This is a genomic window from Mucilaginibacter sp., assembly GCF_965225845.1.
Lineage (GTDB): Bacteria > Bacteroidota > Bacteroidia > Sphingobacteriales > Sphingobacteriaceae > Mucilaginibacter.
The window spans coordinates 460,248-575,590 of the sequence record NZ_CBDDBL010000001.1 but is presented as its reverse complement, the minus strand read 5'-3'; the positions used below and the strand labels follow the sequence as shown (position 1 = coordinate 575,590).

The window sequence follows — 115,343 nt, the reverse complement described above, 5'->3', positions numbered from 1 at the left end:
TTCTCCATTATGTTTTGAATCAGGATCTGGATCAAGATAATGCGGGTTAAGGTTAAACGGTACCAGCCCCATTGTAGTTAAACTTGGTGGCAGCACAATAGGCATATCATTTGTGGTATGCATGGTTAATCCGCCTATGTTGCTGCCTGCGCTTGTACCCAGATATGGCGCGCCTTGTTCAACAGCATCTTTCAGTACATTCATTAAATGCTGCTTATGTAAAGTTTTTACTAAAAGGAAGGTATTGCCACCACCGGTAAAAAACCCTTTTGCTTCTCTAATTGCGCTCGCGGGATCAGCGAAAGTATGTAGTCCGCTTACTCGAATGCCCAAAACAGAAAAAGTATCCACAACTTTTTTAGTGTAATCATGATGAGAGATGCCGTTCGGCCGTGCAAATGGGATAAAAATAATTTCATCAATATTACTAAACAGATCAGCAATAACAGGTTTTAAATAAGCCAGGTATTCTTCCCCAAACAAAGCAGATGTACTGGCAAGCACGATGTTTTTCATGTCCCGAATTTAACAACATTATATTTTTCCATCGTATATTACAGTGCTATATATTTGTTAGCTATAACAACAATTCATGAAAAATCAATTTAATATCGTATGGTATATGTTGCCGTTCCTTTCTATTGTTGCTAATACAACGGCCCAGTCACCAGATTATAAAGCACGCATACATTCATTAAACAATGCGATCAACACTCGCCTTACAGATCAATCAACCGGCTTATATTATGAGACTACGGATACTGCTAAAAATGATAACAAACACTCGTACCTGTGGCCTTTGTGCGCTTACATACAAGCCGCAAATGAAATGGAGGTGATCGATACTCCCCAAAATTATATGCAACCGGTGATCGCTGCTATTAATCGATATTATACTATCAGGCCGCCAATGTCGGGTTACCAGTCTTATGTAACCAGGGAAAAAAAAGCAGACCGGTATTATGATGATAATCAATGGATAGCGATAGCTTATTTGGATGCTTTTCAACGCAATCATAAAAAAGAGAACCTGCAAAGGTCAGAGGTAATATATCATTTTATGCTTGGCGGTTTGGATACCGTTGCCGGCGGCGGTTTTTATTGGAACGAAGGAAAAAAGACCAGTAAAAATACTTGTTCAAACGGTCCCGGCATCCTGGTGCTGCTTCAATTATATAATATAACGCATAAACCCAAATACTTCATCACTGCATTATCAGTATATAAATGGACCAATAAAACCCTGCAAGCGCCTGATGGCTTGTATTATGACAATATAAATTTAGCCGACAAAAAGATTGGCAAGGAAGAATACACCTACAATACAGGCACCATGCTGCAAGCTAATGTTTTACTTTTTGAGATAACTAAAGACAAAAAATATTTAACCGAAGCTAAACGTATAGCCAAAGCAGGCCGCAAACACTTTTTTAAAAACGGGCGTCTCCCAACAGGTTATTGGTTTAATGCTGTTATGCTTCGTGGCTACCAGGCACTGTATAATATAGATCACAACAACGCCTGGATAGACTTCTTTCAAAAAGATGCAGAAGCAATATGGAACACTGAACGCGATACAAATAATATGGTTGGCACTAAACCAGCCAAAAGCTTAATTGACCAGGCTGCCATGATAGAGATTTATTCGCGATTACAGGAGATAAAGATAAAACAAAGCTTGGCAAATTGAAATTTTGCAGACGATATACCAGGCCGCAGGATTATATAATCAAAAATATCTTTACATAGCGATTTTAACGATGCGTAAAACAAAGTCTATTCCTGTTATTTACATGGCGAATGAGTCCGGCGACGGAATCTCTATTGAAAGATTGGTTATTAAAGATATGTTTAGTACCGATAACCTGAATCCAAACGCTTTCGAAGAAGCCGACTCCGCGCACCGGCATGATAGCCACTCCTTTTTCCTGTTAGAGAGCGGAACTGTTTTTATTGAAATAGATTTTCAAAAACATACCATAATCGCGCCCGCTATAATTTACGTTCATCCCGACCAGGTACACAGTACCGTGCTATCTGAAAACTTTGTAGTGAGCAGCCTAGCCATTACCAATGAAAACCTGAATCCGGAATACCTGAAATTACTAGAAGGTATTACTCCCGCAAAGCCTTTAACATTGCCAACAGAAACGTTTTCCATTATGCTTGAAACGGTGTCTCTTTGTTTAAAGTTTTCGGAACGAAAAAGTGATAAATTATATCACTCCCTGCTAAAAGATAGCTGCAATGCGTTAGTCGCATTAGTAACTTCGCAATATTTAGCATTAGCCAAACCAACAGATAAGCTTTCACGATTTGAAGTTGTAACCAAATCATTCAGGGAAATGTTGGAGCGTAATTATAACAAACTTAAAGGCCCTGTGGAATACGCCCGGGCACTAAATATATCTACACCTTACCTTAACGAGTGCGTTAAAAACACAACCGGATATCCTGTCTCCTATCACATAAAGCAGCGTGTTATTTTAGAGGCAAAACGTTTGCTTTATTATTCTGATAAGTCTGTAAAAGAAATTGCCATGGTATTGGGCTATGACGATTATCCCTATTTTTCGCGCCTGTTTACCAAAGTTACAGGTATGAGCGCTTTGGCTTTTCGAAATAAAAACCTCGGTTAGTCCAATACTTACGGTGTATTGCCATTTTTTATCGCTGTTACACTGCGTTCCTTTGCATCGTAATTCAACTTTAATAAAAGATGGAACCATTTAAAAATAAAAAAATGCTCGTTTCCGGTGCCAGTATAGCCGGGCTTTCAACCGCTTATTGCATGAATAAATTAGGCTACCGGGTAACTATAGTTGAACTTGCAAACGAGCCACGGGTTTCCGGAGCAGCTATTGATCTGCGTGAAAGCGCGATAGGCTTTATCAAGAATATGGGGATTTATGAACAACTAAAATCGCACGGCTTACAGGTGGAACAGGTAGAATTTAAAAATGCCGATGACAGTACCGCAGGTTCAATAAAGATGGGGAGCGAAGAAGACGGCCATCCAAATAATGATATTGAAATCGAAAGGGATAAGTTCATCCGCATTTTATACGATGCCTTAAAAGATGATGTTGAATTTATTTTTAACGACAGCATTATTGCATTAAATGAGACAACAGACAATATAGAAGTTACTTTCAAAAACAGCCCTAAGCAGGCATTCGAGTTGGTATTTGGTTGCGATGGTTTGCATTCAGGTGTAAGAAAAATCTGGTTTGGTGAAGAGGCCGAATACGCACATTTTCTTGAAGCCTATTTTTCTATCACAATTGTAAACAAACTATTGGTGGCTCAAAAAACCATGCAAATGTATAATGAACCTGATAAGGCTGTAATGATAAATGCATACAACAATAAAACAGATATAATTTTTTGTTTCTTCTCAGAAAAAGAGTTCCCTTATAACTATAAAGACATTGACCACCAAAGAAAAATTATTACAGACCAATTTACCGGGCAAGGCTGGAGAACAGCCGAATTGCTTAAAGAAGCGGAACAAGCATCTAATTTTTACTTTGATAAATTTTGCCAGATAAAAATGCCATCGTGGACTAAAGGCCGGGTAGCATTGGTGGGCGATGCAGGATATTGCGCTTCTCCGGCGGCTGGCATGGGTGGGTCATTGTCTGTAATTGGCGCAGGAGCATTAGCTGAGCTTTTAGAAAAACACAATTGGGATTACACCCGTGCATTTCAGGATTATAACAAAAACCTGCGGCCATTTATTGATGAAGTTCAGGCCAAAGCTAAGTTAAATATCAAAGAGAATTTTATTCCCCGGACAGAAGAAGCTATTCGCCAAAGAAACGAACATGCAAATTCTTTTTAGTTTTATCTCCGCAGGGCACCAAAATGAAACCCTGCGGATCAATTATTTACACCAAAAACGGCCAGCATTTTCTCTAACGCGCCTTGTGAATGCATCCGTTCACCATTTTCAAGCGATTGTTTTGCAGCCGCTGCGCCTCTTTGACGCATATCTGCTTCATAAAAAGCAATAGTTTCATGAATGGTATTAAATTTATCAGATGTTAAATGTTTACTTAATTCCCGAGCATCAAGCATAGCCATATTAGCGCCTTCACCGGCAAAGGGCGGCATAACGTGGGCGGCATCACCAATCATGGTAACATTTGGTAATGATTTCCAGGTTTGATCTAAAGGCATGCAATAAATTGGCCTCGGAATTACAGGTATTGATGTATGCTCAAACAGTTCATACCAAACACTGCTCCATTCGCTATACTCTTTTTTAAACCATTCCAGCAGTTGTGCTTTATCAGAAAAATCGAGTCCGCTATTTGTTGCCCAGTTTTCATAGGGTTTAAAACTGGCATAAAAGCCAAGGTCTCCATTGCCTTTTTGCCCGCCCAGCAAGCATCTTCCGTTTCCGAATGCCATAACTTTGCCTCCATTCAATAGTTTATGAATACGAGGTGTTGCCTTTTTTGCGTCATAGATATTGATTTCAACCATGGTAATGCCCGAATAGAATGATTTTATATTAGTGATATATGGTCTGATCCTGGAATTGGCGCCATCAGCTGCAATTGCCAGGTCCGCATAAGCAGATGAACCGTTTTTAAAAAACAACAGCCATCCATCATTTTGCTTTTCCATAGAAACAAATTGGCTGTCCCATACAACAGTTTCCGTTTGCAAAGAGTCTAAAAATATTTTTCTTAAAGCGCCGCGGTCTATTTCCGGTCGGATACTTTCAAAACCTCCCGCCCGGGCTTTATGATCGCTGAAAAATATTTCGGCGCGCTCATTTACGATGATCTTCTTATCGGCACCCTTGCGAACATTCGCATAAAATTCGGTCAACAGGTTAGCTTCACGTACCGCTATAAATCCTGAACTCTCATGCATATCAAGCGGGGCCCCCTGCACGCGGGCATCTTTATTAAGATCCCGCTCATATACTTTTACATTCGCTCCTTTTAATTGTAAAAGCCTTGCAAGGGTTAACCCGCCGGGGCCGCCTCCAATAATGGCGATCTGTTTATTTTTTATCAGCATTTGTATTCCTTTATCGAAATACAAAATTGCGGAATGCTATTCCATCATTCTTGTACAAATGCGACAAAATCACTTCCAGCAGCCTGTTTGCCAATACTCGCTTTTCGCGCGAATGCCGCCGGGGTTGTTCCGCTATATCGTTTAAATTCCCTGCTTAAGTGAGATTGATCACTATAGCCGAGTTCATGAGCTAAACGGGTAATGTTGCATTTGGGATCAAGCCATATTTGGCTTCTTGCCTGCTCAAAACGAATCAGGCCGGATACGTCTTTCACGGTATGCCCGGATGACTGCTTAAAGTTCCGTTCCAAAGTACGGATTGTTGCATGGGCAGCCGCCGCTATATGGCTTACCGGCATATTGCCGTTGGTTTGTCGCATGGCGATACCTGCTTTGGAGACCATACTATCGGTAGCCATGCCGGACCGTGCTGCCAGAAAATATTGCTTTAATTCAGCTATCGCTTTATCAATGTTACCCGCCTCAATCAAATCATGCAGTATGGATTGCAGCTGCGCTATCGGATGTTCAAATGTGCGCACCCCGTCGTTCCCCGGCTGCAATCCCAGTAAATCGAATACCGTCCATGGGAAACACCTGATGCCAATAATCTGCAACCTGTTTTTTGTAAAAAAAACTGCCGGCTGGTTGAGCAAACCCATCATAAACGGAGATGATATGTGTTGCAAACTTCCATCAACCATGCGCCGAAGTGATCCAAAATAAAAAATAATTTCAGCGTAACAATCAGGCACAACCTCAAAACTTGATTCTTCTTCCCCTGTATCACTTGTGTTATACCAAAAACACTGTATTACATCACTCAGTGCTTCAGGAGGTGTAAATTCCTGGTGTTGCATTTCAATGACCACTACTACTTCTATACCTCATAGTTTACTTTTTCGCATCCGTCAGCACCTCAGTATTTAAGCGGATATATTCTGTGCTTTTTTCTGTTTGTGCGGCAGCTATACCTTCTTGCGCTGCCTTTATAGCGGCCGCTTTGTCGCCAACACGTAATTCGGTTCTTGCAAGCCATAATTTAACTACCATTGGTGGGAAACCCGGCGCTGTTTGCAATGCCTGTGCCCATGGTAAAGCTTTGGTCATGTCTTTATTATTGTTCCAGTAATAAATAATGGCATCATAATAAGGCTTTTTAGCGGTTTGCATGGCAGAGTCAATACGAGCCATTACTTTCGCGTCGATATCAATAGTCAGGTGCATCATAAGCGCGGTATGCTCCCACAAAAGGTTCAGGTCGGCGCTGGTCGGGAATACATTGGTAAACTGCATGGTAAAGGTTTCTACAGTTTCATCTATTTTGATGGGTTTTATCGTGAAACGCAGATAATCATCAGCCGCGTTATAACTGTAAGCGCCCCACTGCTTAGCATTTTTACTTAGGATAATGGTCCACTCACTTTCACCGGGGATGCTGAATAATCCATACGTACCGGCAACAACTTTATGCCCTTCCAGCATTACGTCATCAGTAAAAGTGATCGTAGTAGCGGCATTAGCGCCGGTGCGCCAAACCGTGTTATAAGGTTCGGTATAACCAAATATCTTCCGTCCTTTTACATTGGGGCGGGAGTAGGTTAGGGTAATTTTCCCCAGGCCAAAATCCTGTATAATAGTTTGGGTTGAGCTTGGCGCGGGTGTTATTTGGGCAAAGCTATTAAGGTTACAAAGCAGGCATGCTATGGTAAAAAGCAGCAGTAAGTTTTTTTTCATTGCGGAGGCTTTAATAATTAAATGGTTTACTAATTTAAGTATATCAACGCATATGACAAAGGCAAAATTATTACTAATAGGGGTTACCTTTTAAAACCCTGGGATCAACCCGTATCCCGACAGCTTAAATAAAGCTATTTCAACTTTTTTTAATTTTTCAGAGGTCAAAATCGTCCTATATAAATAAAACCCACTATCCGATTTTAATCCTTAGCTTCCCCGAAACTATTGGCGCTCAAAATTATAATAGATTACGCGGTGTTAAATTATTTATAAAATTAGAATAAAACACAAAAACGTATCTGATGAGTTATATAAATATACATCATATACAAAGCTCATTCTTCTACGCCCAATTGGCGCCAATTGAAAATCAAAAAATATTTTCCGATCAAAAAATTATGAAAGCCGATAATTTAACAGAACTGTTAATGATTGCTAATCGCGATAAAGTTAAACTCGCCGCAGAATTGGAGCAGGCCAATATTGAACTTGATCTGCAGAATAAGGAAAAAGGAAAAAGGGCAGCCGAACTGATCATTGCAAATATTGAACTGGAGTTTCAGCACGAAGAAAAACTGAAGCGGGCCATGGAGTTGGCAATTGCTAATAAAGAACTTGATCATCAGAATGAAGAAAAGGCAAAACGCGCTGCTGAACTCATCATTGCTAATAAAGAACTGCGCTTTCAAAATTCAGAAAAAGAAAAACGCGCTGCCGAACTGGTGATTGCTTATACACAGCTGGATGCACAAAACAGGGCGCGAGAGGATCGTGCTGCCGAGTTGATCTTAGCTAATAGCGAATTGATATTTCAAAACCGGGAAAAGGAAAACCGTGCCGCAGAACTGATCATAGCCAACAAAGAATTACTTTTTCAGAATGAAGAGAAGGAAAAACGTGCCGATGAGCTAATCATTGCCAATAAAGAGCTGCTTTTTCAAAACAAGGAAAAAGGCAAGCTTGCCGCCGAACTCATAATTGCCAACATTGAGTTAAATTTTCAGGATAGCGAAAAGGAAAAGCGTGCCGAAGAGTTGCTGTACGCCTTAAAGGAACTCGATTTTCAGGATGAAGAACGTGGAAAACGCGCAGCTGAGTTAATTATTGCTAATCGCGAGGTAGTAATACAAAAACAAGAAAAGGACAGACGCGCTGCCGCTGAAGCTAAAAAGGATGAATTTTTTAACGTGGTTAGCCATGAATTTAAAACTCCTTTAACCAACATAAAAGCGATCAATCAGTTGATGATCCAGAAAACTAGCAAGTCGGATAATATTTATCCTTTTATTGTTAACGCCGGCAATAGCATCAAACGGCTGGAAAAACTGATTGAAGACCTGCTGGACGTAACTAAGATCAATTCAGGGCAGATTGACCTGAACATTGCCGCATTTAATTTTTCGGATGCATTGACCAATAGCATTATTAGTGTTCAGCTAACTACACCCAAACATGAAATCGTACTCGAAAACGCTATCGACCTGTATTATACCGGCGACCAATTCAGGATTGAACAAGTATTGATCAACTTGCTTAATAACGCTATCAAATATTCGCCTGATGCAGATAAAGTGATCGTAAGAACCAGTCGTGAAGCCAATAATCTGGTGGTTGATGTGCAGGATTTTGGGATCGGAATAGCTAAGGGAGATATAGACCAATTATTTCAGCGGTTTTACCGGGTGAGTAAGGTAGCTATGAATTTTCAAGGCGTTGGCCTGGGTTTGTTCATCGCGTCCGAGATCATCAAAAAATCACCGGGGGGCATTCTCTATCACAAGCGAACCCGGACAAGGAAGCACGTTTTCCTTTAGCCTGCCGCTAAGCCACCAAAAATACGATTAATGCGTTTTTCTCATTTTGGCTAATTATTCCCTCAATTAGGCTACATTCTGCATGTGGTATCGCTTCATCTTTGTCTTGTTCATTAAAAACATTCAGATCATGACACAACAAAATTCACAAGAAAATAAAATTTGGTTCATTACCGGCGCTTCGCGTGGCTTTGGTCGTGTTTGGGCTGATGCTGCACTTAAATGTGGCGATAAAGTTGCCGCAACCGCGCGCAAGCTGGAAAGCATTGCCGACCTCAAAGAAAAGTACGGCGATAACGTGCTGACCTTAGCCCTAGATGTTACAAACCCTGAACAGGTAAAATCGGCTGTTGAGCAAGCGCACGCGCATTTTGGCAGGCTGAATATTGTGCTGAACAATGCGGGTTATTCGCTTGTCGGTACTATTGAGGAAGCTAATCCGGAGGAGATCCGCGCACTTTACGAAACAAATATTTTAGGCCCGGTTGCTGTTATACAGGCAGCGCTGCCATTGTTGCGTGCGCAAGGATATGGACATATTCTTGGCACATCCAGCGGGCTCGGCCACGTAACGTTGCCGGTTATCGGCTATTATTGCTCATCCAAATGGGCATTCGAAGCAATCCACGAAAGTTTGGCTACTGAAGTTAAAGACTTCGGCATTAAAGTAACCATCATTGAGCCGGGTGCTTATGCAACAGAATTCGGCAGCCAGGAATCATTGAAATTCGCGGCAGGACTTGATGTTTATGAAGATTTCAAGAACCAGTTTTTCGCTCGCTTAAGAGGATCGGAACGGGGTGACCCCAACGCTACCCCCGAAGCGTTGTTTAAAATGGTGGATTCTGACAACCCGCCGTTGCGTTTTAACCTGGGCAGCCATAATTTACCATGGGTGCGTACCGCCTATGCCGAGCGTTTGGCCACCTGGGAAGAATGGGAAGCTGTATCAAGCTCGGCGCAGGGAGAAGCAAAGTAATCTATTGGTAAAGAATTAATTATAACCGGTAATTGAAAATATTATCGGTTATAATTGCAGCAAATCATTTCGAAATGAAAAAGGAAGAAGCGGTCGACCATACGTTTGACTCCCTGTCGGAGATACACAAAGCTTTTGGCTTGCCTAAACCACAGCACCCCTTAATTACACTGGTAAACGGCGCCAATACCGGCATTGAGCTAAGGCGCCCGTCCGGTTCTCACGTGCTGCGGTTCTACAAAATATCCTACAAATTAAAACTGAGCGGCAGGCTAAAATACGGACAAGATTATTATGATTTTGATGAAGGCGGTTTGTTATTCGCTGCCCCAAACCAGGTTATCGGCGGTAATCCGGAAGAAACCCGCGACTGCTCGCAATATACCTTACTGATACACCCTGATTTTTTATTGAGTTATCCACTTGCAAAAAAGATCAAACAATATGGTTTCTTTTCTTACTCCGCCAATGAGGCATTACATCTATCGGACAAGGAAAAAGAAACCATTATTTCCATCTTCAAGATTATTGAGGATGAGCTTAACAGCCGCATTGATGATTTTAGCCAGGATGTGATCATCGCCCAAATTGAACTTTTACTGAATTACGCCAATCGTTTTTACAAGCGCCAGTTTATTACCCGCAAAGCGGTAAATAATGATCTGTTACAAAAGCTGGAAGACATATTAGATAACTATTTCAATAGCGAAAGATCATTAAGCCAGGGTATTCCCACAGTTCAATATCTTTCGGACCATTTAAATATCTCGCCGAGCTATTTAAGCGATATGCTGCGGTCACTAACCGGGCAAAGCGCGCAGCAACACATCCACGCCAAACTAATTGATAAAGCGAAGGTGAAACTATCTACCAGCAGCTTATCTGTTAGCGAAATTGCTTATGAGTTGGGCTTTGAGCATCCACAGTCATTCAATAAGCTATTCAAAACCAAGACTAATCTTTCGCCATTGGAGTTCAGGCGGACGTTTAATTAAAAAGGCGACTATCATTTTCACGACAGTCGCCTTTAAGTCTACAAATTAAATTCGATCTTTATTTAATTGCTGTATTAGCCGCGTCTTCAATAACTGCTAACACCTCTTTAGGGTGAGAGATCATCGCTACGTGGCTTGATGCTATCTCGGTTGTTTTGGCGTTAGCCCTTTTAGCCATAAAGCGTTCCAATACCGGGCTTATCGCGCCGTCATTTTTAGCTACGATATACCAGCTTGCTTTGGTTTTCCAGGCTGGCTCGCCGCTTTTATCGCCAAATACAGTTTGTGATGCCGGCGTTTGTGTAGCATAGATCTCATCCTGCTGCTTAGCGCTCAAATCCTGTGCAAATACAGTCCCCACGCCTGCTCTTGATAAAAATATGAAGCCATCCTGTAATTCAAAATAGTTTTGCAATGTACCGGCAGGGCCATTTGCCGATAATGTTGGTACGCTTTCGCCCAAATCAGGCGCGAATGCCGCTACATATACCAAGCCTACCACTTTAGGATCATTACCAGCCTGGGTGATCACGAAACCACCCCATGAGTGGCCCACCAGGATTACGTTACCCTTTGCCCTTGCAATTGCGCGTTTAGTTGCAGCAACATCATCAGCTAATGAGGTGATCGGGTTTTGAACTGATTCAACCGGGTAACCTTTAGCTTGTAATGCCTCTATCTGCGCAGCAAAAGAAGTACCATCGGCCCAGATACCGTGAACAAAAATAATGGTTGGTTTAGCGCTTTGGGCGCGTAAGTTTAAAGTGCCTGTTAGAATAACCAACAGTATTGCGAGCATTTTTAAAGTTTTCATTTTGTTGTGATATTTTATGTTTGTTGATGTTTTTAATTAATTTTTAGCTGCGAATTCTTCAGCGCTTAATACGGTTGTGGTAAGCGATACTTCAACATTACCCCTTGTAGCGTTAGAATACGGGCAAACCTGGTGAGCTTTCTCAACCAAAGCGTTTGCTGTTTCCTGGTCAACATCAGGCACGTTGGCCTCTAAGGTAACTACCAATGCAAAACCGCCGGCATTGTTTGAACCGATACCAACATGCACCCTTACAGCAGTAACGCCTGTTGTTGCCTTTTCGTTTTTAATAACGTGGTTAAGTGCGCTATCAAAACAAGCTGAGTAACCTGCAGCAAATAACTGCTCCGGGTTGGTATAGGCACCACCGGCACCACCTAATTCTTTTGGCATTCTTACTTCAAGGTCAAGCACTTTGTCTGATGTTGCTACGTGACCATTTCTGCCGCCTGTTGCGGTTGCTATTGCTGTGTAAATTGCTTTTACTGACATGATATTTGTTTTTTATTTTATTTATTAATTTGTTTAGTTCTTTCCAGTATGGTGGTTATGGTATTATGCAGCGATATCATTTCGTCCATTGATAAACCCAGGCTGCATTTAAATGATTCAGGAATTGATACCGCCTTCTCTTTTAAAGCTGCGCCATCTTTGGTAAGACTGATCATCAGTATGCGCTCATCTGCCATGCTTCTGGTGCGGTTGACGAGTTTCCTGGCTTCCAGCTTTTTCAAAAGCGGGGTTAAAGTGCCTGAATCAAGCAGCAGCTTCTCGCCTATCTCTTTTACCGATAGCTGTTGATGCTCCCACAACACCAGCATCACTAAATATTGGGGATAAGTTAAATCGATCTCCTCTAAAATGGGCTTGTAGTGAGCAGTTAACACTCTTGATAAGGCATATACCGGAAAACAGGCCTGATTTTCTAACTTTAAATAATCCATTTACTATTATTGATGCAACAAATATATATTGTATACAATTTAATTGTATACAATATATATTTAGTTGACAATTTCATTACAATTGAAAAACCCGGTGATAACGCCTTCGCACAGCAATGATGATGTTGCAAAGCTTTAGCATAAAAAAAGCCCCTTTAAAAGGGGCCTTTATTTAATAGTAACGATAGTATCTGTGGTGGTGCCAATAATAAGGCGACCTATGGTGCCAGTGGCGGTGATGCCAGTAATATGGGCCTCCGCCAATTCGTACTGATACTTGTGCCTGGGCACTTCCAAACGTGAAGATGGTTATTATAACCAATATCATCAATTTTAGATATTTCATTTTTTTAATGTTTTAATTGAACAATACGTCATGAAGCAATACTCATGACCAATTTTAATTTAGCCTTTCAAAATGGATGCCATAAATTACGCTGGCAATTAATTATAGTGGCCGGGTACCCAATGCCTGCCACCGTTAGGGCCTACATCATAGTGTCCCGGTACCCATCCTGGTCCGCGCCTAACTACACATGAACTGATGCTGAATGCGATTACCATAAGTAACAGCAAATGCTTGATTGTTTTCATTTTTAATAGATATTAGATTTATTTTATTTGGTTAATTCACTCTTAATTAATTACATACAACCGATTAACCCGCATTCTGTTTTTTAGCCTGCCTTCTTTCGCGCCTTTTCTCAACCCAATTAGTATAATCCTTTTTTTGTTCCGGATTGAGCACAGTATACATCCGCTCATCGGTTTGCGCTAAAATATTACGGTGTGCCAAACGGTTTGCCCTCCGTGTCGGTTGCCGGTTGTTCTTTAAACTATCAATCCTGATAGCCTGGCTAAGCATTATCCGCCTTACTTTGATAGCTTGGTTTGCCGAAAGATTTAACTTTTTCGCCAAGACCTCTGTCTTTTTAGCAGCTCGCTGCTCCGGTGTTTTGGGGATCTTTTGGTTTGCGCATGCTATATTTAAAATAGAAATAAGCGCACACATTAAAAACATTTGTTTCATCACTTTTCCTTTCTTTATTATATTTCTCATTAAATTATTTTCACTGCTGCGCTTATTTATTGATTATCTCCAGTGGCCGGGAATCCAGATAGAGCCCCTGCGTGTTTCCCTCCAATGTCCGCGAACATAGAATGCACCAGGGTGTGGTGGCACTGCCCAGTAACCGCCATGCCAGGCGTATGTTCCGTTTCTTGGCGCCCAATCTTCATCAACCCAAACAGCACCCGGGCCTGGCGCTACCGGGCGGGCAACAACAACTGCCGGCCTTGCCGGGTGTATCCTAACAATAATTTGAGCCTTTGCGGTTAATCCGGTTAAACCAATTACCGCTGTAGCTAACAGTACTTTTGCAAACTTTTTCATAGAATTAAATATTTCGTTTAAACTTTCAGGCACATATTATATCATATGTACATAACAAATTATTTAAATACATCTTATAACAATGTATTTAAATGTTAAACTATATTTTTTATAAATGGTTTAAAAAAATAATAAATACATCTTATTAAAAGGCATTTCAACATTTTGAATATATATTTGTTTAAAAAAACATGTATTCAAAAGAGCTGTTGAAGGGAACGATAGAGATAATCATTTTAAAACTGTTATCTGAAACCGAAAAGATGTATGGCTACGAGATCACACAAAAAGTTAAAGCTTTAACCGGCGATAAAATAATAATAAGCGAAGGCGCATTATATTCATCATTACATAAAATGGAGGCTACCGGTGTTTTAGCAACCGAAACCATAATGACGGGAAAAAGGCCAAGGATATATTATAAATTAACAAAAAGCGGCGCGGATGTAGCTGCCGCTAAAATTGCCGAGCTTACCTCATTCATAAAATCACTTAACGAAGTGATAGATTTTAGTTTACCCAATACATGAAAAGAGAAGTATACGATGATGAACATGAGCACATTCTGATTTATTTGCACGGCATTGGTGTAACTGATGGGCAAGTACAGGCGGAAATGGCCGATCATCTATGCATCGTTACAGAACTTTACTTAGACCAGGGCTACGATTTTGACGCGGCGTTTCACCTCGCTAAAGCCGATATAAAACCAAATGACCTTGTTAACATAAACAATAATGCAGGCAGTTTAAAAGGTTACCCCAAATTTTTAGGAAAGATCTTCCTATTGATTATCGGGCTAGTATTCTTCGCGATATTCCTTGCCGGAATCTACATGAAAATCCATCATATTCCCGGGTTCAGAATGGTGACCATCATTGGCAGAAGATTGATCGGCTTTGGCTTGTTACCTATGATCTTATTGTACAACCTGGTTGAGTATTCCAACAAAACCAAACAGGTTTTGGGCTTTATTTTTTTGTTTTCAGCATTCCAAACCGTATCCGAGCTCATCCTTCACCATAAACTTAACCTGATATTTTTGAGCACCAGTGCCATTATTGGCATAATTTGGCTGATCGTGTTTTGGATTAATCCGATCATTAAGTTAATGAGAGATCATTTTGAATCATAAAGCTATAGTATTTATATTTTTTTTATAAGTTTGATGTATTTAATATCAAACAGTTGTATTTTATTCACTAAATTATAAACACAGGGGTTGTCATCTAATGATGAAGAAATTTTTATTCGCTTAAAAATGATTATTTGCATATACTCGGAATGAAATTTGCTTTTAGTTTGCAAACAGAATGGGTATGGCCAAAAGAATACTTGTAATTGACGACGATGAAGATATTCTTGAAATACTAAATGTGGTGTTCCAGGAAGAAGGATATGAGGTTGTACTATCCAATACCGGCGACGCTGCTGAACATATTCATGTGATCCACCCCGATATGATCCTTCTTGACGTTCGCATTGCAGCCAGCGCCAAAAACGGCGCAGAGATCTGTGCAGAAATTAAATCACAATACAAAGAAAAAGCGCCTCCCGTCATCCTGGTTTCCGGCGAATCTGATCTGGCCATATTGGCTAATGAATGTGGTGCAGACACCTTTATACCAAAACCATTTGATATTATTGATATTGTAATGCAGGTTAAATCGCATCTCAAATAGTTTATTAAGGTTTATTTCTTTATTATCACTTCTTCAATTTATAATTGAAATTTAACCCGGGATTTCAGCCAAAGTGTTTACATTAGTACATTAAAATGTACCCATGAGCGACAAACCCAATGATTCCCGGCCGGGGCAAAAAATCAATTTAGGTTCAGAGAAGCTAAAAACATTTTTTGTGAGGCATTTGGATAAAATTTATGCGGCTAAAATGCACCTTGTTACACGCTTACCTTTAATAGCTAATGAAGCGCATTTTATTGATCTGCGCCATGCGATCGGGGAGACGGTTGAGGATGTTGAAAAACAAATGGCCAGGATGGAATTAATCTATGCCCTGTTGGATGCCGAAACTAACGAGGCTAATAGCAGCGGCCTTATTGGGTTGGTAGACGATGCCTTTGCAGATATTCAGCTACACCAATCAGAACCTGAAATGCGTGACCTTTCCATTGCGTTTTATATGCACAATATTGAAAGTATGGAGATGGCCTCATTCCAGATACTACAAATGGCTGCAGTTAAACTGAAAAACAAACAGGTGAGGCAATTGCTAAAAGAAAACTATGATGAAGCAAAAGCTGACCGTACCCTGGTATTGTTGATTGCATCAAAATATGTAACTTCAACTAAAGATTAACTTTATAAATCAATTGTAGCGCAAACTCCGGGCTATTCTTAATATCCTGCTTGAGTATACATTTAAACTTAGCTCTAATACACCAGTTAAGGTATATTAGAGCTAAGTTTAAATATATTTGATCAACCCCTGATAATTATGAATTTTGAAACTTACAAACAAAAGTTTCTTGAAATTTTGACCAGTCCGGCTCCCGAAAAGCCTTATGATGATGCCGATTATATAAATTATACCCGGTTAAACTGGTCGAGGCAGGAGCGTTGGTTTAAAACGGGGGTGCTGAATCCTGAATTAGTAGCTGCTATACAAAACATCAATAAAAAACAATCCTGGACAGTTATTACTGAACATTGGTGCGGAGATGCGGCCCATACGCTTCCGTTTATAAACATGCTTGTTAAATATAATCCATTAATAGCTATAGATTATCAATTAAGGGATGACGAGCCGTTTTTGATAGATCAATACCTGACGAGGGGAGGCAAAGCCATACCTAAGCTAATTATAGCACAAGAAGGAGATATTGTTGCAGTTTGGGGGCCGAGACCTATCGGTTGTCAACTGTTATATGACAAACTATCCGAAATGCATGTTGATTACGCGCAAAAGAAAATAGCCTTACAAAAATGGTATAACGAAGATAAAGGCGTAAGCTTTCAGGCTGAATTACTTGCTATAATTTTGAAAAGTGTTAATAAACCTTCAATTTAAAATATCAATGTTGTGAAAGTGCCGGGCAGAAATTAAAAAATGCGCTTTCTACACCCATTCCAGTTTTTCTATATCAAACCCGATAGCCCTGGCTCGCGCTAAAAACTCTCTTTTAATGTCATCCGGTATCGTAGTTTCCCTGGACAGTATCCACAGGTAATCCAAACCGCTGCCTGAAACCAGCGCATACTTGTAATGCGGATCAATATCCAGTACATTATAGGAAGCATAAAAAGGCCTGAAATAAGATACCTTCAGCATGCCTACACCTTTACGGTCGGCAAATTTAATGGTGCCTGATAATTCCTTCCACTCGCCCTTCTGGGTATTATATCCTTTGGTAATTACTTTAAAGCTGCCGTTATTATTTGATGAATATTCTTCGGTAAGGTGGTTAATATCTTTTTCGATACTATTTGGCAGGCGCGCTATTTCGTACCATTTTCCTAAATAACGGTTCATGTCGAACGGCTCAACAGCCACCGCGTTGTCTGGAATATTCTTCGATAATAATTTATAAACTACTGCTGCTATGCCTGCTCCGGCAGCCAGCGCAATTAACCACTTCTCCTTTTTCATACAAGAATAATATTCCTGAATGAATTTTTGTTTGAGTTAAAATTGTAAAATTATGTTAAACTTCGACGGTTTCTGTCCGCCTGCTCTTTACCAAACGTTCGCGGTGTTGTTCGCCCCAGGTTTTTAAGGCCTCAATTACAGGCTGCACGGTATCGCTGTAGTCCGTTAACTCATAAGTTATCGTTACCGGTACGGTATTAAAAACTTTACGTTCAATCATGTCATTCAACTCCAGTTCACGTAACTCTTTCGAAAGCATTTTAGGAGTAATATCCACTAATGATCGTTGTATATCCTTAAACCGCATTGGGCCTTCTGCCAAAGCAACCATCAAAAGCAATTTCCACTTGCCGCTTAATACATAAAGCGCGTCTTTAACGGAATTTATCGGTCCCCGGCAGGTGTCCGGGTTATGTCCTTCACCTTTTATCATTTTGTCTGTTATTTGTCACTATACAGATGCATAGCGGTATCCTTTGGGATAGTACTATATTTTGTATAGCAAAGATACATAGTTTTGCATGAGGATTTAAAAAACTAAAACAAATGAAAATATTACACATTATTTCGAGCGCTAAAGGCGATGCTTCTTTCAGCTTAAAGCTTGGCAATGCCGTTGTTGAAAAATTAGAGGCTAAATACCCGGGTAGCACCGTTACCACCCGTGATGTGGTTAAACATCCTTTCCCGCATTTGGAAGAGGTTCATTTAAGCTCGTTTTTCACTCCTGCTGAAAACCACTCACCAGAGCAGGCAGCAGCTATCAAACATTCAAACATTGCCATCGCTGAGCTTCAGGATGCAGATGCTATTGTTGTTGATGTTCCTTTCTACAATTTCAGCATCCCTTCTGCATTAAAAGCATGGATCGATCATATCTGCCGTGCAGGTGTAACATTCCATTACACTGCTAACGGACCAGAAGGCCTGGTTAAGGGCAAAAAAGTTTATTTTGCAATTGCCTCAGGCGGGGTTTACTCAGAAGGGCCATATGCCCCTTATGATTTTGCAACACCATACCTTAAAGGCGTATTCGGCTTTTTAGGCATGACAAATACTACAATTTTACGTGCTGAAGGCTTATCTGTCCCTGATAAACAAGAAGCTGCATTAGCAAAAGCTATTGAAAGCATCGAGGTTTAATATTCCTTCTTTAAAAACAAATAAAGCCGGTAAATACCAGCTTTATTTGTTTAATAATACTCCGGCTTTATTACGGAGGCCATCAAAAATTCCATATGTTTTAATAATATATTCTTCCACCAAAAGCGGTACTCGCGCGGGCCTGCAACCTGTTTTTCATGATCCTTCCGGCATAATCCTTCCATCGCCAGCAACTTGTACATCACTTTTCGCGAATGGTCTATCCCTGCATGCGAACGCTCCGAATAGCCCATCATCTGGTTAATCTCTTTATTTGATTTTCCGGCTAATATCAATTCAAATATTTCAATGTGATGTGTAGACATTCCTCTTGATTTTAAAAGAGGCCTGTTTAATGATATAACTTGTTCCATATCTTTAATTATTTTATTTGTGCAAATAATTCTCCTGCGTGTTTAATGACATAATTGGCGTTAACCTGCATCATAACCAGCACCACGCAAATAGATGCAAGGCTTATTACTACATTAAATATGGCCAGCAGAAGCCTGTCATTCATTTTTATATCTTTTTCGCGGGTTTTTAGCTTATAAAGCACGATCAACCCATGCAGGCCAGCGGTAAAAGCCACTAGCAGTATGATAAAAAAACAACTATTCGTGTTTTGCAGCGGCCAAATAGCCTGTGCTAAAGTTTTCATTATTATTCAACCTTTAATACTGTAAATTCTGTACGCCTGTTCAGTTGCCTGCCGTCCGGGTTATCCTTGCCGTTTGGCAAGGAGTTTGACGCAATTGGCCTTGATTTTCCGTAGCCTTTAGCGAATATCCTGGTTTCGGGAATACCTTTAGATATCATATAATCAACGCATGACTGCGCCCTATCCTGCGAAAGTTTCAGGTTATAAGCATCACTGCCTATTGAGTCGGTATGTGCACTTAGCTCTATCTTAATGGTTGGGTTATCCTGCAATATTTTAATAACCTGATCTAAAACTGTTTCTGATTCGGGCCTTAAGGTTGATTTCGCATAATCATACAACACATTTTTAATAACAATCGGCTTATTTACCACAAAGGCCTGTAAGCAAATATCAGGGTTAACCAGTGTATCTGACTTCATGCTACCTGATGCAGGAACAGGAAGTATTTTTGTGAAATACCCCTTCTTCTCCAATACCATGGAATATGGGCGCTTGTTGGTTACGCTGAATGTATACACGCCATTTGTACCAGACTCCTGCTGATTGATAGTTTCCTTAGTTAAAGAATCAACAAAACTTACTTTAACACCCGCTAAAGCTATATGCGTATCACAATCTGTTACTAAGCCCTTCAGCACATACTTATGGTCAACTACGGTAAACAGGTTAAGGCAACAGTCCGATTCCCTGTCCGAGCTTACATAGGCTATCCTGCGGTCATTATTATCGGGTAAATAATAAAGGTCATCTTTAGCTGAATTCATTGGGTAACCCATATTTTTAGGCGTGCTCCATTGGCCCATATTTTCATAGGTCACAAAAAAGTCAAAGCCGCCCAGTCCGGTAAATCCCTTTGAACTGTAGATCAGTTTTTTTTCAACCATATCATAATATGGCGCTTCTTCGTCTTGCGGGGTGTTAACCGTTGGGCCAAGGTTTCGCGAGTTTACCGGTAAGCCGTCAGCATCAAGGTCACTTACCCAAATGTCATCGCCGCCCACACCACCGGGCTTGGTCGATACAAAAAACAGTCGCTTGCCATCAGCAGTTATAAATGGCTGGATAGATTGAAAGCCCTCCACATTGATATTGGAACCTAATTTAACAGGTGCACCCCATCCGGTAGTTTCCGAAAGCCTGCTCAAATAAATGGCATGAATAGTTTTGCTTCCTGTTTTGTACCAGCGGGTCATATACATCCTTTTGCCTGTAGGGTCAATAGTTGGTGTACCGTATTCTACTTCTTTTTTGTCGTCGGTGTTGCTAAAAGTTACCATCTGCGGAACCGCATTTGCATCTGTTGGCAAAGTATAGATCCTGTTTAAATGGCGTTTATCATTTTTTATCATTCTTGACGACGTGAAATAACGCATGCCATTGGTCATTACCGGTGCATAATCTGATCCGTCAATGTTTATTTTCCCGTTCATCATATTAACATCCAATAAAGCCGGGTACAGGTATGCCTGCTTAGCAAACTGGCAGTTGCGCAGTTCCTCGTAGGCCATATCGGAGTATTTAGATTGAGCAGGGTTTTGCGCGATATAAAGCTGCAATTGTTTAATGGCTTCATCAAAATGCTGATTAGCGCGCAGGCATATGCCATACCAAAGCCTTGCGAGCGGATATTTGGTTAGGTTGCCGCCACTAACAACTTTATAATACCAGGGCTCCGCCTCCAGGTAATTTTCATACAACCGGTATGATTCGGCAAGCTGGTAACTGATGTAATCCGAAGTTTCGGGCTTTGTTTTCCTGGTTGTTTCATCGCCCCGGAATGGTATTAATGATTGGGGTAATAAATTAAGGCCTGTTGCTGTTTGCTTATAATAATAAGCGGCTTCGTAATAATCCTTATTAGCAAAAGCCTTATCAGCTAACAACCTGGTGTTAACCGGCGCCTGCCCAAATGCACTCAGGGTGGCGATGAGTATTATATTTAGTGATATGATCGTTTTCATTGCTGTTTAAATTTTTCCTGTTATCAGGTAATTCATAATTCGGGTTACAATCTTGGGCAAATAGGTTCAGGCTCCTGTATTCGTTTATGAAACACATAACTTATCGATAGCTCTAAACCACCCTGCCCGGCAGTAGCCGTATTAAGTTGCGATGTGTTAAAATCATAACTTGCGCCTACTATGTAATTGTCAAAATGGTAGCCCACATTGGCTATGGCAGCATCTTGAAAACGGTACATGGCACCCAATATCAACCCGTTATTATTAGGCAATTTAAACTCTGAATAACCCCCGACTGCCTTTTCTTCTGCCTGTTGTTGCCTGATATAAATAAAGTGCGGGGTTAGATCGACCGCATCGCCAAGTTTTAGCCTTACACCGCCGTGTATAATATACCGGATAGGCAATTTGGCATCATTATCAGCAAAAGCAAACGGATCTGTTGGCCGGTTAAGGTGGGCTGCGCTAACTCCTAAAAACGGGTTGGCAGTATGCATTGGGTCACCGTCGTAGTAAAATATTCCTGCACCGGCATCAAACACGGTTGAGCTGCTGTTAGAAAAATTCTCATTGCTTGGCATATTCGGATCATAACCAAGCCCCGGGTTAAACTGATCGCCTAATTGTAACTTGCTTGGATCAAAACTCCTGTTGATCAAACCTGCCTGCACGCCGAAGTTTATTTTCTGTGTACCGTCATTTGATACTGCAATGTTATAGCTAAACGACCCATATGCTGTGAAATAATTGTATCCTGCCGTACCAGCCGATTGATCTAAAAAATTTATGCCTACGCCCATCCGGTCGTTAGGCCGTACATCTGCCGACAAAGCCCCGGTTTCATACGCGTTGTTTACCGTAGCATATTGATCTTTAAAATTTGCAGTTACACGGGTATCGCCGTTCATTACACCGGTTAAAGCAGGGTTTAAGAATAGCGGGTATGCATAATATTGTGAAAAGTGCGGATCTATCTGCGCTTTTACCTGGCTAACTATTATAATTTGTAATAATATAGCTATAGTGGTTATAATCTTTTTCATGTTGAAATGTCTTTTTATAGTTAATGAATTGTTTAAGGAATTTGAATACCCCACCGGGTTGCTACGATGATTTGATCATCGCAGCAGTGTGATTGTCCCCTTCTTCATTACTTTGGATCCATCATTCATTACAGCTTCGGCATAGTATACGTATACACCTACAGGCTGATTGGTGCCTTTATAAGTACCATCCCAACCGCTTGCCTGGCTGTTGGATTTAAAGATCATTTCTCCCCATTGATTATATACATAAAAGTTCAGGCTCTTGATGCTCGTACCGTACACATATTCAATATCATTTTTACCATCGCCGTTAGGTGTAAAGGCGTTAGGCACAAAAATGTAGTCGGCTATCGGGTTTTGCGCTGTACCTGTAGCTATATTTGAATTGGCACTGAGCTCACAACCCGAATTACCTAAAGCGCGTACTACCAGCGTAACACTTTGTCCCGGATCAAGCCCTGAAATTGTATAGGTTGGCTCACTATTGCCCGGGTCAAAAAATGTGGTTCCGCCATCAACACTTACCTGGTAACTTGTGGCTCCCTGTACTGCGCTCCATTCAAACCTTACTGTTGATATTGTAGTGTTACCCACTATTACCACGGGTGCTGCCAATTGCTGTAAAATAACCACAGGCACCGCGGTTCGTGATGTTGATATACAACCACTGCTTGCATCTGTAGCCTCCGCGTAGTAAGTGGTATTATTAACTAATAACGGTGTCGTAAAGCTGCTGCCGGTTGCCAAAGCAGTGCTACCTGTTGCTGTTGAATACCAGGTTATGGTTGCATTTGGGTCGATGCTTGTTGCCGTAAGTGTAATATTTGTACCCGGACAAATTGGTGTGTTGTTACTTACAACCGGCGCCGCGGGCGCATTGGTTACGATAATACTTACCGGTGTTCTTGAACTTGAAGTACAACCCGTAGTATTTGTTGCATCAACATAATAAGTAGTACCTGATGCTAATGCCGGGGTTGTAAAGCTTGTCCCGGTATAAACAGAAGAACCGCCCGTTGCTGCTGTATACCAGTTATAAGTATAGCCGGCCTGCGGGTTTGCAATACCCAAAGTAACCGATGTGCCTGCACATGTTTGTATGGTGCCTGTATTTGATATGGCAGGCGCAGCCGGCGGCGGTGTTACCGTTGCCTGGCCCATTGCCAGGTTTGTGCTGCTGCATCCGCTGCCATTTACGGCAGATACATAAAAGTTAGTGGTGTTGGTTATTGGCCCGGTTATGTAAGTTGTACCCGTAAATAACAAATTGGTTTCAGCAGGTGAATCATACCAGTTATAACTTACACCCGCCTGTGGATTGCTTACTACAAAAGTAGCGGGGCTGCCGGAGCATACCGATACGGAGTTATTAACCAACACCGGATCTTGCGGCAATGGGTTTACATTGATAGTGACTGCCGTACGTGCCGATGGATTACAATCGCCCGCGGTAGATGCTGCTACATAATACGTTGTTGTGGCAGTTATTGGCGGGGTTACATATTCTGTACCCACATACAACAATGTTCCTCCGGCGGCAGAATCAAACCACCAGTAGGTATTACCAACCTGTGGGTTAACAATAGTTAATGTTGCCGAAGAACCTGAGCAAACGCCTGTACCGCCCGCTAAAGTTTGCACTTGCGGAGGTGTTGGAACAGGGGTTACCATAATATCTGTTTCTGTTCGTGTTGGGCTTGTGCAACCGGTGCTGTTTGCCGCCTCAACAAAATAACTTGCATTGGCCGTAACGTTATTCGCGGTAAACGTTGTTCCTGTGAATATCAGCGTACCACCTGTTGCTGCTGTATACCAGTTATAAGTTATGCCGGCAACAGGATTATCAATATTTATGGATACACTGCCCCCGCTACATACCTGTGTGCTTGTTGCACTCAATGTTGGCGCTGCAACAGGGCTTGTTACATCAATATTTACCGCTGTTCTGCCCCCATTATTGATACAGCCTGTTGAAGTATTTGCAGCTTCAATATAATAAGTTGTATTTTGTGTAACAGGTGGCGTGGTATAACTGGTGCCATTGCTTAAAACAGCACCTCCGGTGGCAGCTGCATAATAATTATAAGTAACCCCTGCCTGCGGACTGGTTACTGTTATAGTCGCCGGGCTACCTGTGCATACAGTGATATTATTTGATTGTACACCTGGCTGCAGAGGTAAAGGGTTAATGGTTACTGTAGCTATCCCTCTTGATGGGCTTGTACAAGTTCCATTAGTAAGCTCCGCATAATAAGTAGCGGTTATTAGCGGTGTAACCGGAAAGTTAGCCCCGGTGAATAAAAGGTTACCGCCGTTAGCGGCATCATACCAATTTACAGTATAACCTGCGCCATTAGTTACCGATAATGTAACCGTACTACCCGCGCATATCTGTACCGCGTTTTGAGCCAAAGTAGGTGGCACCGGCGAAGGTGTAACATTTACCGTTGCCGCAACCTTATTGGGGTTAACGCAACCAGTAGCGGTACGGCTGCTTTGTACATAATAGGTAGTAGTTGCAGTGATTGGGCCGGTGGTAAAACTTGCACCGGTGTAAACCAATGTACCGCCGCTGTTATACCAGTTATCGGTTACGCCGGTACGTGCATTAGTTACTGTAAATGTTGCTGTGCCACCGGAGCAAATATTTACGGTTGAAGCGGCAAGTACCGGAATGCCAACCTGTTTGGTGGCATAAAATATATCAAGAGAGTTAAATGCGCTGAGTGTATTATTAACCAAAGTAACTTGTACGGCATTGTAAGCCGCACCCGGAACAAACTTTACAAGTACATCATTATTGCCGGATAGCACCAGGATAGCATTACTGGTTAATGTTGTCGCGTCATTGTTGGCGGTAGCACCATTAAATGATTGTATCTGGATGTTCCCCAATATTGCGGAAGATAGTATTGTAGCCGGGATCCTCATCCTGATCACAACGGTATCCCCCACTATGCCCGGGTCACTAAAAATTAATGCTTGCGAAGTAGAAGCGCTTAATAATGCTACCGGCACATTTAATGTTGAGTAGGTAGTAGTATCAGCATCAACAGCGTTGTTTGGATTGGTAACGCCGCAACCCACGCAAAGTACACCGCTGGTGGTGTTGGTTTGTGATGATGCAAAATCGCACGTTGTATTGAAAACAGTGTTAACCGTAATAGTTACTGCAGTACGCTGAGCACTTACACAACCTGTGGCAGGCAATTGCGCTTCGGCGTAATACGTAGCGGTTGAAAATAAAGCAGGTGTAACAAAGGTTGCCCCTGTATATACTGGCGTACCACCTGTGGCTGTGGTGTACCAATTATACGTTACACCTGCAGTAGCTGATGTTGCGGACAACGTAGCCGTTTGGCCTGATGATACTTGCCCTCCGGAAGGAGTAACAGTTACAACAGGGTTTGAAGGGATAGGGTTTACAATAACATCATCTTCGGCCCGGGAAGCGCTTACACAAGTGCCATTGGCTGCCTCAACATAATATGATGTGTTGGCGGTAAGTGCCGGTGTTGTAAACTGCGCACCTGTATATATTGGTGTACCGCCGGTTGGCATTGTATACCAGTTAAACGTAACGCCTGATTGTGCCGACATAGCGGTAAGCACAGCCGATGAACCAGAACAGGTTTGAACAGGTTCCTGCGCAACGGTTGGTGTAGATGGCGTGGTAGTTACATTGGCATTAACCACGGTACGTGTTGCGCTGGGGCATGAACCCGCGTTATCTGCCTCAACATAATAAGTAGTTGACGCTGTTAAGGCAGGAGTGGTAAATGAGTTACCGGTAAATACCGGCGTGCCACCGGTTGCTGCTGCATACCAGTTAAATGTGATTCCGGTAACCGGCGTTGCTGCAAATGTTGCCGCAGAGCCTGAACAAATGGTTTGGTTTGGCGCTGCTACCACAGGTGCGGCAGGTGTTGGCAATACATTTACTGTTGCAGGTGTCCGTATGGCTTGTGTACAGCCGTCCGCGGTGCGGCTGGCTTCGGCATAATAAGTGGTTGTAGCTGTTAACGCCGGGGTATTGAAGGTGTTGCCTGTATAAAGCGGCGTTCCGCCTGTGGCGGTACTGTACCACCTTACGGTTGCATCCGCAGATGCTGTTGCAGTAAGGGTAGCTTGAGCCCCCTGGCAGGAGTTTACACTCGCGGTGCTCACAACAGGCGCTGCAACTTCCTCATAAGCATCATAAATATTCAATAAACTTAACACACCTACAGTAGATCCAAGCCTGATCTGCAACCTGTCGAATGGCGCAGTCGCTACAAACGCATACCTGAAACGGGTAGTTCCATTCAGCAGTGTAACCGATATTAGATTGGTGTTCAGGCTGGTCATATCATTATTATAAGTGGTGCCATTATAAGTGGCCAGGCTTATACCTGATAATACGCCAACACTGGCAAGCGATCCCGGAACGCCTAACTCAACAATTACCGAATCACCGGCTATACCTGTATTTGCAAAACGCAAGGTTTGTTGCGCGTAAGCATTCACCAATCCTACAGGTACATCCAATTGCGAGAATGTGTTACGATCGTTATCTACAGCGGCAGCTTCGTTATTTACCGCGCAACCTATACAGGCTAAACCGCTTGTCGCCGGTGTTTCAGCAATGGCGGCATCACATGGCGTTGGGTTTATTACCGATGAGGCTACATCGACCACACCGGCAGCCCTGGTTGCAGACACTGTTCCGGTAGCCGTAACAGTGGCCTGGGCATAATAAGTAGTATCAGCAAAAATGGATGGCGTAGTAAAGGTTGCCCCTGTATAAATACTGGTGCCGCCCGTTGGTGTAGTAAACCAGTTAAATACGGTACCCGATGTTGTTGATGATGCGGTTAAAGTAGCGGTAGTTCCAGAGTTAACCGTTTGTGTTGACGGGGTTATCATTACATTTGGCACAACATTTGGCTGAACCTGCACATTAGCAGGTGTCCTGGTGGTTGATACACAGCTTCCTAATGCCGATTCGGCATAATAACTGGTATTGGCAGTTAAAGCAGGCGTAGTAAACGTATTTCCTGTAAATACAGGTGTTCCGCCTGTTGCGGCTGTATACCAGTTTACTGTAGCATTAACGGGCGCAGTAGCTGTAAAAGTTGCTGTTTGTCCGCTGTAAATGCTCGCACTTGTTGGGTTAACAACAGGTGCGGCAGGCGGGGTATCTACCAAAATTGTTACCGGATAGCGCACTGTGCTTGTACAAGCTCCGCGGGTGTAAGCAACATAGTAAGTGGTATTTGACGTTAAGGCCGGCGTGGTAAAGCTGCTGCCTGTACTAACCAATGTACCGCCTATTGGCGCGTTATAATACTGGAATGTGCCGTTTGTTGGCGAGGAGATATTAATTACCGCAGAACTGCCGCTGCAAATTTCGGGACTGGCTGGGCTAAACACCGGTTTAGGATATTCCTGAACGGCATAATAAACATTCAGAGAATTTATCAACCCCGCGACTCCTGAGTTTAACGTTACCTGCACACGGTCATAAGCACCTGTCGCCGGAATGTATACTGCATAGCGGCTACTGGCTGATAACAGGCTTACTGTAATTAAGTTGCTGCTTAAAGGGTAGCTTGAAACCAGGGTTGCTCCATTATATAGCGCTATGGTGATATTGGCAGCCACACCTGCAGTTAACAAATTAGCCGGCGAGCCCAATTCCAATTTAACGGTATCGCCGGCGTAGCCCGGTTGTTGAAATATTAATTGTTGCGATGCTGAGCCACCAACCAATCCCGCAAGTACACTAATAGTTGAAGCTGTTGTAGTATCGGCATCAACAGCAAGTGCATTATTGGTTATACCGCATCCAATGCAAAGGTTATTAACACTGCTGGTTTGATTATTGGCAAACGCGCAAGGTGTGTTATTATTAATTGTAACATTTATGGCAATAGCTGTTCTATCGGCAGACTGGCAACCCGATGCATTAACCCCCGCTACATAATAAGTAGTGCTGGTAAAAAGTGCAGGTGTGGTAAATGATGTACCTGTATAAACAGGTGATGCTGCTGTTGCTGATGTGTACCAATTGTAAGTAACCCCTGTTTGCGCATTGGTTACCGTAACAGTGGCAGTTTGCCCGGCACTTATAGTTGCGTTATTAGCAGCTAATATTGGGTTGGCAGGTGTAGGCGCGACTACTGCAGTAGCTACGCTACGTGTGCTGCTTTGGCAACCTGTGGCGTTATCCGCCTCTGCATAATAACTGGTTGTAGTAGACAGAACTGGTGTTGTAAAAGTATTGCCGGTATATAATGATGTACCGCCGGTTGCTGTGCTATACCAATTATAGGTAAGCCCGGCAACAGGTGCCGCTATGTTAAATACAGCTGCATTATTAGCGCAAATAGTATCATTAGGTGCGGTAATTGTTGGAGCAGCAGGCAATGTACTAACAGTTGCAGTAACCATGGTACGGCCCGGACTTACACATGTACCGCCGGATTGCGCTTCGGCATAATAACTGGTAGTAGCGGTTAAGGCGGGTGTGGTAAAGTTATTGCCTGTAGCAATTGCTGTTCCACCGCTTGCCGCGGTAAACCAGTTTATGGTTACGCCTGTTACCGCCTGCGCGGTAAAGGTTGCGGGCTGACCCGGACAAACAGTAACCGCCGCATTAGTAACAACCGGGTTAGCAGGTATAGTATTTACGGTTACTGTTACCGCAGTACGTTCAGATTGATCTGTACAACCGGCGCGCATGGCTGCTACATAATAGGTACTACTTGCGGTTAATGCCGGTGTTGTAAAGCTGCTGCCGGTAAATATTGGCGAACCGCCTGTTGTAGTTGTATACCATAAAAAGGTTGTATTAGGCTGCGCAACGGCAGTTAATGTAGCAGAGCTACCGTTACATATTGATGCTGAATTTGTTACAACATTGTTGAACTTTATAACCGGACCAGGATCAAACTTTTGTGCCTCGTATAAGTTCAGCGTGGATAATACATTGGCAATACCTCCGCCCAGCGTTACCTGAACGCGGTCGAAGATATTTGAGGGGACATAAGTAACCGTAAAATTTTGATATCCCCCAACTATACCTAATAATTGAACATTGAGTAAGTTTGAGTTTAAATAATAGGTTACGGCAGTTCCGTTTACACCGTTAGATGTTGATAAAGCTATATTTGATAATACCCCGGCAGATAGTAAAGATTGAGGAACAGACATGGTGATCCGCAGGGAATCACCAAGAATAGACGGGGATTCGTAAATTATAGTTTGTTGCGCATAAGCGCCCACCAAACCAACACCCGCATTTAAGGTTGATGCCGTTGTTAAATTGCCATCAATAGCGGCCTGCGGATTTTGCACCCCGCCAACATCGGCGCCCAAACTAAGCAAGCCTGATGATATACCGTGCAACTCATCAACTGGTGAATTACAGGCGCCAGCCGCTGTGCCATTATAAAAACCCTCGTAAAGGTAAATACTGCTTAGCGCACCAAGTATCCCACCGTTTAGTGTCACCCTTATACGGTCGTATGCCGCGGTAGGGGTTATGCTAAGCTCAATCTGGTCGTTATTACTTGCGGCGCTTATTAATGATGATGCCAAAACCGGTTGCCCGATAGCTGTAGTACCATTGTAAGCCTGCAGCGATATTCCGCCAAGCGCTGTTGCGCTTACCAGGTTATTCCCAGTACCTAACTTAACGGTTACCGGAGTATTTGCAGCAACTGGCGTTGTTCCAAATATTAATTCCTGGTAGCTAGCGGCAGCTAAGCCAACTGTAACATTTAATGTGGAATAAGTTTCCACATTACCATCGGCGGCATTGCCGGGTGTATTTACGGTACATCCCACGCATAATAAGCCCGTAGCGCCGTTATCCTGGCTGCTGGCGTATATACGCTGACCGTTAGAATTTAAAGTAGCAAATAGTAGCAGGCACAATAACAGAACGTACCTGGCCACACAGGTAAAGCTTTTCATGATGAGTTGTTTAAGTGAGATGAACTATTTCAGTCATCTAAAATTAAACAGCACTTTTACCATATCATCAAAACACTTTGTTCAGTTATTCACGAGGGCAGCCACTTGTTCACAGTTGACGGACCGCGTTCATTTTATTCACCACAGATCGTAATGAAAAGGAATATTTTCTTGTAAACTTATTGCTGTAGTAATAACGTTATTAAAACAGGTTTTGTATCTTCATAGTCATAAATAGTTAACCTTATCAATTAGTACTACATGAATACACAAGACCTATCCAATGGCCCCGATGGCACAATTCCTGTCGGCATAGTATTGAATTAACAGCAGACTGGCGCGCGCGTACATTGAGGCGTCAAACCAAGCATTTAAAGCACAGTCATTTTTTGGGCCGATAATAAACTTTGTTAACATCCTTAAGTTCAATCCTAATGCATATGGCGTTAGAGCTTACATTGGTCTTGAAGATGCCGGTGATTCTGCAACGGCTAAGTTATTATTCGTACCTGTTTGCATGACAAAGACATTGTTTACCTGCAAAACGGCAATGGCGAAGGCGATGGTGACGGCAGTAATGTTTTTGACCTTACGTCAGTTTGTCCACCGTTTTGCCCGCTACCAAGCGTCCTGAGTCAATAATAATTTGTTAAGATGTTATATTTATTCTGCTTAAATGGCAATATTTAGGCCGCATAAACATCATACTTAATGGGTTTCCTTCTTTACTATATTAGTTATATAACGCCCGCATCTATTATTATACCAATTTGTGTGGGGTTATTAAGCTTTTTATTAGTCCGCGTACTGTTGAAGGGCACCGTGTAAGTCTCATTACAAAAATAGCATGCCGTAATACAGCGGGGCTGGTATTGTTCGCGTTAAAATACTCCCTGTTTCAGCTTCCTTTGTAGCATTGCCATCAAGTACTTTTACGTGTTTAAATATTCAGATATTATACGCACAGCAATAATTTTTTAGTAAGGGCATTCCTTTTATTACTTTATAAGAAAGCTACCATGCATTTTCAAACAAAAAAATAACAAATAAAGAAATCGGCACTTTCACATTTTAATATATTTTCTAAATATTTAATCTTATATAAAACATTGGTTTAATGTTATCGTATAAATAGTATTTACCTATACCTATTAAAGTATGCGTTATGTAATGGATAAAATATTTATCAGCAATCAAATAAAACTGGAAATATTAAAAGTGTGTGGGCATCCAACCATCAGGCCTTATAATTTACCCGGAAGTTTGCGATTGCATGATTTAAATTGTTATCATAAAACAGATTTTTGTCGGATTTTAGAACAAAGATTACAGGATATAGCATCGCATTATCAAACAGGTAAAATAATATTACCGGGCGATGTTTCACAGCAAAATACCGTAAGTGAATGCATTAAACTGGTTTTTGCAAATTAGTTATAACTAACAGCCGTTCAAATTTCAGTGATTTATACACACTGAAATTTGAATAAAAACCCCGTTCATTTTGTTCATTATTTTATTTTATAAAACCTACGGCTCTAATTTTACGATATATCAAATTGATTGGTATTTAACTGACTATCGATTGAAATTATTTTAAGCATTATGTGAACTTCCTAAATCAACCTAATCTTTAGCAACATGACAACATTTTTAACCCAACATTTTGATAATTTAAAAAAATTAGTTCTTGTTGTCGCGCAATTTAGGAACCTATCACCATCTGATTGCAAAACGCTCTCTCTGTTAATTTTTAAAAAAACAAACCAACAGGTTAGCGAAACTACACTTAAGCGTGTTTACGGCTTTGCCTACAGCAAGTTTAAACCGTCACTATTTACAATGGATGCCATGGCCAGGTATTGCGGCTACCAGGGCTGGACAGACTTTTGTGATAAAGATGGGCGTAAAGACACATCAAAAACTCAAGTTGAAGTTGGCTGGGATAATATAAAGCTTAATGCCAATAAAATAACGCAGTTTACTTTACAGGCGTTAAAAAACCGCTCGGGTATTCCGTTTAATCAAACAATAAAAAGAAGGTTTATTGATGATCATTTTGACGCCTTTTTAAAAGAAGGCCAGGGTGCAACCATCATTACCGCCCCAACAGGCTATGGCAAAACTATAGCGCTTTGCCATTGGATAGAATACAGAATGGCTATGAGTGTTGCCTGTAATAACGATGATATTATATTGTTTTTTAGCAGCAATGCCCTTATAAATGTTTTTATAAGCGGTAAAGATATTAATGAATGGTTACTATCATTATTAGGATATAACAGCAGCGATGATTTTTCGACCCTACTGGATAGTAAGCTAAACCACACCGGCAATTTTTATTTAATTATTGACGGGCTGGATGAGCACATGTTTAAAAGCGACCAATTTATTGTGCTGTTAAACCAGGTTATAGATATTTTTTCATTTTATCAGCATTACGCCAGCTTTAAAATAGTTTTAACAACACGCTCATCAACCTGGTTAAATAATCGTTCAGAATTTGAATCTTTCAGGGGCAACTGCTTCCTTGGCTTCCCGAGCCAGGATGAAGTATTGATAAACGTTCCTCTTTTTAATAACCAGGAAATAAAAGAGCTTAGCAATAACATAAATCCAACGGTAAATAATATTGTTACTGTTGATATATCAAATAATTTTAGCCACCCACTATACTTTCAATATTATTATAAACAGCACAAAAACGACTTTCAACTTAGCAGGGTTGATCAACTATCCATTTACGAACTTATATCAACCTTTATTTTAAATAAAATTTACCTGGGCCAGCATTCTACTGAAAAAACTTTGCTGATTAAGGCTTTAATTGAAAATATGGATTTTCAATCAGCGGTTTTTAGTGTAAATAAATTAAGACTAAGTGATCAAATTAAGCAGTTCAATCACGCCTATAACGATCTTTTAGGTATAGGCTTTATTCGTGAGCTTAATAAAAGTGTTGATATGTATTACAATACTGTTATTGAATTTGGCAACGATGATTTTTTAAACTACAGCATAGGGCGGCAAATACTTCATCTCAATAATAATGTATTTGATCAGCAATTGGCTGTAAGCCTTAATAACAATTTTAGCGATGGGCGTAAGGTTGCCGTTTTAAAATGGTGTATGATGTACGCCGTTAAAAATGGCCAGCAAAACATTTGTGAATTTTTAGCGCAAATTATTTTAAGCGCAAAAGAAAAGCTGGATACTATTGTTTTTATAGGCGATATAATTGCCAGGGAATACAGCTCAATAAATAAGCCTGAGGCTTTGGTAAAATACTTTGAGCGGGATTGCAGCGACGATTTGTTTGATTATTTTTTTGGCCTCGAATTTATTAACACCGGTTATAAGAAAGCATTACATACATTGTTGATTTTTAACCTGGCAAGCAAAAAAAAGATATTGATCTACAGCGCGCTTGCAGTTATAGCCGTAATACAATTGGATATTAACAAACTTGAAGAATATTTGCTGAACCTGAAAGGCTTTAGCCAGGATGACCTGCAGTCGCTGGCGATAAACCCCTTAAGCTGCCTTGAAACTATTTATTATTATTTTAAATATGGCATTGTAAAAAAAGAGGCATTTAGCGAGCTAACTCATTTTTACTTTAATCCGCCAAAATCGGGCGATAGTTTAATCGGATCGAGCGAAAATGATGTTTTATACTTATTGGCGATCTACACTTTATCCATTTGCAAAAACCCAATTAAGCTGTTGCGCTTTTCGCGGGTTATAAATAAAATTTACCAAAGGCCTGTTGCCGATGCGCCGGGTTATAATTTCATATTAAATTTAATGATAAGCGGCGCCAAGCTGCAAGCCGGCAGAACTGAAAAAGCATTGGAATTTTACAAGCAGGCCGCAACTTTTTATGATAAAGAAAACAGTGCTTACACCAGTTTTATGCTGTCGTCTTTTTATCTGCTTAAATTAAATATCAGCATATGGAAAGAGGACAAACAAAGTATGTATGAAATAATGAAAACGTTGGTTTACCTGGCAGATGAAAGTGATTTTAAATTGATTAAAATAGAGGCCTTGGTATACATTTTAAAGAGCAGGTTTATACATGAACAGGAAGCTGATTTTTATAAACGTTGTTATTACGATTTTATAAAACTTGTACGCGAGAGCGGGTTTAGGGAAGATAGTTTTATTGATAATAATTTAATTATGGCTATAAAATAGCCATTTGTTAGGGTTTACATTTTGAATTAGTTTGTTTAGTTTGTATGCGTATGCCGGTTAGTTTTTTGTTAACCGGCATTTTTTAAAGTGCTTTTTGCTTTTTATATTCCTTCCGCCAATCAATATAGCCTAATAATGCAACGGGAATATAAGCTGCATATAATATGGCAGTAGGCTCCAGGTGTTTGGCAATGTAAACGCCAACGTAAATCATATCTACAAAAACCCATATCAACCAATTCTCCAATATTTTTCTTGTCAGATAAACCTGGGCTATTAAACTACAGGTAGTACAAAAGCTGTCAAGGTAAGGATATGCAGCTGGTTTATAATGTAATATTGGCGAGAGGCTTACCAAAGTAAAGCCAAGTGCGGGAGTTACCACTAAAACTATTATTATTGAAATAATGACCTGCTTTCTATTGATCGCCGAAACCGGTATTTTAACTTCAACCCTATTTTTTTTGCTCCAAAAATACCAGCCATAAATACTGGTAATTAAAAAATAAATCTGCAGGCCCATGTCTGCATATAATTGGTAGTTATAAAAAACATAAATGTAAATAGTTACGCTAAAAATAGCTACCGGCCAATTCCATATATTGTTTATAGCGGCAAGCAATACACATATAAACCCGGTTAAAACACCAATAAGCTCAATCCAGCTTTGCTGGTGCCACCAATCCAGCAATCCATGTAAAATTTGCATGGCTAAAGGTAATAATTAGCAAATACAGAAGTTTAAATAATACCTATGAAAAAGCCATTTCATTTGAAAAGCACATTGTATTATATTTAATACAACACCTGTATTGAAAAATGGATTGTGTCGGTTATTTAGGCAATTTTAATCTCTCTTACTCCTTAAATGTGTACAATTAAGCGGCTTCAATCTATTTTAAAGCTTTGAAAAAATAAATATTCCAACCCCCTCTGGTTGTAGAAATCGTTCCCGGAATAATTAAGCGTGGTTTGAATGCCTATTAGTAATTATTGGCAAAGCATTTGCTGTTACATTAAGCGGTCCTGCATTTACCTGTAGAAAATATTACATCTACCTATTAAAAATGAATTCTCAGACACCCAAGCTGAAAATTTTTGTTCTTTGTTTTGGGTTTAATCAATAGTTTAAATTAATTAGGGGAAAGGGAGCTTCAAAAGAGCTCTCTTTTTTTTTGAAACATTTTTTACTATGCACGCATAATATTATTTTTACAAAAAGCTAATCTATAAACCATGCATTTTGAATTTACCGAAGAACAATTAATGGTGCGCCAGGCAGCACGTGATTTCGCGCAAAACGAATTAAAACCTGGCGTGATTGATCGTGATGAACACCAAAAATTCCCTGCCGAACAAATAAAAAAATTGGGCGACCTGGGTTTTATGGGATTGATGGTGTCGCCGCAATACGGTGGCAGCGGCATGGATACCATATCCTACGTGCTGATTATGGAAGAATTATCAAAGGTTGATGCATCTGCTTCGGTAGTAATATCAGTAAATAACTCGCTGGTTTGTTACGGGATCGAGAAATATGGAACCGAAGAACAAAAACAAAAATATTTAGTGCCCCTGGCCAAAGGCGAAAAGATAGGTGCGTTTTGCCTTTCAGAGCCTGAAGCAGGATCAGATGCTACCTCCCAAAAAACTACGGCCATTGATATGGGCGACCACTACCTGCTCAATGGTATTAAAAACTGGATCACCAACGGCAGCTCGGCATCAACCTATATTGTAATGGCACAAACTGATGCCGGTAAAAAAAGCCATGGTATAAACGCCCTTATTGTGGAGCGCGGTATGGAAGGTTTTACCATCGGCCCAAAAGAAAACAAAATGGGGATACGGGGATCAGACACGCACTCACTGATGTTCACCGATGTAAAAGTGCCTAAAGAAAACCGTATAGGCGAAGATGGTTTCGGCTTTAAGTTTGCCATGAGTACTTTAGAAGGTGGCCGTATTGGTATTGCATCACAAGCATTGGGCATTGCATCCGGCGCGCATGAACTTACCGTGCAATACGCTAAGGACCGTAAAGCTTTTGGCAAAGCAATAGCCGATTTTCAGTCGACCCAATTTAAACTGGCTGATATGGCTACTGAAATTGAGGCTGCACGTTTATTATGTTTAAAAGCAGCATGGTTAAAAGACCATCACCTGCCTTACGGGCAGGCAAGCGCGATGGCTAAGCTTTTCGCATCAAAGGTGGCAATGGACACAACAATTGAAGCCGTACAAATCCATGGCGGTTATGGTTTTGTGAAAGAGTTTCATGTAGAACGCTTGATGCGCGATGCCAAGATCACGCAGATATATGAAGGCACATCCGAAATTCAAAAGATTGTCATATCGCGCGAGGTGTTGAAATAATCTATCAAATTTATATACATTTGATTTTTTAACTGGCAGTATTCTTAGAGCCCTCGCATATGCTTCGGGTGCCTCAGTATAACAGCCGCACAATTATTCCCATGAAAACTAAAGCGCTGCTTATTGCCTTCTTTTCGATAATTATTAACGCGGCTTTCGCCCAAAACAAATTGCAAACCGGCGTATGGCGCGGGGTGATCAAAAATAAATCGGGCCATGAGCTGCCTTTTAATTTTGAGGTGAGTGATACTGCAGGCCATCAGCAGTTAGCTATTATGAACGGCGCTGAACGTTTAAAAGTAACCGATGTAAAAGTTATTGGCGATTCGGTATTCATTCATATGCCATTGTTCGATTCTGAATTTAAGCTGAAACTTGCTGATAATAAAACGCTGGCAGGCCAATGGATCAAACATTCTGCCGATAAGCAATATGCGTTGCCTTTTAAAGCTACCGCAAAAACAAATTACCGCTTTTTTTCTCCCGGCTACACTTCTAATTTAAATGTAGCCGGCCGCTGGACCGCTATTTTTGGAGAAGGAGCGCAAAGAGATACTACCGTTGGCGAATTCAAACAAACCGGCAATGATGTTACCGGCACATTTTTAACCACTACCGGCGATTACCGTTACCTTGAAGGAACTATAAAAGATGATAGCTTATACCTATCCTGTTTTGATGGCGGGCATGCTTTTATCTTCATTGCTAAAATAAATGCTGATAATACCCTTACAGATGGTAAAATGTACGCGGGAGCATCCGGCCTGGACCATTGGACAGCTTACCGCAACGAGAACGCGAAACTGCCTGATGCTTACTCCCTAACCTATTTAAAACCGGGTTACAAAAGCATTGATTTTACATTTAAAGATGTTAATGGCAATACCGTATCATTAAGCGATGCCCGTTTTAGAAACAAGGTAATTATCGTTCAGATCTTAGGATCATGGTGCCCAAATTGTATGGATGAAACGGCTTTCATCAACGGCGGATATTATCAAAAATATCACCCAAAAGGTGTCGAGGTAATTGGCCTGGCTTATGAGCGCACTACGGATTTTGCCCAATCGCAAAAGGCGGTTAAACAAATGCAAAGCCATTTTCATATCCAATACCCGTTATTGATAACCGGCTATACTCCCGGTAATGGCGATCCGCAAAAAAGCCTGCCAATGCTGGCTGATTTTAAAGGCTTCCCCACAACAATCATCATTGACAAACAAGGCAACGTCCGAAAGATCCACACCGGCTTTAGCGGCCCGGGAACCGGCGATTACTATACCCGGTTTGTTAATGAGTTTGATAAGCTAACGGATGATTTATTAGCGGAATAACCACTAATCTCATTGTGAGGAACAAATCAATCGCGAACTAAGCATGTTCGCTTTGCTACCTTTCGTTTGCTTCGTTCTCGCGATGACATTTGAACAAATCTTATGCTTTCTCTTCCCAAATCATGCACAAATGCAAAATAGTCTCCACCGCTTTTTGCATATCCTGTACCGATACCCACTCCTGCTTGCCGTGAAACGCATGTTCGCCGGCGAAGATATTAGGGCAAGGCAATCCCATAAATGATAACCTTGAACCATCGGTACCGCCACGGATGCTGCACAATTTGGCATCCATTCCGGCACGTTTGATGGCTTCCATGCCATATTCAACAATCTGCGGATGTTTATCCAGTATACTTTTCATATTGCGGTATTGCGGCTTAACCTGTAGGGTATATGATGAATTTGGATAATCCTTTAACACTTCAACGGCTATTCCACGGATCACATGCGCGTGGTCTTCTAATTTTTCTTCCTCAAAATCACGTATAATGAAATCAATTGTGGCCTGCTCTACATGACCCGATATTCCTACAGGATGAACGAAACCCAGCATTTTATCTGTCCCTTCGGGTGATAGGTTCAATGGCAGCTTGGCAACAATTTTCCCGGCGATCTTGATGGCGCTTTCCATGTTACCCTTGGCAAAACCGGGGTGCGCACTAATGCCGTGTATGGTTAGTTTGGCACCATCTGCACTAAAGGTTTCATTTTCCATATTGCCTGCGCTTTCGCCGTCAATAGTATAACCCGCGTAGGCGCCTAATTTTTCAATATCAACTTTATCCACACCGCGTCCAATCTCTTCATCCGGCGTAAACAATATCCTGATATCGCCATGCTTTATTTCCGGGTGATTGACCAGGTGGTAGCAGGCATCCATAATTTCCGCAACACCGGCTTTGTTATCGGCACCTAAAAGCGTTGTACCGCTGGCGGTAATAATATCGTTTCCAAATTGGTTTCTCAGGTCGGGGTGCTCGCTCATTTTCAGCACTTGCGTATCATCATCCGGCAAAACCAGATCCTGGCCCTGATAATTTTGATGGATGATCGGCTTTACATTTTCGCCGCTGCAATCCGGCGAAGTATCCATATGCGAACAAAAACAAATCACCGGCACAATCTTATCCGTATTTGAAGGGATGGTGGCATATACATAACCATACTCATCAATATGCGCGTCACTTATACCTATTTCTAATAATTCCTTTACTAACAAGTTGCCTAAGTTTTTTTGTTTTTCGGTAGATGGAACGGTTGCAGACTCCGGATCTGATTGTGTATCAATTGTTACATAACGCAAAAAGCGCTCAGTAACATTAAAAGCTAAATTTGCGTTTAAAGTCATAGCAGAAATTTATTTAAGATGATGTTTTACTTTTGTATCTTTCCAACGGTAAAAATCAACATCAAAATTGATAATTATTGAACTAATATTGGACTATTGAAAAAATACTTTTTACTTTTTGTTTTAGTACTTACTTCAGTAATTGTAAAGGCACAGGGCGATTACAACTTTAGTCCATTCGGGGTAGGCTTTGGCGTTAGTACCATTCGGGGTTATACAAACGTAGCCAAACAAAACAACACCCTTGCAGGCGAGCTTAATTTCACTTATAACTACAGCCCTTATTTGCCAATAACCCTTGCCCTTGAAGATGGGCGCCTGTGGGGTGGCAGCCGTGTTACCGACCCAAGCGCCCGTGAGTATGAAAACAATTACATTGCGCTTTACCTGCGTGTAGACCTGCAGTTAGGTCAGATAATTGATTACGACGGAAGCAGGTTTAACGAAGCTATTAAAAACGTTTATTTTGGCGGCGGCATAGGTTTTGTTGACGATAATGTACAAAACCAGCGTACAAACCTGATACCCAACGACCAATACCCGGTTGGCACCTATACATTCCCCGGAACTGATAAAAGTATAAACTTAGCTGTGCCGTTACGCCTGGGTTATGAGTTTAAAATATATAATGAGTACGATGAGCCTTTTATAAGGATTGACCTTGAATACCAGCACAATATTGTTTTTGGCGAAGGTTTGGATGGCTATGACGACCCGCCAAGCAATTTTAAAAATCAGCACCCCGATCAGTACCGCGATATAAGTGTTATTTTTAAATACAACTTTGGTACGATACGGGCATTTACAAAACGAATTAGGGGCTCGGGCTTTTGATGAACGTAGAAGAATTACGTGATTATTGCCTGCAAAAAAGCGGTGTAACAGAGGGGATGCCCTTTGATAATAATACCCTAGTTTTTAAAGTTGGCAACAAGATCTTTTTGCTTATAGGCCTGGATACCGGCAACCGTTTTAATGTAAAATGCGACCCTGAACTTGCTATCGAACTGCGTGACCGCCATATGGAAGTTATACCGGGCTTTCACATGAATAAAGTGCACTGGAACACGGTTTATATGGATGGCAACCTAACACACAGGCAACTTTGCGAAATGATAGACCACTCCTATTTCCTGATACTTAAAAGCCTGCCCAAAGCGTTACAAGCCGAAATAAACCATACTAAATAAGCCACAAATGAATGAATATTTAACGGCTACGCCCGTAGCGTCGCTCATATTTGTTATTACGATCTTAACTTCGGTAATGACATTTAACAATGTTGAGTTGCTATCGAACCTGATACTGCACCCTTACAGCGTAGCCCGTAACAAAAAAACCTACACAGTTATTACCAGCGGCCTGATCCACAATGACTGGATGCACCTGCTGTTTAATATGTTCTCTTATTATTTTTTCGCATTCCCTTTAGAAAGGGCTATGGGCCACTGGCAATTTGGTTTGCTTTACGTCGCCAGTTTAATATTAAGCGACCTGCCAACCATCTACAAGCATAAAAACGATTACTATTACCGTTGCCTGGGTGCTTCCGGAGCAGTAAGCGCGGTTATTTTTGGCTATATCATGTATAATCCCGGCAGCGGCATGATGATTATGCCGATACCTTTCGTAATACCGGCAATTGTTTTTGGGCCTTTATACATGATCTATTGCCATTTCGCCTCAAAACATGCACGTGATAATGTAAATCATGATGCCCACATGTATGGCGCACTAAGCGGTTTGATCATCGTGATCATTTTGAACCACCACGTAGTAAATGATTTTATAGTTGGCGTTAACGGGGTAATTCAATCGTATTTTCATTAACGAAGTTGCCATTGGCATCAAACAGGAAACTCACCGGGTTTTCCGGGTTTTTGATGATCTCCAGCAACAGGAAACCCCAGTTTTTCCAGAAGCTTTCCAGCACCTGGCCAAAGGTTTTATTGTTCCAGGTATCAAACAGCGGTTTGCTGCTCATGCCGCGTAAGGGCATCGCCTCTAAATAAATATCCTCGCCTACGGGTAAAATATTATACTCGGGCAGGCGGTTAAACAGGTAGGCCGAGTAAAATACCCGTCCGCTGAATTCCTCGAACTGGATAGGGTGCAGCATATTATCCCCAATTCTATCCAAAACCTCTTTATGGTATGATCTATTGGCGCCGTTATCCTGTAAGCAGATCACCAAACCAAAATCCCGTATCCGTAACGCGAAGGTCATGGTGTTGATCTCATCGCGGTAGCCAAATTCCTTTTCATTATTATCAACCTTAAATAAAAAAACGCTGAAAGGTTTAAAGCCGTCAAATTCCAAAGGCAAATTGATACTTTGCAGCATTAAATGCAGGTGGCTGAATTTATGAATAATGGATTGCGAGATATTAAACTCTTCCCCTTGCGAATGCTGCAAGCGGATGCCGCTTTGGATCTCGTTAAAGATGATCCCATACAACAATTTGCCCGCCCATTGAAAAAGCTTTTGCTCATCAAGCTTTTTAATAGCTGCGTAACCAGCCTCGAATGCGGCAGCAATTTCGTTTTCCAAAGGCTCCAGCCATTGTTCGTTTACTTCTGCCGCACAAGGAATTTTCAGGTCTTTGTAGGTGGCCATGCTTTCATCCAATAGTTTAAAAGGTTGGTCTTCCAAACTGTAGCGGCTCATAAGCCATTGCGGAAAAACCTGGATCTTTTCTTCGGGGGATGATAATTTTTGTCCCGTTAAAAAGCAGGTAGTATTGCTAAAATTATTGCTTTCGAACGGATGGTAAATTTGTGCCGGCATAAGCGCAAAGATAGGTATGAATTTCGTTTTGAAAATTTTAGCTTTGAATTTAACATGGAACTGACTTACCACCCCTTTGAACTGCAACTGAAGCATCCCTTTACCATTGCCAAGTTTTCGCGCACGTTTACCCCGGTTATGCTGCTGCAAATAGCGCATGAAGGCCACATCGGCTATGGCGAAGCATCAATGGTACCCTACATGAGCGAAACCTATGAAACCGCGCATGAATTTTTGAAAAAGGTTGAAGTGACGCAGTTTAAATATCCATTTGATTTTAAGGAGATAAGCGCTTATTTAAATACTATTGCTCCGGGCAATACCGCCATTAAAGCTGGGATAGACATTGCCCTGCATGACCTGAAAGGCAAATTACAAAACAAACCCTGCTGGCAATTATTAGGTAGCGATCCTGCGCAGATGCCGGTGACCAGTTTTACCATTGGCATTGATACCCCCGAAGTTATGCGCCAAAAAGTGCAGGAAGCCGCCGGTTATAAGATCATCAAAGTAAAGCTGGGCAGGAATAACGATAAGGCAATCATCCAAACTATCCGTTCGGTAACCGATGTGCCGCTTTTTGTTGATGCCAACCAGGGCTGGACAGACCTCGAAAAAAGCCTCGATCTTACTTACTGGCTCAAAGAACAAGGCGTTTTGCTGGTTGAACAACCCATGCTGAAAACCGACCGCGACAGCAACGCGTGGCTGACGGAACGAAGTCCCCTACCGATAATCGCCGATGAGGCCATGCAAACCTTTGATGATGTGGAGCGCGCTAAAGGCGCTTATCACGGCATCAACATTAAGCTGATGAAATCTGCCGGGATGTACGAGGCATACAGGATGATCAGAAAAGCACGTGAACTCGATCTGAAGGTAATGATCGGCTGCATGACTGAAACCAGTTGTGCCGCCTTAGCTGGAGCAGCCCTCGCTCCGCAATGTGATTGGGCTGATCTGGATGGCCCATTTTTAACCAGTAATAACCCATTCGTATTGCCGGATCTGTTTAATGGGAAATGGGTTTTGAGCGGAGAAAGTGGTTTAGGGTTAAATCTCCTGTAATGCGTAGTAGTAGTTGCAACGCAAATAAAAGGCGCGCAAACGCCCGACGGAAAACCGGAAGAATGACAACTTGTATAAAACTACTTCTTTAAAAAACCATCAATAGCTTTAACCGCATCAGCATAACGCTCATCACCCGTACCGGAGATCAGGATATAATTAGCATTCAAAGCCTGTAATTCCTTAACCCAAATATCCATAAAATGTTCCCGCATGTGCGGGAAATCGCGCAGCGGGTCTTCTTCCCAGGGGAGGTCGATGTTGAGCAATAAATACAGGTCATAAGTATGTTTGGGTAGCTCGTCGAGCACTTCCTGCGGGGTTCTGCCAAAGGTGTAATCACTCCAGATCTTCACGGTTATAAAAGTGGTATCACAGATCAGTAATTCATTAGCCTGTGGCAGCATTTCGGCTTCAAGTTCCAGTTGTCCGTAGAACATATTTATCTCATCCTGCCAGGTGCAGGGCTCGGTTAGCTTGGCGCAATAATCACGGGCATACTCGGGCACCCAAACCGTATTATAATGCTTCGCCAAAAAAGCCGACATGGTTGATTTGCCCGTCGACTCCGGCCCTACTACGGCTATTTTTGGTATAGCCATTATTTCACCTTGGATGATAACCAGTTAGCACGGAATGTTTGCTGATCGGCGGTTAATGGTTTGCCGGCTTTTTCGTAGGTTACTACCTCCAAATAAGGGTTTTCTTCTAAAGTGATAGTGGTTTGGTGCGCACCGGTACGGTTGGTATAATCAACCACTATTTTATCGCCGATCTGTTTTGAATCTACAATATCATTAAATGATTTCGCGTCGGTAATATCTTTGCCATCAGCCTTTAAAATAATATCGCCTGCATCCAAACCCGCCTTGTAAATTGGCGAACCCATCAAAGTGCTGTTTTTTAATGCCAGGCCCTGTGCCGCATTTATGTTAGCAGCTCCTGAACGCATCCTACCACCATTGTAACCGATCGGCCCGGCCCAGGCTTTGCCCGGCGCGCGTTTACGCAATATCAAACCTGCCTTATCTAACAAAGCAGTATAATTATTCTTTTCGATGCCGTAGATGTAGCGGCTGTAAAAGTCGTCGGCAAATTTGGGGTTGGTCAGTTTAGCCAATACTTTTTGCAGATCGGGAATGGTATATGGTTTTTGCACTTTGCCAACGGCTAACCAAACGGCTTTCATGTAATCATCAAGCGTAAGGTTAAACTCGCTGCGCAGGCGAAGATCAAGCGCTACCGCTGTGGCGCCACCATAATAGTAATAGGTTAAAAACATATTGGTGGTATTCACCGGGTCGATAGATACACCGTTGTCGGCATAAACCGCGTAGCGGCTCATTTGTGTTTCGGAGTATTTGGCAGCACCCGGAGAATTCAAGATCGAGTTGATCAAGCCTGACAATGTATGCGTATAATCATCAACCGAATGAAAACCTGAGCGCTCTAATATCAATTCGCCGTAGTATTGGGTAAAGCCTTCGGCAAACCAAAGTTCGCTGCTCATATCGGCATGGTCAAAGTTAAATGGCTCTAATGATTTTGGGCGGATGCGTTTCACGTTCCAGCTATGGAAATATTCATGCGCAAAAGTGCTTAATTCCCCGACTTCGTTGCCGGCAATTTGCTTGTCTTCCTCAACAATACAGGTAGAGTTGCGGTGTTCCATACCATCACCCGAATTGGTTGGGTATACGTCATCCAAAAAAGTGTATTCTCCATAATCATAGGTTGGCAATTCGCCGTAAACTGCCTTTTCTTCCAAAACAACTTTTTGCACCATTTTGCCAAAATTGTCGATGGTTTCCTGGCTATCGTCAGAGTGGGCAGTAAGATTGATCTTTTCCGTTTTGCCATCGGTATTTACCACGCTCCAGCTGGTTTCCTTAAAGTTGGACAGCTCGGTAGGGCTATCAAAAAAGTATTGCAGGTTAGGCGCGCTGTATATGTTATCGCCGTTGTGCTTAAGCTGGGTAGCTACTTTCCAACCGCGCTGGTCGAGGCCGTCAAACTCAACAGTGATCGGGCGGGCATCCTGTCCTGCTGTCCACATAAAAACCGCGGGGAAGTTTAAGTGCGCGTGGCTTGGATCGATGCAGGCATAGGTGCCATCTGTATAATTGGCAAATAGGGTATAGCTTATTTTTACAGTTTCGGGGTGTTCCTTTAATTCATACACATCGCCCTGCACCTGTACCAGGTCGAGTTTGTTGCCATCAACATCGGTTGCTTTTACGTTGTAGATGTTCTTACCGAACTCATGCGTGGCGTAACGACCTGCAGATGAGCGGCTCATGTGGAAATCCAGGGTGCCGGTAGGCGCCTGTGGCAAGGTTAATACAACCTCGGCCTCATGGTGCTCCGCATTAGGGAACGCGATGGTATAATAAATTGCTTTAGGGGCAGTTTGGGCAAAACTACCGGCCGCAAACAGGGATGCGGTAACCATAAAAAACAGTTTTTTCATATGCAGTTAAAAGAAAAGCTGAATTTAATATAAAAAGGGGAAAGTTTAGCAGGAAAATTATTGTGTAGCGGGAAAGAAAGTAACGGGAGTGAGGTTGCAGCTCCCCTTTTGAGAGGGGCAAGTTTGTGTTATGCGGCTCGGAGGGTGATCAGCGAAGCAAGCCCGGGTAAGTCCTCTACGCCTTAATCATACTTATGCTTATCCAGATCATATTCCGATTGACCGGAAATGAGCTTTTTGCGCCTGGCGATATCCTCGTCTAAATGATGGTCGTAAACGTTGTCTGTTACTGCTATATCCCGCTCCATATCCTTTTCTGCAAAGTGCATATTGGCATGAGCGGTTTTTGCCAGCGCCACATCATATGGCCCTTTGGGCGACATCAGCTTAACAAATACCGGCAAACACTCGAACAGTATAAACAACCAGCTGATGAATGTTTCGGCTAAGTATGTGTCTAAATTGCGGGTGCCGTCATCGTTATAGCCCAACTGGCCTAAGGCCCAGTTACGGTCGGCAAAACCGGCTACGTTAGCAAGGCTGTCCAATTGATGATCCGAGAATAAACGCAGCGTATTTAATCCCTCGTATTCTTTTCGCTGGGCGAGGTATTGGTCCATTTTATCCTGGTTTTGTGTCACCAGTTTCAGGCGGTCCTGCTTCTCCTGCAAAACAGCTTCTTTTTGCTTGGCATAAGTACCGTAACCTTTAATGCCGGATGTTTGGTTTGATTTATCGCCGAAAACTTCCTGGTTCAATTGGTAGCGGCTGCGGTTAATATCCTTGGTAAGCGAATCGCTTTCCTTTTTATAGTCGTTTGCCTTACCCAGTTCCATCGCGTACTTTTGGTTGTAGGTTTTCTCTAAAGTATCAATCTTACGGTGCTGGCCCTTGATGTAGGCATTCTTCAGCTTATTGCGGATCTCTTTATCAAAGATCTTTAGTTCGATAGGGCGGGAGATCACTACACCGATCATGATGGCGAGTAAAATACGCGGCGATGCCTGTAAAATCTGCGAGTTGGTGCTGCCCTCTTTGTTGATGCTGGATACAATGTAGCGGTCCATGTTAAAAATGGCTGTGCCCCAGATCAGGCCGAACAGGATGGCAAAGCCAACGGCAAAATCGCCCCCGTTAAAAACGAAGAACATGGCATAACCGCCAGAAAGCGAGGCAAATAAAGCGGTAAAAAATATGGTGGCCCCGATACCAACGTATTTATTATGTTCGATGGGGTATTTTTTTAAGGTATCAACATGCGCTCCTGAACAGAACCAGAAAAAGCGTGTAACTTTTCTCATCTAAATATATGTGTTATAACTGCAAACATATATGAAACGCTCTTAACAAGCGAATGTTACAAAATAATCGGTTAATTATTTAATACATAAAACACTAACTTTGATTTTTATATAATAATAACCATGAAAGAAATAAGTGTACAGGAACTAAAGGAAAACCTGGATAACAAAGAAGATTTCCAATTAATTGATGTTAGAGAAGATTTTGAGTACGAGGTGTCAAACCTGGGTGGAACAAACATCCCCTTGGGTGGTGTCTTAATCGAAGCTGATAAAATTTCAAAAGATAAACCTGTTGTTGTAATGTGCCGCAGCGGCAAACGCAGTGCGGCGGCTATAATGCAACTGGAGCAATTGGGTTATACCAACCTGTCAAACCTGCACGGTGGCATATTAGCTTGGGCAGGCGAAATTGACCCTGAACTTAGCGTATATTAGGCTATGTTTAAAAAAGCAGCGCTTAATTTGATGTATAATTTCGGCATGGGGGGTAGTATCATTGTAGGCTACCTCGCCATTGAACGAAAGAGCTTTTTGCTGATATTTCCGGCTATCGCGGCTTTGATATTTTTCCTGATGCAAAAGATAAAGCTAATGAAAGAGATCAAAAGCATGAAAGACCCCAGGCCTGCGGCTACCCAGAAAATAAAAACCAAATAATAAACCCCAAAAACCATGCTTATTGCAATTTTAGGCATCATTATACTTATTGTAGGTATGGTGATGAAACGCTCGCCCGAACCAGGCAGCCATTTTAGCGGAATTGTTACCGTAATAGGTGTTGCCGTAATTATCATAGGCGCCTCATTGTCGGCCTTTAAGGTGATAGATCCCGGAAAGGTTGGCGTTCAAACGCTGTTCGGGCAGGTGCAGCCCGAGGTATTGCAAAGCGGCTTGCACGTGATCGACCCATTGGTTGATGTAACCATATTTGATACCCGCACGCAGAACTACACCATGAGCTCTAAAAGCAACGAGGGACAGGTACAGGGCGATGACGCCATCCGCGTATTATCAAGCGATGGATTAGAGGTGACGATAGATCTTTCTATCCTTTACAAAGTTACGCCGGCAAAAGCGCCATACATTTACCAAAATATTGGCGAGGATTACGAGGATAAGATCGTTCGCCCGGTTACCCGTACCGCCATCCGCGATAACGCGGTGAATTACCAGGCAGTTGATCTGTACTCTACCAAGCGCGAGGAATTCCAGTTCAAGATCAACAAAACTATCAGCGATAATTTTGCTAAAAATGGATTAGAAGTTCAGCAGATCCTGGTTCGTAACATCACCTTACCGGCAAGTGTACGTGAAAGTATTGAATCAAAAATCCAGGCTGAACAGGATGCCCAAAAAATGCAGTTCGTACTACAAAAGGAACGCCAGGAAGCCGACCGTAAACGCGTGGAAGCACAAGGCATTGCCGATTACCAAAAGATCATTTCAACCGGTTTAACAGATAAGCAGTTGCAGTATCAATCTATTTTAGCACAACAGGCAATTGCTACATCGCCCAATACCAAGATCATCATTATGGGTAGCGGTAAAACACCGATTATGTTGAGTGATAAGTAAGATATGAATTATGGGAGTGTTTAATTCTCTTCAACACAAGATTAGTTATGCAATCTCATATCTGTTTATTGAAGCCTAGTTACTTATTGTTGAAGAAACTGTATCACCAACAAATTTAGCCGGGCCGGGATTGGACTTAGTGTTTGGATTGTTTTACGTGATTCTAACTGCAATACTTTTTTTCAAAACATTGATCAATGCCTTCAAAAACAGGTAGTGTCTCAGTTTGAATTTTATTTATTTTGTTCAGATCCTTTAGGCTTTTTTAAACCTAATAACATAAGTAAGATACCAATAAGTAATAATGGCCAGATATAAATCTTATATGCGTTAGTTGTATTATCCAAATATGTACCTGTAAATAATAAAATCGCACCTATATAAAAAAGGAATTTGTTGTGAGGATATATTTCGTGAAGTTTCATTGATTAAAAAAGCCACTTGTTAGGTGGCTTAAATGTAGTGATAACTTATTTGCAAATCAATTGAATAGTATGTAGCTTTAATTAAACTTTAAACCTACAATTATGGCACAATTTATTACAAGGGTTGAATTACACGGCGCAAACCATAATGAAACCCCTTATCAGATATTGCATCAAGCAATGGCATCTAATGGATTTAAAAGAACAATAACATCCGATGGCAATATCACATATAATCTGTTAACCGCAGAATATGAAATTACAGGCAACTATCTCATATCCGCCGTAATAGAATCAGCAAAAGAAGCCGCTTTAAAAACAGGATATAGTTATTCTGTTTTTGTTAGTGAGATAACAAGGGCAAGTTGGTGGAACCTAAAACAGGTTTAACAATTAATAGAACCGCTCCCTAATTTTTTACCCTTAAATTCATTTTTACAATATGTACGCCCACAAATAGCATACAGCAATCTGATAATATACTCAAAAACAGAAACTATTGGCTTCCATTTATATATTTGGGGGCTATAGTTTTTATTTTTGTCTTTACTATCTTCGCCTATAAACTCCGCCAATAAATTAGTACCTATCATTCACGCCTTTACGCTTTACTAATTTAAAATGGAAGTAATACCGGCCCGGTTTTCCGTTAGGCCATTGCCCGCTCTGATTACGAACTGTTTATTGCGGATATTACCCAAACAACTCGCTACTCAAATACCTGTCCCCACGGTCGCAGCAAATAAATACAATAGTGCCCGATTCCAGTTCCTGCGCCAGTTTAATGGATGCCGACATCGCGCCGCCACTGCTCATGCCGGCGAAAATGCCTTCTTCGCGAGCTAAACGGCGCGCCATCAGGGTTGCTTCCTGCTCAGAGATATCCATGGTGCGGTCAACGCGTTTGGCGTCGAATATTTTAGGCAGATATTCAGTAGGCCAGCGGCGTATCCCGGGGATGGATGATCCCTCGGATGGCTGGCAGCCGATGATCTGGATAGCCGGGTTTTGTTCTTTTAAAAACATGGAATTACCCATGATAGAACCGGTAGTACCCATAGCGCTTACAAAATGGGTGATCTCGCCATTGGTATCGCGCCAGATCTCAGGGCCTGTAGTTTTATAATGCGCTAAGTAATTATCCGGGTTCGAGAACTGGTTCAGCAAGAAATAATCATCGCTCGCGCCTTTTTCCTCTGCATAATCGCGGCACTTTTCAATACCATCCAGCAAAGTAACCTTCGCGCCGAAGGCTTCCATGGTCAATGTACGTTCGCGGGTAGAATTGCTCGGCAAAACCAATTCTATCTCGATGCCAAACATACTGGCGATCATCGCAAGCGCGATACCCGTATTGCCGCTTGTCGCTTCGATCAATTTAGATTCTTTAGTGATCTCACCCCGCTCCATCGCGCTGCGGATCATGTTGAGCGCGGCACGGTCCTTTACGCTGCCACCTGGGTTATTGCCCTCCAGCTTGGCAAAAATGCGTACGTTAGGGTTGGGGTTTAAACGTTGGATCTCGGCTAAAGGGGTGTTCCCTATCAAATCTATAATGCCAGCCATAATATTATACTTTGGTTTTGTTGATCACGTTTACCAGCGGCTTGTGGTAAACGGTAGAATGAGGCTCAACGCTTTGGGTTAACCAAACATTGCCGCCGATAACGCTATCATGCCCGATAACCGTTTCGCCACCTAATATGGTAGCGCCGGAGTAGATCACCACATGGTCTTCAACAGTTGGGTGCCGTTTGGTAAATGCCATATTTTTAGCTACGCTCAATGCGCCGAGCGTTACACCCTGGTAAAGCTTTACATGCTTGCCGATCACGCTGCTTTCGCCAATCACGATCCCGGTTCCATGGTCGATGTAAAAATATTCACCGATTTGGGCTGCCGGGTGGATGTCGATCCCCGTTTTAGAGTGGGCGTGTTCAGTAAGTACCCGCGACACCAAAGGAATATCGTGCATATGCAAAATATGCGCTAATCTATAAAAGGAAATCGCGAAAAAGCCGGGATAACTGCGGATCACCTCAAATTCGGTGCGCGCTGCCGGGTCGCCGCTGTAAATGGCTTGAATATCGGTTTTTAACACGGCATACAACTCCGGCAATTGCTCAAAAACAGATCTGGATAACTGCCTGATGTCGCAATCCCAGCAAGCTTTGGTCGCTTCCATCACATGGCAAAGTTCATTTTCCAAGCGCTCAAACTCGTCTTTCAAGGATTGAACAGAGGCGAACACCTGCTTGGAATGCTCAGGAAAAAGCAGGCGGATCACGTTGAGCGCCCAGGAAGTAATTTCCTTATTGGACGGAACAGCATCAACATTGCTATGCTTATCAAATAATTCCCTGTAAAAATGCTCGTCCATTAAATGCGTTTTGATTGTATGCACCTCAATAACAGGACCGTTTATAGCCTGTTATAAAAGATGATGCAATTTATAAGGAATAATTTGTTTGGGGCTCATCAGATGCAGGGAATTGTGAAATATGATATTTTGATGAGTGATGGATAGCTTTTATAAACGTCCTAATTTCTCTGAAAAAGAAATTAATCTATTTATTCCCGTTAGAAACACCTGCTCTGAAACCCTCAACAGCGCCCTTTTTTACATCATCACGGTGGGCAATCAAAAAAATCAGGAGCATGGTTAACAGAAACCAAATGATACTTCTTATTGCTTTTTTACGGTTTGGGTTTTGCATGGTGTACCAAATGTAAGTTTTAGCTGTTTCAAAAGCAAGCAAAACAGGGTATTTTAAGGGTTAAAAAGCGCAAAACCGATCAAAACCTATGCTTTTTGTGGCTATTTCAGGCAAAAAACAGTCATTTTTGAGCGAAAAACATGCTAAAAACAATGTTAAAATGGCTGTTTTTTGATACTTTTTGGGGCTAAATTGTACCAAATGTCCCACTTGTCTCATTTGTCTTGTGGACAGCCGAACGGTTAGTCCCTGTCTCGGCTAAGCTTGGTAAAGGCCAGCGTATTTTCGTTAAGTACGGCGGTTTCGCGGCGGTGCTTTACAATATGCGCGGCAGCAAACAAGGCCTCACGGAACGACACCTCCGATGCCTGGTTCTTCCCGGCGATATCAAAAGCGGTACCGTGATCTGGCGAGGTGCGCACGAAGCTCAAACCGGCCGTAAAGTTAACCCCGGATTCAAAAGCGATCTGCTTGAACGGGATCAGGCCCTGGTCATGGTACATAGCTAAAACCGCGTCAAATTGCAGATAGGTGCCGTTGGCAAAAAAGCCGTCGGCAGCGTATGGGCCCATTGCCAGGATATCATTCGAGCGGGCTTCTTCGATAGCCGGGGTGATTACAAATGCTTCTTCATTGCCTATCAGGCCATTATCGCTGGCATGTGGATTAAGCCCAAGCACCGCTATCTTTGGTTTACGGATCCAGAAGTCGGTTTTTAAACTCTCGTTCATCAAACGCAATTTGGACAGGATCTTTTCCGAAGTGATACTTTCGGCAACTTTCGAGATCGGGATATGCCCGGTAACTACGCCCACACGCAAGGTATCGCTCACCAAAAACATCAGTGAATCAGCTGCATTAGCGCGGAACTGCAAGTATTCGGTATGGCCCGGGAAGTTAAATTCTTCGCTTTGGATGGTATCTTTATTGATCGGCGCCGTAACTAATGCATCTATATCACCTGCAAGCAAGTCGTTCGTAGCACGCTCAAGCGACATAAATGCATATTTGCCGACTTCCTTATTATAAACCCCAGGCTCTATCTTCACATCTTCATTCCAGCAATTGATCATATTGGCTCGTTTAGGCATTGCCTGCGAAGCATGCGGGATCACGTTAAAATTAAGTTCGTTAACCTCGCTTGCACGGCGGTAGAATGATGCTACTTTGGTATGCCCGTAAACTATGGGGGTAAAGTAATCGAATAATTTGCTGTCGACCAGGGTTTTGATGATGATCTCTAAACCTATTCCGTTAACATCGCCAATACTGATCCCTATCTTTAATTTTTCCATGATATATATTGATTACACTGATTTATTGGTGATTTCACCGATTTTTTCAGGTAAGATTATAATTGTGCTTACGCTTAATACGCAAATAAAAAGATTTGTTCCTTAATAAAGCGCAAATTATGATTTAATTTGCTTAAATAATCGTTTATAATGAGTTTGGTAAGGGCAAAAAAACATCTGGGTCAGCATTTTTTAACTGACAAAAACATTGCGGCCAAGATAGTGGAGAGCCTGCGCCCTGCTGATAAATATACGCAAGTGTTGGAAGTTGGCCCCGGCATGGGCGTTTTATCCGACTTCCTGCTGCAAAAAACCGAGTACGAAACCTACCTGATCGATATTGATACGGAATCGTACCAGTTTCTGCAAAAGAAATACCCGCAACTGGGCAGCAAGCTGCTAAATGCCGATTTTTTGGACATGGACTTCGCTGCATATTTTACCGGACCATTAGGCATTATCGGTAATTTCCCATACAATATCTCCTCGCAAATATTATTTAAAGTACTGGACAACCGCGCTCAAGTTGTTGAGGTTGTAGGCATGTTTCAAAAGGAAGTAGCCGAACGCTGTGCCTCCAAAGCGGGGAGCAAGGAGTATGGTATTTTGAGTGTTTTCCTGCAAGCTTATTATAAAGTGGAATACCTGTTCACCGTAAAAGCGGGCGTATTTAACCCGCCTCCGAAGGTGTTATCAGCGGTTATCCGCTTAAGCCGCAACGAAACCGCCGAGTTAGGTTGCGATGAAAAACTCTTTTGGCAGGTAGTAAAAGCGGGCTTTAACCAACGCCGCAAAACGTTGCGCAACGCGGTATCATCGCTCATCAACAAAGAAAAAATGACAGAGGAACCTTTGCTGGATCTGCGTGCAGAGAGATTGACCGTAGCAGATTTTGTAAAGCTGACGAATTTGATTACTACAAACAGGTAATTATTGCTGAATGGTACCTGGTTTTGTTAACCTATTTTTGACCTTTTCTGCCGTCAGTAACATTTTGCCTGCTACCAGCATAATTATATGAATAATCATTGAGCCGAATATGTAGCCGCTAAACTCCATATTTCTTACCCATTTATATTTTACTACCGGTTTAATTGCCATGTGCGTTGATTTCATCTCGCTGATATCAAGTGCATCGATATCTTCCTCTGCTATCCCATCTGACATATAATAAAGATTTTTACTTCTGCATCCGAGATGAAAAGCATCGATCACTTTAGCTGGACTAAGTATAAATCCTGTTGAAAGCGCAAACAAATTCATAATCGAAATAAGCGGCTTACGGCAGCTTCTTGAGCCTAATTCCCAGGCGCTAATTTCACTTTCACCTATTCTGTCAATACCGTAGCCGGACATAATATGATGGAGATCGTGAAACTTCAGATATTTTTTTCGCGCATTTATATTAGGCACTGGTGCCAAAATACATCCAATGTATACCCTTACACAATGCGATTCAAAATCCTGCGCAAGATTTAAACTGTTAAATTTGTAAAAACCGATAAGCGCTTCTTTAACAGTCATTCCCTTTTCCATAATCAACGGAAAAGTAAGACTATAAACCCAGAGTTACAAATTATGCATAGTTTAAAACACCTGCACCACGGCAGGTTCCAATTGCATTTTCTTCACCATTTTGGCCATACGCCTAATGAATAGATAATTAGTAGTTCCACCAATTGCTGCGCCAACTACCGGGATCAAACGCTCGGCAGTTCTTGTGCCGAATATCATCAGCATTTTTTCGGCTACACTTTCCATCATGGTTTTGGTGATGGCAACGCTGGCTTCTACTTTAAGCGAAGCGGCAACTAAGCTCATAAATTCGTTAAAATCAATATTGTAGGTACCCCTGTTGTGGTACATAATGGCCATCGTAACCCTGAATTGCTGGGTGATCAGGTTCATAAAATCCAGCGGGATGCCGATAACCATGGTAAACAAACCACCACTGCCGGATATTACACCTGAGCCCGCTGCCAGGTAAGCACATTGGTCGATGAATTTGTCCAGGCCAAGCCTGTCTACACCTTCCTTGATCTTAAACTGGTCGATATGGTTAAATATATGGTGAAAGCCATCTTCCGACAGGCTTTTGGCGTATTCTTTTATGTTGGCTGTTATATTTTTTAGCGGTTGCATAATCTTAGTATTTATTATTTAACAAATAAAACGGTGTTAGGTTTATGAATATTATCACCTTCACTCACTCAGTACACCCAAGGGCTTTATCAGCAAATTATTATGTTTGTAATTGATATGAAAAAGAACATTCTTATTGTTGATGATATACACCCGATTTTTATGGAACAGGCTGAAGGCTTCGGCTACACCTGCGATTATCGCCCGACTATAAAAGTTGATGAGGCCATGGAGATCATTGGCCAGTACGAGGGTATTGTGATCCGCTCTAAATTTAATATCGACCGCAAGGTGATCGACTTGGGTACACAGTTACGCTTTGTTTGTCGCGCCGGTGCCGGGATGGATAATATCGACGAAGTGTATGCCGCGGAGAAAAACCTTTTCCTGATCAATGCGCCCGAAGGTAATATGGATGCGGTTGGCGAGCATGCTGTCGGGATGCTTTTATCGCTGATGAACAATTTCCGCAATGCTGATATGCAGATCCGCGATGGCATTTGGGACCGGGAAGGCAACCGCGGCTATGAGCTGAAAGGCAAAACCGTAGGAATTATTGGTTATGGTTTTATGGGTAGTAGCTTCGCTAAAAAGCTTTCGGGCTTTGGGGTGAATGTGATCGCGTATGATAAATATAAAACCGGTTTCAGCGATGAGTTTGCCCGCGAGGTAAGCATGGAGGAAATTGTGAAACATAGTAATGTGTTGAGCATCCACGTGCCGCTAACCAAGGAAACTGATGGCTTTATCAACGAGGAATATTTCTTCCACTTTAAAAAGCCGATCTTCTTTTTGAATATCTCACGCGGCAAAACCGCCAAAGTTGGGGCGGTGCTTAATGCCATTAAATCAGGCAAAATTTTAGGCGCGGGATTGGATGTATTGGAGGTTGAGAAATTTCCATCGTTAGCAGAACAGGAGTGGTTTGATGAATTAAAGCAATCCGGCAAGGTATTGCTTACCCCACATATTGCAGGATGGACTTTTGATTCCTATAGAAAGATAAGCGAAGTAATGGCGGCGAAGCTGGCGCATCTTAATTATTAGAGTCTTGAGCTTAGAGAATAGCTGCCATCCAAAGAAAACTAATCACTAATTAACTAAGCTCCGATCACTAATTTTTATGGCTTCGCCATAAAAATTTGGATATTAAAATTTAAATCACTTATCTTCGTTTTACACAAAAGCAAGACTATGTAGGCGATAGCCCATATGGTCTTGTTTGTTTTTAAGGTAGCTGCGTCCTTCTGCAAACGGAAGGGCGGTTTTTTTTGGTGACCATTATAAATTAAAAGTTTAAAATAAATACGTGCGTTATGGCAGAGGTATCATACTATACCAAGGAAGGTTTAGAAAAATTAAAGGAAGAATTACAGTATTTAAAAACAACCGGCCGGTCTAATATATCAAAACAGATAGCCGAGGCCCGTGATAAAGGCGACCTTTCAGAAAACGCGGAATACGATGCCGCTAAAGAAGCACAAGGTCTGCATGAAGCTAAAATAGCGCAAATGCAGGAAGCTGTGGCCAATGCCCGCTTATTGGATGAGTCGAAAATTGATACATCAAAAGTTTTAGCGCTATCAATCGTAAAAATAAAGAACGTTAAAAATGGCGCTACTATGAGCTACCAGTTAGTTTCGGAAACAGAGGCTGATCTGAAAACTGGCAAAATTTCTGTAGCATCGCCAATTGCCAAAGGCTTATTAGGCAAAAAAGTAGGCGATAAAACCGAGATCATGGTGCCTGCCGGTAAAATGGAGTTCGAGATATTAGAAATTACGAGATAGTAAATGTTGGTTGGGTGAATGGATGATTGAGTTCTTTTCTCTTCATACCTTCACTTAATCAACTTAATAAACTTAATCAACCAACCCATGAGCATCTTTTCAAAAATAATTTCAGGCGAAATACCTGCACACGTTGTAGCTGAGAGTATTGAGTTTTTGGCTTTTCTGGATATTAGTCCGCTTGCTGAGGGCCATGTGCTGGTTATCCCAAAACAAGAGGTTGATTACATATTTGACCTGGATGATGAAACCTATACCGGGTTACAGCTTTTCGCCAAGATAGTAGCAACGGGCTTAAAAAAGGCCATTCCTTGTAAAAAGGTTGGCGTGGCTGTTATCGGCCTTGAGGTGCCGCATGCGCATATCCATTTAATCCCGATGAACAGGGTTGATGATATGAATTTCGCGAGGCCTAAATTGAGTTTTACTTCTGAAGAATTAGCTGCGACGGCGGAGAAGATCAGGGTTGCTTTGAAAAATTAATCTAACACCGTCATTTTTTAGCCTTCCCTATACCTGCAACCCTACCGGTATTATCCTTTACAAAAGTTTCCCAGCCCGAATAGGATTTCTTACTGCCATTGCTGTTTGTTTTACTGCCGGCCGGTTTACTTACATTAATTTTTTGGAACGAATGGCAAACGGCTACCGCTAAACCATCCGTTGCATCTAAAAATTCAGGTGTTTCTGTAAAGTTTAGTAAGGTTTTCAGCATGGATGCAACCTGCTCTTTGGTGGCGTTTCCGTTGCCGGTGATGGATTGTTTTATTTTACGGGGCGCATACTCGGTTATCTCGATATTGCGTGATAACGCTGCCGCCATTACCACACCCTGCGCCCTTCCAAGCTTTAGCATCACCTGAATATTTTTCCCGTAGAATGGGGCCTCGATCGACAGGCAATCGGGTTTGTAATTATCAATTAAACCAACAGTTTTTTCAAATATGCGTTGAAGCTTCAGCATGTGATCATCCAGGTTATCCATTTTGATAATACCCAGGCTGATAAGTTCAATTTTTGATCCCACCTCTTTAACCAGCCCATAACCCATTACCGCCGTTCCGGGGTCGATGCCTAAAATAATACGTTCTTTTTGAATGGATTGCTGCATATCGTTTTTGTCACTCTCCAACTTGTCATTCTTCGCTTTGCTCAGAATGACAAGGGTTAGAAATGATGCTATAAAGTTAAAGTTTCCTCAGGCATTATCGCGCAGCCTATTCATATATTCTTCACGGGGGATCATACGCGCGCCCATAGATTCGAGGTGCTCGGTATGCACCTGACAGTCTATCAATTTATATATGCCTGACTGGCAAAGCCAGATTAGCGCTGTTTTAGAAGCATTACTCACCTTACTGAACATACTCTCGCCGCAAAAAACATTTCCAACCTGCACGCCATAACATCCGCCAACCAAATGACCTTGCTCCCAAACTTCGATGGAATGAGCATTGCCCGATTGATGCAGTTGGCAGTACGCGGCCTTCATATCATAAGTTATCCAGGTACCATCCTGCCCTTCGCGCTCAACTTGTGAGCAGGCTTCAATCACATCTGCAAAACATTGGTTTTGGGTGATGATAAACTTACCCAAACGCAATATCTGTCGCATACTTTTGGATACCTTCAACTCATCCGGGTAAAGCACAAAGCGCTCATGGGGCGAAAACCATAAGATAGGCGAGTCATCGCTATACCATGGAAATATGCCATTTTGATAAGCCAGCAATAAACGCCCGGTTGATAGGTCGCCGTCAATTGCCAGCAAACCATCCGGCTCTGCAAGTGCAGGATCAGGAAATATCAACCGTTCATCAAGCCTGAAGATCATCCGGCAAATTTACGCCTTACGGCGTATTACCAGCTTTTTATTTTGCGCTTTGGCAACAGCATCCAGGTATTGCTGCATTTCGGCATATTTTGCGGCAGGTATTACCTGGTTGGCAATAATAAATTTAGCTGTGCTGATTATCTGATTTTTAGCGGCATTATAAACATAGCTTACCTCATAATTACCGTAGGTAAACTTTAAGTTTTGATTTGCAGGTAAAGTTTCAATCTCATAATTTGCCGGAAGGTCAATAGTGGTAACACATGTTTTTTTAATGGGAGATTCATAATAGTAATCGCTATTACGTTTATCTAATATGGGTACAGTAAATGCACACAAATCAAAAACCCTTGCTTTGTAAAACTGCTTATTCCCGGCCATAATATCACAAAACTTATCATACTCCAAATGTAAGTTAACCTCCTTTACACCGTTTTCATCTTTACCTTGTTTAAAATCAAATACCGAGGGTTGTTTGATATTCAACGCGCGCATTAAAAACTCTTTTTGATCATCTGTTTTTTGATACGAAAGTTCAATATAATCATCCCGGTATGACCCCGTACTCAAAATTTTTACCTGGGCTTTAGCGCTACCGTCAGAATCAATCGCTAAATGCACTTCACTGTTAAATTGATTTTCATCCGCATTGCTTAAGGGCGTATTAATTAATTTGCCACCGTCTTCTGTGATCAATAATGCGTTACGATTTTGGGTACTCAGGTCTAATTTGCCAAATGGCTGGGTGCTCCCTGTACATTCCAGCCAGGTGGTGTCATTTTTAAAAGGGATGCACAATATTTCGTGATTAAAATCATAAACCGGAAAATCAACATTCGCTGGCGATGCGTTTGTGCCCCTATAGATTATTGCCCAATATGATTTTATGTTTACAGCATTTAATAAGGCATACATATAATTAGCTAATGCCTTACAGTCGCCATATTTTTTTTGATCTACAAAATCTGCAGAAAACGGCTTAAGCCCGCCAATACCTAAGCTTACAGCAACATAACGCATACTTTGTTGCATATATTGATATAAAAATTTAGCCTTGTCTTTATCCGACTTAATCGTATCCGTCATTTTTCTTATTTCGGCCGCACGGGTAGGATTCAAGGTGCAAACGTCTTTATTCAAATTATAAATCCATTTGCCGAAACTTTGCCAGGATGTAAAATCGCCCGGAAAACCATAACATATAAACTTATTCATGCCAAATTCTACTTCAGGATATACGCGCCACCCCTCTGCTCCATCTTCTATTTTTATGGCTTTTAGGTTAGATACCTGCCACTTGTAGTTATCTGTTTTATCATCGGTAGTTTTTTGTGGTTTGATATTCGTGTTCTTATTAAGATACCTGAAACCGGCATCGCCACTAATTGAAACATGGCAATATTCGTTTTGAACAGATTGCTGTTCTCCCTCAATTTCCCATGCACCTATACCCATTAAACTGCTTTCATCTATTTCGTATATCATTTCAACCGTTTCAGGATAATTTGCAATAGTATGCCTAATACTCATTGCCCTATCGTCAGATACCAGTGTTTCGTCATCAAGAACAGCATGATCATACATATCGCTTTTATGATATTTTTTGATCATTTTTCCTGTTTCATCATAAATTATCATTTCGAAACTGTTTATGGATGAATATTTCCTGTTATATGGTAAGCTAATAGCGGCTTCATTATCAGCCTTATCATTTAGAATAGTTACAACGGAGTGGTATTTATATACAACATCATTTGGTCCTTTTACCGCTTCATCCTGCATAGAATACCTTACTACAGAATTCGCATCCTCTTTTAATGAATCCGGGATTCCGGCGGCGATATACAGATCTTTAGGCACATCCTGGCTACGGGCATTTGTATTGATAAAAAATAAGATAAATACTGTTGAAATTATTATACTGGTAAAATATTTTTGCATAGCCTAAGATTTTTTTAACGCGATTGGTTCATTTAACATTTGGAACAGCTGCTTAAAAAATTCATGAAAATTGTCGTAATCTTCTTTTAAAAACACACTTTTATTGTACATGATAACATAGCGTACAATAATACTTCCGTCCTGCTCACCTACTATTCTTTTAAAAGTTATGCCTTTATCGGGCATAGTCATACTCACGCTTTTAGGAAGCGCATCAACTTTATAGCCCGCCGGTTCTTTAAACACGCCGTTTATGGTTAAATTGTAAGGGTAGCCAAAATCGATATTACTACTGCGCTTATCACTCAAAAAGGGGTTTTTATATAACGAGCTAAACAGGTTAGCATTAACGTAAATATAATTATCGTCAGAGCCGGCCAGGTCTAAATTAAATTTAATATCCTGAACCAGGGGCAATGAGTCAACATCCATGTTTTGCATTTTAAGCTCCGAGATTTTTAAATTGTTATCATCATCGCGCAGCTTTTCAATAAATTTTTTTTCTCCGTTTGTATTGTATCCATTTATGTCATCAATGCGGTTATAGCTAAGGCAGCTTATTTGCGCCATTCCGTCCATTTTACCGTCGGGCTTTATTTCCGCATTTATATATATTGATTTTCTTACCGGTTTTTGCTGGGTTATATAAGCAAAATCAAATTGATGGTTATCCGCGTCAATATATAAACCTTCTGAATTAAGCAGATTGTATGGTGTTACATTATACATATTATACTTATTAGAAGCATCGAGAATATAATTTTTTGTACTATCAACCGGAACGTATACTACGGCCCGGTTAAACTGCCCTAAATAGGTAAACATCCTGTTTATCTTGCCATTATCACGGGTACTAACAACCATAGGGTAAGCAGTAATGCCGGATTTTTTGAGCAGATGGCAAAGGATCAGATTAATTTCTGTTGCGGTACCTGTTTTAACATCCCATGCGCTGCTTGTTCCGTTAATGGTATACCAATGATCAATGTCATTCCATTTCATGGTATTTTTTACCGTATTAAAAATGTAGGCTATTTTTGCATCATCCGTTTTTAATGTTTTTGCCTGATTTATTATAGCATCTTCGTTAGTTAATTTTCGTTTAAGCTGGTGCCCAAAATCTTCGTCATCTATAAGCACCCCGGCAACTTTACTCCAGGTGTCTGCACGGCTTTTTACAAAACCGTTTATAGGTTTAATTCTCATTAAGACAAACGATAGCGAAGACAGGTTATCGGTCGTCGAGGTCATATAAGGCTCTTCGTTTAAAGAAGGTATGTTGTATACTACCCTATCGGTGCAGTTGTTATTAAAAGTAATGGCATCCTGCCCGGTTCCGAAGCTGCCATTTGTTAATGATGTTTTATAAGTTGCCAGCGGCAATGCCCCCCTTGTATGGGTTGAAAACTCAAACAAATCAGGAATGCTTGTTTTAAGTTCGGAATACCTTACCGGAATATTTTCCTGGTAATACCAGGCAGGTATATAACCATAATCCTGGCCGTTCCATGCATATTTGTATTCAATAACTGATCCCGGCTTTACGTTTGGAAAGCTGAAGATCATTTGTGATTGTATTTTATCTATGCTCTTTATAAATACCTGCTTTTTATCCAGCTTGGTAATTTCTACTTTACCATCAACTAAATTTATGGTTTCAGCCTGTAAACCAGTTATATATTCCGAATGGTCGCCACCGTCAAACGGGATAATAATGTCAGCCGTGCTTTTTCCATTATCATTAAATATTTTGATTCTTCGATGTATCTCTACAACAACATTCAGGTTTTGGTCAAAATATTGGTCTCCTGTATTGATCAATACTTCGGCGTTGGCATCTTTTTCAAAATCACAGGATTTCATTTCCAGGTCGGCCTGGTCAATCTTTCCAAACTCAGCGTCTTTTGGGAGTACTTCTTGTGTTTGCGGCACTTGTTGTGCATATACTGTTAAGCTAAGTGCACATAGAGTTATTGCAGTAAAAATTTTATTCATTGTGTGAGGTTTAACTGGTTCTAATATAATGATTATCAGCTTTTTTTCAATACTATTTGCTCGTTTAACATTTCGTACATCTTTTTATAAAAATTATGCACTCCTTCATAATCTTTCTTGGCGTAAAACTGCTTTTTCCGCGATATAACGTAGCGTACTTCTATTAATCCATTATTTTCCTGAAACAGTCTTTTAATATTCATGCTTTTATCTGCAAGCGACAAAGATTGATTTTGAGGAAGCGACTCTACCTTATACCCTTGCGGGATGGTGTAGGTGCCGGTTATTGTGTAAGTGTTGTTATATGTAAAATCAATATCATTGTATCTCTTATCACTTATGAAAGGATTTGATTCGAGCGTAAACATATAAGGATTAAAGTAGATGTAGCTTTCATCGGAAGATGGCGAATTAAGATTAAACTTAAAATGTTGCTCTAACGGAACAGAGTCAACTTCCATATTATCCAGAGTTAAATCCGAAATTTTTAAATTATTATCCCCACCCGTAAGCTCTTTTATATAATCAGTCTTTCCAAGTTTTTGGTAATCTTTTAAATTGATATCCCTGTTATAATTATTCCCGGCCACATCTACGGTTCCATTTATTTTTCCGTCAGCTAAAATATTGGCTTTTACCGTGATCAGCTGTTGGGATAGATTAGTATTATCCTTTAGATATACCATGCCATAACTAAGATTTTTATATATGGTGATAAAACCGACAGTATTAAGCAACTCCAACGGGATCCTGTTATACACGTTATGTTTATTGCTTGCATCAAGAACATAGTATCGAGCGGAATCTAATGGGATCATTACCACACATTTATTAAACTCCAATAAGCTTTCCGCAGTCGGGTCAGCAACACCATAATCGGGTGTACTTACCAACATTGGGTATGCTTCTACCCCTGCCCGTTGCAGCAGCCTGCATAATATCATGTTTATTTCCGTTGAGCTCCCTTTTCTGTTAACCCATGCCTCTTGCGCCGGATCATCAACATAAACCCGGTTTATATTATTAAACGTCATACTATCTTTTACAAGCGTAAAAATGAAATTTACCTTATCGTCTCTGCTTTTGATAGAATCAACTTTTTTAATAATTGCCTTTTCGTTTTTAAGAGGAAACAAAAGCTGACCACCAAAATCCCTATCTCCTCTTAATTCTAGGCCTATTTTGTCCCACCAATTTATTTTAGATCTGAAGTTTACGCGTTGAATGTTAGCATATCCGGGCGTCATGTGTGGTTCAATAGCATATGAACGGACATTTTTTAATGCCAATAATGCCATTGTCCCATTACCATTTTTTATAGTAAACACTGTATCTACTGCAAGTGGTTGTTTAACAAGTGTTTCAAGTTTTATTCTATCAACCACATGAATTTCAACACTGATTGCTGAATAACCGATAGGTATATTGGATTGGAATAACCATGGCGGAATAGACAAAAGTGAATTTAACTTCCAGGTATATTGTATTTCAATAACAGAACCCGCACGTACATCCGGAAAAGCAAGCGTTAGGTTTTTAAAGGTTTTATTTACTTTTCTTTGATATATAAGTTTCGGATCTACTTGAGTATATTCAATTTTTCCTTGCGTTAAATTAACTGTTTCAGCCGAAACATCTGTAACCTTATCAAAATATTGCAGATCAACATTTGCCTCATCCTTGCCCTTATCGTTAAATATCTTAACCCTTTTATGCCTTACAAACACCACTGCCCCGCTCCAGTCAATAGTTATATCGGCTTTATCAAAAAGCACCATGGCGTTTGCGTCTTTTTCAAAACTGCATTCTTTCATCAAAAGCTCGCTGGTATCAACGCTCCCGTAGGGTTTAACCTCATTAGTAAATGATTTTAAAGTCTGCGCTTTGCCCGGTAAAGTAAAAAGTAACAGTATTGGCAGTAAAAAGTACCTGGTCATTGTTAAGGTTTAATCGCAACTAAAATATTAAAAATTATTAATTAAAACATTAATATTAAACCAATTGAAAACCGCCATGTCGAACCAAAAGCTATGAAGGATGTAAAACATATAAAGCATTTATTCTCAAGGGCCGGCTTCGGGATGCGCTTTGAAGATTTAAAGAAGTATAAAAACACTTCGTTAAATAACGCGGTAAGAGAATTGTTTAATAATAACGGGCAGGATGGATCATTAGCTATTGTTACGCAAAGCGTTGATGAAATGATGGCGGCAAAAGCCGATGCTGCAACAAAAAAAATGTTTTTCCAGATGGAGCGCCAGCAGGAGAAAAACCTGAACATTGGCTGGATAAGCCAAATGAGCACTACCGATGCTGTACTGCGCGAAAAGATGACCCTTTTTTGGAGTAATCATTTCGCCTGCCGCAATAATAAGGCTGTTTACATACAGCAGTTAAATAATATTCAGCGTATAAACGCGCTCGGTAATTTCCGCACCATGCTTGTGCAAGTATCACAATCGCCTGCCATGTTGTTGTTTTTAAATAATCAACAAAACCATAAGGGGCACCCGAACGAAAATTTTGCCCGCGAACTGATGGAGCTTTTTACCATTGGCCGCGGCAACTACACCGAGCAGGATGTGAAAGAATCGGCAAGGGCTTTTACCGGCTGGAGTTTTGACAGGGATGGCAATTTTAAAATGCGCCCCTTTTTGCATGATGACGGTGTTAAAATATTCATGGGCAAAACGGGTAATTTTAGGGGTGAGGACATTATAGATATCATTCTTTCGCAAAAACAAACAGCGCGTTTTATAAGCACTAAATTGTATAAATACCTGGTTAACGAAACGCCTGACCAAACCCATATTGATGCGATGGCAGAGGTGTTTTTTAATGCCGATTATGAAATAAAGCCGCTGTTGGAATTTGTTTTTAATGCCGATTGGTTTTATGATGATAAAAATACGGGCAACCTTATTAAATCGCCTGTTGATTTTATTGTGGGCTTGAACAGGCAATTTTACATCAACTATCAAAAGCCGGAGGTATTGCTGTTGTTTCAGCGTGCCCTGGGCCAGGTTTTGTTTTACCCGCCGAATGTGGCAGGCTGGCCGGGCGGCAGGAACTGGATAGACAGCTCATCGCTTATGTATCGCCTTAAAATAGCTTCTGTTGTTTTGAATCAGGGGTTGATTGATTTTACCGGCAAATCCGATCCTGAGGATGAAGCTTTTTTAGCAACCGTTCGTAACCAGCAACATAATGTTGATACACGTTTGCAAGCTACCGCCGACTGGGAAAAGGTTTACAGCGGTATACCGAAAGATATGTCGAAAATTGATATTGCTGATTTTTTATTAGAACCTGCTTTAAACAATACAATACAAAATACAGTTGCGGGGGGAAATGATTTAAAAACAATGTTGGTTGAACTGGCATCAACCCCGGAATACCAGCTTTACTAAAATACAGGATCATGAAGAGAAGGGATTTTTTAAGAAACACAGCACTGGCATCCGGCGCGTTTATGGTGCCTGCATTTTTAAAACCGCTTGAAGCTATGGCCATGAGCGGGCTTAGCGGTTATAAAAACCTGGTTATTATTCAGCTATCGGGTGGCAACGATGGCTTAAATACTATTATACCTTTTCGAAATGATATTTATTATCAGAAACGAAGCGTAATCGGCATAAAACAACCCGATGTTATTGGCCTGGATGATATGCAGGGGCTTAACCCAAACATGGCTGCACTAAAAGAAATTTACGACCAGGGCTGGATGAGCATTATAAACGCTGTTGGCTATCCAAATCCTGACCGCTCACATTTCAGGTCGATGGATATCTGGCAAACCGGCAGCGATGCCAACCAATTTTTAACAACAGGCTGGATTGGCCGGTATCTTGACTCTAATTGTCAAACAAACAAAAGTCAAAGCCCATATACTGCGATAGAGGTTGATGATACTTTATCACTTGCAATGAAAGGCGCCAGGATGAAAGCCATCGCCGTACAAAACCCCGAAAAATTGTTTCAAACAACACGCGAACCGTTTTTTAAAGACCTGATCAACAATCAAAATTCTGAACATTTAAACGAGGATAATTTAGGCTATTTGTATAAAACCATGATCGAAACCTACTCATCGGCAGATTATATACAAAACACTTCTAAAACTTATAACGTAACCGCGAACTATCCATCTACACCTTTTGGCAACCAGTTAAAAACCGTGTCAAAATTTATAAACTCGGGTTTGAAAACTAGGGTATATTATGTATCGCTTAGCGGTTTTGATACACATGTTGGGCAACAGGAACAACAGGGCAGGCAATTAAAGACCTATGCGGATGGTGTGGCTGCTTTTATAAAGGACCTGAAACAAACCAATAAGTTGGATGATACTTTGGTGATGACCTTCTCTGAATTTGGCCGCAGGGTTGAGCAAAATGCCAGCAATGGCACAGATCACGGTACCGCTAATAACATCATGATATACGGTGGCAAGCTAAAAAAAGCAGGCATTTATAATTCCGCCCCGGATTTAACAGCACTTGATAACGGCGACCTTAAATACCAAATTGACTTTAGAGATGTATATGCAACCCTGCTCGATAAATGGCTTAATGTAAACAACAGCCTGGTACTCAATAAAAACTTTGCCGGCTTACAGTTTATATAAACAATAAACATCATGATGATAGCGTTTTGTAAAATTATCCCGCTATTTGTTATGCAAATTGCTTATATTGTGTAACAATTATAGCCGCTTTATAATACGTTAAACTATTCTTATACTTGTCTGTCTGTATTTATACCTGCGTATAATATAGCCGGAGTTTTATATAAATCTTATTCATCATGAAAACAACAATCAAATCATTATCATATGCGTTTGTAACCGCTATGGTAAGCTTATGCTTAAGCCTGCCTGCTACTGCACAACATAATAATAATGGCGGTGGTGGCGGTTCAAGGCCGGCAGCAAGCAGCGCACCACATAGTAGCCCTTCGTTTACACCACGTGCAAGCTATTCGGGTGGCGCCCAGCGCAGCAATAATAACAGCTATCAGCACAATAATAATTTTAACCGCCAGAATACACCACCAAGAACAACCGGGATAACGCAGCAAAGAACAAATAACAATTACAATAATGGCGCTCACACCTCTGCAGGCTTTACGCGTACACAAACCGGCGCTGCGGTGCAAACCAGTCGTTCATATAACGGTTCAGGTTCATATTATGGGCATAATCATACCGGTGGCTTCTCCGGCGGGGTAAGCGTGCATGCAGGTTTTACAGCGCATGGCAATAACTATTATCATTATAATCATGGGTACTACGCATCCTATTATGCGCCGAGGCTTGGTTTTAGTATAGGCGTGTTGCCTTACGGTTATTATCCATTTTATTACGGTGATTACCAATATTTTTATAGCGGCGGTTTATTTTATCAATATGATAACGACCAATATACTGTTGTTGAGCCACCTGTTGGCGCTGAAGTAAAAACTTTACCTTCGGACGCACAATCAATCGTGATCAACGGACAGCAATATTATGAGGCTGATGGTATATACTATATCCCGATCACTAAAGATGACGGCACATTAAGCTACCAGGTTGCCGGTAAAGATGGAGAATTAAATACTGCTGACGCTTCAGCTGACAATGCTCCTCCTGCACCGCAAATCGGTGATGTCGTTGCTCAGTTACCTCCAAATTGCAGGAAGATCACCGTTAACGGTTCACGTTTGTATTTATCTCCTGACGGTATTTATTACAAACCCCAGGTTGATGCAAATGGCAATACAAGCTACATTATTGTAGGTTTGCCTGCCGATAATGACCAGGATCAGCCAGATCAAACAACTAACTAATTACTTGATTAAACAATATTTTAAAGGCGATGCTTAACAGTATCGCCTTTTTGCATTAATGGCTAAACAAAAAATGCCCTTGCCGGGTTGATGTTTGAAAACCATCTATATGAAAGCACTGGTATTAAATTGCACGCTAAAACCATCCCCGCAGGAATCAAATACCGAAGCGCTGGCCAACATCGTGATCAAAGAAATGGAGAGACTTGGCGTAAAAACTACGCTTATCCGCATAGCCGACCGCAACGTGATGACGGGTATAAAATCTGCCAGCCAGGGCGATGGTGATGGCTGGCCTGCGATTTTGGAAGAACTTTTAGCATCAGACATCTTGATATTGGCAAGCCCAACCTGGGTTGGCACGCTCTCCAGCATCGCCATGAAAGTTTTGGAAAGGATCAATGGTTTATACTCGGCAGTTAACGAGCATGGGCAACCGGTTACCTTTAATAAAGTAGCCGGCTTTGTAGTAACCGGTGAGGAAGATGGCGCCCGCCACGTAGTAACCGAGATGGCAAGTGCGCTAATGGATGTAGGCTTTACCATCGCCCCTCAAAGTTATACGTACTGGAATAATGGGCCGGGACCGGGGAAGTCATATCTCAAATCAGATTTTAGGAAAGATTGGTCGTCAGAAACTGGTAAAGCAGCAGCGGCTAATATTGTAGCAGTGGCAAAGGCATTGAAAGCTCACCCGATACCGCCCATGAAGTAATAATAAATTTAAACCCGTTTATTATAGGTATCTTTAGAGAAATTCGTTATTTATGATCCTGTTCTCAAAAAGAAATTTGCATTATTCCGATTACAAATGGAGCGCTTACCCGCATAACGATCCGCATGTATACGGCAAACCTGATGCAACTATTTTTGATAAAGAGGAAGGTAACGAAATGGTTTATCTCATCAACCGCTTAATGATCCTTTGGGATTACCGCTTTGCCAATACCGGCAATAAAATTGAAAAACTGATTCATGATCAACTCCCAATTGAGATCCATGCGCAGGAAGAAGTACAAAACTGGGTAAAAACCAACCTCAAGTTTTAAATATTAAATGTACCAAATACAAGCATTATTTTTATTTTCGCCAGCACATAACTGATCTGTGTCCGTGTTTTTGCAATTCCTTTGTAAAAAACCTGTGCAAACTTATTGTTAACAAACAATTATAACCCTATTGTTATTCATATATTGTTTATTTGCCTGTGGCAGTAAAATAATATTTTAATAACATGATTTATTATTAAAAATGTGATATTTGATTTATCTGATCACATCTTCCTAATAATCCTGATCAACCTGTTCTAATGAAAAACACTTCTTCCTTAGCAAACATCCTATCTATTGATATTGGCGGATCCCACATCAAAGCAACAATCCTTAATACTAAAGGCGAACTGCAAAGAGGGTATGAAAAAGTAGTAACCCCGGTACCGGCCAACCCGGCAAATGTTATTATCGCCATAAAAAAACTGGTTAGCGCATTTCCTGAGTTCGATCATATATCTGTTGGTTTTCCCGGTTATGTTCGTGACGGCGTTATTAAAACCGCACCTAACTTAGGTACCGAGGATTGGGCTGATGTTGATTTTGCTGAAAAACTTTCACAGGAATTAGGTAAGCCTACCAAAGTGGTAAACGATGCTGACATGCAGGGCCTCGGCGTAGTAAGCGGAAAAGGTTTTGAAATGGTACTTACCCTGGGCACAGGTTTCGGTACAGCGTTGCTGATGAATGGCCATTTACTGCCGCACCTGGAAGTTGCACATCACCCAATATCAAAAAAAGCCCAAACCTATGATGAATACATTGGCGAAAAGGCATTAGAGAAAGAGGGCAAGAAAAAATGGAACGAGCGCATGGAAAAAGTTTTTAAAGTTTTAAAAACAGTATTCAATTACGACACTTTATACATAGGTGGCGGTAATGCAGATAAGCTGACTTTTAAACTGGATGATAACATGAAATTGGTTACCAACGAAGACGGCATTAAAGGCGGATCGAGATTGTGGACGGTGGAGCATGAAACCCAAACAGCCAACCCTTCAGCATAAAACTTACAGGCACCTAAAATTTACACTACTATATTTTTTTAAAAATGGACACGATAACAATCCCGGAGATCGAAGAAAAAGGCATAAATACCGTTCGTATTTTGGCTGCCGACATGGTTCAAAAGGCTAATTCAGGCCACCCTGGTACGGCTATGGCGCTTTCGCCAATTGGCCACGTACTTTGGAAAGAAACATTAAACTATAACCCTAAAAACCCGCATTGGGCAAACCGCGACAGGTTCATCCTGTCATGCGGCCATGCCTGCGTATTACAATATAGCTACCTGCATTTAACCGGTTACGATGTAACCATGGACGACCTTAAAAACTTCCGCCAGTTAAATAGCAAAACGGCAGGCCACCCTGAATACGGCTTGTGCCCGGGTATCGATGTTACAACCGGTCCGTTGGGCCAGGGTTTTGCTAACGGCGTAGGTTTTGCTATTGCGCAAAAACACTTAGCATCCCGTTATAATAAACCAGGTTTTGAGATCTTCAATTACCATATCTACGCTATATGCAGCGATGGTGATATGATGGAAGGGGTTACTTCTGAAGCAGCTTCATTAGCAGGCCATCTGGAGTTAGGCAACATTATTTATTTGTATGATGACAACCACATCTCTATCGAGGGTGCTACCGATATTACCTTCAACGAGGATGTAAGCGAGCGTTTCCGCGCATACGGCTGGCATGTGCAGGAAGTTGCTGATGCCAATGATGTACATGCGATAGAATTAGCCATCACCAACGCTAAAGCTGAGGCACAAAAACCATCGTTGATACGTGTGCGTTCGTTGATCGCTTATGGTAGCCCGAATAAATCAGGTACTGCAGGTTCACACGGCGCCCCACTTGGTGCTGACGAGGTGAAACTGGTTAAAGAATTTTTTGGTTTTGATCCTAATAAATCATTTGACGTACCGACTGACGTAGCAGAATACTACAAAAAAGTTGGCGCGAGAGGTGAAGAAACCGAAGCGAAATGGAATAAATTATTCGCGGACTATAAAGCGCAATTCCCTGAATTGGCTGAAGAATATGAAACCGCCGTTAAAGGCGAATTACCTAAAGGCTGGGATGCTAACATGCCGGTATTTAAAGCTTCTGACCCTAAAGTAGCAACCCGTGTTGCATCTGGTAAAGCATTAAATGCCCTTGCTGCAAATATCCCTTACTTAATAGGTGGTGCTGCTGATTTAGCGCCGTCAACTGAAACTAACTTAAAGAATTTCGATTCATTCACCTCTGAAAACAGGGCAGGCCGTAACTTTCACTTTGGTATCCGCGAACATGCCATGGGTTCAGCAATGGTAGGTATGTCATTAACAGCGGGTGTTATTCCTTTCGGCGCAACATTTCTCATGTTCTCTGAATACATGCGCCCGCCGATCCGTTTGGCATCCATTATGAAAATAAGCCCGATCTTCGTGTACACACATGATAGTATTGGCTTAGGCGAAGATGGTACTACACACCAGCCGGTTGAGCAATTAGCCGCGTTACGTGTTATCCCGCGCATCACCGTGATCCGTCCTGCAGATGCAAACGAAACTGTTGAGGCATGGAAATTAGCCGTTACCCATAAAGATGGCCCGGTTGTATTGGTATTCACCCGCCAGGGCTTACCGATCCTTGACCAGGATAAATACGGTAAAGCATCAAACCTGGCAAAAGGCGCTTATGTATTATCTGAAGCCAGCAAAAACCCTGATCTGATCTTAATGGCAACAGGTTCTGAAGTTGCTTTAATCATGGAAGCACAGGCTAAGCTTGAAGCAGAAGGTATTTCAACCCGCGTGGTAAGCATGCCATCATGGGAATTATTTGAAAAACAGGATGCTGCTTACAAAGAGTCGGTATTCCCTAAAGCATACCGTAAACGTTTAGCAGTTGAAATGGCATCGCCAATGGGCTGGAGCAAATACACTACCGACGAAGGTGATATGTTAGGCATGGAAACTTTCGGTGAATCTGCACCTGCGGAAGACTTATACAAACACTTCGGCTTTACAGTTGATAATGTAGTTAAAAGAGCGAAAGCGATATTATAATACAGATGTGAGATTGGAGATATGAGTATTGAGAATTTTTTCAATACTTATATCTCTATCTCATTTAAAGATTTGAGGTAAACTAATCTTCCTTCTCAAATCTCCTATCTCACGTCTCAAATCTATAAACAATGAATTGGCAAAGCGACATACTTAAAAACCTCGAATGGTCTGGAGTCATCATCAACCTTGAAGGAAAACAAAAGGTTGCCAATGAGATTGCTACCCGGGTAAAAGATGGTGATATTTTGGGCGTTGGTTCTGGTTCAACCGTTTATGTGGCTTTATTGGCTATTGCTAAACGGATAAAAGAAGAAGGTTTGCAAGTTAAAGCCATCCCAACATCCATTGAAATTTCGCTCTTTTGCGCCAAGCTCGGCATCCCGTTAACTACCCTTTACGAATACAAACCCGACTGGCTTTTTGACGGTGCCGATGAAGTTGATCCTGATAATAGTTTAATTAAAGGCCGCGGCGGTGCCATGTTCAAGGAAAAACTACTCATCAGCTCAAGCCCTAAAAATTATATTATTGTTGATAACAGCAAGATCGTAAAAAAGCTTGGGACTAATTTTCCTGTACCTATCGAGATCTTCCCGCCGGCTTTATTGCATGTGGAAGAAGAGCTAAAAAAGCTCGGTACAACAGAATTGTTGCTCAGGCCGGCAAAAGGTAAAGATGGGCCGGTAATAACTGAAAACGGCAACCTGATACTGGATGCCCGTTTTGAGGAGATAGGGAAAAGTATGGAGCGCGACATTAGTGCCATAACTGGCGTGATTGAAAGCGGCCTGTTTATAAATTACGATGTTGAGATAGTGATAGCATAGAATTGTGACATTCACATAGAGAACACTTCAATAGGTGGTACGCTTATTGACGATAAATACACAAAAAAGCACTAATTAATTAATAAATATACTCACAATGGCAACTAATAAAGTAAAACAAATACACAGCTTCGGTCAAAGCATCTGGCTGGATTTTATTGACCGCGAGATCATCGCGTCAGGCAAATTGAAAAAACTGATTGACGAAGAAGGCATCAGAGGTGTAACCTCTAACCCGGCGATCTTCGAAAAAGCGATCACCAGCGGATCTGATTATGATAAGGACATTGTTGAGTTAGCAAAAACGACTTCGGATAATGAAGAATTGTTCTTTAAATTAGCTATAAAAGACATTCAAAATGCCGCGGCATTATTTGAAGGTGTATATAACGAAGGCGTTGTAGGCGCTGATGGTTATGTAAGCTTAGAGGTTTCTCCGTTCTTAGCATTGAAAACAGAAGAAACCGCTGCCCAGGCAGAAAAGCTTTGGAAAGAAGTTGACCGCAAAAACGTAATGATCAAAATCCCGGGTACACAACCCGGTTTAGCAGCTATCCGCCAGTCAATTGGTAAAGGCATCAACATCAACGTTACTTTATTATTTGGTTTAGACCGTTACCGCGCGGTAACCGATGCCTACATTTCAGGCTTGGAAGATCACTTGGCAGCAGGACACAAGATCGGCCACATATCATCGGTAGCAAGCTTTTTCTTAAGCCGTATTGATGTTTTGGTTGACCCGATGCTTGACGAAAAAGGCTTAGGCGATTTAAAAGGTGAAGTTGCTATCGCGTCAGCAAAAAAAGCATACGAAATTTATAAAGAAGTATTTACCAGCGAGCGTTGGAAAAAACTGGAAGCACAAGGCGCAAAACCACAGCGGTTGCTTTGGGCAAGTACCAGCAGCAAAAACCCTGCATTTAAAGATACCAAATACGTTGAGGCGTTGATCGGTAAAGATACTGTCGATACCGTTCCTTTGGAAACTATTGAAGCATTTGCTGACCATGGTGTTGCTGCTGATACTTTGGAGCAAGGTTTAGACAAAGCAACTGAAACTTTAGACAGGTTGAAAAAAGCCGGTATCGATATTGACAAGATCACCCAGCAATTAGAAGATGAGGGTATTGATAAATTTAATAAGCCTTTCGAAAAATTATTGCAGGCAATTGAGGATCAAAAAAACAAGAAATAGATAATGGAAACATTAGCTGTAAAATTTTTGTTTTTTGACATCGGGGGCATCCTCCTTACCAATGGCTGGGGGCATGAGTCACGCGAAGAGGCCGCGCGTAAGTTCGGGTTGGATTACAACGAAATGAAAGAGCTGCATACCTTTATTTTTAATGTGTATGAAGCTGCAGGAGTTGACCTTGATGAATACCTGGATACCGTAGTTTTTAACCACCCGCGCGATTTTACACGTGAGGATTTCAAAAACTTCATGTTTGAGCAATCGGTTGAGTTGCCGAACATGCTGGCCTGGTTAAAGGAATGGAAAAAGGATTGTGGTTTCAGGATCATCGCCATCAATAATGAGGGTAAGGAACTGAATGATTACCGCATCAAGAAATTCAAACTGCACGATGTATTTGATGCCTTTGTTTCTTCGTGCGAGGTAGGCATCCGCAAACCCGATCCCGCGATTTTTAAACTGGCAATGGGCATAGCAATGGCCCAGCCGCAAGAGAGTGTATATTTTGATGACCGTAAAATGTTTGCGCTTGCTGCCAAAAAACTGGGCATGCGCGCGTATCAGCATACCGACTTCGAGACCACTAAAAAAATACTGGAAGATTTAAAAAACGAAAACCGCAAATAAAATGAGCGACACAACAGATAAATACGATTTTGGCATGATAGGCCTTGGTACTATGGGCCGTAACTTGCTATTAAACATGGGCGACCATGGCGTTAAAGGTGCTGGTTTTGATAAAGACGCCTCGAAAGGCCAATTATTAGAGCAGGAAAGCACCCATAAAAACCTGAAAGGGTTTAGCGATGTTCAACCCTTTGTAAAAAGCCTTAAAAGCCCACGCGCTATAATGATGCTGGTTCCGGCCGGTAAAATTGTGGACGACGTGATTGCAGAACTATTGCCGTTGCTTGATAAAGGCGATATTTTAATAGATGGGGGTAACTCGCACTTTACGGATACCAACCGCCGTGTGGATGAACTGGAAGCAAAAGGTTTCCATTTCTTTGGTATGGGTATTTCAGGTGGTGAAGAAGGCGCGCGCCGCGGCCCGAGCATGATGCCGGGCGGCGACAGGGATGCCTACAATGTAATGAAACCTATATTGGAATCTATCGCTGCTAAAGTTGATGGCGCTCCATGTGTTACATACATTGGCCCCGGCGCATCAGGTCACTTCGTTAAAATGGTTCACAATGGTATTGAGTACGGAATTATGCAATTAATTGCTGAAACTTACGAGGTGCTTAAAACCGGTTTGAACCTGGATAACGAAGCCATTAAAAATGTATTCACTAAATGGAACGAAGGCCGTTTAAGTTCATTTCTTTTGGAGATCACAAAAGATATCTTCAACTATAAAGCTCCAGGAACAGACCATCTTTTGTTAGATGATATTAAAGATGAAGCTAAGGCAAAAGGTACCGGTAAATGGACATCACAAGTGGCTATGGACCTGCAGGCACCTATACCGAGTATTGATACCGCGGTATCTATGCGCGATCTTTCTAAATACAAAGAAATGCGCTTAGAAGCAGCTAAAGTATACAGCCAAACTCCGCCTAAATTAGAAGTTGGCAATACCGATGAGTTTTTAGAAGCATTGGAACAGGCCTATTACTTTAGCATGGTTATCACGTACGCGCAAGGTATGTTCATGTTGTCAAACGCATCTAAAGAATATAGCTATGATTTGCATTTAGATGAGATAGCGAAGATCTGGCGTGGTGGTTGTATCATCCGTTCAACGTTCCTGAACGATATTTACAACGCTTACAAAGGCGATTCAAAACTATCTCACCTGTTATTAGATGCAGGCGTTGAAAAACTGGTAAGCGCTGCAATCCCGGGTACAAGAAAAGTGATCTCTTCAGCAATTACCGCGGGTATCGCTGTTCCTTCTTATGCTGCTTCGTTAAGCTATTTTGATAACTTCCGTACAGGCCGCATGCCATCAAACTTAACACAGGCACAACGCGATTATTTTGGCGCGCATACTTATGAACTGGTTGGCAAAGAGGGCGTTTTCCATACGCAATGGGTACCCAAAAGCGATCATTAATTAAATTAGCCGATAGAAAGACATATTATCATGGAATCAACTAAAAATCAACCTACAATATTTATCATTTTTGGAGGTACGGGTGATTTAAGCGCGCGCAAGCTCGCCCCTGCACTTTACAACCTGTTTTTGGATAATTGGCTGCCAAAACAGTTTGCCATTATTGGTACCGGCCGTACCAAGCTTTCTGATGATGATTTCAAAAAGAAATTATTAGATGACATCAACCAATTTTCGCGCAGTGGTAAAGCCGACAAAAAAAAATGGGATGAGTTTTCGAAAAGCTTATATTACCAGGTATCAGATATTAACGATGCTGAAACCTATAAAGAGTTTGGTAAACAGGTAGAAACCCGTAATACGGAGTGGAAAACCAAAGCCAATGTAATTTATTACATGGCGGTATCGCCAAATTTCTTCCCGATCATTTCTTCAAACATCTCTAAGGCAGGTTTGGCAGAGGATAAGGATCATACACGTATCGTAATCGAAAAACCTTTCGGCCACGACTTGGAAACCGCTAAGGAATTAAACACCTTACTTGCCGGTATTTTTGATGAAAAACAGATATACCGTATAGACCATTACTTAGGTAAAGAGACTGTTCAGAATATTATGGCTTTCCGTTTTGCCAACTCTATTTTAGAGCCGATTTGGAACCGTAACTATATTGAGCACGTACAGATCTCGGTAACGGAACAATTGGGCGTTGAAGAGCGTGGCGACTATTACGATGGTGCCGGCGCTTTACGCGATATGATCCAGAATCACTTATTGCAGTTATTATGCCTGGTGGCCATGGAAACACCGGTTAATTTTAGCGCCGATGAGCTGCGCAACCGCAAGGTTGACGTATTACACGCTATGCGCAAATTCTCTCCGGATGATGTGCGCAATTCGGCTGTACGCGGCCAATATGGCAAAGGATGGATGGAAGGTAAAGAAGTTACCGGCTACCGCCAGGAGCCAAAGGTTAACCCGGATTCAAATACCGAAACTTTTGCTGCCGTTAAGTTCTTTGTAGATAATTGGCGCTGGCAAGGCATTCCTTTTTACTTGCGTACAGGTAAAAGGCTGCATCAATCATCATCAGTAATTACCATCCAGTTTAAAGATGTACCACATAAGGTATTCCCTACAGAAGCTGCTGAAAGCTGGCAACAAAACAGGCTGATCATCAGCATCCAGCCTGAAATGAGTATCCGCTTACAGGTACAGGCAAAACGCCCGGGCTTGGACATGATCTTAAATACCGTTGATATGGTATTTGATTATAAAGGCACCTACACCAGCCAGGCCCCTGAAGCTTACGAAACTTTGTTGCTAGATACCATGCTGGGCGACCAAACATTATTTATGCGTGGCGACCAGGTAGAAGCTGCATGGGAACTGATCATGCCGATACTAAGCACCTGGACCAACAAGAAGAGCTTGAACTTCCCTAATTATTCAGCTAACTCATGGGGGCCTGAAAGCGCTGAGGCATTAATAGCCCGCGATGGTTTTACCTGGTTCTCGTTGCCATTAAAGGACAAAAAATAGCTATGAAATTAAATATTCTGAATACTCCCGATAATGTGCTGGTTAACCTGGCCACCTATTTTGTAACGCTTGCAGAACAAGCTATCGCGAAAAATGGAAAGTTCTCGGTAGCATTATCGGGTGGCAGCTCACCAAAAAAATTGTACGAGCTTTTAGCTTCAGCTGATTTTAAAAACAAGGTGGAGTGGGATAACGTTTATTTCTTCTTTGGCGATGAGCGCTATGTGCCACAGGATGATAAGGACAGCAATTATTTAATGGCTAAAACGGCTTTGTTTGACCCATTACAAATTGATGATTCCAATATCTTCGCGGTTGATACCTCACTAACACCGGAAGAAGCAGCAGCCGAATATAAAAAGGCTATTGACTTGTTTTTTGATGAAGAAGCTTTAGAGTTTGATCTGATCCTGCTCGGTTTAGGTGATAATTCGCATACCGCGTCATTGTTCCCACACACACCGGTTTTAAATGATTTGGATGCTACTGTCAAAGAAGTATTTTTAGAGGATCAGCAAGTTTACCGTATCACTTTCACAGCCCCGTTAATTAACCAGGCGCACAATATTGCCTTTTTAGTTTATGGCGAAGGAAAAGCGATAGCGGTACATCATGTGTTAGAAGATGCTAAAAATATTGAAGAATATCCGGCACAACTAATAGTGCCTATTCATGGTGATGTTAAGTGGTTTTTGGATGAACCAGCAGCAGCAAATTTAAAGAATAAATAAATTTCACAGGAATATTATTATCAAAGGCGATGAATTATGCTCATCGCCTTTTTTATTTAACTGCAATTCAATTCAATAGTCCTCAATCATGCATATAGACAAAAACTATATCATATAGAAACTATATATCTAACGACAATATTCTTATTTATATATTTGCAATAAATAAAAACAAAAAATATAAATATGATTACTATAGGACAAGAATTCCCAAAATTCTCTAAAACCGCGGTTGTTAGTATTGAAAAAGGAAAAGAGTTTGAAACCATCAATTCTGATTACTTTACTAACGAAGATAACGTTTGGACTGTAATGTTTTGGTGGCCAAAGGACTTCACTTTTGTTTGCCCTACTGAAATTGCTGAATTTAACAAAGCTTATGGCGAGTTCCGTGATCGTGACGCACGTTTGATCGGCGCTTCAACTGATTCTGAATTTGTTCACGCTGCATGGAGAAGAGATCATGACGATTTGCGCGATCTGAAATTCCCGATGTTAGCTGATACTTCAAAATCATTAGCTGAAGAATTAGGAATATTAGAGCCAAACGAAAAAGTTGCTTACCGTGCTACTTTCATTATTGACCCTACAGGTGTTGTTCGCTGGGTTTGTGTTAACGATTTAAACGTTGGCCGTAATGTTAAAGAAGTTTTACGTGTACTTGATGGCTTACAAACTGACGAACTTTGCCCTTGCAACTGGGAAAAAGGCCAGGAAACTATCAACGCATAATTATTCAATAATAAAAAATCCCCGTGCTTATAGCGCGGGGATTTTTTATGCATAACCATTAACAAAAATGAGCGAAGTTACAGAAACCATAAACGAACTATTACAGAGCATCGGCCTTGATGCCGGTTATCGTACCGACAGCCTTACCCTGCTTGAAAAAGGCGAATCGCGCTATATACGTGACTTTAAACTGAATTTTACCAGCACCCTGACATCAGAACACCTGAGCACAAAAGAATGCGCCCTGCTTGGCCTGAGCGTTGCTGTAAACAACAATAACAAACCCCTTACTGCATATTACACCACGTATGCTGAGGAGCAAGGTGCAAATGATGCTGAAATTGCCGAAGCTGCTGCCTGCGCATCGTTATTAGCATCCAATAATATTTTTTACCGTTTCAGGCACTTCACCCAAAAGGAAAAATATACCCAGATCCCGGCACGTATCAGGATGCAGATAATGATGAAGCCGGTTACCGGTAAAGAGTTTTTTGAATTAATGAGCTTAACTATATCCGCAGTGAATGGCTGCGAGATGTGCGTAAATGCTCACGAAGATTCGCTGATTAAAATGGGGACTACCGAAGAGCGCATTTTTGATGCTATCCGGATAGCATCTTTAGTTACCGCAAGCGGAAAAGTGATTTATTAACAGCCTTTTAAATGTAAAAAAGCCGTGAAACTTTAAAATTTCACGGCTTTTTCATTTTGTGGAGTTTTATTGTGTTTCTAATTTGCTTTTTTCAAATAAAAACTATTAATTTTATAGCAAGATTAAACACCCCCGCTTCTTTATATATTTAGTAATAAGCATTGGATTTTGTGGGGCTTATACACCAAAACCTTTAATTGTTATTTTTTTTTGACGAAGCCGCCCTGGGACTAACAGGGCGGCTTTATCTTTTTTAGTGCGCGTCAACCGCAGCTTTCTGGCCTTTCTTAAATGGTTGCAGGTATAATAATGGTATGGAAAATAACATCACCAGGCCCGAGATCCAATAAGCGTCAGCATAAGTTAATAACAATGTTTGCCTGATCACGTTTCCCTCAATAGCTTGATAAGCCATTTGGGTAGCATCGCTCAACGATTTGCCCTTCGACTCGAAGTTCTGTATCAAACCATTAAAAGTTTGCGTGAAGGCATTATTATAGGGGTTTACATTGGTTAGCAAATTGCTGCGGTGAAAACCCTGGCGTATGTGTATAATAGTAGTTAATGTAGCAATACCAAATGCACCGCCTAACTGCCTCATCATGTTATTTAAACCTGTACCCTGGCCAATTTCCGGGCCCTTCAAATCAGCGATAGCTAAAGTAGTCAACGGCACGAATAATAAAGCCATACCGATACCCCTTATCACTAAAGGCCAAAAGAAATCACTGGTGCCAGAATTCAAGGTCGATTTACTCAACATAGTGGTAAACACAAAGAACAGGAACATGCCAATGGTAGCCATAAATTGTGCAGGGATACCCTTGTTAAGCATCTTACCGATAAACGGCATCATTATAATGGTACATAAACCGCCCGGAAACAATATTTCACCCGTTTGTTGTGCCGAGAACCCCAGCAAACTCTGACAGAATATTGGGAATACGAATACAGATCCATACAAACCAAAACCGAGTATAAAGGATGTAAACATTCCCACCGCGAAACTTCGATGGCGCATAATGGCGAAGTTTACTATTGGGTGATCGGTACTCAGTTCTCGCCATATAAAAAGCAAAGTGCCCAATATTGCGGTTATGGTCAATATTAAAATGTATGTCTTAGCAAACCAATCTTCAGATTCACCTTTTTCCAGAATGGTTTGTAAACTACCTACTGCAAGTGCAAGTAATGCAATTCCCCACCAGTCAATCGGTTTATTCTTTCCATCCCGCGGCGTTGTTCGCACAAATGTATAGGTCAGGAACAGGGCCAACATACCAACAGGTATATTTACATAAAATATCCATGGCCATGAATAGTTATCAGTAATCCAGCCACCAATTGTCGGGCCTACTGTTGGGCCCACAACCGCTCCTAAACCAAATAGGGCAGTTGCGGTACCTATTTCTTCACGCGGCCAGGTTTCGATCAGGATTGCTTGGGATGTTGATATCAAACCACCACCTGCAACACCTTGTATAATCCTGAATAATACCAGCTCATCTAAACTGTGTGCATTACCGCATAAAAATGAGGCAATAGTAAACAGCAGTATAGAGGCCATATAGTAATTTTTACGCCCGAAGAAACTACCCAGCCAACCTGACATAGGCAATATAATAACATTTGCTACAGCATAACCGGTGGTTACCCAGGCAACGTCTTCAAGTGTGGCCCCCAGGTTACCCTGTATTTGGGGCAGCGATACGTTTACAATCGTGGTGTCAATAAGCTCCAGTAATGAAGCCATGATCACCGTGATGGTAATGATCCACTTTCTAAAACCTTGTTCAGCCATTATTAAATAATTAATCTTTATATATTACTGATACGTTTACGCTCATACCAGGGCGTAATTTGTCCATTGTAGCTTTATCAGCCTTAATTAAAATTTTAACAGGTATACGTTGTACAACTTTTACATAGTTACCTGTCGCGTTATCCGGTGGCAGTAAAGAAAATTTTGCGCCTGTTGCAGGCGAAAAGTTAAATACTGTACCTTCTAATTTCAATTCAGGATATGCATCTACCTCAATATCAACTTTCTGGCCTGAACGTACTTTGTCAAGCTGGGTTTCCTTAAAGTTAGCTGTAATATAAATACTGTTATCGTTAACAACTGAAAACAATGTTTGACCAGCCTGTACTAACTGACCGATCTGGATGTTCTTTTTAGAAACCAAACCGCTTGATGGTGAATAGATAGAAGTATATGATAATTGCAGTTTTGCAAAATCAACATCAACCTGCTTTTGTGTAACCCCAGAGTTGGTTACGGTCAATTGATCTTTTGTAGTTCCAATTTGTTGTACTGCTGCCTTGTATTGATCTTGTGCCGCTTTATAATTTGCCTGTGCAACTTCCAGATCAGCTTTGGCCTGGTCAAATTGTTGTTGAGTTATTGATCCGTCTTTCACCAGGTTAGCATAACGTGCATAATCTTTTGATACCTGGTCAAGCTTTGCACCTGCTGATACTACACCAGCTTTTGCAACCGCTGAATTTGAAGCCACAGTATAAATTTGTGACTGGCTGACACCAACACCTGCGCTTGCACCTTTTTGTGCAGCCAATGCCTGCTCCAATTTAACTTTATAGTCGCGGTCATCTAACTTAACCAATAACTGGCCTTTGTTAACATGCTCGTTCTCCTGAAAATATATACTATCAACATAACCGCCTACGCGTGCAACAACCGGGCTCACATCGCCGTCAATTTGCGCATCATCAGTGTCAACGTGTTTACTGTAGTATATGTATTCTTTTATACCGAAAATTATGCCCGCAATTAATACGATACCTAAAATAATAGGAAGTACTCTATTCGGCTTCTTTTTTGGTTCTTCTTCTTCGGTGGTGTGTTTTTGTGCCATTTTATTTTTGTTATTTTTTGAGTTTGTGATTAAGCGGATGAACAAGTTCACCCTTTACATTTATTTGTTAAGTTTTCCGGTTGCTTTTAATAAAGTGTAATAAGCAAGCCCTGCATCAGCTTTAGCCAGCTCCAGGTTTATTTGTGCCTGGTATAGTAAAGTTTCCGCATCTGCACGGTCTGTAGCCGAAGCGATGTTGCTCGCATATTTTGATTGTAAGATGTTGTTATTCTCACCAGCCTGTTCAATTGATGTTTGCAGCAATTGAATTTTGTTAACAGCGGTCACATAGTTCTGATAATCCTGGTTTACTTCGTTCCTAACGTTATCCGATGTTATTCCCTGATTTATGGCAACTTCATCCTGCTGTATCTTAGCTTCAGCTACTTTATTTTTGTTGGTCCAAAGTGACGAGAAATCCCAAGCTAAGGTTACACCAATAGTTATCGGTGTAATATCGTTGCCAACCTTTGGTATCGGGTTACCGGCAATACCTACATAATAACCGGCAGCAGAAGCCGATAAAGTAGGGCTCTGATTGGCCTTTATACTTTTGATGTTTGTTTCAGCAACTTTGTTGCGCAGGTATAGTTCGCGTAATTCCTGGCGGGCAACTAAAGCGGTATCAATATAATCGCTAAGCGGGCCAACAGGTTTCGCGGCATCGGTTATTTCATCAATATTCAAGTTAGTGGTTTCAGGCAAGCCTAATAAAATATCAAGATTGTAATTAATCACTTTCCTGTTATTCTCCAAATCTAAACCGTTCAGCTGGATGTTTGCTTTTTGAAGCTGGAAACGCAGCACATCGTTTTTAGTAACCAAGCCCTGGTCAAAAAAGCGTTGCGACTGGTGGATCTGTGCATCAACAGTAGCGATATTTTGGTTAACAACTTTAATACTTTGTAATACTTTATATAAATTATAGTATTCGTTGATCACGTCATATGTGATTTGGTCTTTATCTTTATCAGCATCAAGCTTTGCAACCTGGGTTAAAAGATTGGTTGATTCACGGGCATATCTCAATTTGTTACCGGCCCAAATTGTTTCGTTAATTGATGCGATACCTAAATAAGCGTTTGCACTTGTAGGCAAAGCGATAGTTTCGCCGCCAAAACGTAATACGTTTTCAGGGATCTGCGCACGGTCATAAGTAGCGCTTACTGATCCTGTTGGCAGCGATCTATCTTTAGCCTGATTGAATTGCGATACAGCCTCATCAATTTTAGCCTGAGAGTACTTTAATGTTTTACTGGTGTTTATGCCCAGTGTTATGGCCTCTTGTAAGGTGATAGTTCTGTCCTGCGCGTTGGCTGCGTTGATCAGCACGCACATGATTATGGCCGTTAGGCCATATAATTTTAGCGGTTTTATTAATTTATTTAACATATGCAGGATAGGTGTTGTGTGAGTTGTCATGTTCCTTAACTAAGTAAGCTTTCAGTAATTTTTTCTGATAAGCTTTTATACGTGGTTTAAATTTTTCTTCCAGGTTTTTTTCATCCAAAATTTCGTAGCCTAACATGGCAGATGTTAATTGCGGGGCATTGATAATGAAGTTTTTAGTGCCATAAAGAGTTGCTGTTACCATGTCAAGATCAACATCTTCATTAAATTCGCCATTGTCAATGCCTTCCTGTAATATCTTGTGGAATTCGATAACATTTTCCATCAGCATTTTAGTAAGGTTGTCGGATAATTCGCCCCGCTTATTCATCGACATTTCCTGGTAAAGCATCTTTTGGAAACAGTTATTGTTTACCACACGGTCAGCATACAGATCAATATACGCAGAAACTTTGTCCCATGCTGTCATTTGCCCGTCACTGCCCAAATCTTGTAAAATATCTCTGAAAGAATTGATCTTTCTATTAAATACAGCTAAAAACAAACCTTCTTTTGAACCGAAGTAATAGTTTAGCATAGCCATATTTACCCCAGCCTCGCCTGATATAGAACGGGTTGAAGCGCCATCATATCCCTGGTCTGAGAATACCTTCTCAGCTACATCGAGGATGTGATCTTTCTTATCTATTTTATCTTTGTCCATTGTTTTAACGCCGCAAAGTTAATCAAGCGATTGATTAATGCAAAGTGCATTTTGTAATCTTATTGTAATATGCTCTTGTTTATACGTAAAAACTCAATCAAATGATTGAAATAATACTACATCGATAATCATTTAATTGTTTTTTTATTGATACAATAAATTTGCCTGATTATCTTTCATTTATATTTGTTAATATGAAGCGTATAATATTTTCTGTCCTATTTTTATTTGCCTGTTGTTCATCATTTTCGCAAACTGCTCCGCCATCCGATTTGGTGACCATTGAGCAAAGCTTTAAAAAGTTGGATGTATTAGGCACTGTGCTATATGTAGCCGCTCACCCCGATGATGAGAATACGCGCTTGTTAGCTTATTTAGCACAGGAAAAGCATTACCGCACCGGGTATTTATCCTTAACCCGCGGCGATGGCGGACAAAACCTGATCGGCAACGAGCAGGGCGAACAATTAGGATTGATCCGCACGCAGGAATTATTAGCCGCACGAAGAATGGACGGCGCCGAGCAATTTTTTAGCCGCGCGAATGACTTTGGCTTTAGTAAAGGTCCCGGCGAAACCTTAAAGATTTGGGATAAGGAAAAAGTTTTAAGCGATGTGGTGTGGGTGATCAGGAAGTTCCGCCCGGATGTAATTATCTGCCGTTTCCCGACAACCGGCGAGGGTGGACACGGGCACCATACCGCATCAGCAATTTTAGCGCAGGAAGCGTTTACAGCGGCGGCTGATCCGAACCGTTTCCCGGAACAGTTAAAATATGTACAGGTTTGGCAGGCAAAGCGTTTGTTATGGAACACCTTCAATTTTGGCAGTGTAAATACCACCTCGCCCGATCAATTTAAACTGGATGTTGGTGTATACAACCCCATCATTGGTAAAGGTTATGGCGAAATTGCTGCCGAGAGTCGCTCCAACCATAAAACGCAGGGCTTTGGCTCCGCCAAGCAACGCGGCGAGGCTGTTGAATATTTTAAAACTATTTTGGGTGATGCGCCTAAAACTGATTTGATGGATGGCGTGAACACTACCTGGGGAAGGGTTGGCGCTGAAGATATTTCAACCGATCTATTGAAAATTAGAAGGGATTTTGATATTGATCATCCGGATAAATCGGTGCCTGCATTAGTTAATTTGTTAGGTAAAGTTGAAAAAGTAAAAGATGATTACTGGCGTGCGCAAAAAATAAAGGAGTTAAGTGAATTGATTGCTGCGTGTGCTGGTTTATGGACCGAGAGTTACACTGATGAACCAATATATGCTGTTGGCGATCAAATATCAGTTAGAAATCAATTCCTGTTACGCTATAATATTGATGTACAACTGACTAACGTTCAATACTCCTATTATGATAAAACAAATCCAATAAATATAGTTGGCGTATTTAGCTACATTGACGCACCACATTATATACTAAACAAGTCGATCAATGTTTTACAAAGCTTTGATTCTAAATTTCAGGCTGGAGCAATTACACAACCCTATTGGCTTGTTAACCCGCATGCTGTCGGCACTTATGATGTTGATTACTTAACAGACATTAATAGCACTGCCCCAAGATCTCTACCGGAAAGCATTCCTTATTCGGCTCAACTGACTTTTAAAATACTGGGTATAGAAATACAGTTTAATAGGCCAATACGATATAAACATGTGGATCCCGCCCGTGGCGAGCTTTACGAACCATTAGTTATAGCACCGCCGGTAACTGCTAACATCAACGACAAGGATTACATCTTCAACTCCAGCAAACCGCAGAATGTTGAGGTAAAACTAAAAAGCTTCACTAACGCCAACGGCAGCATCAGCATAAAACCTGTTGATGGCTGGAAGATTAGTCCGGATAAGATTGATTTCGTAGATAAGAAAAAAGGTGAGGAATGGAGCGTAAACTTTAACGTAGAACCAACCGATAGCAAATCTAAGACAAGTATTTTCCAGGCTTTGGTTAATGTAAATGGCAAAGAATACTCCATGGGGATAAAAACCATCGCCTATAACCACATCCCAATCATAACTTATTTCCCGCCGGCGCAAGCAAACCTGATCAATGTCGATCTCAAAACTGCGGGTAAAAAGATCGGCTATATAGCGGGCGCTGGCGATATGGTTCCGGATGCATTAAGGCAGGTTGGCTATGATGTGCATATGCTTACTGAAAGCGAGATCATGAACAGCGACCTTTCGGTTTATGACGCGATCATCACCGGTGTTCGTGCCTTCAATGTGGATGAGCGCATCCCTTTCGAACAACCCAAATTAATGGAATATGTAAAAAACGGTGGCAACCTGGTGGTTCAGTATAATAACAATGTCGGCGTGCTTGTGCCGCAGATCGGGCCTTATCCTTTCCGCCCGGTTAACCAGCGCGTGACGGATGAAACCGCGAAGGTTACGTTTTTAGAGCCCGAAAACCCTGTGCTTAATTACCCAAATAAAATAAACGATGCTGATTTTGACGGCTGGATACAGGAACGCGGCTTATATTTTGTAAGCGATATCGACCCCAAATATAATACACCATTGGAAATGAATGACCCCGGAGAACAGCCAAATAAAGGGTCGTTAATTTTAACAAACTATGGCAAGGGCAGGTTCGTATATACATCATTAGACTTTTTCAGGGAATTACCTGCGGGTGTGCCTGGTGCATACCGCTTATTTGTTAACTTGTTAAGCAAGCCTAAGCAGTAATAGATTGAAATTGTAATAGATAAGTCTTATTTCATCAAATGATTAACTTTTTTTAACACACGTATTGTTAAACAATAATTAATCATATACTTTTGCGGTCTGTAATACTCAAGAAAATGAAACATCAAGAAGAAGAAAAAAACTACGACTTTTTATATTACCTGTTAGGCCTGGTTACAGGTGTATTAACTGGTGCTATATTAGACGTAGGTATGATTTGGGCTTTAGTAGGCGGTGTATTAGGCTTACTTACTGCAGGCTTGTTCCTTAACGTTTTAGTAAAAGGCCGCGAAGAAGCAAACTAAGCTTTACAATTTCTATAAAATATTAAAAACCAGTTAAACGGCGTATGCTGCTTAACTGGTTTTTTTGTTCTATAACTATTTAAGCTGCATTTGCTTGTGCAGTTTGCGGTGAACCACCGCTTTAACCTGCTTTGATTTCGACTTGTTCCGCTTTCCCCACCAGATTATAAAACCGGTAACCGGCAAACTGGCACAAATCAAACTTGCTAAAAATGCTAAGATCTTACCGAATAAGCCCAAGGCCTGGCCAACGTGTATATCGTAATTCAACTCGTTCAACTTTAAGCCCATACTTTTTTGTTTATTGGGTAAGCGCTGCAAGAGTTTACCGGAATACTTATCAAAAGTATAGGTGTCATTATTTCCATAGCGCAAGCTTTGCGCATAAGCTGTTACACCAATAGTGCCCGACTTAGCATCGTTTTCCGAGATCAAAAACATTTCTGCCTGCGGTGATTGTCTTTCTGAACTAAAAAAAGCCTGGTCAACCGCGGGTAGGGTTTTGGTGGAAGATCTAAACAAGGAATCCGACTTAAATACCGCCGTTTCAGTGGCGAAAGATTTACCAAAATTGGCCGCTTTGTAAATTCCCTTATCCATCCAATTAAAATCAATGGCGATCCCGGTTATCGCTAATATAATTCCTATCGCGGCAGCATAAAAACCAAGAACGTTGTGCAGGTCATAGTTTACCCGGCGCCAGCGGCCGTTCCATTTTATGGTAAAACTCCGCTTGCGGTCGCTTTTTCGTTTGGGCCACCACAAAACGATACCCATTACCATGATTGCAACAAACAGGATAGCGGAAACGCCGACAATCATGCTGCCAACTTTGGCGGGCAGCAACAAATAAAGGTGGATGTATTCAACTACGGTAAAAAAGTTATCCTTTATTCCCTCCGCGTGGAGGATCTGCCCGTTATATGGGTTCAGGTAGATGTCGGTAAAGCCCAGCTTCGGTACATTGGCAATTACCATGGCAGGCCGGTCAACACCCAGGTAGTACATATAGTTAGCCGTAGAACCGGGATATTTGCTCAGCGCAGTATTTTTTAATGTTGATGGCGCTAAATACGCTTGCTGAACCGGGGTTACCTTTCGCCAGGAATGTACAGCGTCCTGGATCTCATCCTGGAAACAAAAGATGCAGCCGGTAATACTCACTATAAACACCACCAGCCCGGATATAAATCCGAGCCAGCGGTGAAGAAATAGAATTCCTTTTTTAAAATTCATTGTTAGAATTTAAACGTAACACTACCCAATATTTGCCTGAGCATTTGCGGGTTTACCGTGGTATAACCTGTATAATACTCCTTATTAGTCAGGTTATTTACATTTAATGCCAGGCGGTATCTTTCTTTATTATAGAAAACGCCCGTATTTAACAAGGTATATGATGGCAGGAAGAATTTACCATTGTAAGTATCATTGATCACATAGTTATTGCCGGCGTAATTTCCACCAAAGCCAATACCTAAGCCCCTAACATCGCCGCTTGTAATAGTATAGCTTAACCATAAGTTTGCCTGGTTAGGCGGACCGGCAGTTTCGGGCCTTAAACCATTATCATAGGCTGAAGCATTGGTCATTAAGCTGTTATTATGCGAGAATCCAGCCAAAATGTTAAAGCCGGTGAAAGGATTGGCATTTAATTGCGCCTCTATTCCCTTGCTTGTTTGCGTACCAGCTTGTATTGACGCGTTGGCGTGTGCCGGGTCGCCGATCACTTCGTTACTTACCTTAATATCATAATAGCTTACAGTTCCGTTTAACCTCCCGTTAAATGCATTCCATTTTATACCGCCTTCTAACTGGTTGGCTTCTTCTGTTTTAAATAAGGTCTCGGTTAAGCCATTGGTCGTGTTGGGCGTATGTACTTCGCCATATCCGGGGTTGATGAAACCATTGGTATAATTACCAAATAACGACAGTTGGTTGTTAAATAATTTATAAACCAGGCCAAATTTGGGTGACAGGGTAGTTTGATTGAACGCTTTGGCTAAAACTGTGCCGGATGTAGGGTCGGTAATTGGTTTGGTATCGTAATTATCAACACGCAAACTTGCCATTGCCAACAGGTTGTCGGTAATGTTCAACACGTCCGATGCATAGGCGCTATAAGTGTAAGTATTGTAACGGCTGTAGAAAGTTGATAAGGTAGTGTTGGTGAACAATGAATCTACCTTAGATTTATTAAAGTTATAGTAGTTTGGAATAGCGCCTCTGGTATTGATCACATCGAACGCATCGCTGCCGCCACTTGGGTTTATGTATTTAATATCTTCCTGCTGGTTCAGAAAATCTAATCCTGCTACCAGCCTGTTTCTCAGGTTTCCGATCTTAAAATCACCAACAAAGTTTTGTTGAATTTGCAGGGTATTGCTTCCTCCGGTAACATCCCAAACGTCGCGGGCTATGTGGTTATTCGGTTCTAAATAAAAGAACGGGCCATATCCACCGCCATTATTGCTGGTTGTGCTGATGTTGGTTTGTGATTTCCAGTTATCCGAGATCTTATACTCGGCCATAGCAAAGAAGTTCGCGACGTTTGATGTAGTGGTCAAATCGCCACCCTGGTAGGAATCTTTGTAGTTGATGCTTAACTGGTTTGCATTAGTTGCTCCTAATTGGGCAGCAGTTGCACCAAAATAATAGATAGATGGTGTTGGCGCTGCAACATGGCTGATCTCCAGGTCAAAAGATAAGGTTAAGCGATCATTCACAGTATATTTAAAGCTCGGATCGAATACGAAGCTGTTGGTTTTGCCATTGTCCTGGAAACTACCACTGTTGGTATAAGCAGAGTTGATACGGAACAGCATTTTTTTGGCCGTATCAATCGGTGTGTTATAATCAATACTTACACGGTTAAAGTTGTAACTACCTGTTGAGTAGGTAACTTCACCGTCTTCTGTATCAAAAGGCTTTTTCGTGACCCTATTGATCAAACCACCGAAGGAAACCAGGCTGCTGCCATACAAAGTACCTTCGGGGCCCTTGATAACTTCAAGCGACTCTAAATTTGCTGCATCAATTGTACTGGCTACATTTCCAGAGAGGCCGTTCCTTAATTCTGTTTGAACCGGGAATCCTCTCAGGGTAAAATAAGAACCGCCATCGCCAACACGGTTGGTGGCTGTCCAAAGCTGGCTCAATCCCGGTACATTTTGAATGGCGGCATCCGCAGTAAATAATCCTTGCTCCTGCAACAGTTCCTTGCTTACCGTGCTGTAAACCTGCGCGTTTTCAAGGTTCGCTAACGGCATCTTATCAACATAGTCGCTATTTTTAGTAGCATACTTGTTTGCTTTGCTGGCATTAATGGTTACTTGCTGTAAGGTACCGGTGGTAACACTTAAAGTTATTAAAGGAACCTGTACAGCTTCCCCGGCTTTTACAATCACCGGAATTTCCTGCGATTTGGCGCCGACAAAAGTAACTGTTAAAGTATATGAACCGGCCGGTGCCTTAAAGTGAAAACTTCCCGCCTCGTTAGCAATAGTTCCGTAAGATGTTCCTTTAAGCATTACCGACGCATTATCGGCAGGCTTGTTTTTATCAGTTATTACCGATCCTGTTATTGTACCCTTTATATTTTGGGCAGATGCGGGGTTGAAGCTGAGTATTGCTATCAAGATTGAGAGCAATGAGAAAATTGTTTTTTTAGGTTGATGAAATACCATATATAACTTATTTAGACTAATTAAAAATTAGGCAAATATAGACACAGAATCTTAATTGTTTAGAATAATTATAAACAAGCATATAAGGATCTTATTATCAGTAAATTAATTTTTTAATCATTTCGATTTAGCAAAGGAATTTTTGTATCTTATGGAATATGAAGGTTTGTTCCAAAGATCATACAAAACAGGATTAGGGTTAATATGAGCTAAAACCAGGCAAAAAATCAACTAAAAAAGGCATTTTAAGGCGTTTTCAGGTTAAAAAACCGCTTTTGAGGCTCAAAAACAAGGCAAAAAAGGAAGCAAAAACTTCCTTTTCAGTGTCTTTTAAGGTGTTTTTCGGGGCGAAAATGTTTCAACTGTACCATTTGTGTCAACCCCCAATTATGGTACACCTAAAAATGCATATGACCATTTTGCATTAAATATCGATAACTTCCTTTTTCTTTTTGGTACGCATCCGTTTGGGCACCAGCTCCAGGATCTCATTTTTAAGCGCGTCAATCATCCGGCGCTTCAGAAAGTTGGCCTGCACAACGATGCTTACTTCGCGGGCTGGTTCCGGAGATTTAAAATAGCGCACCTTGTCGAGTTGCTTTTCGTTTAGATCGGATAGGGCAAGTTCAGGCAAAATGGTAGCACCATTGTTTTGGTCAACCATACGCTTCAGGGTTTCCACGCTGCCGGTATTGTATTCAAAATGCTGGAAGCCTTTGGTTGCCTTCCGTCGCTGGCATATGTTTAGTACCTGTTCGCGCATGCAATGGCCCTCGTTCAGCACCCAGATCTCTTCCATATCTATGTCCTCCGGGCTAATACTCTTCTTTTTAGAGAGCTTGCTGTTCTTGGATACATATGCCACAAAATTTTCATAAAAAACCGGGATCTCCTTCAAATTGGCCTCGTGCAATGGTGTTGAAAGGATGCCGCAATCAATCGTTCCGTTTTTAAGCTGCGCAATGATCTGCTCGGTGGTCTGCTCCCACACGATCAGTTTTACCTGGGGATATTTTTCGACGAATCCCCTTAATATCTTCGGCAATATATACGGAGATACCGTTGGTATGATAGCCACTTTTAATTCGCCCGACAAGTCTTTTTGCCGGTCGCTGACTATCTCTTTTATCTTTTCGCTTTCAGCAAGCATAATACGTGCCTGATCGATGATATCAATGCCTATTTCTGTAGGCGATACCGGCTGCTTACTGCGATCGAAGATCTTTACACCGAGCGTATCTTCCAGCTTTTGTACCTGCATACTTAATGTAGGCTGGGTAACAAAACACTTCTCGGCGGCCATTACAAAGCTGCGGTAGGTATCAACGGCTACGATATATTCAAGCTGGGTTATTGTCATATAGATAATATCTATACGAAGATAGTAATTATTGATTTTTTCTATTGAAATTTTATCGTGAAGTTTGAGTTAATACTTAAAAACACTACTTATGGATAACAACAAGAAAAAATTAACTACGGCATCGGGCATTCCGTACGTTGAGAATGAAAATTCCATGACCCTCGGCCCTCGCGGACCGATCCTTTTACAAGATTTTATCCTCCATGAGAAAATGGCCCATTTTAACCGCGAACGTATTCCTGAGCGTGTGGTGCATGCTAAAGGATCAGGCGCATATGGCACATTTACTGTAACGCATGATATTTCGAAATATACAAGAGCTAAGATTTTTAATTTTATAGGCAAGGAAACGAAGGTATTCCTGCGCTTCTCAACCGTTGGCGGCGAGAAAGGCTCTGCTGATACCGAGCGAGACCCGCGTGGTTTCGCGATAAAGTTTTACACCGAAGAAGGCAACTGGGACTTAGTTGGTAATAATACCCCGGTATTTTTTGTGAAGGACCCAAAGAAGTTTGGTGATTTTATCCATACCCAAAAACGCGACCCGTATACCAATAGCAAAAGCAAAATCATGATGTGGGATTTTTGGTCGTTAAACCCTGAAAGCCTGCACCAGGTGATGATACTGATGTCTGATCGCGGAACGCCTTATGGTTACCGCCATATGGATGGTTTCGGCAGCCACACCTACTCACTTATCAATGCTGATAATGAAAGATTTTGGGTGAAGTTCCATTTTAAAACCCAGCAAGGCATCAAAAACTTTACCGATGCAGAAGCGGCAGATATGCGTGGCAAAGACCCTGATTTTGCACAGCATGATCTTTTGACAGCGATCGATAATGGTGATTTCCCTAAATGGAGTTTGAAGATCCAGGTGATGCCGGAGGCAGATGCCAAAACTTACCATATCAACCCATTCGACCTGACGAAGGTATGGCCGCATGGTGATTACCCATTGATAGATGTAGGTACATTGGAATTAAACGCAAACCCTGATAATTATTTCGCCCATGTTGAGCAGGCTGCTTTTGCACCTGCGCATGTGGTTGATGGTATAGGCTACTCGCCTGATAAAATGCTGCAGGGCAGGATATTATCTTATCCTGACGCACAACGTTATCGTTTAGGCGGCAACTATGAGCAGATACCGGTAAACCGTTGTCCGTTTGAAGTTAACAATTACCAGCGCGATGGCCGGATGCGGGTTGACGGCAACCACGGCAGCAAGCCAAATTATTTCCCGAACAGCTTTGATGATATTCAACCTGACCCATCTTACAAAGAACCGGCATGGGATCTTGGTAATGTAACCGCTGATTGGTACGACCGTAACGCCGAAGGTGAGAACGATCATTACACCCAACCGGGAAACCTGTATCGTTTAATGAGCGATGAGGCTAAGCATGACCTGGTAAATAATATTACAGGCGCCATGAAAGGCATTGACGGACCAAAACGCGACCTGATCATCAATAGGCAATTATGCCACTGGTTCAGGGCTGATATTGGCTTAGGGATGGCTGTAGCCAAAGGCCTTGATCTTGACCTTAATGAAACAATGAAGCAAATGCCGCAATTGGCTTAAAATATCTTGCTCTAAAACAAGAAAGCCGTATTGTAATTACAATGCGGCTTTCTCTTTAATATCTTTATTCTATTACATGGTATGCAAAGCATTCCCGGTGTAGTACAGGATGATGATCACCAATCCCGCTAATATCCTGTAAAAGCCAAACAGCTTAAAGCCTTTTTGCTCTAAAAAGGTAATGAAGGTACGGATAGCCATTAACGCCACCACAAAAGCTATTACACTACCTAAAACCAGGTATATAATATCCTGGTGAAGCACAGCAGCATCCAAATGGTTTGCTTTGTGAAAGTCCCAAAGATCTTTTAATGTAGCGCCAAACATGGTTGGTACAGCTAAAAAGAACGAGAATTCAGCCGCCGCGGTACGGTTCAGTTTTTGCGACATACCGCCAACGATAGACGCAGCAGAACGGGAAACACCCGGCACCATCGCCAAACACTGAAAACAGCCTATTTTAAAGGCGGTCCAGTAGTTGATATTTTTTTCTTCGGTAATGGTTGGTTTATTGAACCATTTATCAACAAAAAGCAGTATCACGCCGCCAATTACAAACGCATAGGCAACAACCAGCGGACTTTCTAACAATTTATCAATATGCTTTTTTAACAGCACCCCTAATATTACCGCAGGTATTACAGCTACTATCAATTTGTAATAAAAGTCGAGCGATTTGAAGAAACGCTTAAAGTACAACACCACTACGGCTAAAATAGCACCCAGCTGAATTACAATTTCAAAAAGCTTTACAAACTCATCCTTGCTGATGCCCATCAGCGAACTTGCTATAACCATGTGACCGGTTGATGATACCGGCAAAAACTCTGTTATCCCCTCAATTATAGCAAGGATAATAACGTGTATTATACTCATTCTTTAGTAGCTGGTTTTTTAAGGATAGCATAAAACCCGATAGCGAAACCGCCCAAAACGGTGAGCGGGGCAACAACAATTTTAGTGCTGCTATAAATGTCGGTTGTGCCTGCCATTAAAAAGAACCCCAGTATTACAACTACAACCGCAGCGATAAGCCAGGTATAGTTGCTTTTATCAAAAACGAAATGTACAGGCTGTACTTCAAGTGATGTTCTTGTTGCAGGCTTGGCTGCTGTTTTTACCGGGGTACCCGGCCTTACTAATTTTTGTGCCATTTATAAATTGAACTATAATTTCTATTAATCAGATTACCTGTAAAGGCTATATATTTTAAGTCGTAAAAATTTATTTACCGCTAACATAGTGCTAAAACCTGATATAAATATTCCCAAACCTATCACGCCCAAAAATACAATACCAAACTCAGTATAACTTTGCAGGATGATCAGATCCGGGATCTGTTTATCTGCAAAATACAGCGTAGCGATTAAGATTACAATTGCTATTAATCCGCCTAAAAGGCCATGCCATATACCGTACAGCAAAAACGGCTTGCGAATAAAGCATTTAGTCGCACCAACCAATTGCATGGATTTGATCAGGAAGCGCTGAGAGTAAATCGCCAAACGGATCGTATTATTGATCAGCGCTACTGATAGCACCACGAATATCCCTGCGAACACCAGGATCACCAAACTTATTGAAGTCAGGTTGTTATTCATCTCATCAACCAGCGATTGTTGGTATTTAACATCTTTTATTAAAGGATTTTTTAGAAGCTCTGCCTTAAATTTTTCTATATCAGCATTATTGGCAAAATCAGCCTTCAGGTAAACATCCAGGGATGGCGATAATGGGTTATAACCCAAAAATTTCACAAAATCTTCGCCTAAGTCTTTTTGCAGGTTACGGGCAGCTAATTCTTTGCTTACATACTGGGTTTGTTTAACCATCGGGTTACCGTCCAGTTGTTTTTGCAGTTGCAGTACATCCGTTTCATGGGCGGCATCATCAACAAAAACATTCAACACAATATTTTCTTTCACATAGCGCTCCAGGTTATTGGCGTGTACCAATATCAATCCCAGCAAACCCACCATCAATAAAACCATTGCAATGCCAAAAACGGTAGATATGTATATCGTTTTGGTTTTTTTTGCTGATTCGCTTGCTTCAAATTCTTCCATAGCTGCCTTTTGGTTTGTGCGAAATTAACAAACACGCCTTAAAGGTAAAAGTTTATATGTTATTAATTGCGATTTAGTGCATTAAAGGCTATCGTGTTTAACAAATTTTAACAAGGATGCTGAAAATTTCACGCTGATAATCAAGTACTGACAAACTTGTGTCAGTGCTTCTTCCAATCTATTTCCAGAAATTTGAATGTACCTGAAATATTTTCTTTTGAGAGAGAATTAAATCGTTCTTTGAAATATTAGATCAAGTGCGCTCGTTTGCAACAAGTGCTTAAATGGGTTGATATTCCATCGGAATTGAACAAGCAATAAACAAAATTTGCATCCGGGATGTTATCCTAAAAAACATCAACCATGACAAAGCCAGCAAACTCACCAGATAAACCGTCTCCGTCAGATACACCAACCCACAGGCCGGCAGATAACGGACATAAAAGCGTAGTGAAAAAAACTGATAAAGAATATACCGCCGATCAGCCGCATAGCGGCGAGATTGCCAAAAAGCACGAAAAGGAGGAGCAACCGGTAGGCCCCGGCAGCATCAAACCACCAGCAGAAAAAGGCATGGATAAAGGGCAGGTACAACCTGATTAAGTCAAAATTAAAAAGTCAAAAAATTGAAACTGATCTTTGGCTTATTATCGGCTTATTCCTGCCGAATTGAATTGCAGGTCGTAAAGTTTGCGGTAAAAGCCGTCTTCTATTTTTAGCAGTTCCTGGTGGGTCCCCATTTCCTTAATCTCGCCGTGGTCAAGTACGATGATCTTGTCGGCTTTTTGTATGGTCGACAGGCGGTGCGCAATCACGATTGCGGTACGGCCTTCCATCAGTTTGTCTATCGCGTTTTGGATCAGGATCTCGGTTTCTGTATCTACCGATGATGTCGCTTCATCCAATACCAATATCGCAGGATCATAAACCAGCGCGCGAATGAAAGAGATCAATTGCGCCTGCCCTGCCGACAGTGTTGAGCCGCGTTCCATCACGTTATAATCGTATCCGCCCGGTAATCGTTCAATAAATTCATGGGCGCCAACATCTTTTGCTGCCGCGATGATCTGCTCACGGGTAATAGCTTCGTTATTCAGGCTGATATTGTTGGCGATGGTATCGGTAAACAAAAACACGTCCTGTATCACGGTGGCTATTTGCGCGCGCAGGTAGTTAACATCATAATCCTGCAGGTTATGCCCGTCAACGGTTACTTCTCCTTTGCCTATCTCGTAAAAGCGGTTCAGGATATTAATGGTTGATGATTTGCCCGCACCAGTCGCGCCTACCAAAGCCAGTTTTTCGCCCGGCTTAACGTGGAAGTTGATATTCTTGAGCACCCAGTTCTCATCATTATAAGCAAACCAAACATCTTTAAACTCAATATCGCCTTTAATACGGGCCGGTTTTAGGTGGCCGGTGTTTATAGCAACTTCGTTAGTGTCTAAAACTTTAAAAATACGGTCGGCGCCCACCATGCCCATTTGCAAGGTGTTAAATTTATCCGCCAGCTGCCTTATCGGCCTGAATAATAAATTCAAATAAACAATAAATGCCAAAATTGTACCAGGCGTAATTGGCTTGCCTGTAGTAGACAGATAAGTCAATTGCTGATCGCTTAGCACGCGCTTGCTGCCATACCAAACCAAAAGGCCTATACACATGGCAAACAAAATTTCCACAACCGGGAAAAAGATAGAGTAATACCAATTGGAGCGAATATTCGCATCGCGGTATTTTTTATTGACCGACACAAACTTGCGCATTTCCTGTTCTTCGCGCGCAAAAAGCTGGATAATGCTGATGCCCGAAATGTGTTCAGCCAAAAAGGTATTTAATTGCGCTACCTGGGTACGTACTTCCTGGAATGATGATTTGATAGCCTCTTTAAACACATAAGTTGATGCGAAAAGGAAAGGCATGGGGATCAGTGTGATTAGCGCCAGCTTCCAATCCACAAAAAGCATATAACCTATTACGGCTATGAGCAACAGCATATCGCCCATGATAGAGATCAGGCCTTCCGAAAAAATATCGGCAATGGTTTCCAAATCGGATACTGTACGGGTAATCAGCACGCCGATAGGTGTACGGTCAAAATACTTTAAGCGAAGGCTGGTTATGTGGTTAAAGATATCGATGCGCAAATCACGGATAACAGATTCACCAAGCCAGTTGGTAATAAATGTTTGATAATATTGGGCGATGGTTTGCACAATGAGCTGAGTGATCATCAGCTCCACCATAAAGATCAACCCGGAGTAATTATCTTTCAGAATGTAATCATCCATTGTTTTTTGGATGAGAATAGGCTGAATAATAGCAACACCCGCCAAAAAGATGGTCAAAAACACTGCGATGATAAAGGTGGTATTGTAAGGCTTAACATAATGCATTACACGGCCTAACAATTTCCAGTCGAGCGCCTTACCTGTAACCGCAGATTTTTGTACGGGCGTGTTTTGTTCTTTTGCTTTTGCTGCGCCGGTTGAAGTATTTGCTTTTTCGTTACTCACTAAATCAAAGGTAAGCTATAATTATAATATCAAAAATGGCAATTGGTAAATTGACGTTATTTTTAGAATACGTTAAGAGCCCTTCCGGGGGATATTTAGAGCGGGCTTGGGTAAACCACCTCCGTTAAATACAAACCACATGCCGGCACCGAAGTTCCTGCTTTGCTCCTGTTTTTGCTGCGAATAATGACATGAATGTCCGCCGGTTCAATTTCTTTTTTGCCGACTTGTATCAGCGTACCAACAATTGCCCGCACCATATTGCGTAAAAAGCGGTCGGCGGAGATGTGAAATACGATACCGCTATCTGTTTTTGCCCATTCTGCCTTTGATATTTTACAATTATTTGTCTTAACCTGCGTATTCGACTTACTGAAACAGCTAAAATCGGTATACCCCATAATAATTTTAGCGGCTTGATTCATCAATTCAATGTCCGGCTCATCGCGCAGCAACCAGGAATATCCGTATTTGAAGGGGTCTTTATTAAAATGTATATGATATTCGTAGGAGCGAAGTGTGGCATCAAAACGCGCATGGTCATCTGAATTAACCTCAAAAATACTGCCCACCGCAATATCATGTGGTAAGAGGGCATTCAGGCTGCGGAGAAAATTATTTTTTTTTTCGATGGACCATGGTCCATGGTCTATCGGCTGCTCTGCATCAAAATGAGCAAAAAATTGTTTGGCATGCACGCCTGTATCTGTTCGCCCGCAACCTAAAGTTTCGATCGGCTCTCGTAAAATGGTGCTCAGGGCTTTATTTAAAACTTCCTGCACACCGATGGCGTTTGGCTGCAATTGCCAGCCGTGGTAGTTGGTGCCATCGTAAGCGAGTTCGAGAAAAAATCGTTGGGTTGCCACGGTGGCAAAGTTAATAAAACTGTGTAGCATGCAGGGCTTGCATTTAACTAAACAATTCTATATTTGCTTATCAATAAATCAATCATGATACAACGCGTACAAAGTATATATCTTTTTTTAGCGGCACTGGCAATTTTTGCCCTTTTCCTGTTCCCGCTGGTACATAATGTTTATGTAGATAATAAACCAACCACAATAATGGTTACCGGTACTTACCAGGATGTTAACGGGGTACAAACCCACATTGATCATTTTGTGGCGCTTACCGCTGTTACGGGCGTTGCTGCATTTATCCCGTTGTTGATCATCTTCTTGTACAAAAACCGCAAAATGCAGGTAACTTTATGTTATAGCGCCATGTTGTTGGTTATTGGTTACAGTTTCTGGATAGCGCAGGCAGCTAAAGCTGTTGTTGGCGATATTACCCTGCAACCCAGCAACTACGGTATCGGTATGTTCCTGTGCCCATTAGCCATAGTTTTCCTGCTGCTGGCTATCAGAGGCATCCATAACGACGAAAGATTACTTAAATCGGCCAACAGGTTGCGGTAGAAAAATTATTTAAGAAAACTTTTTTGTGTTTTATTGATTAATGATGCTGTTCAACTTCAGAATTAAATCAGTATGTTTAACTGAAAAAAAATCTTAAAATTTATATGGCACAAAAAGTAAACTGGCATCAAAAACACAAAGAAGATTCAACTTTCGGGCAGCGATTGGCAGATTCTGTAGCTACGGGCATGGGGTCATGGCGGTTCATTATTATTCAAACCGTTATTGTGGGTGTATGGATGATTTTAAATGTTGTTGCCTATGTAGATCATTGGGATCCGTACCCTTACATTCTACTTAATTTGCTTTTCTCTACCCAAGCCGCCTATGCTGCACCTATCATCATGATGGCGCAAAATCGCCAGGGCGACCGCGATAGGGCACAGGCTGATGAAGACTTCAGGACCAATGTTGAGGCCAAAAAAGAAATAGAAGAGCTTGCCGTACTTTTAAATAAAATAGAAATAGACAAGCTGGATAAAATTATATCTATGCTGGAGAAGATGAATGTGAAATAGCGTCAGGATGCAAGAATCAGGAGTCAAGACTTTTTTGACTTCGATAATTGTATCTTAATTTGGTTACGCCGGAATAGAGAGTTGGGCTTCGCTTTTTACTCTTGACTCCTGGCTCTTGAACCTAAAGAGATATGGGTGTAATAGCTGAAGAATTCATTACTGCATCAGAGGAGAAGGCCTTTGACCAGGATCATCGCCGTATTATTAATTTTAATATTGGCAGGTATGATGCTGCTTTTTCACGAGGGTTATCAAAGATCATTAACCTTGAAAACAATAAGCGCAAGGCCCATGTGCTGAAATGGAAAATGATGGAGAACCTGGATAAGGTATTACCGGAGTTTGAAGCCAATTTCCAAAAACGCGGCGGCAAAGTGATCTGGGCTAATGATGCCGGGGAAGCTAACCGCGAGATCCTGAATATCTTTAAAAAAGCTAATGTTAAGTCGATTGTAAAATCAAAATCAATGGTTACCGAAGAAATTCAGCTGAATGAATTTTTAGAGCATAACCATATTGAATCATTGGAAACAGATCTTGGCGAGTATATTGTTCAATTGCTTGGCCAAAAGCCTTACCATATTGTTACTCCGGCTATGCACTTATCGAAGGAGGACATTGCAAAACTATTTAATGAAAAGTTCGGCACGCCCATAGATTTTACACCTGAACAGCTTACCCAAAAAGCCCGCGAACTACTACGTGAAAAGTATTTGCAGGCCGACGCGGGCATAACCGGCGCTAATTTTTTAATTGCCGATACAGGTAGCATCGCTATAACCGAAAACGAAGGCAACGCACGGTTAACAACAAGCTTTCCAAAAATTCATATTGCGATTGTCGGGATTGAAAAGATCATTCCATCTATTGCCGATCTTGATCTGTTTTGGCCAATGCTCTCCACACATGGAACAGGTCAAAATCTTACCGCATATAATACTATACTAAGCGGGCCACGCCAGGCACATGAAACTGATGGCCCCGAAGAAATGTATGTAATTCTGCTGGATAACGGGCGTACCAACCTGCTTGCGCAAAAAGATCAGCGCCAGGGCCTGTATTGCATCCGTTGTGGTGCTTGTTTAAATGCCTGCCCCGTTTATAAAAACATTGGTGGCCATACCTATAATACAGAATATAGCGGCCCCATAGGTTCTGTAATTACACCGCATTTGCGTGGCATGGAAGATTTTAAGCACCTGAGCTATGCCAGCAGCTTATGCGGTAAATGCTCCGAGGTTTGCCCTGTAAAGATAGATATTCACAAAATGCTGTTGCTTAACCGCCGCGATGCGGTTAAAGAAAACCTGGTAACCACCAAAGAGCGCTGGGGCTGGGCAGCCTGGAAAAAAGGCATGCGCTCCCGCAAAATGGAAGATTATTTCAGCGGTAAAACCAAAAACTTCTTCCTCAAAACATTCTTCAAAAAAACATGGGGTCGTTTAAGGGCAATGCCTCATGTGGCTGAAAAATCATTCACCCAGCAGTGGCATGAAAAACATAAAGAAGAAAAACAGGTAAATAATTAGCCTAATTCAGCTATCTCTAATTTAATGTTTATTGCCAAACCCAAATTCCCTGTAGGTATTTGGCATTTCGTTACTACTGCTGAAAGCGAAAATATAGCTCGTATGCCAGCTCTCAAAGTCGGCGTCCTTATCTTTAATCTGTGCAGAATGACGGCTTGATAAAATATATACACCCTCACGGCTTAATTTAAAATAAATCATCCCTGATGCATCGCTGCTTAGCTTTTGCGGAAATAAATTACCGCCCGCTGTTTTGATATACAACATCACTACCGCGGCTGATACCGGTTTGCCTTTAAAGTTTATTTGTGCCGATATGTCATCGCCATAATTAAATTTATACGGGTTTTCTTTCAGGATGATCTCGTAATCATCATGCAATGGCTTATCAAATGCCTTTCCACCAGGTTCACCTACCTGCACAAGCGTTTTCATATAATACGTATAACGTTCTTTATAAAAAAGTTGGTTGCTGTTCTTTACTTTATCAGCAATATTATCAGGGTCATCAGCATCTAACGATCTTAAAAACTTGCTCCTGCTCATTTCGTTAGCTGCCGGTTTTGTGGTCATCGAAATTAAGGTTAAACCATCTTCGTTTATCGGGTAGCTTACTATGGAGTCTGCCCCGGAAACCACGTTGCTTAAATCGATCTTCTTTTTGCCCTCATACATAAAAACACTTTGTATCTTATCCTGCTGAAATTTTATTTCGGTTTGCTTGGTAAAATCGTCACTTGCTATAATGTGCATCGGTAGCTTATCGCCTTTTTGTAAATAGAATTTTTCAGGCAATAAAAATTCGTTTTGTGCTTTTGCGCCAATGCTAACAGATACAAGTGTTATAGAAAGTAACAAACGGAATCGTTTCATAGTATAAAGGGAATGATTTTGTAAACATACAAAGTTTTAAAAACATCAGTAGTTTAGCTTTATGAATTTTGACCGAAAAACCCTAAATAATGATGATTTAATCGCTTTATACCGTAAATTGTTACTCCCGAGGCTGATTGAAGAGAAGATGCTCATTTTATTGAGGCAGGGCAGGATAGGCAAATGGTTTTCCGGTATCGGTCAGGAAGCTATTGCTGTTGGGTGCACAATGGCCCTGCAAAAAGATGAGTACATTTTACCCATGCACCGTAACCTGGGCGTGTTTACTACCCGCGAGATTCCGCTTTTTCGGCTCATGGGGCAATGGCAGGGTAAAGTATCAGGCTTTACAAAAGGGCGCGACAGGTCATTCCATTTCGGGACACAGGACTATAAGATCATCGGGATGATCTCACACCTTGGCCCGCAATTAGCTTTGGCTGATGGCATTGCGCTGGCTGACGTATTAAACAAAAGAAAAAAAGTAACGCTTGCTTTTACAGGTGAGGGGGCAACAAGCGAAGGTGATTTTCATGAGGCATTAAACGTTGCAGCAGTTTGGAACCTGCCGGTGATATTTGTTATTGAAAATAATGGTTACGGGCTATCAACCCCAACTAAAGAACAATACGCCTGCAAGCGCCTGGTTGATAAAGCAATAGGCTACGGTATGGAAGGCCGCCGGATTGACGGTAATAATATTTTAGAGGTTTATCATACCATAAAATCTATTGCCGAAGATTTAAGGAATAATCCCCGCCCGGTTTTGGTTGAATGTATGACGTTCAGGATGCGCGGGCACGAGGAAGCTTCAGGAACTAAATATGTTCCTGAACATTTATTTACCGAGTGGAAGGAAAAAGATCCATTAACCAACTTTGAAAAGTTTTTGATAGATGAATTTGTATTAAGACCTGAATGGCCGCAATTCATCAGGAACGAGTTTACCAAGGTGATTGATGTAGAAATTGAAAAGTCCTTTAATGAACCTGATATTGTCGCGAATGAAAATATTGAATTGGCAGATATGTATTGCCCATACAAAATGCCTTTAATTACAACTCCTGTTCGTCTTACTAAAAAAAGATATATTGATGCCATAAGCGATGGGCTGAAGCAAGCCATGGTCAAATACCCCAACCTGGTAATTATGGGGCAGGATATTGCCGAATACGGCGGCGCGTTTAAAATAACCCAGGGCTTTGTTGAGGAATTTGGTAAAGCACGTGTGCGCAATACGCCGATCTGTGAATCGGCTATTGTAGGCGCGGCAATGGGCTTATCGTTAAATGGCGGCAAGGCTGTGGTTGAAATGCAATTTGCTGATTTTGTTACCAGCGGCTTTAACCAGGTGGTAAATAACCTGGCAAAAACCTATTACCGCTGGGGGCAAAATGTTGATGTGGTTATCCGCATGCCGGCCGGCGGTGGCACTTCGGCAGGGCCATTCCACTCGCAAAGTAACGAGGCTTGGTTTACTAAAACACCAGGGCTGAAGGTTGTTTACCCCTCTACTCCGGCGGATGCTAAAGGCTTGTTAATGGCAGCTATTGATGACCCTAACCCGGTGATCTACTTCGAGCATAAATATTTATACCGAAGCACTTCAGGTGATATTCCCGATGGAGATTTTTTAATAGAGATCGGCAAAGCAAAACACATCCGCACTGGAACAACTGCCAGCATTATTACTTACGGCTTAGGCGTACATTGGGCTGTTGAATACGCTAATAATCATCCGGAATTATCTTTGGACATTATCGACCTGCGAAGCCTGCAACCCTGGGATAAGGACGCAGTAGAAAAAAGCGCCAAAAAAACAGGCCGTGTTTTGATCCTTCATGAGGATACGCTTACAAGCGGCTTCGGTGCTGAGATCTCGGCGCATATTGCGGAGCATTGCTTTGGGCACCTGGATGCACCCGTAGTCCGTTGCGCCAGTTTGGATACCGCTATCCCCATGAGTAAAGAACTGGAAGACCAGTTTATGGCAAAAAGCAGGCTCGAAGAAAAAATGGACGTACTGCTTTCCTACTAATTTTCAATTTGAGTACTGGTAAAGTAGTTTGAAGCCGTCAAATATTGCACTTAGCCGACAATTATAGCTTGGACAAGAATTACGTATAGCCCTATCTTTATTTCCAGTAAACATCACCTAAAATTATTTTTATGATACCTGTAAAAGGATACGCGGCACAATCGCCGACCACTGATCTTGTGCCCTGGGATTTTGAAAGACGTGAAGTTGGGCCTCACGATGTACAATTTGATATTCAATTCTGCGGCGTTTGCCACTCTGATCTTCACCAAATAAAAAACGATTGGTTCCCGGGTATATTCCCGATGGTTCCGGGACACGAAATTGTTGGACGTGTGGTAAAAGTTGGCGAACATGTGACCAAATTTAAAGTTGGCGACATTGCCGGAACCGGTTGTATGGTTGACTCTTGCCGTGTTTGCGAAAACTGCAAACAAGACCTGGAGCAATATTGCCTGAATGGAAGTTCACAAACTTACAACGGTGTTGAGCAGGATAAGAAAACCCCAACCTATGGCGGCTATTCAAACTCTATAGTGGTTAACGAAGATTTCGTATTACACGTACCTGAAAACCTTGATCTTGCCGCTGCTGCGCCATTATTATGCGCCGGTATCACAACCTATTCTCCATTAAAACACTGGAATGTTGGCAAAGGACATAAATTGGCCGTGTTAGGCTTAGGTGGCTTGGGGCACATGGGCGTTAAATTTGGTGTTGCTTTTGGAGCTGAAGTTACCGTATTAAGCACTTCGCCAGGCAAAGAAGCTGATGCTAAGAAATTGGGCGCACACCACTTTGTAGTAACATCAGACCCCGCACAAATTGAAGCTGCTAAAGGCACATTTGACTTTATATTGGATACCGTTTCTGCAGAACATGATTTTAATATGTACTTATCATTATTACGCACCAATGGCGTAATGATGTGCGTTGGTGCACCGTCAAAACCGGCCGAAATTTCGGCATTCAGTTTATTGGGAGGCCGCAAAAGCGTTGCCGGTTCTGGAATTGGCGGCATAGCCGAAACTCAGGAAATGCTTGATTTCTGCGGAAAGCACAATATTGTTTCAGACATTGAAATGATCGACATTAAGGATATTGATAAAGCTTATGCGCGCATGCTGAAAGGCGATGTTCGCTACCGCTTTGTGATTGATATTGCTACGCTGTAGATTTGAGTATTGAGATATGGGATTTGAGACAGGAGTTTATCCTGTTTTTAATCTCATATCTTGTTTATAGTTAATGCGTAGGGTTTAAAATCTCACATCTCATTTCTCACATCTCATTTCTAATTTTTACTTTTGCGCCTCAATAAATATTTTATGGCTAAGGCATCAGATGTAAAGAATGGAAATATCCTTCGTTTTAACGGCGAGTTAGTGCAGGTTGAAGAGTTTTTACACCGCACACCAGGTAACTTACGCGCGTTTTACCAGGCACGTATGCGTAATGTTAAATCGGGCAAATTGGTGGAATACCGTTTCCGTACCGATGAAGAGGTTGACATAGCCCGTGTGGAAACCAGCAACTACCAATATTTATATGAAGACGGCGATTCGTTGGTGATCATGGATAATGAAACCTTTGATCAGCATAATGTGCCTAAAAAATTATTTGGCAGCGCGGTAAAATTCCTTAAAGAGGGCATGAATGTAGTTGTAGCTTTTGAAAGCGACGAACCGATCATGGGCCAGATCCCGAATTCTGTTGAGTTAGAAATTACCTATACCGAGCCAGCAGTTAAAGGCGATACCTCAACCAGTGCATTAAAAAACGCAACCGTTGAAACCGGAGCCGAAATTAAAGTGCCGTTGTTCATTAACATTGGCGATAAAGTTAAGGTCGATACCGGCAGCGGCGCTTATGTTGAGCGTGTAAAAAGCTAAACGAATTAATATTTACGATAATTAAAAGCCTCCCGACCGGAGGCTTTTTTGCATTGTACCTTTTTCGAAACAAACTCATAACAAAAGCTTAATAACCACTGGTTAATGTTTATTTACTTTTACAGGAAAACACTTACCTGCATGAAATTAAAACATTTACTCGCTCCATTGGCGGTAGCATTAATGCTAGCCTCTTGTAAAAAAAATGACGACTCCATTGTTAACCAATCAACACCGGTTTTTAACGCTTCATCAACAAATTCAACTTCAGGCAGCTTCGCTTCCACACAAACATTTGACGAAGGCTTTGAGTCTGCCTCAAAAACAGCCTATGCCGATGCCGATGTAACCTTCACCAGCGGCTCATGGGATCTGAACGCTGCACTTATTGGCAGCAGCGCGTCAGATGCTAAGGTAGGCAACCACGCTGTTCGTATCGAAAACACAGGTACATTGGGAATGAACTTCGATGTAACAACCGGCGCATCAACCGTAACAATGGAGTATGCTGTTTATGGCAGCGATGGCTCATCCGCCTTCCAGCTATGGGAATCAACAAACGGCGGCAGTACTTACACACAAGTAGGTACCACCTCTATTACAGCAAGCAGCACTACGTTGGCAACCGCTACATTCACTGTAAATGTAGCTGGTACTATCCGTTTCCAGTTACGTAAAACAACCGGTGGCAGCAACCGCATTAACATTGATGAATTCACCATCAACAGCTACAGTACTTCAGGCGGTGGCACAGGCGGCGGAAGTTCAACTGCCGATAATACTAACTTAATGCTGGGTAACCCAAGTAGCGCTACTACAGATATAAGCAACTATGATAACTATTTGTATGATCATGGTTATTATGTAGAATCATATAACAGGGATAAAAACGAGCCAAACTGGGTTAGCTGGTATGTAGGATCAACCAGCCTGGGCACACAGGACCGTGCTAATGACTTCAGGAACGACCCTAATCTTCCGACCGGATGGTATGAGGTACAGGGAACAGGTTACAGCGGCAGCGGTTTCGACAGGGGACACAATTGCCCGTCAGGCGACCGTACCTCTACATTGGCGGCAAACGAAGAAACATTTTTAATGGATAACATGATCCCGCAGGCACCACAAAACAATGAGCAAACCTGGGCTAACCTGGAAGAATATGGCCGTTCGTTAGTTTCTGCAGGCGACGAGATTTATGTAGTGATGGGCAGCTATGGTTCAGGCGGTACCGGGTCAAGCGGATCAGCTACAACGGTTGACGGCGGATTGGTTGTTGTACCATCAAACATATGGAAGGTAATTGTTGTATTGCCAAACGGAAATAATGATTTAAGCCGTATCACCACTTCAACCCGTGTTATCGCAGTGAATACACCAAATATTAACACCATCAGTTCCGACTGGACCCAGTACATAACCACAGTAAAAAGCATCGAGACTGCAACCGGTTACACTTTGTTGAGCAACGTACCTGCCAACGTAAGGACTGTATTGGAAAATGAAAAAGATTCAGGATCAACAGAATAATAATTTACTTCTTTTAAAGTAAAAAGCCACGTGATGTTTCGCGTGGCTTTTTACTTTCACAAATGTCTTTTAATTATTGCGGTAAATCATAATTAACCGCCACTGTTGGCAGTAGCGTAACGTCATCAATCGGCACCTGGTTTACAGACACAATCGGATGGCGTTGTTTATAATAGTTGTAAACTTCTTTTGCCAAAGCATTACTCTCAACAGCAGGCGGGTTAAAGCTAACCGAGAACGAGATAATAAAATCATGCAGTTTTTCATGATCCGGGATTATCCATTTATGGTTTGATTTTTTTATTGCATCAATAATTGGCAAGGTCAGCACATAATCATCCGCATAATAAATAATGATCTTTTTAATGTTGCCATTCACATCGGCAGTGAATTTTAAAACCACGTTTCCTGTTGCCTTTTTTTGGATGATATCCTGCGAAACGGTAAGACTGTCCTTAAAAAAGCGGTTCATGATGGTAACCCCACCCTGAAAAGGGAAGATCAACTGATCCTGGGCCTTAGCAAAACCGGATGTAAGCAGTATCAACGCAATAATAACAGCTCCTTTAATAAATTTATTCTCTTGGGTCTCTTTTTGTACCTTCATAAAGTTCGTATTCAAATAAGCGGCAATCCAGCTTGCCATTGTAAAATTCAATTTTTCTTGAAGCTTTTAAACCTATCTTTTTAGCAAGGTCAGGGTTGCCGGTGAAAACATAACCACGGTAGCCCAGGCATTTCTTCTTTAAAAAGTCGCCTATTCGCTTGTAGGTTATTTCCAGTTTGGTGTGTACGCCTAAACGCTCGCCATACTCGGGGTTAAACATAACAATACCCGGTTCGGCAGGTACTTCGGTTTCTTCAAAATCACAAACAGCAAATTCTATCAAATGTTCTACCCCGGCGGTATTCGCATTCTTTTGGGCAATATCAACCGCATCCTGCGAAATATCGGTAGCGATAATTTTAAAGCTGATCGCTTTTTTAGCCTTATCCTTTAGCTTGCGCCGTTCCACAAAAAATACCTGCTCATCATAACCTAAAATATGCATAAAGGCATAATTCATACGGAACAAACCCGGGCTTTTATCAGTCGCCAGTAAGGCTGCTTCGATGGCCAAAGTGCCCGAACCACACATCGGGTTAATGAATGTACTTACCTTATCCCAGTTGGTTGAGATTATGGTTGATGCAGCCAAAGCTTCCAGCATTGGGGCCTTACCCGGTATTTTACGGTAACTATGCTTGGCCAAAGTTTCGCCTGAGGTATCTAAGAATATCTCGGCCTTATCATCCTGCCAATACAGGTGGATAACGGTTTTGTTAGCTTCTGCACCTGAATTTGGGCGGATGCCTTTTACAGAACGAATACGGTCAACAATAGCATCCTTAACTTTTACGTTTGCAAACAAAGGCGTTAAAATATGCTCATTGTTAACGTTGGATGTTATAGAGAAGTAACCGGCAAAATCGATGATTTTCTCCCATTCAATTTCAACCAGGTTATCGTACAATTCTTTCGGATCATTTGCGGTAAAACTCTTTAATGAATAAAGCACCTGGCTTGCGCAGCGAAGATTAAGGTTTAGCGGTATACAATCGTTTACGGTTCCTGTAAGTTCTATGCCGGTCGGGAAAACACGGTCGGGCGTAAAGCCAAGTGCCTCAACTTCTTGTTGAAGATATGGTGACAGCCTTTTGTTACAGGTTATTATGATTTTACTATCGGTGTGGAAAACTTGCATGATATTGTTGCGAATTTATGAATTAAAAACCGCCCAATTTAATTTGAGACCATTAACTTTACATTTTAATACTTTTTAAAGCTATGGAAATTAAAGGTAAGGTACATGAAGTGTCGCCAACCGTGCAGGTTACAGACTCATTGAAGAAAAGAGAATTGATACTTGAATATATTGAGAACCCTCAATATCCTGAATATTTAAAGTTTGAAGCGATACAGGATCGTTGCAATTTATTAGATAATACAAAGGTTGGTGATGATGTTGAGGTATTCTTCAACCTTAAAGGCCGCCCATGGACTGATAAAACAGGTAAAAAAACTTACTTTAACTCGTTACAGTTATGGAAAGTGAACGTATTATCTGGCGCAGGTGCCACTGCAAGTACACCGGCATACGCTCCCCCTGCAGATATCAGCTCACAACCGGACGATGACGATTTGCCATTTTAGCTCATTAGTTAATTAGTTCAATAGTTCATTGGTGGCTATCTGCTATAATACAATAAAAGAGCCTTTCAGAAATTCTGAAAGGCTCTTTTATTGTATACTAATCTCTGGCCTTTAATAACCAGCCTCTAACTTTATTCTTTAACAATTTTCTTCACGGTTACCTTGCCTTCTTGTTTTACTTGCAAATAATATTCGCCGTTTAAACCAAGCGGATAAGTTGTACTGAATTTACCGTTGGAAGCTTTTTCGCTCCAAAGGATGGTTCCTTTACTATCTTTAAGCTTAACCTCTGCTGTAGCTTTTGATGGAAGGTTAAACATCAGTAATATTTTACCTGATGAAAATTCAGGAACCAGGGTAAGGTCCATCAGGTCGAGCATATCCATTTGTATCTTCTCGTTATCGGTCGCATCATGATCTAACGGCCCAAAGTGATCGGATATATGGAAGCTGACATGTGTGCTTATGCCCGCATTATCAATATTAGTATAGATGAAGTTTTGCGTATTTTTATGTTCGAAACCCATGTGTTCATCCCTTTCTATGCGAAAGTCTTTTCTATCCATAGGCGGGCGTTTATCGTCCATGTGCATTTTATAACGGAACGCGTAAGTTGAATCGCCTTTTTTGTGTTGATGCATCATCATCGTATTGCCCATTGGTGCACCGTGTGCATTACTTTTAGTCATTACTTTCACTGATGATATATTGCCGATATCTTTTAAAGCTTCGCTGCGGTCCTTTGATGAAAGATCTTTAATATTTTTGCCGTTAACTGTAGTATCGCCATTAACAATATTAATATCCATATCTTTAGTGGTTTGTGCAGATACCAGTGGGGGCAGGCCCAAAATTGCCAATATGCTTAATGAAAAAATAAATTCATAGCCGGGTTTAAATGATCGCTTTTTCATAATTCAAATTAGTTGATGATAACAAAGGTAGTAAAGTGTTGTTGCTCAAGTTGTAACAACAACGTTATAAACGTGCTATTTGTGTTAAAAATTGTTAAAAGAAAGCATTGTCCATTATTTTAAAATATTTTTGTTCTGAAACATGAAGAAAAGAAGTATCCGGTTAATTATTGGCCTGATGAGCATTGCGTTATTGGGCGTGGTAGCCATGCAATTATACTTTTTAAGGCAATCTTATTTAATGCAGTCGCAATTGTTTGATCGCTCTGTTAACGAAGCACTTACAAATGTGGTGAATAAAGTTTCCAAACAAGATGCGGTTAACTTTTTGAATGGAAAAGCCCGAAACGTTCTGCATCACGCCAATATACATTACAACCTGGTAAAAAGTGCAGATACGGCCATTAACATTGTACATAAGCCGGTAACTAAGTTAAAAAAACACCTGACGCTACGCGATAGACGTATAGCTTTGCTGCGCGATAGCCTGAAACGTATGATCGCCAGTAAAAAGATGGATGATGAGCTGGAGGGAATGTTACAGAATGGTGCTATCAAATTCCAGATCAGGATTGATGAATATACTGATGAGTTTGGTGTTGTGAGGGGACAGTTTACTCCTGAAATTGTTCGCGGCAGCAATAAAAGCCTTAATATAACCCGGCCGCGTGTACTGCATAAATATGATACGTTGCATTATGTTTACAGCGACCCACAGTTTGGCAAGCAGGTAATATCTGTTCCGCAGATTAACCCTTTGTGGCAGCAGGAGCAGGCAAGAAAAGCACGTGAAAGGCAATTTAGGCTGGTTAAAAAATTATTGGAAACCGATTCTCTCGCGGCAACTCCGCAAAATGTTAAAGTAAAGCCCGGAAATACTGCGGTAATTGAAAATCTTGCCGAAGAATATCAAACCTTCAGTGAACCATTAAAAGGCCGTTTAAATGCTGTTTGGATAGATACGCTGCTTCGCTTTGAACTGCACAACCAGGGAATTTACCTGCCTTATAGCTTTGAAATATTAACCGCGAATAATGATTCGCTCATTTTTTCAAAGGCGATGGATGTAACAGGTGCCAAACCGGCTTTCATCAGGGCTAATACCTATGAAACATCTATTTTTAGCAAAGATGTAATCCGTGATCCCGGTAAAATAAAAATATCCTTCCCGCAAAAAAGTTCGCTCATTTTAAACCGGATGACGGCAACAATGGCTACTACCGGCGGATTGTTGTTAGTGCTGGTTTTCTGTATGGGATATACTATCTTCTCTATCATCAAACAAAAGAAGATCTCGGAAATGAAAACCGATTTCATCAACAATATGACCCACGAGTTTAAAACCCCCGTGTCAACCATTATGATAGCTAGTGAGGCTTTGCGGGATAACGAAATTATGGCAGATAAATCGCGTGTTTCTCGCCTGGCAAATATAATTTATGAAGAGAATGCCCGTTTAGGCAGTCATATTGAGCGAGTGCTAAACGTAGCACGTATAGAGAAGAACGACTTTAAGCTGGAGAAAAAGCCGCTTGATGTAAATGAAATGATCTCTATTGTGATCGATAGCATGGCGCTTAAGCTGCAAAAGCATAATGTACAGCTAACGTTAAACCTTGATGCAATAAACGCTGTTGTTTTGGCTGATGAACTGCACTTCAGCAACATCATTTATAACCTGATAGACAATGCTATTAAATACAGCACATCAACACCCGACATTACCATAATTACTGAAAATAAGAACGAACAGATCGTAATTAAGGTGGTTGATAAAGGCATCGGCATGAGCCGCGACCAGCAGACTAAAATATTTGAACAGTTTTACCGCATACCAACCGGTAACCTGCACGATGTTAAAGGCTTTGGACTTGGCTTAAGCTATGTAAATACGATTGTTAAACGCCTTAACGGTGTGATCAGCGTACACTCAGAAAAAGACAAGGGCTCGAATTTTGAATTGAAATTTCCGCTTGCCTAACTGCATAGTGGAAAATCTGGAAGACTGCAAGTCCGAAAGATTGATCTCGTTTAGTAATAAAAACCTCCGGGCTTACCGACTTATCGGTCTTTCCGGTCTAAATACACAACATGAAAAAAATATTATTAGTTGAGGACGACCCCAATCTTGGCTTATTATTACAGGACTACCTGCAGCTAAAAGGAAAATTTGATGTTGTTTTATGTAAAGATGGTGATGAAGGCCTGCGTTCATTCACCAAACACAATTATGATCTATTGATCCTGGATGTGATGATGCCTAAAAAAGATGGCTTTACCCTGGGTAAGGAGATCAGAAAAATTAATGCGCATGTACCCATCATCTTTGCTACCGCGAAGGGTATGATAGAAGATAAAATGCAAGCCTTTAATTTAGGCGGCGATGATTATATTACCAAACCATTCCGTATAGAGGAATTGTTACTCCGTATCAACGCTTTATTAAAGCGTACTGAAAATTCCGGTAAGAAAGAAGAAGAACAGCAGTCGAATTTCAAGGTTGGCAAATATGATTTTGACTATAAAGGTCAAAACATTTCTATTCAAGGCATAAATCAAAAGCTGTCAACTAAAGAGGCTGAGCTGCTTCGCCTGCTATGCCTGCGCAAAAACGAGGTGTTAACCCGTGAAGAAGCATTGCTAAACATCTGGCATGATGATAATTATTTTAACGGCCGAAGCATGGATGTATTTTTAAGCAAGATCCGCAAATACTTAAAGGATGACCCAAGCGTAGAGATCATCAACGTACATGGCAGAGGTTATAAGTTATTGATCAATTAGGGCGTTATTTATTTAGATTTTCCAAATCGTCTAAATCTTTTGACCTGCCGGATGCTTTTTTTGCGTTAATCAAATTATTAAAATGAATTGTTCTTATTGGTAA

General features: G+C 41.4%; 111 protein-coding genes (2 of these 111 cut by a window edge). 58 read left to right on the top strand and 53 right to left on the bottom strand.

Annotated features, from left to right (window positions below; translation table 11 throughout):
- On the bottom strand, positions 1-516 hold the 5' portion of the coding sequence (gene pepE / locus ACYZ0U_RS02720) for a dipeptidase PepE (RefSeq protein WP_461449550.1). The gene continues 186 nt to the left of window position 1, outside the view; 516 of the gene's 702 nt are visible here — the first part of the coding sequence; it begins with the start codon at positions 514-516; its stop codon lies off the left edge, out of view.
- Between the two features lie 76 nt (positions 517-592).
- Here pepE and ACYZ0U_RS02715 point away from each other — a divergent pair, with 76 nt between their 5' ends.
- The 3 genes from ACYZ0U_RS02715 to ACYZ0U_RS02705 all read left to right on the top strand — a co-directional run bounded on the left by ACYZ0U_RS02715 (position 593) and on the right by ACYZ0U_RS02705 (position 3,844).
- Positions 593-1,690, top strand: a complete 1,098-nt coding sequence (locus ACYZ0U_RS02715) for a glycoside hydrolase family 76 protein (RefSeq protein ID WP_461449548.1) — start codon at positions 593-595, stop codon at positions 1,688-1,690.
- Between the two features lie 70 nt (positions 1,691-1,760).
- Positions 1,761-2,639 (top strand): AraC family transcriptional regulator, encoded by an 879-nt coding sequence (locus tag ACYZ0U_RS02710; protein WP_461449546.1) that lies wholly within the window; start codon positions 1,761-1,763, stop codon positions 2,637-2,639.
- Between the two features lie 80 nt (positions 2,640-2,719).
- Positions 2,720-3,844, top strand: coding sequence for an FAD-dependent monooxygenase (locus ACYZ0U_RS02705; RefSeq protein WP_461449544.1), 1,125 nt, complete (start codon positions 2,720-2,722; stop codon positions 3,842-3,844).
- A gap of 38 nt (positions 3,845-3,882) precedes the next feature.
- Here the strand turns inward: ACYZ0U_RS02705 and ACYZ0U_RS02700 are convergent, their stop codons facing one another.
- From ACYZ0U_RS02700 to ACYZ0U_RS02690, 3 genes are read right to left on the bottom strand one after another with little or no spacing between them, the layout of a single operon-like run.
- Positions 3,883-5,037, bottom strand: a complete 1,155-nt coding sequence (locus ACYZ0U_RS02700; protein WP_461449542.1) for an FAD-dependent oxidoreductase — start codon at positions 5,035-5,037, stop codon at positions 3,883-3,885.
- 44 nt (positions 5,038-5,081) lie between these two features.
- On the bottom strand, positions 5,082-5,897 hold the full coding sequence (locus ACYZ0U_RS02695) for a helix-turn-helix domain-containing protein (RefSeq protein ID WP_461449540.1): 816 nt from the start codon (positions 5,895-5,897) through the stop codon (positions 5,082-5,084).
- A gap of 34 nt (positions 5,898-5,931) precedes the next feature.
- Positions 5,932-6,774, bottom strand: a complete 843-nt coding sequence (locus tag ACYZ0U_RS02690; RefSeq protein WP_461449538.1) for a DUF2911 domain-containing protein — start codon at positions 6,772-6,774, stop codon at positions 5,932-5,934.
- A gap of 305 nt (positions 6,775-7,079) precedes the next feature.
- Between ACYZ0U_RS02690 and ACYZ0U_RS02685 the strand changes: the two genes are divergently transcribed.
- The 3 genes from ACYZ0U_RS02685 (at position 7,080) to ACYZ0U_RS02675 (ending at position 10,565) form a co-directional block, all read left to right on the top strand.
- The gene (locus ACYZ0U_RS02685; RefSeq protein WP_461449536.1) at positions 7,080-8,591 is read left to right on the top strand and encodes a sensor histidine kinase; all 1,512 of its coding nucleotides are present in this window, start codon (positions 7,080-7,082) and stop codon (positions 8,589-8,591) included.
- A 130-nt stretch (positions 8,592-8,721) separates the two neighbouring features.
- A complete protein-coding gene (locus tag ACYZ0U_RS02680) occupies positions 8,722-9,570 on the top strand; it encodes an SDR family NAD(P)-dependent oxidoreductase (protein WP_461449534.1) in 849 nt (282 codons plus the stop codon).
- A gap of 74 nt (positions 9,571-9,644) precedes the next feature.
- Positions 9,645-10,565, top strand: coding sequence for a helix-turn-helix domain-containing protein (locus tag ACYZ0U_RS02675; protein WP_461449532.1), 921 nt, complete (start codon positions 9,645-9,647; stop codon positions 10,563-10,565).
- Positions 10,566-10,623: 58 nt separating this feature from the next.
- Here ACYZ0U_RS02675 and ACYZ0U_RS02670 read toward each other — a convergent pair whose 3' ends face one another.
- The 7 genes from ACYZ0U_RS02670 to ACYZ0U_RS02640 all read right to left on the bottom strand — a co-directional run bounded on the left by ACYZ0U_RS02670 (position 10,624) and on the right by ACYZ0U_RS02640 (position 13,716).
- Positions 10,624-11,379, bottom strand: a complete 756-nt coding sequence (locus ACYZ0U_RS02670; protein WP_461449530.1) for an alpha/beta hydrolase — start codon at positions 11,377-11,379, stop codon at positions 10,624-10,626.
- A gap of 36 nt (positions 11,380-11,415) precedes the next feature.
- The gene (locus ACYZ0U_RS02665) at positions 11,416-11,871 is read right to left on the bottom strand and encodes an organic hydroperoxide resistance protein (RefSeq protein WP_461449528.1); all 456 of its coding nucleotides are present in this window, start codon (positions 11,869-11,871) and stop codon (positions 11,416-11,418) included.
- 17 nt (positions 11,872-11,888) lie between these two features.
- Entirely contained in the window at positions 11,889-12,323 is a 435-nt protein-coding gene (locus tag ACYZ0U_RS02660) for a MarR family winged helix-turn-helix transcriptional regulator (RefSeq protein WP_461449526.1), read from the bottom strand.
- A gap of 172 nt (positions 12,324-12,495) precedes the next feature.
- Positions 12,496-12,669, bottom strand: a complete 174-nt coding sequence (locus tag ACYZ0U_RS02655) for a hypothetical protein (protein ID WP_461449524.1) — start codon at positions 12,667-12,669, stop codon at positions 12,496-12,498.
- A 98-nt stretch (positions 12,670-12,767) separates the two neighbouring features.
- Complete coding sequence (locus ACYZ0U_RS02650) at positions 12,768-12,917, bottom strand: hypothetical protein (protein ID WP_461449522.1); 150 nt, start codon at positions 12,915-12,917, stop codon at positions 12,768-12,770.
- 64 nt (positions 12,918-12,981) lie between these two features.
- Entirely contained in the window at positions 12,982-13,383 is a 402-nt protein-coding gene (locus ACYZ0U_RS02645; RefSeq protein WP_461449520.1) for a hypothetical protein, read from the bottom strand.
- 33 nt (positions 13,384-13,416) lie between these two features.
- Positions 13,417-13,716, bottom strand: coding sequence for a hypothetical protein (locus ACYZ0U_RS02640; protein ID WP_461449518.1), 300 nt, complete (start codon positions 13,714-13,716; stop codon positions 13,417-13,419).
- Positions 13,717-13,907: 191 nt separating this feature from the next.
- On the opposite strand from ACYZ0U_RS02640, the gene ACYZ0U_RS02635 reads away from it, so the two are divergent.
- From ACYZ0U_RS02635 to ACYZ0U_RS02615, 5 genes are all read left to right on the top strand, one after another.
- Positions 13,908-14,246, top strand: coding sequence for a PadR family transcriptional regulator (locus ACYZ0U_RS02635; protein WP_461449516.1), 339 nt, complete (start codon positions 13,908-13,910; stop codon positions 14,244-14,246).
- Positions 14,243-14,851 carry a hypothetical protein gene (locus tag ACYZ0U_RS02630; protein WP_461449514.1) on the top strand — a complete coding sequence of 203 codons (609 nt, stop codon included), beginning with the start codon at positions 14,243-14,245 and terminating at the stop codon, positions 14,849-14,851. Before ACYZ0U_RS02635 ends, ACYZ0U_RS02630 begins: the two co-directional genes overlap by 4 nt.
- 184 nt (positions 14,852-15,035) lie before the next feature.
- A complete protein-coding gene (locus ACYZ0U_RS02625; RefSeq protein WP_461449512.1) occupies positions 15,036-15,398 on the top strand; it encodes a response regulator transcription factor in 363 nt (120 codons plus the stop codon).
- 103 nt (positions 15,399-15,501) lie between these two features.
- Positions 15,502-16,038 carry a DUF892 family protein gene (locus ACYZ0U_RS02620; protein WP_461449510.1) on the top strand — a complete coding sequence of 179 codons (537 nt, stop codon included), beginning with the start codon at positions 15,502-15,504 and terminating at the stop codon, positions 16,036-16,038.
- A 138-nt stretch (positions 16,039-16,176) separates the two neighbouring features.
- Positions 16,177-16,749: a thioredoxin family protein gene (locus ACYZ0U_RS02615; RefSeq protein WP_461449508.1), complete on the top strand. Its 573-nt coding sequence runs from the start codon at positions 16,177-16,179 to the stop codon at positions 16,747-16,749.
- A 48-nt stretch (positions 16,750-16,797) separates the two neighbouring features.
- Here ACYZ0U_RS02615 and ACYZ0U_RS02610 read toward each other — a convergent pair whose 3' ends face one another.
- The gene (locus ACYZ0U_RS02610) at positions 16,798-17,328 is read right to left on the bottom strand and encodes a lipocalin family protein (protein WP_461449506.1); all 531 of its coding nucleotides are present in this window, start codon (positions 17,326-17,328) and stop codon (positions 16,798-16,800) included.
- A gap of 55 nt (positions 17,329-17,383) precedes the next feature.
- Positions 17,384-17,761, bottom strand: coding sequence for a winged helix-turn-helix transcriptional regulator (locus tag ACYZ0U_RS02605; RefSeq protein WP_461449504.1), 378 nt, complete (start codon positions 17,759-17,761; stop codon positions 17,384-17,386).
- 113 nt (positions 17,762-17,874) lie between these two features.
- Between ACYZ0U_RS02605 and ACYZ0U_RS02600 the strand changes: the two genes are divergently transcribed.
- A complete protein-coding gene (locus tag ACYZ0U_RS02600) occupies positions 17,875-18,471 on the top strand; it encodes an FMN-dependent NADH-azoreductase (protein WP_461449502.1) in 597 nt (198 codons plus the stop codon).
- 50 nt (positions 18,472-18,521) lie between these two features.
- On the opposite strand, the gene ACYZ0U_RS02595 is transcribed toward ACYZ0U_RS02600, so the two are convergent.
- From ACYZ0U_RS02595 to ACYZ0U_RS02575, 5 genes are all read right to left on the bottom strand, one after another.
- On the bottom strand, positions 18,522-18,845 hold the full coding sequence (locus tag ACYZ0U_RS02595; RefSeq protein ID WP_461449500.1) for a hypothetical protein: 324 nt from the start codon (positions 18,843-18,845) through the stop codon (positions 18,522-18,524).
- A gap of 8 nt (positions 18,846-18,853) precedes the next feature.
- Positions 18,854-19,132, bottom strand: a complete 279-nt coding sequence (locus tag ACYZ0U_RS02590) for a hypothetical protein (RefSeq protein ID WP_461449498.1) — start codon at positions 19,130-19,132, stop codon at positions 18,854-18,856.
- Between the two features lie 2 nt (positions 19,133-19,134).
- Positions 19,135-21,096, bottom strand: coding sequence for an OmpA family protein (locus ACYZ0U_RS02585; protein ID WP_461449496.1), 1,962 nt, complete (start codon positions 21,094-21,096; stop codon positions 19,135-19,137).
- Between the two features lie 44 nt (positions 21,097-21,140).
- A complete protein-coding gene (locus tag ACYZ0U_RS02580; RefSeq protein ID WP_461449494.1) occupies positions 21,141-22,139 on the bottom strand; it encodes a PorP/SprF family type IX secretion system membrane protein in 999 nt (332 codons plus the stop codon).
- Positions 22,140-22,214: 75 nt separating this feature from the next.
- Complete coding sequence (locus ACYZ0U_RS02575) at positions 22,215-30,101, bottom strand: Ig-like domain-containing protein (RefSeq protein WP_461449492.1); 7,887 nt, start codon at positions 30,099-30,101, stop codon at positions 22,215-22,217.
- A gap of 513 nt (positions 30,102-30,614) precedes the next feature.
- Between ACYZ0U_RS02575 and ACYZ0U_RS02570 the strand changes: the two genes are divergently transcribed.
- The 3 genes from ACYZ0U_RS02570 to ACYZ0U_RS02560 all read left to right on the top strand — a co-directional run bounded on the left by ACYZ0U_RS02570 (position 30,615) and on the right by ACYZ0U_RS02560 (position 34,301).
- A complete protein-coding gene (locus ACYZ0U_RS02570; protein WP_461449490.1) occupies positions 30,615-30,743 on the top strand; it encodes a hypothetical protein in 129 nt (42 codons plus the stop codon).
- A gap of 528 nt (positions 30,744-31,271) precedes the next feature.
- The gene (locus tag ACYZ0U_RS02565) at positions 31,272-31,535 is read left to right on the top strand and encodes a hypothetical protein (RefSeq protein WP_461449488.1); all 264 of its coding nucleotides are present in this window, start codon (positions 31,272-31,274) and stop codon (positions 31,533-31,535) included.
- A gap of 207 nt (positions 31,536-31,742) precedes the next feature.
- Complete coding sequence (locus ACYZ0U_RS02560; protein WP_461449486.1) at positions 31,743-34,301, top strand: hypothetical protein; 2,559 nt, start codon at positions 31,743-31,745, stop codon at positions 34,299-34,301.
- Positions 34,302-34,383: 82 nt separating this feature from the next.
- Here ACYZ0U_RS02560 and pnuC read toward each other — a convergent pair whose 3' ends face one another.
- Positions 34,384-35,010 (bottom strand): nicotinamide riboside transporter PnuC, encoded by a 627-nt coding sequence (pnuC, locus tag ACYZ0U_RS02555; protein ID WP_461449484.1) that lies wholly within the window; start codon positions 35,008-35,010, stop codon positions 34,384-34,386.
- Positions 35,011-35,537: 527 nt separating this feature from the next.
- Here pnuC and ACYZ0U_RS02550 point away from each other — a divergent pair.
- On the top strand, positions 35,538-36,677 hold the full coding sequence (locus tag ACYZ0U_RS02550; protein ID WP_461449482.1) for an acyl-CoA dehydrogenase: 1,140 nt from the start codon (positions 35,538-35,540) through the stop codon (positions 36,675-36,677).
- 101 nt (positions 36,678-36,778) lie between these two features.
- Positions 36,779-38,011, top strand: coding sequence for a peroxiredoxin family protein (locus tag ACYZ0U_RS02545; RefSeq protein ID WP_461449480.1), 1,233 nt, complete (start codon positions 36,779-36,781; stop codon positions 38,009-38,011).
- 100 nt (positions 38,012-38,111) lie between these two features.
- Here the strand turns inward: ACYZ0U_RS02545 and pepT are convergent, their stop codons facing one another.
- Positions 38,112-39,362 carry a peptidase T gene (gene pepT, locus ACYZ0U_RS02540; protein WP_461449478.1) on the bottom strand — a complete coding sequence of 417 codons (1,251 nt, stop codon included), beginning with the start codon at positions 39,360-39,362 and terminating at the stop codon, positions 38,112-38,114.
- A gap of 96 nt (positions 39,363-39,458) precedes the next feature.
- Between pepT and ACYZ0U_RS02535 the strand changes: the two genes are divergently transcribed.
- From ACYZ0U_RS02535 to ACYZ0U_RS02525, 3 genes are read left to right on the top strand one after another with little or no spacing between them, the layout of a single operon-like run.
- The gene (locus ACYZ0U_RS02535) at positions 39,459-40,196 is read left to right on the top strand and encodes a hypothetical protein (RefSeq protein ID WP_461449476.1); all 738 of its coding nucleotides are present in this window, start codon (positions 39,459-39,461) and stop codon (positions 40,194-40,196) included.
- A complete protein-coding gene (locus tag ACYZ0U_RS02530) occupies positions 40,196-40,552 on the top strand; it encodes an MmcQ/YjbR family DNA-binding protein (RefSeq protein WP_461449474.1) in 357 nt (118 codons plus the stop codon). The genes ACYZ0U_RS02535 and ACYZ0U_RS02530 overlap by 1 nt, the downstream gene beginning before the upstream one ends.
- 7 nt (positions 40,553-40,559) lie before the next feature.
- On the top strand, positions 40,560-41,192 hold the full coding sequence (locus ACYZ0U_RS02525) for a rhomboid family intramembrane serine protease (RefSeq protein WP_461449472.1): 633 nt from the start codon (positions 40,560-40,562) through the stop codon (positions 41,190-41,192).
- On the opposite strand, the gene ACYZ0U_RS02520 is transcribed toward ACYZ0U_RS02525, so the two are convergent.
- Positions 41,161-42,150: a hypothetical protein gene (locus ACYZ0U_RS02520; protein ID WP_461449470.1), complete on the bottom strand. Its 990-nt coding sequence runs from the start codon at positions 42,148-42,150 to the stop codon at positions 41,161-41,163. The two genes, ACYZ0U_RS02525 and ACYZ0U_RS02520, sit on opposite strands and share 32 nt — an antisense overlap.
- Before the next feature lie 54 nt (positions 42,151-42,204).
- Here ACYZ0U_RS02520 and ACYZ0U_RS02515 point away from each other — a divergent pair, with 54 nt between their 5' ends.
- Complete coding sequence (locus ACYZ0U_RS02515) at positions 42,205-43,218, top strand: dipeptide epimerase (protein WP_461449468.1); 1,014 nt, start codon at positions 42,205-42,207, stop codon at positions 43,216-43,218.
- An 80-nt stretch (positions 43,219-43,298) separates the two neighbouring features.
- On the opposite strand, the gene ACYZ0U_RS02510 is transcribed toward ACYZ0U_RS02515, so the two are convergent.
- The 3 genes from ACYZ0U_RS02510 to ACYZ0U_RS02500 form a co-directional block, all read right to left on the bottom strand.
- The gene (locus ACYZ0U_RS02510; protein WP_461449466.1) at positions 43,299-43,820 is read right to left on the bottom strand and encodes an AAA family ATPase; all 522 of its coding nucleotides are present in this window, start codon (positions 43,818-43,820) and stop codon (positions 43,299-43,301) included.
- Positions 43,820-45,688: a M61 family metallopeptidase gene (locus tag ACYZ0U_RS02505; RefSeq protein ID WP_461449464.1), complete on the bottom strand. Its 1,869-nt coding sequence runs from the start codon at positions 45,686-45,688 to the stop codon at positions 43,820-43,822. Before ACYZ0U_RS02505 ends, ACYZ0U_RS02510 begins: the two co-directional genes overlap by 1 nt.
- A 182-nt stretch (positions 45,689-45,870) precedes the next feature.
- Entirely contained in the window at positions 45,871-46,989 is a 1,119-nt protein-coding gene (locus tag ACYZ0U_RS02500) for a DUF4407 domain-containing protein (protein ID WP_461449462.1), read from the bottom strand.
- Positions 46,990-47,112: 123 nt separating this feature from the next.
- Between ACYZ0U_RS02500 and ACYZ0U_RS02495 the strand changes: the two genes are divergently transcribed.
- The 4 genes from ACYZ0U_RS02495 to ACYZ0U_RS02480 all read left to right on the top strand — a co-directional run bounded on the left by ACYZ0U_RS02495 (position 47,113) and on the right by ACYZ0U_RS02480 (position 49,382).
- Positions 47,113-47,427, top strand: coding sequence for a rhodanese-like domain-containing protein (locus tag ACYZ0U_RS02495; protein ID WP_461449460.1), 315 nt, complete (start codon positions 47,113-47,115; stop codon positions 47,425-47,427).
- A 3-nt stretch (positions 47,428-47,430) separates the two neighbouring features.
- Entirely contained in the window at positions 47,431-47,649 is a 219-nt protein-coding gene (locus ACYZ0U_RS02490) for a DUF6358 family protein (RefSeq protein WP_461449458.1), read from the top strand.
- Between the two features lie 15 nt (positions 47,650-47,664).
- Positions 47,665-48,567 carry a prohibitin family protein gene (locus ACYZ0U_RS02485; RefSeq protein ID WP_461449456.1) on the top strand — a complete coding sequence of 301 codons (903 nt, stop codon included), beginning with the start codon at positions 47,665-47,667 and terminating at the stop codon, positions 48,565-48,567.
- A gap of 527 nt (positions 48,568-49,094) precedes the next feature.
- A complete protein-coding gene (locus ACYZ0U_RS02480; protein ID WP_461449454.1) occupies positions 49,095-49,382 on the top strand; it encodes a hypothetical protein in 288 nt (95 codons plus the stop codon).
- On the opposite strand, the gene ACYZ0U_RS02475 is transcribed toward ACYZ0U_RS02480, so the two are convergent.
- The 5 genes from ACYZ0U_RS02475 to pdxA form a co-directional block, all read right to left on the bottom strand.
- Positions 49,379-49,585, bottom strand: coding sequence for a hypothetical protein (locus ACYZ0U_RS02475; protein WP_461449452.1), 207 nt, complete (start codon positions 49,583-49,585; stop codon positions 49,379-49,381). The two genes, ACYZ0U_RS02480 and ACYZ0U_RS02475, sit on opposite strands and share 4 nt — an antisense overlap.
- Before the next feature lie 100 nt (positions 49,586-49,685).
- Complete coding sequence (gene cysM / locus ACYZ0U_RS02470) at positions 49,686-50,558, bottom strand: cysteine synthase CysM (protein ID WP_461449450.1); 873 nt, start codon at positions 50,556-50,558, stop codon at positions 49,686-49,688.
- 4 nt (positions 50,559-50,562) lie between these two features.
- Entirely contained in the window at positions 50,563-51,372 is an 810-nt protein-coding gene (gene epsC, locus ACYZ0U_RS02465) for a serine O-acetyltransferase EpsC (RefSeq protein WP_461449448.1), read from the bottom strand.
- A gap of 187 nt (positions 51,373-51,559) precedes the next feature.
- On the bottom strand, positions 51,560-51,709 hold the full coding sequence (locus tag ACYZ0U_RS02460; protein ID WP_461449446.1) for a hypothetical protein: 150 nt from the start codon (positions 51,707-51,709) through the stop codon (positions 51,560-51,562).
- A gap of 242 nt (positions 51,710-51,951) precedes the next feature.
- Complete coding sequence (pdxA, locus tag ACYZ0U_RS02455) at positions 51,952-53,007, bottom strand: 4-hydroxythreonine-4-phosphate dehydrogenase PdxA (RefSeq protein WP_461450002.1); 1,056 nt, start codon at positions 53,005-53,007, stop codon at positions 51,952-51,954.
- 147 nt (positions 53,008-53,154) lie between these two features.
- Here pdxA and rsmA point away from each other — a divergent pair, with 147 nt between their 5' ends.
- Positions 53,155-53,934 carry a 16S rRNA (adenine(1518)-N(6)/adenine(1519)-N(6))-dimethyltransferase RsmA gene (gene rsmA / locus ACYZ0U_RS02450; protein ID WP_461449444.1) on the top strand — a complete coding sequence of 260 codons (780 nt, stop codon included), beginning with the start codon at positions 53,155-53,157 and terminating at the stop codon, positions 53,932-53,934.
- On the opposite strand, the gene ACYZ0U_RS02445 is transcribed toward rsmA, so the two are convergent.
- Complete coding sequence (locus ACYZ0U_RS02445; RefSeq protein WP_461449442.1) at positions 53,935-54,528, bottom strand: hypothetical protein; 594 nt, start codon at positions 54,526-54,528, stop codon at positions 53,935-53,937.
- A gap of 63 nt (positions 54,529-54,591) precedes the next feature.
- Positions 54,592-55,146, bottom strand: a complete 555-nt coding sequence (locus tag ACYZ0U_RS02440) for a hypothetical protein (protein ID WP_461449440.1) — start codon at positions 55,144-55,146, stop codon at positions 54,592-54,594.
- A gap of 117 nt (positions 55,147-55,263) precedes the next feature.
- Here ACYZ0U_RS02440 and ACYZ0U_RS02435 point away from each other — a divergent pair, with 117 nt between their 5' ends.
- The 3 genes from ACYZ0U_RS02435 (at position 55,264) to ACYZ0U_RS02425 (ending at position 57,419) form a co-directional block, all read left to right on the top strand.
- Positions 55,264-56,193 (top strand): NAD(P)-dependent oxidoreductase, encoded by a 930-nt coding sequence (locus ACYZ0U_RS02435; protein ID WP_461449438.1) that lies wholly within the window; start codon positions 55,264-55,266, stop codon positions 56,191-56,193.
- Between the two features lie 269 nt (positions 56,194-56,462).
- Positions 56,463-56,936, top strand: a complete 474-nt coding sequence (gene greA, locus ACYZ0U_RS02430; RefSeq protein WP_461449436.1) for a transcription elongation factor GreA — start codon at positions 56,463-56,465, stop codon at positions 56,934-56,936.
- 87 nt (positions 56,937-57,023) lie between these two features.
- Positions 57,024-57,419, top strand: a complete 396-nt coding sequence (locus tag ACYZ0U_RS02425; protein ID WP_461449434.1) for an HIT family protein — start codon at positions 57,024-57,026, stop codon at positions 57,417-57,419.
- Between the two features lie 10 nt (positions 57,420-57,429).
- Here the strand turns inward: ACYZ0U_RS02425 and ruvC are convergent, their stop codons facing one another.
- From ruvC to ACYZ0U_RS02400, 5 genes are all read right to left on the bottom strand, one after another.
- Positions 57,430-58,047 carry a crossover junction endodeoxyribonuclease RuvC gene (ruvC, locus tag ACYZ0U_RS02420; protein ID WP_461449432.1) on the bottom strand — a complete coding sequence of 206 codons (618 nt, stop codon included), beginning with the start codon at positions 58,045-58,047 and terminating at the stop codon, positions 57,430-57,432.
- Between the two features lie 87 nt (positions 58,048-58,134).
- A complete protein-coding gene (aat, locus tag ACYZ0U_RS02415) occupies positions 58,135-58,770 on the bottom strand; it encodes a leucyl/phenylalanyl-tRNA--protein transferase (protein WP_461449430.1) in 636 nt (211 codons plus the stop codon).
- A 9-nt stretch (positions 58,771-58,779) separates the two neighbouring features.
- Entirely contained in the window at positions 58,780-60,711 is a 1,932-nt protein-coding gene (locus ACYZ0U_RS02410) for a DUF3857 domain-containing protein (protein WP_461449428.1), read from the bottom strand.
- A 3-nt stretch (positions 60,712-60,714) separates the two neighbouring features.
- On the bottom strand, positions 60,715-62,706 hold the full coding sequence (locus ACYZ0U_RS02405) for a DUF3857 domain-containing protein (RefSeq protein WP_461449426.1): 1,992 nt from the start codon (positions 62,704-62,706) through the stop codon (positions 60,715-60,717).
- A 35-nt stretch (positions 62,707-62,741) separates the two neighbouring features.
- Positions 62,742-64,643, bottom strand: coding sequence for a DUF3857 domain-containing protein (locus ACYZ0U_RS02400; protein WP_461449424.1), 1,902 nt, complete (start codon positions 64,641-64,643; stop codon positions 62,742-62,744).
- 93 nt (positions 64,644-64,736) lie between these two features.
- Here ACYZ0U_RS02400 and ACYZ0U_RS02395 point away from each other — a divergent pair, with 93 nt between their 5' ends.
- From ACYZ0U_RS02395 to ACYZ0U_RS02325, 15 genes are all read left to right on the top strand, one after another.
- The gene (locus ACYZ0U_RS02395; RefSeq protein ID WP_461449422.1) at positions 64,737-66,116 is read left to right on the top strand and encodes a DUF1800 domain-containing protein; all 1,380 of its coding nucleotides are present in this window, start codon (positions 64,737-64,739) and stop codon (positions 66,114-66,116) included.
- Between the two features lie 11 nt (positions 66,117-66,127).
- Positions 66,128-67,333 carry a DUF1501 domain-containing protein gene (locus ACYZ0U_RS02390; protein ID WP_461449420.1) on the top strand — a complete coding sequence of 402 codons (1,206 nt, stop codon included), beginning with the start codon at positions 66,128-66,130 and terminating at the stop codon, positions 67,331-67,333.
- 179 nt (positions 67,334-67,512) lie between these two features.
- A complete protein-coding gene (locus ACYZ0U_RS02385; protein ID WP_461449418.1) occupies positions 67,513-68,535 on the top strand; it encodes a DUF6515 family protein in 1,023 nt (340 codons plus the stop codon).
- Between the two features lie 109 nt (positions 68,536-68,644).
- Entirely contained in the window at positions 68,645-69,250 is a 606-nt protein-coding gene (locus tag ACYZ0U_RS02380; protein WP_461449416.1) for a flavodoxin family protein, read from the top strand.
- Positions 69,251-69,302: 52 nt separating this feature from the next.
- Positions 69,303-69,584: a hypothetical protein gene (locus tag ACYZ0U_RS02375; protein ID WP_461449414.1), complete on the top strand. Its 282-nt coding sequence runs from the start codon at positions 69,303-69,305 to the stop codon at positions 69,582-69,584.
- Between the two features lie 260 nt (positions 69,585-69,844).
- Positions 69,845-70,591, top strand: coding sequence for an ROK family protein (locus ACYZ0U_RS02370; RefSeq protein WP_461449412.1), 747 nt, complete (start codon positions 69,845-69,847; stop codon positions 70,589-70,591).
- Between the two features lie 44 nt (positions 70,592-70,635).
- Complete coding sequence (tkt, locus tag ACYZ0U_RS02365; RefSeq protein WP_461449410.1) at positions 70,636-72,645, top strand: transketolase; 2,010 nt, start codon at positions 70,636-70,638, stop codon at positions 72,643-72,645.
- Between the two features lie 131 nt (positions 72,646-72,776).
- The gene (gene rpiA / locus ACYZ0U_RS02360) at positions 72,777-73,475 is read left to right on the top strand and encodes a ribose 5-phosphate isomerase A (protein ID WP_461449408.1); all 699 of its coding nucleotides are present in this window, start codon (positions 72,777-72,779) and stop codon (positions 73,473-73,475) included.
- Positions 73,476-73,572: 97 nt separating this feature from the next.
- On the top strand, positions 73,573-74,670 hold the full coding sequence (gene tal, locus ACYZ0U_RS02355) for a transaldolase (protein ID WP_461449406.1): 1,098 nt from the start codon (positions 73,573-73,575) through the stop codon (positions 74,668-74,670).
- A 3-nt stretch (positions 74,671-74,673) separates the two neighbouring features.
- Complete coding sequence (locus ACYZ0U_RS02350) at positions 74,674-75,297, top strand: HAD family hydrolase (protein WP_461449404.1); 624 nt, start codon at positions 74,674-74,676, stop codon at positions 75,295-75,297.
- A 1-nt stretch (position 75,298) separates the two neighbouring features.
- Positions 75,299-76,732 (top strand): NADP-dependent phosphogluconate dehydrogenase, encoded by a 1,434-nt coding sequence (gene gndA / locus ACYZ0U_RS02345; protein WP_461449402.1) that lies wholly within the window; start codon positions 75,299-75,301, stop codon positions 76,730-76,732.
- A 30-nt stretch (positions 76,733-76,762) separates the two neighbouring features.
- Positions 76,763-78,274, top strand: coding sequence for a glucose-6-phosphate dehydrogenase (gene zwf, locus ACYZ0U_RS02340; protein WP_461449400.1), 1,512 nt, complete (start codon positions 76,763-76,765; stop codon positions 78,272-78,274).
- Positions 78,275-78,276: 2 nt separating this feature from the next.
- Complete coding sequence (pgl, locus tag ACYZ0U_RS02335; protein ID WP_461449398.1) at positions 78,277-79,005, top strand: 6-phosphogluconolactonase; 729 nt, start codon at positions 78,277-78,279, stop codon at positions 79,003-79,005.
- Between the two features lie 186 nt (positions 79,006-79,191).
- The gene (locus ACYZ0U_RS02330) at positions 79,192-79,737 is read left to right on the top strand and encodes a peroxiredoxin (RefSeq protein WP_461449396.1); all 546 of its coding nucleotides are present in this window, start codon (positions 79,192-79,194) and stop codon (positions 79,735-79,737) included.
- Between the two features lie 67 nt (positions 79,738-79,804).
- Complete coding sequence (locus ACYZ0U_RS02325; protein WP_461449394.1) at positions 79,805-80,389, top strand: carboxymuconolactone decarboxylase family protein; 585 nt, start codon at positions 79,805-79,807, stop codon at positions 80,387-80,389.
- A gap of 253 nt (positions 80,390-80,642) precedes the next feature.
- Here ACYZ0U_RS02325 and ACYZ0U_RS02320 read toward each other — a convergent pair whose 3' ends face one another.
- Genes ACYZ0U_RS02320 through ACYZ0U_RS02305 form a run of 4 tightly spaced genes read right to left on the bottom strand, consistent with a single transcriptional unit; the run spans position 80,643 to position 85,318 of the window.
- On the bottom strand, positions 80,643-82,190 hold the full coding sequence (locus tag ACYZ0U_RS02320; RefSeq protein ID WP_461449392.1) for a DHA2 family efflux MFS transporter permease subunit: 1,548 nt from the start codon (positions 82,188-82,190) through the stop codon (positions 80,643-80,645).
- Positions 82,191-82,200: 10 nt separating this feature from the next.
- The gene (locus tag ACYZ0U_RS02315; RefSeq protein ID WP_461449390.1) at positions 82,201-83,265 is read right to left on the bottom strand and encodes an HlyD family secretion protein; all 1,065 of its coding nucleotides are present in this window, start codon (positions 83,263-83,265) and stop codon (positions 82,201-82,203) included.
- Positions 83,266-83,325: 60 nt separating this feature from the next.
- Positions 83,326-84,687, bottom strand: a complete 1,362-nt coding sequence (locus tag ACYZ0U_RS02310) for a TolC family protein (RefSeq protein ID WP_461449388.1) — start codon at positions 84,685-84,687, stop codon at positions 83,326-83,328.
- Complete coding sequence (locus tag ACYZ0U_RS02305) at positions 84,647-85,318, bottom strand: TetR/AcrR family transcriptional regulator (RefSeq protein WP_461449386.1); 672 nt, start codon at positions 85,316-85,318, stop codon at positions 84,647-84,649. Before ACYZ0U_RS02305 ends, ACYZ0U_RS02310 begins: the two co-directional genes overlap by 41 nt.
- Before the next feature lie 194 nt (positions 85,319-85,512).
- On the opposite strand from ACYZ0U_RS02305, the gene ACYZ0U_RS02300 reads away from it, so the two are divergent.
- Together ACYZ0U_RS02300 and ACYZ0U_RS02295 are read left to right on the top strand one after the other, a co-directional pair.
- Positions 85,513-88,026: a PIG-L family deacetylase gene (locus ACYZ0U_RS02300; RefSeq protein WP_461449384.1), complete on the top strand. Its 2,514-nt coding sequence runs from the start codon at positions 85,513-85,515 to the stop codon at positions 88,024-88,026.
- Positions 88,027-88,142: 116 nt separating this feature from the next.
- Positions 88,143-88,331, top strand: a complete 189-nt coding sequence (locus ACYZ0U_RS02295; RefSeq protein WP_461449382.1) for a hypothetical protein — start codon at positions 88,143-88,145, stop codon at positions 88,329-88,331.
- A gap of 75 nt (positions 88,332-88,406) precedes the next feature.
- Here ACYZ0U_RS02295 and ACYZ0U_RS02290 read toward each other — a convergent pair whose 3' ends face one another.
- From ACYZ0U_RS02290 to ACYZ0U_RS02280, 3 genes are all read right to left on the bottom strand, one after another.
- Complete coding sequence (locus ACYZ0U_RS02290) at positions 88,407-89,567, bottom strand: PepSY-associated TM helix domain-containing protein (protein ID WP_461449380.1); 1,161 nt, start codon at positions 89,565-89,567, stop codon at positions 88,407-88,409.
- A 2-nt stretch (positions 89,568-89,569) separates the two neighbouring features.
- Positions 89,570-91,969 carry a TonB-dependent receptor domain-containing protein gene (locus ACYZ0U_RS02285; protein ID WP_461449378.1) on the bottom strand — a complete coding sequence of 800 codons (2,400 nt, stop codon included), beginning with the start codon at positions 91,967-91,969 and terminating at the stop codon, positions 89,570-89,572.
- Positions 91,970-92,441: 472 nt separating this feature from the next.
- Positions 92,442-93,377 carry a LysR substrate-binding domain-containing protein gene (locus ACYZ0U_RS02280; protein ID WP_461449376.1) on the bottom strand — a complete coding sequence of 312 codons (936 nt, stop codon included), beginning with the start codon at positions 93,375-93,377 and terminating at the stop codon, positions 92,442-92,444.
- Positions 93,378-93,468: 91 nt separating this feature from the next.
- Between ACYZ0U_RS02280 and ACYZ0U_RS02275 the strand changes: the two genes are divergently transcribed.
- A complete protein-coding gene (locus tag ACYZ0U_RS02275) occupies positions 93,469-94,968 on the top strand; it encodes a catalase (RefSeq protein WP_461449374.1) in 1,500 nt (499 codons plus the stop codon).
- Positions 94,969-95,040: 72 nt separating this feature from the next.
- On the opposite strand, the gene ACYZ0U_RS02270 is transcribed toward ACYZ0U_RS02275, so the two are convergent.
- Genes ACYZ0U_RS02270 through ACYZ0U_RS02260 form a run of 3 tightly spaced genes read right to left on the bottom strand, consistent with a single transcriptional unit; the run spans position 95,041 to position 97,034 of the window.
- Positions 95,041-95,844, bottom strand: a complete 804-nt coding sequence (locus tag ACYZ0U_RS02270; protein ID WP_461449372.1) for an undecaprenyl-diphosphate phosphatase — start codon at positions 95,842-95,844, stop codon at positions 95,041-95,043.
- Positions 95,841-96,122, bottom strand: coding sequence for a DUF3098 domain-containing protein (locus tag ACYZ0U_RS02265; protein WP_461449370.1), 282 nt, complete (start codon positions 96,120-96,122; stop codon positions 95,841-95,843). Before ACYZ0U_RS02265 ends, ACYZ0U_RS02270 begins: the two co-directional genes overlap by 4 nt.
- A gap of 33 nt (positions 96,123-96,155) precedes the next feature.
- Positions 96,156-97,034, bottom strand: coding sequence for a cell division protein FtsX (locus tag ACYZ0U_RS02260; protein WP_461449368.1), 879 nt, complete (start codon positions 97,032-97,034; stop codon positions 96,156-96,158).
- Positions 97,035-97,397: 363 nt separating this feature from the next.
- On the opposite strand from ACYZ0U_RS02260, the gene ACYZ0U_RS02255 reads away from it, so the two are divergent.
- The gene (locus tag ACYZ0U_RS02255) at positions 97,398-97,637 is read left to right on the top strand and encodes a hypothetical protein (RefSeq protein WP_461449366.1); all 240 of its coding nucleotides are present in this window, start codon (positions 97,398-97,400) and stop codon (positions 97,635-97,637) included.
- A 44-nt stretch (positions 97,638-97,681) separates the two neighbouring features.
- On the opposite strand, the gene ACYZ0U_RS02250 is transcribed toward ACYZ0U_RS02255, so the two are convergent.
- Positions 97,682-99,430, bottom strand: a complete 1,749-nt coding sequence (locus ACYZ0U_RS02250) for an ABC transporter ATP-binding protein (protein WP_461450000.1) — start codon at positions 99,428-99,430, stop codon at positions 97,682-97,684.
- A gap of 215 nt (positions 99,431-99,645) precedes the next feature.
- Positions 99,646-100,416 (bottom strand): tRNA pseudouridine(38-40) synthase TruA, encoded by a 771-nt coding sequence (gene truA, locus ACYZ0U_RS02245; protein WP_461449364.1) that lies wholly within the window; start codon positions 100,414-100,416, stop codon positions 99,646-99,648.
- A gap of 84 nt (positions 100,417-100,500) precedes the next feature.
- Here truA and ACYZ0U_RS02240 point away from each other — a divergent pair, with 84 nt between their 5' ends.
- From ACYZ0U_RS02240 to ACYZ0U_RS02230, 3 genes are all read left to right on the top strand, one after another.
- Complete coding sequence (locus ACYZ0U_RS02240; protein ID WP_461449362.1) at positions 100,501-100,968, top strand: DUF4293 domain-containing protein; 468 nt, start codon at positions 100,501-100,503, stop codon at positions 100,966-100,968.
- Between the two features lie 104 nt (positions 100,969-101,072).
- Positions 101,073-101,486 (top strand): DUF1003 domain-containing protein, encoded by a 414-nt coding sequence (locus ACYZ0U_RS02235; protein ID WP_461449360.1) that lies wholly within the window; start codon positions 101,073-101,075, stop codon positions 101,484-101,486.
- Between the two features lie 131 nt (positions 101,487-101,617).
- On the top strand, positions 101,618-103,015 hold the full coding sequence (locus tag ACYZ0U_RS02230) for a LutB/LldF family L-lactate oxidation iron-sulfur protein (RefSeq protein ID WP_461449358.1): 1,398 nt from the start codon (positions 101,618-101,620) through the stop codon (positions 103,013-103,015).
- 21 nt (positions 103,016-103,036) lie between these two features.
- Here ACYZ0U_RS02230 and ACYZ0U_RS02225 read toward each other — a convergent pair whose 3' ends face one another.
- On the bottom strand, positions 103,037-103,888 hold the full coding sequence (locus ACYZ0U_RS02225) for a DUF4198 domain-containing protein (RefSeq protein ID WP_461449356.1): 852 nt from the start codon (positions 103,886-103,888) through the stop codon (positions 103,037-103,039).
- Between the two features lie 61 nt (positions 103,889-103,949).
- On the opposite strand from ACYZ0U_RS02225, the gene ACYZ0U_RS02220 reads away from it, so the two are divergent.
- The 4 genes from ACYZ0U_RS02220 (at position 103,950) to ACYZ0U_RS02205 (ending at position 109,348) form a co-directional block, all read left to right on the top strand.
- Positions 103,950-105,926 carry an alpha-ketoacid dehydrogenase subunit alpha/beta gene (locus ACYZ0U_RS02220; protein WP_461449354.1) on the top strand — a complete coding sequence of 659 codons (1,977 nt, stop codon included), beginning with the start codon at positions 103,950-103,952 and terminating at the stop codon, positions 105,924-105,926.
- Between the two features lie 131 nt (positions 105,927-106,057).
- Positions 106,058-107,101 (top strand): NAD(P)-dependent alcohol dehydrogenase, encoded by a 1,044-nt coding sequence (locus ACYZ0U_RS02215; protein WP_461449352.1) that lies wholly within the window; start codon positions 106,058-106,060, stop codon positions 107,099-107,101.
- Between the two features lie 153 nt (positions 107,102-107,254).
- Positions 107,255-107,818 (top strand): elongation factor P, encoded by a 564-nt coding sequence (gene efp / locus ACYZ0U_RS02210; protein WP_461449350.1) that lies wholly within the window; start codon positions 107,255-107,257, stop codon positions 107,816-107,818.
- 789 nt (positions 107,819-108,607) lie between these two features.
- Positions 108,608-109,348: a DNA/RNA non-specific endonuclease gene (locus ACYZ0U_RS02205; protein WP_461449998.1), complete on the top strand. Its 741-nt coding sequence runs from the start codon at positions 108,608-108,610 to the stop codon at positions 109,346-109,348.
- A 73-nt stretch (positions 109,349-109,421) separates the two neighbouring features.
- Here ACYZ0U_RS02205 and ACYZ0U_RS02200 read toward each other — a convergent pair whose 3' ends face one another.
- Positions 109,422-109,955: a hypothetical protein gene (locus ACYZ0U_RS02200; RefSeq protein WP_461449348.1), complete on the bottom strand. Its 534-nt coding sequence runs from the start codon at positions 109,953-109,955 to the stop codon at positions 109,422-109,424.
- The gene (locus ACYZ0U_RS02195; RefSeq protein WP_461449346.1) at positions 109,924-111,093 is read right to left on the bottom strand and encodes a THUMP domain-containing class I SAM-dependent RNA methyltransferase; all 1,170 of its coding nucleotides are present in this window, start codon (positions 111,091-111,093) and stop codon (positions 109,924-109,926) included. The genes ACYZ0U_RS02200 and ACYZ0U_RS02195 overlap by 32 nt, the downstream gene beginning before the upstream one ends.
- Positions 111,094-111,176: 83 nt before the next feature.
- Here ACYZ0U_RS02195 and ACYZ0U_RS02190 point away from each other — a divergent pair, with 83 nt between their 5' ends.
- Positions 111,177-111,542 (top strand): DUF3127 domain-containing protein, encoded by a 366-nt coding sequence (locus tag ACYZ0U_RS02190; protein ID WP_461449344.1) that lies wholly within the window; start codon positions 111,177-111,179, stop codon positions 111,540-111,542.
- A 131-nt stretch (positions 111,543-111,673) separates the two neighbouring features.
- Here ACYZ0U_RS02190 and ACYZ0U_RS02185 read toward each other — a convergent pair whose 3' ends face one another.
- Positions 111,674-112,456 (bottom strand): T9SS type A sorting domain-containing protein, encoded by a 783-nt coding sequence (locus ACYZ0U_RS02185; RefSeq protein WP_461449342.1) that lies wholly within the window; start codon positions 112,454-112,456, stop codon positions 111,674-111,676.
- Between the two features lie 142 nt (positions 112,457-112,598).
- Here ACYZ0U_RS02185 and ACYZ0U_RS02180 point away from each other — a divergent pair, with 142 nt between their 5' ends.
- Together ACYZ0U_RS02180 and ACYZ0U_RS02175 are read left to right on the top strand one after the other, a co-directional pair.
- Entirely contained in the window at positions 112,599-114,437 is a 1,839-nt protein-coding gene (locus ACYZ0U_RS02180) for a sensor histidine kinase (RefSeq protein WP_461449340.1), read from the top strand.
- Positions 114,438-114,547: 110 nt separating this feature from the next.
- Positions 114,548-115,240 (top strand): response regulator transcription factor, encoded by a 693-nt coding sequence (locus ACYZ0U_RS02175; RefSeq protein WP_461449338.1) that lies wholly within the window; start codon positions 114,548-114,550, stop codon positions 115,238-115,240.
- A 4-nt stretch (positions 115,241-115,244) separates the two neighbouring features.
- On the opposite strand, the gene ACYZ0U_RS02170 is transcribed toward ACYZ0U_RS02175, so the two are convergent.
- Positions 115,245-115,343, bottom strand: partial view of a DUF6036 family nucleotidyltransferase gene (locus ACYZ0U_RS02170; protein WP_461449336.1) — the end only. 357 nt of this gene lie beyond the right edge of the window; the window shows 99 of its 456 coding nt (coding positions 358-456); its start codon lies beyond the right edge, outside the window — the gene reads right to left on this strand; it ends in the stop codon at positions 115,245-115,247.

Coding starts and splice junctions, on each gene's coding strand:
- ACYZ0U_RS02715 (WP_461449548.1), top strand. CDS start 593: ATGAAAAATCAATTTAATATCGTATGGTATATGTTGCCGTTCCTTTCT.
- ACYZ0U_RS02710 (WP_461449546.1), top strand. CDS start 1,761: ATGCGTAAAACAAAGTCTATTCCTGTTATTTACATGGCGAATGAGTCC.
- ACYZ0U_RS02705 (WP_461449544.1), top strand. CDS start 2,720: ATGGAACCATTTAAAAATAAAAAAATGCTCGTTTCCGGTGCCAGTATA.
- ACYZ0U_RS02700 (WP_461449542.1), bottom strand. CDS start 5,037: ATGCTGATAAAAAATAAACAGATCGCCATTATTGGAGGCGGCCCCGGC.
- ACYZ0U_RS02695 (WP_461449540.1), bottom strand. CDS start 5,897: ATGCAACACCAGGAATTTACACCTCCTGAAGCACTGAGTGATGTAATA.
- ACYZ0U_RS02690 (WP_461449538.1), bottom strand. CDS start 6,774: ATGAAAAAAAACTTACTGCTGCTTTTTACCATAGCATGCCTGCTTTGT.
- ACYZ0U_RS02685 (WP_461449536.1), top strand. CDS start 7,080: ATGAGTTATATAAATATACATCATATACAAAGCTCATTCTTCTACGCC.
- ACYZ0U_RS02680 (WP_461449534.1), top strand. CDS start 8,722: ATGACACAACAAAATTCACAAGAAAATAAAATTTGGTTCATTACCGGC.
- ACYZ0U_RS02675 (WP_461449532.1), top strand. CDS start 9,645: ATGAAAAAGGAAGAAGCGGTCGACCATACGTTTGACTCCCTGTCGGAG.
- ACYZ0U_RS02670 (WP_461449530.1), bottom strand. CDS start 11,379: ATGAAAACTTTAAAAATGCTCGCAATACTGTTGGTTATTCTAACAGGC.
- ACYZ0U_RS02665 (WP_461449528.1), bottom strand. CDS start 11,871: ATGTCAGTAAAAGCAATTTACACAGCAATAGCAACCGCAACAGGCGGC.
- ACYZ0U_RS02660 (WP_461449526.1), bottom strand. CDS start 12,323: ATGGATTATTTAAAGTTAGAAAATCAGGCCTGTTTTCCGGTATATGCC.
- ACYZ0U_RS02655 (WP_461449524.1), bottom strand. CDS start 12,669: ATGAAATATCTAAAATTGATGATATTGGTTATAATAACCATCTTCACG.
- ACYZ0U_RS02650 (WP_461449522.1), bottom strand. CDS start 12,917: ATGAAAACAATCAAGCATTTGCTGTTACTTATGGTAATCGCATTCAGC.
- ACYZ0U_RS02645 (WP_461449520.1), bottom strand. CDS start 13,383: ATGAGAAATATAATAAAGAAAGGAAAAGTGATGAAACAAATGTTTTTA.
- ACYZ0U_RS02640 (WP_461449518.1), bottom strand. CDS start 13,716: ATGAAAAAGTTTGCAAAAGTACTGTTAGCTACAGCGGTAATTGGTTTA.
- ACYZ0U_RS02635 (WP_461449516.1), top strand. CDS start 13,908: ATGTATTCAAAAGAGCTGTTGAAGGGAACGATAGAGATAATCATTTTA.
- ACYZ0U_RS02630 (WP_461449514.1), top strand. CDS start 14,243: ATGAAAAGAGAAGTATACGATGATGAACATGAGCACATTCTGATTTAT.
- ACYZ0U_RS02625 (WP_461449512.1), top strand. CDS start 15,036: ATGGCCAAAAGAATACTTGTAATTGACGACGATGAAGATATTCTTGAA.
- ACYZ0U_RS02620 (WP_461449510.1), top strand. CDS start 15,502: ATGAGCGACAAACCCAATGATTCCCGGCCGGGGCAAAAAATCAATTTA.
- ACYZ0U_RS02615 (WP_461449508.1), top strand. CDS start 16,177: ATGAATTTTGAAACTTACAAACAAAAGTTTCTTGAAATTTTGACCAGT.
- ACYZ0U_RS02610 (WP_461449506.1), bottom strand. CDS start 17,328: ATGAAAAAGGAGAAGTGGTTAATTGCGCTGGCTGCCGGAGCAGGCATA.
- ACYZ0U_RS02605 (WP_461449504.1), bottom strand. CDS start 17,761: ATGATAAAAGGTGAAGGACATAACCCGGACACCTGCCGGGGACCGATA.
- ACYZ0U_RS02600 (WP_461449502.1), top strand. CDS start 17,875: ATGAAAATATTACACATTATTTCGAGCGCTAAAGGCGATGCTTCTTTC.
- ACYZ0U_RS02595 (WP_461449500.1), bottom strand. CDS start 18,845: ATGGAACAAGTTATATCATTAAACAGGCCTCTTTTAAAATCAAGAGGA.
- ACYZ0U_RS02590 (WP_461449498.1), bottom strand. CDS start 19,132: ATGAAAACTTTAGCACAGGCTATTTGGCCGCTGCAAAACACGAATAGT.
- ACYZ0U_RS02585 (WP_461449496.1), bottom strand. CDS start 21,096: ATGAAAACGATCATATCACTAAATATAATACTCATCGCCACCCTGAGT.
- ACYZ0U_RS02580 (WP_461449494.1), bottom strand. CDS start 22,139: ATGAAAAAGATTATAACCACTATAGCTATATTATTACAAATTATAATA.
- ACYZ0U_RS02575 (WP_461449492.1), bottom strand. CDS start 30,101: ATGAAAAGCTTTACCTGTGTGGCCAGGTACGTTCTGTTATTGTGCCTG.
- ACYZ0U_RS02565 (WP_461449488.1), top strand. CDS start 31,272: ATGGATAAAATATTTATCAGCAATCAAATAAAACTGGAAATATTAAAA.
- ACYZ0U_RS02560 (WP_461449486.1), top strand. CDS start 31,743: ATGACAACATTTTTAACCCAACATTTTGATAATTTAAAAAAATTAGTT.
- pnuC (WP_461449484.1), bottom strand. CDS start 35,010: ATGCAAATTTTACATGGATTGCTGGATTGGTGGCACCAGCAAAGCTGG.
- ACYZ0U_RS02550 (WP_461449482.1), top strand. CDS start 35,538: ATGCATTTTGAATTTACCGAAGAACAATTAATGGTGCGCCAGGCAGCA.
- ACYZ0U_RS02545 (WP_461449480.1), top strand. CDS start 36,779: ATGAAAACTAAAGCGCTGCTTATTGCCTTCTTTTCGATAATTATTAAC.
- pepT (WP_461449478.1), bottom strand. CDS start 39,362: ATGACTTTAAACGCAAATTTAGCTTTTAATGTTACTGAGCGCTTTTTG.
- ACYZ0U_RS02530 (WP_461449474.1), top strand. CDS start 40,196: ATGAACGTAGAAGAATTACGTGATTATTGCCTGCAAAAAAGCGGTGTA.
- ACYZ0U_RS02525 (WP_461449472.1), top strand. CDS start 40,560: ATGAATGAATATTTAACGGCTACGCCCGTAGCGTCGCTCATATTTGTT.
- ACYZ0U_RS02520 (WP_461449470.1), bottom strand. CDS start 42,150: ATGCCGGCACAAATTTACCATCCGTTCGAAAGCAATAATTTTAGCAAT.
- ACYZ0U_RS02515 (WP_461449468.1), top strand. CDS start 42,205: ATGGAACTGACTTACCACCCCTTTGAACTGCAACTGAAGCATCCCTTT.
- ACYZ0U_RS02510 (WP_461449466.1), bottom strand. CDS start 43,820: ATGGCTATACCAAAAATAGCCGTAGTAGGGCCGGAGTCGACGGGCAAA.
- ACYZ0U_RS02505 (WP_461449464.1), bottom strand. CDS start 45,688: ATGAAAAAACTGTTTTTTATGGTTACCGCATCCCTGTTTGCGGCCGGT.
- ACYZ0U_RS02500 (WP_461449462.1), bottom strand. CDS start 46,989: ATGAGAAAAGTTACACGCTTTTTCTGGTTCTGTTCAGGAGCGCATGTT.
- ACYZ0U_RS02495 (WP_461449460.1), top strand. CDS start 47,113: ATGAAAGAAATAAGTGTACAGGAACTAAAGGAAAACCTGGATAACAAA.
- ACYZ0U_RS02490 (WP_461449458.1), top strand. CDS start 47,431: ATGTTTAAAAAAGCAGCGCTTAATTTGATGTATAATTTCGGCATGGGG.
- ACYZ0U_RS02485 (WP_461449456.1), top strand. CDS start 47,665: ATGCTTATTGCAATTTTAGGCATCATTATACTTATTGTAGGTATGGTG.
- ACYZ0U_RS02480 (WP_461449454.1), top strand. CDS start 49,095: ATGGCACAATTTATTACAAGGGTTGAATTACACGGCGCAAACCATAAT.
- ACYZ0U_RS02475 (WP_461449452.1), bottom strand. CDS start 49,585: ATGATAGGTACTAATTTATTGGCGGAGTTTATAGGCGAAGATAGTAAA.
- cysM (WP_461449450.1), bottom strand. CDS start 50,558: ATGGCTGGCATTATAGATTTGATAGGGAACACCCCTTTAGCCGAGATC.
- epsC (WP_461449448.1), bottom strand. CDS start 51,372: ATGGACGAGCATTTTTACAGGGAATTATTTGATAAGCATAGCAATGTT.
- ACYZ0U_RS02460 (WP_461449446.1), bottom strand. CDS start 51,709: ATGCAAAACCCAAACCGTAAAAAAGCAATAAGAAGTATCATTTGGTTT.
- rsmA (WP_461449444.1), top strand. CDS start 53,155: ATGAGTTTGGTAAGGGCAAAAAAACATCTGGGTCAGCATTTTTTAACT.
- ACYZ0U_RS02445 (WP_461449442.1), bottom strand. CDS start 54,528: ATGACTGTTAAAGAAGCGCTTATCGGTTTTTACAAATTTAACAGTTTA.
- ACYZ0U_RS02440 (WP_461449440.1), bottom strand. CDS start 55,146: ATGCAACCGCTAAAAAATATAACAGCCAACATAAAAGAATACGCCAAA.
- ACYZ0U_RS02435 (WP_461449438.1), top strand. CDS start 55,264: ATGAAAAAGAACATTCTTATTGTTGATGATATACACCCGATTTTTATG.
- greA (WP_461449436.1), top strand. CDS start 56,463: ATGGCAGAGGTATCATACTATACCAAGGAAGGTTTAGAAAAATTAAAG.
- ACYZ0U_RS02425 (WP_461449434.1), top strand. CDS start 57,024: ATGAGCATCTTTTCAAAAATAATTTCAGGCGAAATACCTGCACACGTT.
- ruvC (WP_461449432.1), bottom strand. CDS start 58,047: ATGCAGCAATCCATTCAAAAAGAACGTATTATTTTAGGCATCGACCCC.
- aat (WP_461449430.1), bottom strand. CDS start 58,770: ATGATCTTCAGGCTTGATGAACGGTTGATATTTCCTGATCCTGCACTT.
- ACYZ0U_RS02410 (WP_461449428.1), bottom strand. CDS start 60,711: ATGCAAAAATATTTTACCAGTATAATAATTTCAACAGTATTTATCTTA.
- ACYZ0U_RS02405 (WP_461449426.1), bottom strand. CDS start 62,706: ATGAATAAAATTTTTACTGCAATAACTCTATGTGCACTTAGCTTAACA.
- ACYZ0U_RS02400 (WP_461449424.1), bottom strand. CDS start 64,643: ATGACCAGGTACTTTTTACTGCCAATACTGTTACTTTTTACTTTACCG.
- ACYZ0U_RS02395 (WP_461449422.1), top strand. CDS start 64,737: ATGAAGGATGTAAAACATATAAAGCATTTATTCTCAAGGGCCGGCTTC.
- ACYZ0U_RS02390 (WP_461449420.1), top strand. CDS start 66,128: ATGAAGAGAAGGGATTTTTTAAGAAACACAGCACTGGCATCCGGCGCG.
- ACYZ0U_RS02385 (WP_461449418.1), top strand. CDS start 67,513: ATGAAAACAACAATCAAATCATTATCATATGCGTTTGTAACCGCTATG.
- ACYZ0U_RS02380 (WP_461449416.1), top strand. CDS start 68,645: ATGAAAGCACTGGTATTAAATTGCACGCTAAAACCATCCCCGCAGGAA.
- ACYZ0U_RS02375 (WP_461449414.1), top strand. CDS start 69,303: ATGATCCTGTTCTCAAAAAGAAATTTGCATTATTCCGATTACAAATGG.
- ACYZ0U_RS02370 (WP_461449412.1), top strand. CDS start 69,845: ATGAAAAACACTTCTTCCTTAGCAAACATCCTATCTATTGATATTGGC.
- tkt (WP_461449410.1), top strand. CDS start 70,636: ATGGACACGATAACAATCCCGGAGATCGAAGAAAAAGGCATAAATACC.
- rpiA (WP_461449408.1), top strand. CDS start 72,777: ATGAATTGGCAAAGCGACATACTTAAAAACCTCGAATGGTCTGGAGTC.
- tal (WP_461449406.1), top strand. CDS start 73,573: ATGGCAACTAATAAAGTAAAACAAATACACAGCTTCGGTCAAAGCATC.
- ACYZ0U_RS02350 (WP_461449404.1), top strand. CDS start 74,674: ATGGAAACATTAGCTGTAAAATTTTTGTTTTTTGACATCGGGGGCATC.
- gndA (WP_461449402.1), top strand. CDS start 75,299: ATGAGCGACACAACAGATAAATACGATTTTGGCATGATAGGCCTTGGT.
- zwf (WP_461449400.1), top strand. CDS start 76,763: ATGGAATCAACTAAAAATCAACCTACAATATTTATCATTTTTGGAGGT.
- pgl (WP_461449398.1), top strand. CDS start 78,277: ATGAAATTAAATATTCTGAATACTCCCGATAATGTGCTGGTTAACCTG.
- ACYZ0U_RS02330 (WP_461449396.1), top strand. CDS start 79,192: ATGATTACTATAGGACAAGAATTCCCAAAATTCTCTAAAACCGCGGTT.
- ACYZ0U_RS02325 (WP_461449394.1), top strand. CDS start 79,805: ATGAGCGAAGTTACAGAAACCATAAACGAACTATTACAGAGCATCGGC.
- ACYZ0U_RS02320 (WP_461449392.1), bottom strand. CDS start 82,190: ATGGCTGAACAAGGTTTTAGAAAGTGGATCATTACCATCACGGTGATC.
- ACYZ0U_RS02315 (WP_461449390.1), bottom strand. CDS start 83,265: ATGGCACAAAAACACACCACCGAAGAAGAAGAACCAAAAAAGAAGCCG.
- ACYZ0U_RS02310 (WP_461449388.1), bottom strand. CDS start 84,687: ATGACAACTCACACAACACCTATCCTGCATATGTTAAATAAATTAATA.
- ACYZ0U_RS02305 (WP_461449386.1), bottom strand. CDS start 85,318: ATGGACAAAGATAAAATAGATAAGAAAGATCACATCCTCGATGTAGCT.
- ACYZ0U_RS02300 (WP_461449384.1), top strand. CDS start 85,513: ATGAAGCGTATAATATTTTCTGTCCTATTTTTATTTGCCTGTTGTTCA.
- ACYZ0U_RS02295 (WP_461449382.1), top strand. CDS start 88,143: ATGAAACATCAAGAAGAAGAAAAAAACTACGACTTTTTATATTACCTG.
- ACYZ0U_RS02290 (WP_461449380.1), bottom strand. CDS start 89,567: ATGAATTTTAAAAAAGGAATTCTATTTCTTCACCGCTGGCTCGGATTT.
- ACYZ0U_RS02280 (WP_461449376.1), bottom strand. CDS start 93,377: ATGACAATAACCCAGCTTGAATATATCGTAGCCGTTGATACCTACCGC.
- ACYZ0U_RS02275 (WP_461449374.1), top strand. CDS start 93,469: ATGGATAACAACAAGAAAAAATTAACTACGGCATCGGGCATTCCGTAC.
- ACYZ0U_RS02270 (WP_461449372.1), bottom strand. CDS start 95,844: ATGAGTATAATACACGTTATTATCCTTGCTATAATTGAGGGGATAACA.
- ACYZ0U_RS02265 (WP_461449370.1), bottom strand. CDS start 96,122: ATGGCACAAAAATTAGTAAGGCCGGGTACCCCGGTAAAAACAGCAGCC.
- ACYZ0U_RS02260 (WP_461449368.1), bottom strand. CDS start 97,034: ATGGAAGAATTTGAAGCAAGCGAATCAGCAAAAAAAACCAAAACGATA.
- ACYZ0U_RS02255 (WP_461449366.1), top strand. CDS start 97,398: ATGACAAAGCCAGCAAACTCACCAGATAAACCGTCTCCGTCAGATACA.
- ACYZ0U_RS02250 (WP_461450000.1), bottom strand. CDS start 99,430: ATGCATTATGTTAAGCCTTACAATACCACCTTTATCATCGCAGTGTTT.
- ACYZ0U_RS02240 (WP_461449362.1), top strand. CDS start 100,501: ATGATACAACGCGTACAAAGTATATATCTTTTTTTAGCGGCACTGGCA.
- ACYZ0U_RS02235 (WP_461449360.1), top strand. CDS start 101,073: ATGGCACAAAAAGTAAACTGGCATCAAAAACACAAAGAAGATTCAACT.
- ACYZ0U_RS02230 (WP_461449358.1), top strand. CDS start 101,618: ATGGGTGTAATAGCTGAAGAATTCATTACTGCATCAGAGGAGAAGGCC.
- ACYZ0U_RS02225 (WP_461449356.1), bottom strand. CDS start 103,888: ATGAAACGATTCCGTTTGTTACTTTCTATAACACTTGTATCTGTTAGC.
- ACYZ0U_RS02220 (WP_461449354.1), top strand. CDS start 103,950: ATGAATTTTGACCGAAAAACCCTAAATAATGATGATTTAATCGCTTTA.
- ACYZ0U_RS02215 (WP_461449352.1), top strand. CDS start 106,058: ATGATACCTGTAAAAGGATACGCGGCACAATCGCCGACCACTGATCTT.
- efp (WP_461449350.1), top strand. CDS start 107,255: ATGGCTAAGGCATCAGATGTAAAGAATGGAAATATCCTTCGTTTTAAC.
- ACYZ0U_RS02205 (WP_461449998.1), top strand. CDS start 108,608: ATGCTGGGTAACCCAAGTAGCGCTACTACAGATATAAGCAACTATGAT.
- ACYZ0U_RS02200 (WP_461449348.1), bottom strand. CDS start 109,955: ATGAAGGTACAAAAAGAGACCCAAGAGAATAAATTTATTAAAGGAGCT.
- ACYZ0U_RS02195 (WP_461449346.1), bottom strand. CDS start 111,093: ATGCAAGTTTTCCACACCGATAGTAAAATCATAATAACCTGTAACAAA.
- ACYZ0U_RS02190 (WP_461449344.1), top strand. CDS start 111,177: ATGGAAATTAAAGGTAAGGTACATGAAGTGTCGCCAACCGTGCAGGTT.
- ACYZ0U_RS02185 (WP_461449342.1), bottom strand. CDS start 112,456: ATGAAAAAGCGATCATTTAAACCCGGCTATGAATTTATTTTTTCATTA.
- ACYZ0U_RS02180 (WP_461449340.1), top strand. CDS start 112,599: ATGAAGAAAAGAAGTATCCGGTTAATTATTGGCCTGATGAGCATTGCG.
- ACYZ0U_RS02175 (WP_461449338.1), top strand. CDS start 114,548: ATGAAAAAAATATTATTAGTTGAGGACGACCCCAATCTTGGCTTATTA.